The sequence below is a fragment of the Micromonospora sp. NPDC047756 genome (assembly GCF_055587245.1).
Genome location: NZ_JBVJGQ010000005.1, coordinates 447,992 through 561,509 on the forward strand (window position 1 = coordinate 447,992; position 113,518 = coordinate 561,509).

Genomic DNA, 113,518 nt, shown 5'->3' on the forward strand with positions numbered 1-113,518 from the left:
GCCCCGATTTCGGCACTTATGTCGCCGCAGAAAGTGCAAGATCGCGGGGCAGGGGCCGCGGGGGCGCGCCGATCATGCAGTTATGGTGCCCGGGTTGGCGGTTTACGGGCGTTTTGTTGCCCACCACAACCGCATGATCGGCGAGGTGGCGCCGGGTGACGAACAGCCGCTCCGCCTGACGCACATGGCGTTGGGGCTAGGGGTGCGGGGTGAAGCCTCGGGGGAGTTCCAGGCGGTGTCTGGCCAGTAGGTCGGCGTCGTTGAGCAGGGTGGGGGTGGGGGCGTCCGCGACGATCCGGCCGTCGTCGAGGATCACCGAACGCTCGCACAGCTCCGCCGCGTACGGCAGGTCGTGCGTGACCATCAGCAGGGTCACCGGCAGGCCCCGCAGGATCTCGGCGAGCTCCCGACGGGCCGCCGGGTCCAGGTTCGACGAGGGCTCGTCGAGAACCAGGATCTCCGGGTGCATGGCGAGCACGGTGGCCACCGCCACCCGGCGACGCTGCCCGAACGACAGGTGCTGCGGGGCCCTGCCCCGGTGCTCACTCATCCCCACCGCGGCGAGCGCCTCGTCCACCCGGGCGGCCAACTCGGCCCCGCGCAGACCCAGGTTCGCCGGCCCGAACGCCACGTCCTCCGTCACCGTGGGCAGGAACAACTGGTCGTCCGGGTCCTGGAAGACGATGCCCACCCGGCGGCGGACCTCGGCCAGGGTGGCCCGATCCGGGGTGACGGTCAGCCCGCCGACGCTCACGCTGCCCTCGGTCGGGGTGAGGATGCCGTTGAGGTGCAGCACCAGCGTGGTCTTCCCCGCGCCGTTGGGCCCGAGCAGCGCCACCCGGTCGCCCCGCGGCACGTTCAGGTCGACCCCCTGAAGGGCGACGTGCCCGTCCGGGTACGCGTAACGAACACCCCGAACGTCCAGCGAGACAGCGGTCTGCACGACACCGATCATGACAGTACGACGGCGGTCGCGGCGATGGAGGCCGCCAACACCGGTACGGTCGCCGCGACCAGCCACTGACCGGCGCTCGCCGCACCCTCGCCCTGCCACACAGCGGGCATCCGCCCGGTGTAGCCGCGGGACAGCATGGCCAGATAGACCCGCTCGCCGCGCTCGAAGGCGCGCAGGAACAACGCGCCGATCCCGGCCGCGAAGCCCCGCAGCTGCCACAGGAACCGTGGGTCGTCTCCCCGGGAGATCCGGGCCACCCGCATCCGCCGTGCCTCGCCCACCAGCACGTCGAGGTAGCGCAGCATGAACGAGGCGATCTGGGTGAGCACCTGCGGGCAGTGCAGCCGGTCCAGCCCCACGATCAGGTCCCGGGTGGTGGTGGTCGCGGCCAGCAGCAGCGAGGCGAGCACCCCCAGGGTGCCCTTGGCCAGAATGTTCCACGCGCCGTGCAGCCCGTCCTCGGACAGGCGCAGGCCCAGCACCTCGACCCGGTCGCCGCTGCCGAGGAACGGCAGGGCGACCGCGAACAACACGAACGGCAGCTCGATCAACGCGCGGCTGAGCAACCACCGTGGACCCACCCGGGCCAGCGCCGCCACCGCCGCCACCAGCACGGCGTACGCGCCGAAGGCCCAGAACGCCTCGCGTGGGGTGGCCACCACGGCGAGGGTGAAGACCACCATCGCCACGATCTTGACCTCGGGCGGGAGCCGGTGCACCGGCGAGTCCGACTCGCGGTACAGCACGTGCCCGTGACCGGCCCCCATCCGCGTACCCCTGTTCAGCTTGTCGCGGCGGTGGGCGACGTCGCCGCGTCGTCCTCGGCGGGCGTGGCGTTCCCGGTGGACGTCGCCGCGTCAGCGCCGGTCGGCGTGCCGCCCCGGCGGCGCAGCAGCCAGAACCCGCCGGCTCCGACCGCGAAGGTGACCAGCACCCCGAGCACCCCGGACAGGCCGGTGGAGACGAAGCTGTTCCGCACGCCCCGGACGCCGTAGTCGGCCAGCGGGCTGTCGGCCAACTCGTGGTCCTTCGCCTGCTGGGCCGGGCAGCTGCCGCCGACGATGTTGTCGTCGGCGTCGACGGTGCAGCCCTCGAGCAGCGAGGAGTCCAACCCGTCCGGGTGGGACGAGGCGTAGTTGCTGACCACTCCGGCGAGCAGCAGGGCGACCAGCAGGCCGCCGGCCAGGAAGGCCCAGGAACGGTTCTTCATCGGACACCTCCGGAGACCGGGACAGCGGGGGCGGTGGGGGTGCGCAGGGAGCGCAGCGCGTACACCAGGTCGGGTCGCACCTTCGCGACGGTGAGCACGGTGGTCGCGGTGATCAGGCCCTCGCCGATGCCGATCAGCAGGTGGGTTCCGGCCATCGTGCCGGCCAGGCCGGCCAGGTTGCCGCCCAGGTCGGTGGTGCCGCCCAGCCAGTACTGCACGACGAAGCCCTGGGACGCGACCACCACGCTGAGCATCGCGGCGACGAACGCGGTCACCGCCAGACCCGCCCGGGTCCGGGGCAGCACCCGCAGCAGCAGCGCGATCAGCGCGTACGCCGCGGCGGTGCCGAGCAGCGCCATGTTGGTGATGTTGAGGCCGAGCATCGCCACACCGCCGTCGCCGAAGATCAGCGCCTGCACGACCAGCACCACGGAGACGCAGAGCGCGCCGACCCACGGACCGACGAGCATCGCGGCGAGCGCCCCACCGAGCAGGTGGCCACTGACACCGGCCGTGAAGATCGGGAAGTTGAGCATCTGGACGGCGAAGATGAACGCCGCCACCAGGCCGGCCATCGGGGCCAGCCGGTCGTCCAGGTCGCGCCGGCCGCGCAGAACGCAGAAGGTGAGCGCGGCAAGAGCGAGCGCAGCGAAGATCGCTGCAACGGGACCGTCGATGATCCCGTTCGAGATGTGCATCGCCAGTGTCTCCACGCGACCTCCTACGCGTCAGCGGGCCCGGCCGGGCCGGCGTGGGACAGCCTATTTCCCAGGACTAGTTGTTGCCAGAGCCTGGCAACAGGGCATGGTCTTGATCACCTCTAGCAGGTCAAGCCTGTGAACGACGGGTTGCCAGCAGCCAACCCCCTGATGATCAACCCCCGCGTCCCCGCCCACCGACGACAGGCGCACGCTCGTGGCGACGGCCCGCGTCGCCGGTGACGGCGTCCGCCGGCACGACGGTAGGGTCGGGCCATGACCTCGCCCGACCGACTCTCCCCCGGTGACCCAGCGCCCGAGTTCACCCTCGCCACCGACACCGGCGACCAGCTCTCCCTCGCCGACCTGCGAGGTCGCAAGGTCGTCCTGTACGCCTACCCGGCGGCGATGACTCCCGGCTGCACCAAGCAGGCCTGCGACTTCCGCGACTCACTCGCCTCCCTCCAGGCCGCCGGCTACGAGGTCGTCGGCATCTCCCCGGACAAGCCGGAGAAACTGGCGAAGTTCCGCGAGCGCGACGCCATCACCTTCCCGCTGGTGTCGGACCCGGACAAGTCGGTGCTGACCGCCTACGGCGCGTACGGCGAGAAGCAGCTCTACGGCAAGACCGTCACCGGCGTGATCCGCTCGACGTTCGTGATCGACGCCGACGGCAAGGTCGACCGGGCGCTCTACAACGTCAAGGCCACCGGGCACGTCGCCAAGCTCCGCCGCGACCTCGGCCTGGACTGACTGTCGTACCGGGGCGCTACGGTCCGTCAGTGGTCCGATACAAGTACACCCCGGAAGCACTGGCCGCCGCTGCCGCCGCCGCCCGCAACATCACCGAGGTGATGCGGTTGCTCGGCGTTCGCGTCAGCGGTGGCTCACACGCGCACATCAGCCGACAGCTCAAGCGGTTCGGCATCGACACGTCGCACTTCATGAGGCAGGCGCACAACAAGGGGCGACGTGGCGAACGGCGCACCACCTCCTCGCAGCTCCTGGTCGTGCTGCCCGACGGGTCCCGGCGGACGCCAGGGGTGCGGTTGAAGTGGGCACTGGGCACGATCGGCGTGCTGGAGGAGTGCGAGGGGTGCGGGATAGGGCCGGTGTGGCGGGGCGCACCGCTCGTTCTGCACGTCGACCACATAAACGGGGATTTCCTCGACAACCGACCACCCAACCTGCGGATTCTCTGCCCGAACTGTCACAGCCAGACCGACACCTACGCCGGCCGCCGGAACCGTTCTACCGATCTTCCCATCGCCAAGAAATTGTCGACGTGTTCGGCCGGGTCGATGCCCAGCAGGTGACGGCCACGGAGGCGGCACGACAGTTGGGCTGGACCCCGGCGTATCTACACAAGATTCGGCGAAGACTGGAGCAGGACGGGGTGTTGAGACCACGTCCGAACCGTGACTGGCGTTCAAGGGCTCATCATGAGGCCGTAATAGAACAGGCGCTGGAGCACCCGGATGTCGGACCGAAGCGGCTGTCCGGCATCCTTCGCGATCTGCCCCGTGGGGGATGCAGAGTTGGGCACGGCACGATCTCGACCATTCTCAGGGAGGCCGGGCTCAACACCGTCGCAGCCAGACACTCTAGACTCAGGGAGTTGGCGGGAGTGGCGTAACGGCAGCCGCGCAGGTCTTAGGAACCTGTATCCGGAAGGATGTGGGGGTTCGAATCCCCTCTCCCGCACAGGAAACACCGATCACGTACCCCCGAACGGGTTGTCGGGCGCGTCACTGTCGCGGGTCGTGGGCCTGGTCGTTGGGTCAGGATGGCGAGCGTGAGCCTGCGCTTCGTCCTCGATCCTGACCTGACCCCGCAGCTACGCGCCGAGATCGTCGACCTCTGGGTGGACGTCAGCAACGCGGGCGGGGCGGTCGGCTTCGTACCACCGGTCACCGCCGCCGAGGTGCACGTCACCGCCGATCCGACCTTCGCCGGCATCGCGGACGGACCGGACCGGCTGTTGGTCGGCTACTCCGGCGACCGGCTGGCGGCAATGCTGATCTTCAGTGACAACCGTTTTCCGCTCACGGCGCACTGGCGCACGGTGAAGCGGGTGATGGTCCACCCGAGCACCCAGGGCACCGGCTACGGCTCGGCGCTGATGGTGGAGGCCGAGCGACTGGGCAGGGCTTTGGGCCACGAGGCACTGCACGTCACGGTGCGCGACGGGCTGGGGTTGGACAAGTTCTACGGTCGCCTCGGGTACCGGGAGGTCGGTCGGCTTCCGGGCGCGTTGCGGGTAGCCCCCGACGATGACCGGGACGAGATCCTGATGTGGCTCGATCTGACGGTTCCCGCCTGAGCGGTCAGCCCCCGCACCACCGGGCGTTGGCCCGGGCCGAGCTGGTGGTCGGCGCGTCGGTGGCCGGAGCGCTCGTCCTCGCCACCTCGACCGAGCGACGGGTCGGCGTCGGCGTGACGGTGGGTCGGCTGCTCGGCGGGCGGGGCGACGCGGACGGACGGCGGGGGGCGGCCCCGGCACCGGGTGCGTACATCCGGACCGCGCTGTTCTGCACCTGGCCCGGCGCCAAACGGATGCCACCGGCGGTGACCCGGTTGCCGTACACGTCGGTGACCCGGACGCTGAACGGGCCCGGCCCGACGCCGGAGGCGATCAGCCAGTAGTTGTAGTCCTGCCGGGCCGCCGACTGCCAGGGATCGCTGTCGCGCTGCCGGACCTCGACGGACCGCAGCGGGTTGCCGTGGTTGCCGACGCGGACGGCGAACCACCACTGCGACGCGCCCTCCTTGATCCGGAAGGTGAGTGGTCCGGGCAGCGGCGGGTTGACCACCGCGCGGTAGGTCACCGGGACGAGGCCCTGGACGGGGTCGGCGATCCGGGCGAAGGCCTCGCGGGACAGGTCGAGGTGGCCGGGTTCGCACTCCGGGCACTGGTCCATGATGAGCACCCGGACGGTGCCCTTGGGGCCGACGACGTCGAGGAATCCGCCGCAGGCGGCGCCGGCGGAGTATTCCGTCGGACCGAGCGCGACGTAGAGCCGGTTGGCCGGGGCAGCCGGGTTCGAGCAGTTGCCGCCCGCGCCCTTCGAGTCGTAGAAGGTGGCCTTGCCGGTGTGCGTGGCGTTGCCGGTGGGTGGCGCGGCGGCCAGCGTGCGGCCGGCGGCGCAGGCCGGGGTGGAGCCGGAGCGCAGGGTGAGGGTGAGCCCGAGCGTCGCCGCGAGGACTGTGACGCCGGTGGCCACCAGCCAGGGTTTCGCGCCGGACGACGGCGTGGGCCGGTCCTCTGGAGAATGGTCCAGGTCGATGTTGATGTCGACAGCGCTTCCGTCCGTCACGACGGCGATGCTGCCGGACCCGGTCGGGTACGGACAAGCGGGCTAAGCCAAAGCTAAGACAGCATCGACGGACGGTGACCGTGAGGTGCCGGTTGCTGGTCGGCGACCGGTCAGGGCGCGAGGACCACCGGGGCGTCCACCGCCAGCGGTCCGCTGTCGAGCGGCACCAGGTTCAGTCCGAAGAGGAGTTTCTGCCTGACGTTGCGGTGCCGCCCGAGGGTGCGCAGCGGCTCCCTGGTGCGTACCCCGGTCTCCTGGTCGGTGGTGGTCACCACGCAGCGGTCGCACGGCCCGGCGGCCTGGAACGTCCGGTCGCCGATGCGCAGCCGCCGACCTACCCAGTCGTCCTCGGACCAGGCCGGCGCACCGCTGACGACCAGGTTGGGTCGGAAGCGGGTCATCGGCACCGGTTCCTCCCCCGCCTCGGCCAGCCAGTCGTTGAGGGCGTCGAGGGAGGTGGCGTTGGCCAGCAGCACCGGGTAGGCGTCGGCGAAGCTGACCTGGTCGCCGGTGTCGTGTTCGCGGGTTCCGGCGGCCAGGTGGCGGGTCGGTTGGGCCAGCCAGACCAGTCGGACCGGTCGGCCGAGCAGAGCTTCGAGCCAGTCGTCGGCCGCGCGGCCGGCCGGCAGCGCGGGGACCGGGAAGGTGCGGCTGCGGAAGGTACGGACCCCGACCGGTTCGCCGCCGGCCGGCTCGGGCACGTCGAGGTCGGGTTGCCCGTCGGCGCGCAGCGACAGGCCCCCGGGGTGCACGGAGGCGCGCAGGCCGACGAGCCGGGTCGTGTCCCGCTGGGTGACGCCGACCCCGTCGGCGTCCACGACCATCCACCGCCGGTCGCCGGCCAGACCCCACCGGTGCAGGAACGCGCCGTCGTGGTCGAGCCGGTGACAACCCTTGACGGGGTACGTGTGAATCGAGGTCAACCGCACCCGGCTACCATGCCACGCCGATCCCGTCGCCCGGGTACCAGTGGTTGGCCGGGGTCTCCCGGTAGGCGAGGAACCGCCGGCCGGTGCGTTCGGCGTGCTCGGCGAGCACGTTGGTGCTGGTGACGTTGTCGGTGAGCAGGATCGCGCCGGGTGCGAGCTTGGGTTCCACGGCGTCGAACTCACGCTTCTCGTGGGCTCGGCTGTGGTCGCTGTCGTGCAGGAACAGGTCGACCGGGCGGTCCAGCGCGCCGATCGAGGCGATCGAGTCGCCGATCACCAGGTCGACGACCTCCGACCACGGCGCGACCCGGGCGAGGTAGCCGGCCTCGGGGTTGATGTCCAGGGAGGTGACGCGGCCCGGGTGCCCCTCCTGCGCGTTGCGCAGCAGGGCGGAGGCCAGGACGACGCTGCCGAGTCCCTTGTCGACACCGGTCTCGACGACGTGGGTGGGGCGGGTGGCACGGACGATGGCGTACCAGCCGATCCGCCGGGCGTAGCGGATCTCCTTGTCGGCGAGGCCGCGCCGGTCCGAGGCGGCGATCGCTGCCAGGAGGTGTTGGCGCAGGCCGTCGTCCGACTCGATCTCGCCGAGGTACGCGCGTACCTGTTTGACCGGGATGTCGCAGACCACGCTGACGAACCAGGCGAGGTGGTTGCGGCTCAACGAGGTGAGGTCGTACGTGTAGTTGTGGTGCTCGCGGGAGGTCAGCAGCCAGCGCGCCGAGCGGCGCAGCACCTTCGCGTCGTGCCGCGCGACCGTGCGGAGCCTCTTGGGAAAGGCGGCGATCGGGGCGAGTGGAGTACGCGCGACGGCCCGTCGGAGCTTGATTCGATCCACGGGTGCCGTTGTAGCAGGGTTCGGGCGGCAGCGGGAGTGTCCTCGCGAAAGCGGATGGTCACGTTGCTCCACCCTCCCGCGGGGGCGGCAGAATAGGGCCTGGAAAACGCTTCCGGGCCGGCGTTCCCGGCAGTCCGTCCGGCCGCAGGGCCGGGTTCGCCGCCCCGGTCGGCAGGCGTGCGATAGCCGAAAGGACGAGGGTGCACGACAGGCGCTCGCAATTAGTAGCATCGCCGGCATGTCTGGTGCTCAGCGGTACACCGATGCCGACACCGCGTTCGTCGATCCACACGCAGTCGACCCGCACGAGGATGTCCCGTCCGGGGGCAAGCGGCGACGTCGCGGTCCCCGCTGGCGTCGCGTCCTCGTCATCTGCCTGGTAGTCGCAGCGATCCTGGGCGGCGGCAGCATGATCGGTGGCGCCCTCTACCTCCGCTCGGTCGAGAAGGACATCGACCGGGTTGATGCCTTCGCCGACGTCCCCGAGGAGGGGCGTCCGCAGGCGGTCGCCGACGGCGCGATGAACATCCTGATCCTCGGCAGCGACTCCCGGGACCCGGAGAGCACTGGCGGCTCGCGTACGGACACCATCATCGTCGCGCACATCCCGAAGGACCGGTCCAGCGCACAACTCGTCTCGATCCCTCGGGACACCTGGGTCAACGTGCCGAAGTCCAAGAACGGGGGGCACGGCGGCCGCGATGCGAAGATCAACGCAGCGTACGCCTGGGGTGGCGTTCCGCTGATGGTGCAAACAGTCGAATCGTTCACCACGGTGCGAATCGACCACGTCATGATTGTCGACTTCGCTGGCTTCAAGGAAATCATCGACGCCCTGGACGGCGTCAACATCAACGCGGAGAAGTCGTTCACGTCGATCCACCCGCCGTTCCGCAAGTTCGAGCAGGGCATGCAGCGGATGGACGGCGAGACGGCCCTGGACTACTCCCGCCAGCGCAAACAGTTCGCCGACGGCGACTTCGCCCGCATCCGTCACCAGCAGCAGGTCATCAAGGCCATCCTCGACAAGGCCGTTTCCGGCGGCATCGTCACCAATCCCGGGCGGCTCAACTCCTTCGTCAAGGCGACCTCGAGCGCCGTGTCGGTGGACGAGAAGATGTCGCTCGTCAGCATGGCGACAGACCTGCGGAACCTCCGTGGACGTAACCTCACCTTCGTCACCAGCCCGACGAAGGGCACCGGTCGAGTGGGCAGCGAGAGCGTCGTCTTCGCGAACACCGAGAAGGCAAAGACCTTCTACGATGCCGTGCGCCGGGACTCCGTCGACGAGATCCTCGCCAGCGCCAAGTAACACCCGGGCCGGTCGTTGCCGCCGGCCGCCGCCTTGTCTCGAATTTCGGACCGGCCAGGTCAGCCGGCCCTCACGGGGAGGTCCACAATGTCCAATCAGCCCGCTATGTGGCATCGACCGGTGCCGGCCGAGGACCGGGCCGGGAACGCCACCGACGGCCAGGGCGACGGTGAGGGGGACGACGAGGGGAGCCGTGGCGGGAGTCGCCCTCCCGCCTACCAGTTCCCCGGTTACCAGCCCGCCGGTTACCAGCCCGCCGCCCAACAGCCCGCCGGCCACCAGACTTCCGGCTATCAGAACCCGGCCTTCCCGGTGCCCGCCGACCGGCGCTCGACCCCGCCCGCACCCGCGCCGGCGCCTGCGCCTGCGCCTGCGGCGCACGAGCCTCGCGCCGGCCTGGACACGACCGCCGTCCTGCCGTACGCCGGATCGCGCGCCTCGACCCGGACCCGGTGGCTGCGGGCCTGGATGATGACCGCCCCGGTCGACGTCCTGGCGCTGCTGACGCCGCTGCTCGTCACCCAGCAGTACTGGCGCGGCACCCTGGCCATGACGGTCCTGACCGTGATCGTCTTTGCCAGCGGCGGCCTCTACCGGGCACGACGGCACGTGAGCTTCCTCGACGAGGTGCCGAGCCTCTGCGGGCGTCTGCTGGCCGCCGCGTCCGCGGTCGCCATCGTCGCGGCGATGCGTCACGAATCCGCCGAGTACGTCTTCAGCTTCACCCGCGGTGTCGCCGCGTCGGCGGGGCTGGTCATCCTCGGACGGGCCGTCACCCGCGAATTCGCCATCGTCGCCCGCAAGCGCCGGTGGGTCGAGCACAACACCATCATCGTCGGCAGTGGCCCCACCGCCGTGGAACTCGCCCGGCTGCTGCGCCGCTACCCCCAGTACGGCCTGCGCTTCGTGGGTTGTGTCGACACCCCGGACGGCCCGTCGGCGCTGCCGCTGATCGGATCCCTCGACGACCTGGACAGCCTCGTCCGGCTGCGCGAGTGCGACGTGGTGATCGTCGCGGACGCGAACTGCTCCGAGACCTCACTCATGGAGATCCTGGCCCGGCCCCGGACGGCCGAGTGCGACCTGTGGGCGGCCACCCCCCTCTGGGGGTCCCGTTCGCACGGCGACCACATCGGCGCGGTCCCGGTCGTCAGCATCGGCGACATCACCCTCTCCGGCCCGCAGTCCGCGCTCAAGCGCGCGTCGGACATCGCGTTCGCCTCGGTGGCGCTGCTCCTGCTGAGCCCGGTGCTCCTCATCTGCGCTGTCGCCACGCTCATCGACGGTGGCCCCGGCATCTTCTTCTACCAGGAGCGCATCGGTCGGCACGGCCGGCCTTTCCACATCATCAAGTTCCGGTCCATGCGCCCCGTCGACGAGCACGAGTCGCAGACCAACTGGTCCATCGCCAACGACCGGCGGGTGGGGCCGATCGGTCGGATCATGCGCAGGACCTCCCTCGACGAGCTGCCGCAGCTCTGGAACATCCTCCGTGGCGACATGAGCGTGGTCGGCCCCCGACCCGAACGCCCCTACTTCGTCGAGAAGTTCTCCGCCGAATACCCCCAGTACGCGATGCGCCACCGCGTCCCGGTCGGGCTCACCGGTCTGGCGCAGGTCAGCGGGTTGCGCGGTGACACCCCGATCTCCGACCGGGCCCGCTTCGACAACTACTACATCGAGAACTGGTCCCTCTGGCTCGACGTCAAGGTGGTGCTCCGTACGGTGACCGAGGTGTTCCGCGCCGGCGGCCGCTGATCCGCCCACGCACCGGCACACCGCCGGGTACGGCCACGGCCGTGCCCGGCGGCCGTGTGCCGGTCGTACCCCCAACGCATGGAGAACGCAATGCCGAACGTATCCGTCGTGATCCCCACCACCGGCCGCCCCAGCATCGCCGACGCGGTGCTCTCCGCCCGATCCCAGCAGGGCACATCCGTACACATCGTGGTCGTCTGTGACACCCCGGAGGTGCCGCAGACGGTGCGGAACCTGGGGCAGCACATCGACCGGGTGGTCTGCACCGGCGGCGGCCGGCGCGGGTCGTACGCCCGCAACCTCGGAGTCACCCACGCCATCCCGGGCAGCCACGTCGCGTTCCTCGACGACGACGACACCTGGCTGCCGACCAAGCTGGCGGCACAGGTTCCCGCGCTCGAGCGGGTCGCGGCGGCCGGGTTCCGCCCCGTCGTGTCGTCCCGGATCCTGCAACGCAAGGACGGCGCGGAGCCGCTGCCGGCGCCGGCACCCGCCGAGGTGATCCCGGACGGCATGCTGCCGGAGGACTACCTGTTCCGCCGCCGTCACCTGGGCATCGGCCGGCAGTCGCTGCCCACGTCGACGCTCCTGACGACGTACGAGTTGGCGACCGAGTGCCGCTGGGACGAGACGCTCCCCCGCCACCAGGACTGGGACTGGCTGGTCCGGGTCGCCCGGCTGCCGCGGGTGAAGATCGTCCAGGTGGAGGAGGCGACGGCCGTCTACACGGTGGGCAGCCCCGGGTCGATCTCGGCCGGCGCCGACTGGCGTACCTCGTGGCACTGGGCTCAGCGCTGGGAGGGAGTGTGGGCACCGGGGACCTTCTCGGACTTCATCGCGGCCCAGACCCTCCGCTACGCTCTCCAGGCCCGGGACCGGGAGGGCGTACGGGAGATGGTGCGGGCGATCCGCCGCAACTCGCCTCCGTCCGCCCGGAACGCGGTGCTGGCGGCGCTCGGGCTCGTACCCCGGTCGACCCTGGAAAGGGTCGCCATGCGCAAGTCGAAGGCCCCCAGCAGCCCCTCTCGACCACTCTAGACCGAACGGCCACACTGATGCGTCTGCACTTCGTACTGCCGCAGCTCGAGCCGTACTACGGCATGGAGCGCGCCGCAGTCCTGGTGATGCGCGGGCTCGCACGTCACGGCGTGGAGGTGTCCGCGACCGTTCTGTCCCGGGGAGTTCCGCACGGGCTCGACGATCTCCGTATCGACACCCTGGACCTCGGGTCGCGGCTCACCCGGCTGGTGGAGGCCGTACCCCCGCTGCGCCGCCGGCTGCGGAGCCTGCCCCCGGACGTGGCGGTCGTCGCCAGCGGTTTGTGGGGCAGCGTGCCCGTCGGAGCGGCTCTGGCTGGCTCATCTCGGACCTTCATCGCCTGGGAGCACTCGCTGCTGCCCGAGCGAATGCGGGCCGACCGTCGGGTACGGATGCTCGCCCGCGCGTCCGGGTTCGGTGCCCTCCGGCCGCGGCTCGTCGTGGCCGTGTCCGACGGCGTCGCCCGGACGGTACGCGATCTCCACTCCGGGTCGCGCGTGGTCACGATCCCCAACCCGGTGCCGACCGCGCCCTTCGTCCCGCCCCGGCCAGTCGCCGATCCGACGAGGATCCGGCTGGTCACCACCGGCGCGCTCCGCCCCCTGAAGAACCACCTGTGCGCCATCGACGCGCTCGCGGAACTGCCCACCGCATACCACCTCACCCTCGCCGGCGACGGCGAGGAGCGGACACTGCTGGAGACCCGGGCGCGCGAGCGCGGCCTGGCGGATCGGGTGACCTTCCTCGGCCGGATCCCCGACGTCCGCGGGCTGCTGACCGACGCCGACCTGCTCGTTCACCCGTCACTGGCGGAGACCTTCGGATTCAGCCTCGTGGAGGCAGCCGAAGTGGGGCTGCCCGTCGCCGCGATGCCCGTGTCCGCCGTCGACGAGATGGTGCCGGACCTGGTGCCCGGCGCGCTGGCGACGACCCCGACCCCCACCGCGCTCGCCGAGGCGATCAGGCACCTGACGGGTTTCGGCCGGCCCGGTCCCGTGGAGTTCGAGAAGGCCTGGCACGCCCGCTCGGTCGCCTTCGATCCGGCCGGGATCAGCCGACAGTGGGTGGAGGCGGTACGACGATGACCCTCGCCCAAGGAACAGTCGACCTTTCGGGCGAACCGGATCGCAGCGCGTCACCACGCCATCGGGCACCCCGCCGCGGTGACGCCTTCCTTCGCAAGTCCGGCAGGTTCTTCGTCGGAACCCTGCTGCGGACTCTCGCCCAGGGAGCACTCTTCGTGCTGCTGGCGCGGGAGATGCCCATTGACACGTACGGTCTCTTCGTCGGCATCACGGCCCTGGTGGCGGTCATCTCGCCCTTCGCGTCGGCCGGCGCACCGAGCCTGATCTTCCAGAGCCACGCCGACGCGCCTGCCGAATGGGCCCGCCACCTGGCCCGGGGGCTGCTGCTGTCGGTGGTGTTCGGGGCTGGTGCGACAGTGCTCGTCGCCGCGGCGGGCGCGCTGATCTGGGGCGCGCAGGCGAGCCTGATCGACCTGTTCTGTCTGGCCTTCGCCGACCTGGTGGCCTGGCGCCTCATCGAGGCGGTGGCCGCCTCGGTCCAGGCCCGGGGTCGGATCCTGCTCGCCTCCGTCATCCCCGCGTTGCTCCAGGTCGCCCGGTTGGTCGGGGTCATCGTGCTGGCCGCGACTGCCGGACCGGTCACCCTGCACGCCTGGGCCGTGACCTCGGTAGTGCTGTCGACGGTGGTGTGCGTGGCAGTGGTCCTGGGTGGCCTCCGCGGGTCAGGTCGGACTCCACTGGAAGTCCGGGGATCCTTGGCGCAGGCGCGGACCGGCATGCTGTTCGCGGTGGGTCTGTCCGCCCAGACCGTGTACAACGATCTCGACAAGGTGATGCTCTCCAAGCTGGGCACCACGGAGAGCGCGGCCATCTACGCCGCGGCGTACCGGGTCGTCGACTTCGCGTACACGCCCGCCCGGTCGATGGCGGCTGTCGCGTACCCCAACTTTTTCGAGGCGGGACGTAACGGCCCTCGAGCCGCACTGCGGCTCACGCGCAAGCTGCTGCCGCGCTACCTGGCGTTCAGCGTGCCGGCATCCCTTCTCCTCGTCGCGTTCGCCTGGATGATGCCCCTGGTCTTCGGCCCCGAGTACGAGGCCGCCACCCTCGCCTTGCAGGGCCTGAGCGCACTGCTGGTGCTGAAGGCGATCCACTACCTCGCCGCCGATACGCTGTCCGGTGCCCGTATGCAGGGACGCCGGACCGTGGCCCAGATTGCGGTCGGCGTGGTCAACGCCGGCCTGAACGTCTGGCTGATCCCGGCGTACGGGTGGCAGGGTGCGGTGGTGTCGAGTCTGGTGTGCGACGCTCTGCTCGCCGTGCTGCTGTGGGGGTGCCTCGTCGCTGCCCTGCGGCGCGACCCGCCCCGCGACACCGAAGCTGAGGCGGCATCGGCAGCTGACCGAGAAAGGGTCTGACGTGACCACCATCTTCGGTGTCCTACTGACCGTCGGTGGCATCGCGGTAGCCCTGTGGTTGGTCCGGATCCGGCGGGACATCGCCGCTGCCTTCGGCGACCGTGCGACCGCGGCTGCTCTGGTCGGATTCGCCGTGCTCACCAACGCGGCGCCCGCGCTCGTCGGCAGCCACAGCTCGGTGCTCATCGGCGTTCTGCTGATCGCTCTGCTGGCCTGGCTGGTGTTCTCCGGCCGGGCGATTCTGCGCGGACCTTCCGACGTGTGGCTGCGGATCTCGATCGCGATGGCCGGCGCGCTGCTGGTCTGGTCCGTCGGCGTCGACGCCCTTACCGGGAACGGGTTCTACGGTTCACGGCTGCCGGCCTACTCGGCGGCCGCGCTCGTGCTGCTCGCCATCTGGTTGATGGCTGCCCGCACCGCGGTAAGCGTCCGCGCGATGGCCTATACCGGGCTGGCGGTCCTGGCGCTGCTGACCATCCCGACCGCCGTGTACGACCAGTCGTGGCGGATCTGTACCGGCGGGAAGCTGGAAAAGTGCTCGTTGGCCGGGGCGCTGTTCAAGAGCTTCTACAACTCCGAGAACTACGTGGCCATGCTCGCGTCCTTCACGCTGGTGGCCGCGTTCTGCGCGATGCGCCGCCTTGAGCTGGTGGTGACGACGTCGTTCTGCCTGTTGGTGATCGTCGCCACCGGCTCCCGCACCAGCTACCTGGCCGTCGGGGCGGTATGCGCCTGGGTGCTGGCCGCACTGCTCGTACAGCGTCTACGACCGAGCATGCGGATCCCCTTCGCGATCTGCGTCGCGCTCGTCATCGGCGCGCTGACAGCCGCCACATACCTGACGTGGAGCGCGTCGAAGACCACGCTGAGCAACCGGGGCAACATCTGGGTCGCCGCCCGCGACTACCTGAGCGGTCGGGAGGCCGTCGGCGTCGGCGTCTCGAAGTGGTTTCACCTCCAGGACATAGGAGCGGCACCCACCCACTTCTTCCACTCCGGGTACGTCCTGGTCATCTTCTCCGGCGGTTTGGTCGCACTGACCCTGTTCGGCCTCTGGATGGCCACCCTGATGCACCGGAGCGTCGAGGACGGGCAGGCGTTCGCCGCCAAGGCGCCGCTTGTGCTTCTCATCGTCTACTCGTTCACCGAGGTCGTCTGGAACCCACTGTCGGTGGACGGGCTGACCTGGATCGTTGTGCTGCTGGTCCTCACCGCGTCGGTGTCCGCGCCACCCGCGCGCACTCCGACACCAGGGCCGGTGGACCTGGTAGACCGGCCGGCACCCCTGGCCGGGCTCCGTCGACTCATCGGCCGGCAGGACAGCCGGGCCGCCGCGTTCAACTGAATCCGCTGACCGCAAGCCCTGCCCCGCGGTCCCCGGTGCCCGACCGAGCCGCTGCCAAGCGGGATCACTACCCGCCGGCGATCGGAAGCCCTTGGAAGGCCAGCAGGCCGACCCCGGTGGCGTTGACGCACCAGGGCCCGGCGTCGCCCCGGTAACTCAGCCCGGTCGCGCCGTCGGCCGGGCCGGAAAGGCTCAGCACGAGTCGCCCTCCCTCGCGGTACTCGACGGCGGTGACGGTGGCGCTGCTGCCGTCGATCGTGAAGTCGGTGCCCGCGCCGGCCCGGACCGTCAGCGGGTCGACGCTACGGAGCTGAACCACCACCTGGGTACGCCGAGCGTCGGTGAAGGCGGCCGACCGAGGGTTCGGAGCAGACACGCCCTCGCTGGGACCGCGGTGGATGTCTCGGGCCAACGCGGCGAACGCCTGATCGCCCAACTCGCGGTAGCCCTGTTCCCAGGCGAAGTGGCAGCCTTCCCGGCCCGACAGGGCCGTCGTCGACAGCACCGTCACCTTCAGGGTGTCGGCCAGCCGTCGTTGGGCCTCACGCAACGGGCCGCCGGAGGTGTTCCCGCACGGTGAGCTGCCGACCTGGACGACGTAGTACCGGGTGCCGCCGGCGGTCCGGAAACCGACCTCCCGACGCCAGTCGGTCAACAGCGCGGTGAACCCGGCGACGTGACCGGCGGCGTCGTTGTTGTCGGCCTCACCCTGGTACCAGAACACCGCCCGGACCTCGCCGATGACGTTCGCGGCGCTGAGTCGTTGCCGCAAGCGGCCGTAGTTGGTGCGCAGGTCACCGGGGTTGCCGTCGTTGCGTTGGAAGAACGACACGACCTTGCTGCTCTCCGCGCCGTTGATCACGGCTACCGGCACCTGGTAGGTGTCCATGAGTCGGTGGGCCGCCCGGATCCCCCACTGGCCGACCGAGCCGGGCTGCCGGACCGTACCCGAGACGGCGTAGTTCCAGGTACGGTCCGCGCCGGAGAGGACCCGGTCCCCGGTGGTCGAGCCGAAACTGCGCACGTACGGGGACTCCTCGCCGATCGACGAGCCCCGGTGACTGGCCGCCACCGCGTTGGACTGGCCCTGGATGACGTACACGTCGCCGGACACCACGCCCTCCCACAGGGCCGCCCGTCGGGCGACGCCGTCGCCGAGCACGTGCAACTCGAATCGGTACTCCCGAAGCGCGGCGGTGATCCGCTGCCGGAAGGCGAACTCACCGCCGGCACCGATGGGCACCGTCTCGTCCCAGCCGTCGGCCCCGCTGACGACCTTGAGGCGTACGGCGCGCACGCGCGGGTCGGTAGCCTTCCCCGCCACCGGCACGACAGCGCCGCCGGCCGCGTCCCGGGGGTACAGCTGCCGATCCCGGGGATGCTGACCGACGGTGAGGACCGAGGCCCGGGCGTAGACCGTCAGCCGACGTTGGGTGTACGTGCCGGCGTTGTCGGCGGCCGTCCAGTCGGGCTGACCGGTGGGGGCGGTCCCGATGCCCACCGACAGCGGCTGGGCGTCCGAGGTGAAGCCGTTGACCGCGAGGACCGTCTGCGGGGCCGCCGCTGCCGGGCGGGTGGCAGCGATCGTGTGCACCTGGAAGGAGCCGTACCCGATCGACGAGTACACGTCGTCGTCGGCGTCGTACCGGTCGGTGGTGGCGCCGGGGACCTGGCCGGAGTTGACCGGCCCGTACTTGTTCGGCCACATCTCCAGATAGCCCGTGAGGCCGGTGCCGGTGGCCAGGCCCGGCGCGTTGGTGGCGACCTCCAGATCGGCGATCCGTTGGCGGACGATCTGACCGGCCCGGGTCGGCAGGCCGAGGCGTCGGGCGTCGGTCGTGAACGGGGACATGGCCGTCCACACCCACTGCGTACCGGTGGGGCCGGTCAACTCCAGGCAGTAGCCGATCCGGTCGAACCCGCCGGCCACCGTGGCGGCCCGGTCGAACAGGAGGGCCGGAGGTCTCCTGGGGTCGATCCGCTCGGGCAGGTCGAGTGCGCTGACCGGGGTGAAGCCGGCCATCCCGTGCGCGTTGGCGGCACAGGCGGTGCCGTCTATCGGCGCGACAGGCGGCGGGGTGTCGACGTCGGCTGCCGACCAGGCCGCGTCCGGTGCGCCGGTCCTCGTCGGCCACCAACCGAGCACGGGGACGGCCGCCAGGAGCAGGACGATCACCCCGAAGCCGATCCAGGCCGGTCGGGGCACCGATCGGAGACGGGCCCACGGAGGGTGGGGACGAGACACCCGGGAACCTCCACAGTGTGGGCAGCGTGTCGTGCCCCAGATTAGGCGATGCGGCGTACCCGACGGCGCCGGCACGACCTTCGGCCGAACCGGTGCTGATCCGAGGCGTGGGTCGGTGCCGCTGTCTGAAATGATGCCGGCCATGGCCGCAACGAGCACGACACCGGCGGCGGGTAACCGCTCCGCCGGTGTCGACCTCCTCCGGATTGTCGGGATCGCCGCGGTGGTCGTGGGCCACGTCTGGAGCGACGATCTGACCCGGGCGTCCATCTACACCTGGCACGTTCCCGTGTTCTTCGTCCTGACCGGCTACTTCTGGTCGCCCGGTCGGCCGCTCGGCGGTGAGCTGCGCAAGCGGTGGACGAGCCTGGGCGTGCCCTACGTGGTGTGGTTCCTCATCCTGGTCGCGGCACTGCTCGCCGCGGACGCCGCGACGGGTCAGGTCGCGCCGGGGACGTTCGGTGACGCGCTCTACGGCGGCACGGCCGCGGTCCGACCGTTCTCCGCCTTCTGGTTCGTCTCGGTGCTCTTCATCGCGGCGGTCGCGTTCCGGTGGCTGGAGCGGTTCCCCGCCGCGGTCGCCTGGACGGTCGCGGTGGCCGGCCTGGTCACGGCGTACCTCGCGCCCAGCGTTGTCACCGCCGGCCCACTCGGGCTCTTCCTGGTCCCGGCGTGCCTGGTCTTCGTGCTGGCCGGGCGGCTGCTGCGGCGGCTCCGCCCGCGTCTTCCGGCCAGCGCCGGTGCGGCGTCACTCTCGATCGGGGTCGGCTTCGTGCTGCTGGGTCTCAACCGGGACCTGGACCTCAAGGCCGGCGACTTCGGCTCTCCGGTGCTGGGGGTGCTGACCGCGATCCTGATCAGCGTCGGTCTCATCCGGCTCGCGGAGGAACTCGACCTGCGCATCGGCGCGCGGGCGTCGCGGGTGATCAGTCGACTGGCCGGCTGCGGCATCGCCGTCGTGCTCAGTCACGCGGGCATCCTGTGGGTCCTCCAGACGCCGAGGGCCGGCCGGGTGGTCGACCTGGTCGCCGCTCTCGTGGTCCCCTGGGTGTTCGCGTGGATCGTCATCAGCACGCCGCTGGGCCCGTGGTTGACCGGCACCCGGATCGGCGGTTCCGCGCGGGCCGCCAGCGGCGTGGCGGCTCGGCCGGGTGCCGCTCAGACGCACTAGAAACGGCTGTTGCGCCGCCGCGCCAGGAGCATCACCACGGCACCCACGACGGCGACAGCGAGCGCGCCTCCGGCCGCGGCGATCACCGGCACGGCCCAGCCCGACCCGCCTGAATCGTCGCCCGGCCCCCGGCTGTCGACGGCCGCCTGCCGGTACGAGTGGGCCAGCAGGTTGGTCGGAGAGTTCCGCGCGGCCTCGTCGAACTGGGCGATGGCCTTCGACTCGTCACCGGCGAAGTACGCGTCGAGGCCGCTGCGGTACTGGTTGTCGCCCTTGCCGAGCGCGTTCGTGACGCCGGCAGCCTGGAGGAGGGCGGTCATGGCGGAGACCGGCACGACGAGGCGGTTCGCCTTGTCGGGCCGCAGAACGTCGTTGTCCAACATGCCCACCACCCGGCCGCTCGGGTCGATGGCGATCCCGCCCCGCGAGTAGAGCCCGAGATCCTCGTTGATCCGGTACGGGTTCAGCGGTGTCGAGGTGTCGACCCCGGTCACGGCCGCCGTCTTCGACAGCACCGTGTAGGTGGCGGCGCGGAAGCTGGTGTCGGTGGTGCCGTAGCCCAGAACGAGCAGTGAGGTCTCCGGGCCGATGCTGGCCGACGTGTTCAGCTCTGCCGTGGGCAGGTTCTTCTGCTCCAGCTTGATCAGGGCGACGTTCCCCGCCTCGATCGGAAGGGCCCGCACGACGGTGCCGGCGATCGCCGGGCTGTCCGTCACCTCGCCCTTGGCGATGTTGAGCTGCCCGTACAGCCGGGTCTCCGGTTGGTCGCCGGCGTTCGCGCCGGTCAGGACGGAGGTGCTCAACCGACTGCGGGTCCAGGTGCTGATGTCCTTGGCCTGCAGGCCGCCCTCGGCGACGAGCCGGTTGGCCACGGCGTTCAGGGCGCTCCCGACCAGGACGTCCGGGGTGGGTTGCACGCACTGGCTGTTGCTAAGGACGTACCCCTCGTGTTGGACGACCACGCCGCTACAGCGCCGGCTGAAGGTCACCGGGGCCTTGTCCAGCAGGGCACCGCCGGCCTTGTTGCGGACGTACCCGGTGAACACGACCTCCACGAAGACCATGGACGGCCCGGCGACGGCCAGTGCCCGCTCCTCGGGGCTGCGCAGGGCGGCCTGCGCCCAGGGCTTGAGGCCGGGGGCGAGCGGGGTCGCGGCGGGGAAGCCGCTGGCGGTGACGGTCGGCGGGGCGTCCGGTTCGGCGGGCTCATCCGAGCTGAGGGCGTAGATGCCGGCACCACCACCGACCACGGCCACCAGGGCCAGCGCGGCCACACCCGCCCAGAGGCCGGTACGCCGCTTGGGTGGCGCCGAGGGCTTGATCCGCCGTACGGGGGCGGCGTACGGGTCGAACGGGGGCACGTCGGCCGGCGGGCCCGACACGGTGGCCGGCGTCGGAGCGACGTCGTGGCCGACCGGGCCGGCGGGCGAGGCGGGTGCGCCCGACGCCGGCGCGGCCGAGACGGGGTGGGCGGGCGGCTGGTTCGGGATCGCCGCCGACTGCACCGCCCACGGGGCGTGCGGCATGTCGACGACCGGCTGCGGCGCACCCGACACGGGTTGCGGCACGCCGGACACCGGTTGCGGCACACCGGACACCGGTTGCGGCACGCCCGACACGGGGTGCGGCACGCCGGACACCGGCTGGGGAGGGGCGGAGACTGGTCGGGGGGCTGCGGGCACCGGTTGGTACTCCACGCCGAGCGCGCGGAACAGCTTCTCCGGGGCGGGTCCGGCCTCGGCGGCGTACGCCACCCAGGGCGCGGCGGCAGAGAAGTCGGCGTATGTGATCGGGGGTCCGTCGGGCGACTGGGCGAGCGCGTTCGCGACCTCGGCGAACGCCTCCCGCCACCCGGGGGCGGCGGCAACCGTCGCGTCCAGCACGGCCACGCTCACGAACCGGCCCTGCTCGTCGATGGCGGCCCAGGCTTTGCCCACCGGTGAACCGCCCAGCAAGTGGGTGAACCTGTAGGGGCCTTCCGGCTGCATGCCAACTCCTCCGCTCGACCGCCAGCCGCATGGTACCGACCGGTGGCACAGTCAGTCGCCTGGCGGTCACCCGTCAACTCGTCGTCGCCGTCACCTTTCGCTGATCACGACCACCGGCTCCGGTCCGGACGTGACGCGTTCCACGCGATAGTCGGCGAGCGCCGCCTGCCACACCGGCTCGCTCGGGTGGGTGTACGCGCGGACCAGCCAGACCCGGGAGCCGGGCGGCTGTTTCGCGGCCCGGGCCAGAATCTCGTCGAGAGCGTCCTTGATGGACGGCGCGTCGGCGGCTTTCGGGAGGATCACATCGGCGCGGGTGGGCATGGTGACTGTCCAACCGACGGTGCCATCGACCGGCGCGACCAACTCCAGTGGATCCCGGTCGGAGTAGAGCGTGAACCCGAACCAGGCGGGCCCGCTGACCACGACGAGATCGTGCGGCCCCTTGTGCGCCGCGACGTACCGGGTCGACGACCCGATGTCGGTGATGGCCTGGTGTGCCGTCCAGACCCCGGGCTCGTCGCCGTCCAGGCGGTACCAGCGGTGGTTGACTGCGGCGAAGCTGGCGAGCAGGACGGCGCAGGTGACGGCGGCCACCACGCCCGGTGCCAGCCGGGGCAGCCCGCGGCGGACCAGGGCGACGGTCAGGTCGGCCAGACCGACGATGCCGATGCCGACCACCAGGCCCGCCACCACGATCAGGAAGTGGGACGTGCGCGGGTCGAGCAGCGGGTAGATCCCCGCGACACCCAGCCCGCTGGCCGCCACCGGCAGCAGGAGGACGGCGATCGCCGGGGCGGTGCGTCCGCAACGGAACAGCGTGACGACGCCGAGCACGAGCAGCACGGCGAGGATCGGCACGGGTGCGCCGAGCAAGGGTGACAGGGCCTTGGTCTGCCGTACGAGGTGTCCGGGCAGTTCGGAGAGGCTCGGGAGGAAGTCGTCCCAGTAGTCCCGCATGGCATCGCTGTTGCCCCGGGCGGACACTCCGAAGTAGACGGCCGCGGCGAGTGCGCCGGCGACCAGGCCGGCGACGGTCGCCTCGACCGTCCTCGCCCACTCCCGACGGACGGCGACGGAGAGCAGCAGGCCGCCGAGCACAGAGACCGCGACGATGGCGGTGGTGTGACTCAGCAGCATGCCTAGACCCACAGCGACCACCACCACCGCGAGCCGTCGCCGGGACCAGGAGCGCCCGGTCCAGGTGGCCAGGGCGAGCAGGCAGACCGCCACCGCCGCGTCAGCGGTGTACTGCTTCAGGTCGTGGCGGGTCTGCTGGACCGGCAGGAGCAGGACGGTGAGCCCGCTGACCACACCGATGAGGATGCCCCGGGTGCGCTCGGAGGCCAGCGAGCGGCCCAGTAGGTAGGCCGCGACAACGGTGAGCAGTTGGAAACCCAGGGGTACGACCCGGAGGTGGTCGATGTCCGGGACCAGCCGGAGCAGGAAGCTCCACCCGATCGGGCTGGACGAGGTCGTCACCGGCAGATCGGTGAGGGGGAAGCGGACCGAGAGCGCGACCCACGCCTCGTCACCCCAGTACTGGGCGGTCAGCCACGACCGGATGTCGTTGACGACGAGGAAGGCCCCGAGAAGGGCGATGATCGGCACCGCCGCACCGACCGTCGCCCGGACGCGCGGAGAAGGCGCCGGACGAGAGGTCTGAATGGGCGGGGCGTCCTCGACTGCGACCACGACGCTCCTTCTCGACGAACAGATCCTGCTCACGCTGGCCGCCCGCATGTTACGAGCCGCGACGGCTGAATGGGGGGCAGGGGGTGACCCGAGGTGGTTGTCTATGAAAGTTTCTATGCATAGAGTCAGCTCATGAATGAAGGAGCTGTCGCGGCCCCCGCTGACCGGGTGCTCGACCTGTTCCAAGGGGTGCGGCTCACCCCCACCCAGCGGCGCATCGCGCACTGTCTGGTGCAGCACGCCCCCGGCGTGGCGTACCTGTCCGCCGCCGAGGTCGCCGAGCTGGCCGGCGTGAGTCAGCCGTCGGTCACCCGGTTCGCCGTCGCGCTCGGCCACGACGGCTACCCGGCGCTGCGCCGCCGGCTGCGCGACCTCACCGGCTCGACTCCGGGCGGGTCGACGGACACCGGCAACGAACTCCAGCAGGCGGTACGCGCGGAGATGGGCAACCTGGACCGGCTGGCCGGTCAGCTCGCCGACCGGGACCGGATCGCCGAGATCGGGCGCCTGCTCGCCGAGAGTCGCCCACTGCCGGTGCTCGGCCTGCGCGCCGCCGCGCCGCTGGCCGCCTACTTCGCCTACTTCGCGGCGAAGGTGCACCCGGACGTACGGGTCCTCGACGACGGCGGCAGCCTGCTCACCGACCGCCTGGAGCAGGCGGCCGAAGCCGGGGCGTCCGCCGTCCTGGCCTTCGTGCTGCCCCGCTACCCCCGGGAAACCCTGGACGCGCTGCGCGATGCCCGCCACGCCGGGTTGACGGTGGTGGCGATCACCGACTCGCCGGTCAGCCCCGCCACCGAGCACGCCGACGTGGTGCTCGCCGCGACGGTCGGTACGCAGCTCGTCTTCGACCTGCACACCGCCCCGATGACCCTGGCCATGGTGCTGTTGCAGGCGATCTGCGACGCCACGCCGGCCGACACCCAGCGCCGACTGGAGGCATTCGAAGCCTCCGCGGCCCGCCGACAGTTGTTCCTCGGTTGACCGGAGGAGAACCAGAGATGACCCAGCCCATTCGTGCCGCACGGGGCAGCCAGCTCACCACCCGCGGGTGGCAGCAGGAGGGCGCCCTGCGGATGTTGATGAACAACCTCGACCCCGAGGTGGCCGAACGCCCCGACGACCTGGTGGTCTACGGCGGCACCGGCAAGGCGGCGCGGGACTGGCCGTCGTACCACGCGTTGGTCCGCACACTGACCGACCTACGCGAGGACGAGACGATGCTGGTGCAGTCGGGCCGTCCGGTCGGGGTGATGCGCACCCACGAGTGGGCGCCGCGGGTGCTGCTGGCCAACTCGAACCTGGTCGGCGACTGGGCGACCTGGCCGGAGTTCCGCCGCCTCGAACAGCTCGGCCTGACCATGTACGGGCAGATGACCGCCGGTTCGTGGATCTACATCGGCACCCAGGGCATCCTCCAGGGCACCTACGAGACGTTCGCGGCGGTGGCCGCCAAGAGGTTCGACAGCACTCTGGCCGGCACGCTGACGCTGACCGCCGGCTGCGGTGGGATGGGCGGCGCGCAGCCCCTCGCGGTCACCATGAACGGCGGCGTCTGCCTGATCGTGGATGTGGACCGCACCCGGCTCGACCGTCGGGTGCACGACCGCTACCTGGATGAGGTCGCCGACTCCCTGGACGACGCGATCGCTCGGGTCCGCGCCGCGAAGCGGGAGCGCCGGGCCCTGAGCGTGGGCGTGGTCGGCAACGCCGCCGAGGTCTTCCCGGAGTTGCTGAACCGGGGCGTCGAGATCGACATCGTGACCGACCAGACCAGCGCGCACGACCCACTGGCGTACCTGCCGGTGGGGGTGGAGCTGGCCGAGGCCCGGGACCACGCCGCCGCGAAGCCGGCCGAGTTCACCGACCGGGCCCGCGCGTCGATGGCGCGCCACGTCGAGGCGATGGTCGGCTTCCTCGACGCGGGCGCCGAGGTGTTCGACTACGGCAACTCGATCCGGGGTGAGGCACAGCTCGGCGGCTATCAGCGCGCCTTCGACTTCCCGGGCTTCGTGCCCGCGTACATCCGGCCGTTGTTCTGCGAGGGCAGGGGTCCGTTCCGGTGGGCGGCGCTCTCCGGCGACCCGGCCGACATCGCGGCCACCGACCGCGCCATCCTCGACCTGTTCCCGGAGAACGAGTCGCTGGCCCGGTGGATCAAGCTGGCCGGTGAGCGGGTCGCCTTCCAGGGCCTGCCGGCCCGGATCTGCTGGCTCGGCCAGGGCGAACGGGACCGGGCGGGCGTGCGGTTCAACGACATGGTCGCCTCCGGCGAACTCTCCGCCCCGGTGGTGATCGGCCGGGACCACCTGGACACCGGCAGCGTCGCGAGCCCGTACCGGGAGACCGAGGGGATGGCCGACGGCTCCGACGCCATCGCCGACTGGCCGCTGCTCAACGCCCTGGTCAACACGGCAAGCGGGGCGTCCTGGGTGTCCATCCACCACGGCGGCGGGGTGGGCATCGGCCGGTCGATCCACGCCGGGCAGGTGTGCGTGGCCGACGGCACCGCTCTCGCCGGTCAGAAGATCGAGCGGGTGCTCACCAACGACCCGGCGATGGGCGTCATCCGGCACGTCGACGCCGGCTACGAAAGCGCCCGCGAGGTCGCCGGCCGCACCGGGGTCCGGGTCCCGATGACCGAGGGTGACCCCGCGTGAGCGACGACCTTTCCGCCCGGTTCCGGGCGCTGTGGGACGAGATCGCGCCGGTCGGGCGGGACGCCGACAGTGGCGGCTACCTGCGGTACGCGTTGACCGAGCCGGAGCTCGAGCTGCGCGCCTGGTTCCGGGCGCAGGCCGAGCACCGTGCCATGCCGGTCACCGAGGACGGCAACGGCAACCTCTTCGCCCACTGGGGTGACCCGGAGGCGTCCGACGCGGTGCTCACCGGCAGCCACTTCGACTCGGTGCCGCACGGCGGGGCGTACGACGGGCCGCTCGGCATCGTGAGCGCGTTCCTCGCCGTGGACGAGCTGCGCGCCGCCGGTGTCACCCCCGACCGGCCGCTGGTCCTGGGCGCCTTCGTCGAGGAGGAGGGAGCGCGCTTCGGCGTACCGTGTCTGGGGTCGCGGCTGCTCACCGGGGCGCTGACGGCCGAACGCGCGGCCGGCCTGCGCGACGCGGCCGGGGTGAGCTTCGCCGAGGCGCTCGGTGACCGGCCGGCGGGCGCCCGTCCGGAGTTGCTGGGCCGGTTCGGCGCGTTCGTCGAGTTGCACGTCGAACAGGGCCGCGCGCTCGTCGACACGGACGCGCCGGTGGCGGTGGCCAGCGCGATCTGGCCGCACGGCCGGTGGCGCTTCGACGTCGTCGGCGAGGGCAACCACGCGGGCACCACCCGGATGGCCGACCGCCGCGATCCGATGCTGACCTACGCGTTCACGGTGCTGGCGGCCAACAAGGAGGCCCGGCTGCGCGGCGCGCACGCCACGGTGGGCCGGGTCGCCGTCGAGCCCAACGCCACCAACGCGATCCCGTCGAAGGTGACCGGCTGGTTGGACGCCCGGGCCGCCGACCCGGAGACGCTGACCGGCCTGGTCGAGGCGGTACGCGGCAAGCTCGCCGAGCGGGCCCGCCGCGACGGTACGACGGTGACCGTCACCGAGGAGTCGGCCACCCCGGTGGTCGCCTTCGACGGCGGGTTGGCCGAACGGCTGGCCACGCTGCTCGACGCGCCGGTGCTGCCCACCGGCGCGGGGCACGACGCCGGGGTGTTCGCCGCTCACCTGCCCACCGCGATGCTCTTCGTGCGCAACCCGACCGGCGTCTCGCACTCCCCCGCCGAGGCCGCCACCGACGACGACTGCGCCGCCGGGGTGCGGGCGCTGGCCCGGGTGCTGGAGGAGCTGACATGCGCTCGATCGAGCTGACGAGCCGGCGGCCGAGTGCCCCGGCCCTTCAGCGAGTGCGGGTGTGTGGTCTCCGGCGCGACGCTGCTGGGCACCTCTTGTCGTTGTCCTTTGGAGCTGATGTCGCGAACGAATCAGCCGCCGCGCCCCAGCCGCTGCTCTCATCGCAGCCGTTGCTGTCATCGCAGCCGTTGCTGTCATCCCCGCCGCTGAGGTCACCTGAGCAGCCGACATTCTCCCGGCCGCTGATGTCGCAGACGATTCAGCTCCAAAGGAGGCGAGCGGCATGACCACCACCCGCTGGCTGGCGGACTACGCCTGGCTGCCCGAGCACGCCGAGCCCACGCCCGACGTGCTGATCGAGGTCGACGAGGGCCGGATCACCGCGGTGACGCCGCTGCTGGGAGCGCATGGACCGGAGGCCGGGGTCGAGGTGCACGCCGACGCGGTGCCACTGCCCGGCCTCACCCTGCCGGGGCTGGCCAATGTGCACTCGCACGCCTTCCACCGGGCGCTACGCGGGCGCACCCACGGCGGGCGGGGTGACTTCTGGACCTGGCGGAACCAGATGTACGCCGTCGCGGACCGGCTGGACCCGGACACCTACCTCGCGCTCGCCCGAGCCGTCTACGCCGAGATGGCGCTCGCCGGCATCACCTGCGTGGGCGAGTTCCACTACCTGCACCACCGACCGGACGGCGGCGCCTACGACGACCCGAACGCGATGGGCGCGGCGCTGGTGGAGGCCGCCGCGCACGCCGGGATCCGACTCACAGTGCTGGACGCCGCCTACCTGACCTCCAGCGTGGACGGTCAGCCCCTCGCCGGGCCGCAACGCCGCTTCGGTGACGGTGACGCGGGCCGCTGGGCCGAGCGGGCCGCCGCGTTCCAGCCGACGGACCCGCACGTGCGGGTCGGCGCGGCCGTGCACTCGGTGCGGGCCGTCCCGGCCGATCAATTGCGCCGTGTCGCCGACTGGGCCCGGGAGCGGCAGGCGCCGTTGCACGTGCACCTCTCCGAACAGCCCGCCGAGAACGACGAGTGCCGGGCCGTGCACGGGCGCTCGCCCACCGCGCTGCTCGCCGAGCACGGCGTGCTCGGGCCGCACACCACCGCCGTCCACGCCACCCACCCCACCAGCACGGACCTGTCCCTGCTCGCCGACAGCCGGACCGGCGTGTGTCTCTGCCCGACCACCGAGCGGGACCTCGCCGACGGCATCGGCCCGGCCCGGCTGATGGCCGACGCCGGCATCCGGTTGAGCCTCGGCAGCGACAGCCACGCCGTGATCGACCTGTTCGAGGAGGCTCGGGCGGTCGAGTTGGACGAGCGGCTGCGGACCCGCCGGCGCGGCCACTTCGCGCCGCTCGACCTGCTGAACGCAGCCGGCGTCGCCGGGCACGCCGCGCTGGGCTGGGGTGACGCCGGCAGGATCGCGGTCGGCGCCCGTGCCGACCTGGTGACGGTACGCCTGGACAGCGCCCGCACCGCCGGGGTGCCGCCGGTGGGCGCGTTCTTCGCCGCCGGCGCGGCGGACGTCGAGCAGGTGGTGGTGGACGGCCGGGTGGTGGTGGCCGAGGGCCGGCACCTGACCGTCGACGTGCCGGCCGAACTGTCGTCCGCGATCGAGGCGGTGACGCCCGCATGAGCGGCAGCCTGCTCGTCGACAACATCGGGGAACTGGTCACCAACGGTGCCGGCGAGGGTCCGCTCGGCATCCGCCGCGACGCCGCCGTGCTGGTCGAGGCGGGTCGGGTGGTCTGGGTCGGGCCGTCCGCGTACGCGCCGGCCGCCGACCACCACGTCGACGCCGGGGGTGCCGCCGTGCTGCCCGGTTTCGTGGACAGCCACGCCCACCTGGTCTTCGCCGGGGACCGGGCCCCCGAGTTCGCCGCCCGGATGGCCGGTCAGCCCTACACCGGCGGCGGAATCCGGACCACCGTCGGCGCCACCCGGGCCGCCACCGACGACGAGCTACGGGCCACCGTGCGCCGGCTGCGCGGGGAGGCGCTGCGCCAGGGCACCACGACCATGGAGATCAAGAGTGGGTACGGCCTGACCGTCGCCGACGAGGCCCGCTCGCTGCGGATCGCCGCCGAGACCAGCACCGAGACCACCTTCCTGGGCGCGCACGTGGTGCCCGCCGAGTACGCCGACCGCCCCGACGACTACGTGGGTTTGGTCTGCGGGCCGATGCTGGCCGCCGCCGCCCCGTACGCGAAGTGGATCGATGTGTTCTGCGAGCGGGGCGCCTTCGACGTGGACCACGCCCGCGCCATCCTCGCCTGCGGTCAGGCGGCCGGGCTGGGCGTACGGCTGCACGCCAACCAGCTCGGCCCCGGTCCCGGGGTGCAACTGGGTGTGGAGCTGGACGCGGCCAGCGTCGACCACTGCACCCACCTGAGCGACGCCGACGTGGCCGCGCTGGCCGACGCGGCCCACAGCGACGGGGCGGGCACCGTGGCGACCCTGCTGCCCGGGGCGGAGTTCTCCACCCGCTCGCCCTACCCGGACGCCCGCCGGCTGCTCGACGCCGGTGTCACGGTGGCGCTGGCGACGGACTGCAACCCCGGCTCGTCGTACACCTCGTCGATGCCGTTCTGCGTGGCCCTCGCGGTCCGCGAGATGCGGATGACCCCGGCGGAGGCGGTCTGGGCCGCCACCGCCGGTGGCGCACGGGCGCTGCGCCGCGACGACATCGGCGTCCTCACCCCCGGCGCGCGGGCCGACCTCGTCATCCTCGACGCGCCCTCACACCTGCACCTGGCCTACCGGCCCGGTGTCCCCCTGATCCGCCAGGTAATACGCAACGGAGTTCCGCAATGACGCACGTGACCATCCAGCCCACCGGAGTCCGCGCCGACGACGTGCTCGCGGTGGCTCGAGGCACCGCCACCGTCGTCCTCGCCCCGGCCACCATCGACGCGATGGCGACCAGCCGGGCCATCGTGGACGGCATCGAGTCGTCGGGCCGTCCCGTCTACGGGGTCTCCACCGGGTTCGGCGCGTTGGCCAACACTTTCGTCGCGCCGGAGCGGCGGGCCGAGCTGCAACACGCGCTGATCCGCTCGCACGCCGCCGGTGTGGGCGCCCCGATGCCCCGCGAGGTGGTCCGGGCCATGATGCTGCTGCGGGTCCGATCCCTCGCCCTGGGCCGCTCCGGAGTCCGGCCGCTGGTCGCGGAAGCCCTGGTCGACCTGCTCAACCACGACATCACCCCGTGGGTCCCGGAACACGGCTCGCTGGGCGCCTCCGGCGACCTGGCGCCGCTGGCGCACTGCGCGCTGGTGCTGCTCGGTGAGGGTTGGGTGCTCAGCCCGGCCGGTGAGCGGCAGGACGCCGCCGACGCGTTGACCGCCGCCGGGCTCAAGCCGATCGAGCTGGCCGCCAAGGAGGGGCTGGCGCTGATCAACGGCACCGACGGCATGCTCGGCATGCTGCTGCTGGCCATCCACGACGCCGCCCACCTGTTCGCCATGGCCGACGTGACGGCCGCGCTGGCCATCGAGGCGATGCTCGGCTCGGAACGGCCGTTCCTGCCCGAGCTGCACGCGATCCGCCCGCACCCCGGTCAGACGACGTCGGCGGCGAACATCCACCGCCTGTTGCAGGACTCCCGGGTGATGGACTCGCACCGCGACGACCTGGCGCACGCCGTGCAGGACGCGTACTCGATGCGCTGCGCGCCGCAGGTGGCCGGCGCGGCCCGCGACACCCTGGACTTCGTCCGCACCGTCGCCGGCCGGGAGCTGGTGTCCGTCGTGGACAACCCGGTGGTGCTGCCGGACGGCCGGGTCGAGTCGACCGGGAACTTCCACGGCGCACCGCTCGGCTTCGCCGCGGACTTCCTCGCCATCGCCGCCGCCGAGGTCGGCGCGATCGCCGAGCGGCGGGTCGACCGGCTGCTCGACGTCACCCGCTCCCGGGAACTGCCGGCGTTCCTCTCCCCCGACGCCGGGGTCAACTCCGGGCTGATGATCGCCCAGTACACGGCGGCCGGGATCGTCGCCGAGAACCGTCGGCTGGCCGCCCCCGCCTCGGTGGACTCGCTGCCCACCAGCGGAATGCAGGAGGACCACGTCTCGATGGGGTGGGCCGCCGCCAAGAAGCTGCGCACCGTCCTGGACAACCTGACCAGCCTGCTCGCGGTGGAGCTGCTGGCCGGCGTACGCGGCCTCCAGCTGCGCGCGCCGCTGGAGCCGTCGCCGGCCGGCCGGGCGGCCGTCGCCGCGCTCGGTACGGCAGCCGGCGAGCCCGGCCCGGACGTGTTCCTCGCCCCGGTGATGGAGGCGGCCCGAGCCGTCGTCGCCGGGCCGGAGCTGCGCGCCGCCATCGAACGGGAGGTCGGCCCGCTGGGCTGATCTCCGGCGGGTCAGTGTCGTCCGCCGCGGGTCAGGCGGCGGGCGGCAGCACCTTGGCGATCAGCTTGGCCAGCTCACGCAACGCCTTGCCCCGGTGGCTGATGGCGTCCTTCTCCGCCGGGGTCAGCTCGGCGTTGGTGCGGTCCTGTCCGTCGCCCAGGAAGATCGGGTCGTAGCCGAACCCACCGTCACCGCGCGGGGCGCGCAGCACCCGCCCGGACTGCCGGCCGTCGACGAGGTGCTCCTTGCCGCCCGGCAGCACCAAGGCGACGGTGCAGACGAACGAGGCGGCCCGCTGCTCATCGGGCACGTCGCCGATCTGGTCCAGCACCAGCTGAAGGTTGGCCCGGTCGTCGCCGTGCTGGCCGGACCAGCGGGCGCTGAACACCCCCGGCATTCCGTTGAGCGCGTCCACAGCGAGCCCGGAGTCGTCGGCGATGGTCGGCAGGCCGCTCTGCCGGCAACCCTCCCGCGCCTTGATCAGCGCGTTCTCGCCGAAGGTCAGGCCGGTCTCCGGCAGCTCCGCGTACTGCTCGATGTCGTCCAGCCCGAGCAGGGCGATCCGGTGCGCGCCGAGCGCGCCGTCCAGGATCCGCTGAAGCTCGACCAGCTTCTTACGGTTACGGGTCGCGAGCAGGACCTTGTTCATGCGAGTGCCTTCCGTTGGGCTTCGGCCAACTCGGCGCAGCCGGCGACGGCCAGGTCGAGCAGGGCATCGAGCTGGTCGCGGGCGAACACGCCCGCCTCGCCGGTGCCCTGCACCTCGACGAAGTCTCCGGTGCCGGTGCACACCACGTTCATGTCCACCTCGGCGGCGACGTCCTCCTCGTAGCAGAGATCGAGCCGTGCCTCCCCGGCGACGATCCCCACGCTGACCGCGGCCACCGAGCGGTGCATCACCTTCTCCGGCTTACCGGCCAACGACTTGCGGGCGGCCAGCCAGCTCACCGCGTCGTGCAACGCGACGTACGCGCCGGTGATCGCGGCCGTGCGGGTGCCGCCGTCGGCCTGGAGCACGTCGCAGTCGAGCACCACCGAGTTCTCGCCGAGCGCCTTGAGGTCGATGCTGGCCCGCAGACTACGGCCGATCAACCGGGAGATCTCATGGGTACGGCCACCGACCCGGCCCTTGACGCTCTCCCGGTCGGAGCGGGTGTTGGTGGCCCGGGGCAGCATCGCGTACTCGGCGGTCACCCAACCGAGCCCGGAGCCCTTGCGCCAGCGGGGCACCCCTTCGGTGACGCTCGCCGTGCAGAGCACCCGGGTGCCGCCGAACTCGACGAGCACCGAGCCCTCCGGATGGGTGCTCCAGCCTCGGGTCAGGGTCACCGGTCGGAGTTGAGAGGGCCCTCGCCCGTCAGGTCGCGCCATGCCTGCACCCTATGCGGTGCGGCGATCCACCCCGCCCGCGGTGCCCCGGTGGGTCAGATGTCGTAGCTGGCGCCGGGTCGGACCACTTCGAGCGGGCCGGTGTACGCCGCGGCGGCCGACTCCAACGTGTGCGCCTCGCTGCCCCAGGCGGGCACCAGGTGGGTGAGCAGCAGCCGTCCCACGGCGGCCTTGGTCGCCGCCTCGCCGGCCTCCCGGCCGGTCAGGTGCAGATCCGGCGGATTGTCCACGCCGTCGAGGTAACTGGCCTCGCAGAGGAACACGTCGGCGTTCTGGGCCAGCCGCAGCAGCGCCTCACAGGGCGCGGTGTCCGACGAGTAGCACAGCGAACGGCCCTCGTGCTCCAGCCGCACACCGTACGTCTCGACGGGGTGGTTGACCCGGTCGACGGTGACGGCGAACGGGCCGATCGGGAAGGTGCCCGGCTGGAGCGCGTAGAACTGGTACACGTCCTCCACCGAACCGTCGTCCCCGTAGGCGGCGCTGAGCCGGTCCGGCGCGCCGGCGGGCGCGTACACCGGCAGCGCCGGGTAGGGGCCGTCCGGGGCGTACCGGCGCACCACCACGTAGAGCACGGCGTCGAACATGTGATCACAGTGCAGGTGGGTCAGCAGGATGGCGTCCGGGGCGTGCAACCCCGCGTACCGCTGAAGGCTGGACAGCGACCCCGAGCCGAAGTCGACCAGGAGCCGGAACCCGTCGGCCTCGACGAGGTAGGCCGAGCAGGGCGACTCGGGGCCAGGGAAACTGCCGGCGCTTCCCAGAACGGTCAGTCGCATCGAGTGGTCTCGCTGTCACTGTCAGTAGCACCTGTGCCGGCGATGGTCCCAGCGATGATCTCTACCGACGCGTACGCCACGCTGCGCAGCCTACGCTGGCGCACCCGGCAGCAAGAATCATCCAACGGAAGTTGTCACGAACGTGACACCTGCTCGCGGTACCTCACCATGCGTACGGGCCGTCGACGAATGTCGACGGCCCGTAGTCGGCAGACCAGATCGGTCAGGCCCAGAGCTGCCCCTCCAGGGCGTCCTCGGCGTCGGCGAGGGTGCCGCCGTACGCGCCGGTGGACAGGTACTTCCATCCGCCGTCGCAGACCACGAAGGCCACATCGGCCCGCCGGCCGTCGCGCACCGCCTCGTGCGCCACCGCCAGCGCGGCGTGCAGGATCGCACCGGTGGAGAAGCCGGCGAAGATGCCCTCCACCTCCACCAGCTGGCGGGTGCGCAACACCGCGTCCCGGGTGCCGACCGAGAACCGCCGGGAGAGCACCGACGCGTCGTAGAGCTCCGGAACGTACCCCTCGTCGATGTTGCGCAGCCCGTAGACCAACTCGCCGTAGCGCGGCTCGGCAGCCACGATCTGAATGCCCTCGACCTTTTCCCGCAGGTAACGGCCGGTGCCCATCAGGGTGCCGGTGGTGCCCAGCCCGGCCACGAAGTGCGTGATGCTGGGCAGGTCGTGCAGCAGCTCCGGCCCGGTCGTCTCGTAGTGCGCCCGCGCGTTCGCCTCGTTGCCGTACTGGTAGAGCATCACCCAGTCGGGGTGCTCGACGGCGATCTGCTTCGCCGTGGCGACCGCCTGGTTGGAACCACCCGCCGCCGGCGAGAAGATGATCTCGGCCCCGTACATCCGGAGCAGTTGCACCCGCTCGGTGGAGACGTTCTCCGGCATCACGCAGACCAGCCGGTAGCCGCGCAGCTTCGCCACCATGGCCAACGAGATGCCGGTGTTGCCGCTCGTCGGTTCCAGGATCGTGTCACCCGTGCGGAGTCGGCCAGCCTCCTCCGCCGCCCGGACCATGAACAGCGCCGCGCGGTCCTTGATGCTGCCGGTGGGGTTGCGGTCCTCCAGCTTGGCCCAGAGCCGCACCGGAGGGGCCCCCTCGGGCACCGTCGGGGAGAGTCGGGGCAGGCCGACCAGCGGCGTGCCCCCGCAGGCGTCGAGCAGGCTGTCGTACCGCGCCATGGCGGCCGACCTCAGCGAGCCGCGACGGCGTCGCGGGCCACCGCGTCGACGGCACTCGGCGAGCTGGCGCTGTGCGAGCTGATCGCCGCTGCCGCCGCGCTGTGCGAGCTGATCGCCGCTGCCGCGGCGCTGTGCGAGCTGATCGCCGCTGCCGCGGCGAAGCCGAACGCGCCGCCGGCCACGGCCGGCAGGATGGTGACGCTGTCGCCGTCGGAGAGCTTCGCGTCGAGCGCGCCGAGGAAGCGGACGTCCTCGTCGTTGACGTAGACGTTGACGAAGCGGTGCAGCGCGCCCGCGTCGGTGATCAGCCGGCCGCGCAGACCGCCGTGCCGGGAATCCAGGTCGGTGAGCAGGTCGGCCAGCGTGTCGCCGGTGCCTTCGACGACCTTGGCGCCGCCGGTGTAGCTGCGCAGGATGGTGGGGATGCGAACCTCAATGGCCATGATGGGGAACTCCTCGATCGGGTGTGCCTACGCTGACGGGACGAGATGGTTGCGGCGCTGACAGGTCAGCGGCCGGAACACTCGTAATCGACCGTCGCCGGGCTCTGCCCGAACATGTACGACTGGACGGCGTGCGGGTCGACAGCGGCCTCCACGACACGGACCGGCTCCTCGGTGACCACACCGTCGACGATCCGGAACGACCGGATCTCCTCCGAGTCGGGCTCACGGGTCGAGACGAGCAGGTAGTGCGCCCCCGGCTCACCGGCGAAGGAGACGTCCGTCCGCGACGGGTACGCCTCGGTGGCGGTGTGCGAGTGGTAGATGACGACGGGCTCCTCGTCCCGGTCGTCCATCTCCCGCCACACGCGCAGATGCTCCATCGAGTCGAACTCGTAGAAGGTCATCGACCGCGCCGCATTGTCCATCGGGATGTGCCGGGTCGGGGTGTCGCTGCCGACGGGACCGGCGACCACGCCGCACGCCTCGTCAGGGTGATCCCGGCGCGCGTGGGCGACGATCGCGTCAATGATCGACCGGTCGATGCTCAGCACGTGCACCAGCCTAACGCCTGCCGGGCACAGGCCGAAGTGGTGCCGGTCACCCTTAGTCGATCAAGGCGTTGAGCAGCGACTCCTGTAGATACCCGAGATAGGCGTAGACCGAAAGCTGGAACACCCGGCTGGAACCCGGGTCCTCAGCGACGGCGTCGTCCAGCTCCTCGCCCAGATCCGTGCCGTCCTTGATCTCCAGGCGGACGCCCATCGCGAGCCGTGCGTCGTTCAGTGCCCGCAACCACGCCTCGGCGGCCTCGGCGTCCAGCCGCACCTCGCCGCCGGCCTCGTCCGGCAACGCGGCCAGGATCGCCCCCGCCTGATCGATCTTCGCGGTCTTCAGGTCGCCCTCGGTGTAGCGGCGAAACTCGGCGGTGCCCGGAGCGTCCTGCGGGTAGACCGCCGGAAAGAGCCGACCGACCACCGGGTCGGTGTGGTCGAAGCCGTCGGTGAGCAGACCCACCACCTCGGAGGCGACCTTGCGCAGCACCCGCACCTCGTCGACGGCGAAGACGGCGACGTAGTGACCGGCCTGGCGATGGAACATGCTCATGATCTGTCCACCGTCGCCCACAGCCCGTACGCGTGCAGCTGCGACGCGTCGTGCTCCATCCGTTCGCGGGCACCGGTGGAGACCACGGCACGGCCCTTGTGGTGCACGTCCAGCATCAGCTGTTCGGCCCTCTCCCGGCTGTAGCCGAAAAGCTTCTGGAAGACCCAGGTCACGTACGTCATCAGATTGACCGGGTCGTCCCACACGATCGTCACCCACTGCCGGTCGGACGCCGGCACCTCGTCAGTGTCCGGCGTCTCGACCGGTGCAACCTGCGGAGCCGCCATGCCCCCCATCGTGCCACCGGTTTCCCGGAACCGAGGAACCGGAACGCCGGACCGGCGCGGATCACCCACCCCGGGCCGTCCCGACCCGCCCCGGACGCCATCGGAGGTGGGGTCCGGACCGGACCCGGACCAGCCGGTGGACGCGCCGTCAGGCGAGCAGAATGCCGTGATCGACTGCATCGGAGAGCACCACGCCCAGCGAGAGGCGGATCACCTCGAACCGTCGGGAGATCTCCCTGGACAACCCCAACTCGACCTCACGCACCGCCCGTTGGGACCAGGCCCGCGCCGCGCTGTGGTCAGCGTTGCCGGGCGTACGCCACTGCTGCCAGCATCCGCCGGAGAGCGCCACCGCGATGGGCGGGAGCACCTCGTCACGGGACGCCACCGGATAGCTGGCGGCGGCGGCGATCGCCTCCAGGCCGGTCAACTCGGCCACGCCGGCCGTGCTGGTGATCAACAGCACCTTGTCCAGTTCGTGGCCGGGCCGGTGGTCGGCCAGGCCGTACCGCACGGCGGTGGCGATCCGGCGGCGCACGCCCTCGGCCGGCGGCGCGCCGAGCACCTGGGACGCGACATCGGTCATGATGCCGCGCACCGCCTGATCGCACTGTGCGGTGGCCAACAACGACAACGCCGCCATCTCACGGTCGAGGAGATCCGGCAGGCCGGCGAGGCCGACCCCGAACACGATCTCCTGAACGGCCCGTAGGTGGATGTTCGCCAATTCCAGGGCGAGGTGCTGGCGGATCCGCTGAGCACACGAGCGGGCGTGGCGGTCGAGCCGCTCGGACCAGTCACCCGGATCGGCGGCCACGGCGACACGGCCCTGCTGTCCCGGCAGGATCGGTGGGTCGACGCTGGCCCGCTGCAACCCCTCACGCGACGCCCAACCCACCAGCGCCCGCCGCAGGTCGGCGGCAGTGTCGGCCCCGTCGACCGGGAACCACCGCGCGCCGGCCAGCGCCGGCACCGCGGCCAGGAGCGCCGCACGGTGTGCCTCCACAGTGACCGCCACCGCATCCACCTCGGTCTCCGCACCCCCGACCGGCGGGACGGACGCCCCCGCGCCCTCCGTAGTCGCCGTGCCGTCGGCCAGCGGAGCCCAACCCGCCGCGCCCGGGGTGACCGCGAAGACGACCTCCACCGCGGTCGGGGCGACCTCGGCCAGCAGGTTCAACTCGGCGGCGGTGAAGGCCTGGTCGGCGGCGATCACGAAGAGCAACGCGCCGGCCCGGCCCGCCGCTTCGAGCAGCACCCGGGTGCCGGACACGCCGAGGGTGGCGGTGTCCGGAACGTCGACCAGGGTGAAGTGCCGCAGCAGCGGCTGGGGCACGCTCAGCTCGACACGCCGGGGCGGGCGGGCCAACGCCGGACCGGCGGCGTCCCGGTCCGCGCCGTACGAGTGCGGCTGCCGGTAACCGGGCACGAACGCCGCCCGGGTGGGCACCTTGGCGTCGCGCACCACCAACCAGCTGCCCGCCGGCACGGTGAGCATGACCGGGTCGAGCCCGAGCAGGGTGGCCAGCACCGCACGCCGCTCGGCACCGGCCGGACCGACGGCGACCACCCCGAGCGGCTCGTCCGGGGCGGCGCCGGACACGCCGACCCGGGTGGGGAGGGGGCCGCAGGTGGGCAGGTCGGCTGGGCCGGTCATGTCGCCGGGCGAATCGACCGAGGGGAGAGGGCCCTGCTTCATCAGGTGCCTCCCGTTGCAGGTGACCGGGGGTCCGGTCGCGAAATTTCCGGTACGTCAACCCGGATGTCGGAAGACTACGGGCGGGCCGGCAACCGAGCGGAACACCTCGAATACTCAGCGGTAATTGTGCGATTACTCAACTTCGCACGGTGACGGTACGGGCGCGGACGGATTCCGGTCGATATGCTGCGCGAATGAGTCGATGGGAGTTCGTCGGCCGCACGGATGAGCTCAACCGCCTGCTGGAGGCCGTGACCGGCGAGGCCGGCCGCGGGCTCTTCTTCAGCGGCAGCGCTGGCATCGGCAAGAGTCGCCTGCTACGCGAGGGCGTGGGCGCGTTGCCCACCGACCGGTTCGCGATCTGGTCCATCGCCGCCAGCGCCACCACCGCCGCGCTGCCGTTCGGCGGGCTCGTCCAGGTCCTCCCCGCCGAGCAGCCGCAGGGCCTCTCCCCCGCCGGCATCCTGCGCTGGGCGCTCAACGTGCTGCAACAGCAGGCGGCCGGCCGACGGATCGTGCTCGCCATCGACGACGCCCACCTGCTCGATCCCCCCTCGGCCGCGCTCGTGCATCTCGTCGCCCGCGCCGAGAACGCCACAGTGGTCGGCACCCTGCGCGACGGTGAGCAGATCCCACTGCCGATCCGCGCACTCTGGACCGACGACCTGGTCGAGCACGTCGAGCTGACCCCGATGCCGCAGGAGGAGACCACCGACCTGCTGGCGGCGATCCTGGGCGGCCCGGTCGACGCCAACTCCGCCGACCGGCTCGGCCGGCTGTCGGCCGGCAACCCGCTGCTGCTGCGCGAGCTGGTGCACGCCGCCAACGGCAGCGCCGAGTTGAAGCGCACGTACGGGATCTGGAAGTGGACCGGGCGACTGGAACTGGCGCCCAACCTGACCGACCTCATCGACACCCGGGTCGGCAAGCTCACCGACGGCGTCCGCGCGGTCGTCGAGCTGGTCGCGTTCGGCGAGCCGCTGGGCCTGCACCTCCTTAGGCAGGCCGCCGAACAGTCGGACGTGGAGACCGCCGAGGAACGCGGGCTGATCACCGTCATCCAGCACGACCGGCGCACCAACGTCCGGCTGGCGCACCCGCTCTACGGCGAGGTCATGCGCCGTCGCTGCCCGGTCAGCCGCACCCGCCGGCTTCAGGCACACCTCGCCGAGCTGCTCGAGCAGGTCGGCAAACGCCGACGCGACGACCTGTTGCGGGTGGCGGTCTGGCGACTCGACTCGGGCACCGCACAGGATCCGGCTCTGCTGCTGGACGCCGCGGTGCAGGCGTTCACCCGCTACGACGTGCCGCTGGCGACCCGCCTGGCGCGGGCCGCGCTGCACACCGACGGCGGCTACGACGCGGCGGAGCTGCTGGCCACCATCCTGATGTTCGCCGACCGGCCCGACGAGGCGATCGACGTTCTCGACGCGGTCGCTCCCGAGCCCGGCGACGAGCGGCGGCTCTGCCGGTGGCTGACCGTCCGCGGCATGGTCAGCTACTGGGGGCTGAGCCGGGAGTCCACGGTGGAGGAGATCGCCAGCCGGGCCGAGCAGCTCAGCGACTCCGCCGACCGGTCCCGGGTGCACGCATTCGAGGCGATCATGCGCCTGCACCGCCTGGACACTGCCGCCGCGGTGCAGCTCAGCCGACGAGTGCTAGACCGGCCGGCGGCGGGCGTCGCCGCCCGTGAGCTGGCCCGTTCCACCATCGCGTACGTCCAGGCCGCGCAGGGCGAGCTGACCCGCAGCGGTACGGCGATCGCCCAGGTGCACTCGGCCGCGGCGAGCTGGCGCACCGACATGCCATACCTCCAGTTGGCCCTGGAACTGGCCCGAGGCACCCGGCTGATGCTCACCGGCGACCTGGCCGGGATCGACGCGATCGTGGCCGACGAGTTCGCCGACCTCGCCGGAGCCGGCGACTTCCGCCTCGGCACCGGCTACCTGGCCATCCTCCAGGCGTACGCGGCCCGGCTGCGTGGGCAGAGCGACGCGGCCATGCGTACCTCGCTGGGTGCCTGCGCGGTGCTGGCCACGAGCCGGGTCTACGCCGGTCTGGCCCAGGCCGAACGCGCCCAGGCGGCGGCGCTGCGCGGTGACGCCGCGCAGGCGGTCGCGGCGATGGCCGAAGCCGACCGCACGCACGCGCCGGGCATGGCGGTGCTCTACCCGTGGCTGGAGCAGGCCCGGGGCGCCTCGCTCGCCGCCTCGGGCGACCTGCCGGGCGCGGTCAAACACCTCGGTGACCTGGTGGACCGGCTGCGCTCGGACGGCTTCGCCGGGCACGAGGTGCACGTCCTGCACGACCTGGTCCGACTCGACCAGGCGGGCATGGCTGTCGGCCCCACCTGCTCCGACGGCAGCCGCCGCACCGTCGCGCAGCGCCTCGCCGAGCTCTCCGAGCGGGTCGACGGGGTGCTCCCGCCGCTGCTGGCCCGACACGCCCGCGCCGCGGTGACCGACTCCCCCACCGATCTGCTGGCGGTCGCCGACGACTACGCCGCCCTGGAGTTGACCGTGTACGCCGCGGAGGCCACCTCCCAGGCCGTCCAGCGGCTGCGCCGGCAACACTCGGCCGCCGCCAACGACGCCCGGGAACGCCTCGCCGGGTTGCTCGGGCGCTGCGACCTGATCCGGACGCCGGCGCTCCAGGCCGGCGCGCCAGTGCTCACCGAGCGGGAATGGCAGGTGGCGCGCCTCGCCGCGCACGGCGCTCCCAGCCGGGCCATCGCCGAACGGCTCTACCTCTCGGCGCGCACCGTGGAGAACCACCTCCAGCGGATCTACGCCAAGCTCGGCGTCACCGGCCGGGCCGAATTGTGGGCGGCGTTGCGCTCGATCCCGGGCCACGACGGCGGCGACCCGAGCTGAACCTTAGGCTGGGGCGGTGAGCATCCACCGCCCCGCGCTCCTGACCGACCACTACGAGCTGACCATGGTCAGCGCGGCACTGAAGGACGGCACCGCCGACCGCCGGTGTGTCTTCGAGGTGTTCAGCCGCCGGCTGCCCAGCGGCCGCCGGTACGGCGTGGTCGCCGGGACGGCCCGGCTGATCGAGCTGATCCGCGACTTCCGGTTCGACCCCACCGAGGTCGATTTCCTGCTGCGGACCGGGGTGGTCGACGAGACGGCGGCGGCGTGGCTCACCGACTACCGCTTCACCGGCGACATCGACGGGTACGCCGAGGGCGAGCTGTTCTTCCCTGGTTCACCGATCCTCACCGTCTCCGGGGGCTTCGCCGAATGCGTGGTGCTGGAGACGGTGGCGCTTTCCGTGCTCAACCACGACTGCGCGGTGGCCGCCGCGGCGGCCCGGATGGTGACCGCGGCGCGGGGCCGGACGCTGATCGAGATGGGATCACGTCGGGCACACGAGGAGGCGGCGGTGGCCGCGGCGCGGTCCGCGTACCTGGCCGGGTTCCGGTTCACGTCCAACCTCGCGGCCGGCGCGCGCTACGGCATCCCGACGGCGGGTACGGCAGCGCACGCGTTCACCCTGCTGCACGACGACGAGCGGGCGGCGTTCGCCTCGCAGGTCGCCACGCTGGGCAAGGACACCACGCTGCTGGTCGACACGTACGACATCAGCCAGGGCATCCGCAACGCCATCGCGGTGGCCGGGCCGGACCTGCGGGCGGTACGGATCGACTCCGGCGACCTCGCGGTGATCGCTGCGCAGTCCCGGGAACTGCTCGACTCGCTGGGCGCCACCGAGACCAAGATCATCGTGTCCGGTGACCTGGACGAGTACGCGATCGCCGCGCTGGCCGCCGAACCTGTCGACATGTACGGCGCCGGCACGGCCGTGGTCACCGGCTCCGGGGCACCGACCGCCGGGCTGGTCTACAAGCTGGTCGAGGTCGAGGGCCGGCCGGTCGTGAAGCGGTCCGAGCACAAGGCCACCATCGGCGGCCGAAAGGTAGCGGTCCGCCGGCACAAGCCGACCGGCACCGCCACCGAGGAGGTCATCGTCCCGCAGGGCGTTCCGGATCGGCAGCCCAACGACCGCCTGCTCCAGCAGTCGTACGTGGTCGCCGGCGAGTCGGTGCCGCTGCCGACCCTCGACGAGTCACGGGAGCACCTGCGGGAGTGCCTGATCTCCATCCCGTGGGAAGGACTGAAGCTCTCGGCCGGAGACCCGGCCGTGCCGGTCACCGTCGTACCCGCTGGCTGAGTCATCCCCCGAGCACCACCGACCGACCGCGCGGAGAGAGGAACCCCCCGATGGCCAACGCGCTGATCATCGTGGACGTGCAGAACGACTTCTGCGAGGGAGGATCGCTGGCCGTCGCCGGCGGCGCAGGGGTGGCCGCCGGAATCTCCCGGTTGCTCGCCACCGAGCCGGACCGGTGGACGCACGTGGTCGCCACCAAGGACTACCACGTCGACCCGGGTGCCCACTTCGGCGATCCCCCGGACTTCGTGGAGTCCTGGCCCCGGCACTGCGTGGTCGGCACCAGCGGTTCGGAGTTCCACCCGGAACTGAACACCGCGAAGGTCGAGGCGATCTTTCACAAGGGCGAGCACGCGGCGGCGTACTCCGGTTTCGAAGGCCATGCCGACGACGGCGAGTGCCTGGCCGACTGGCTGCGCCGGCGCGACGTGGACCGGGTCGACGTGGTCGGCATCGCCACTGACCACTGCGTCCGGGCGACCGCGCTGGACGCCGCCCGGGAGGGTTTCTCCACCACCGTTCTGCTGGAGTTGACCGCCGCCGTCGCCCCGGAGACCACCGACGTGGCCCTACGCGCGATGGAGGGCGCCGGGGTGGTCATGCACGGCCAGCCTGTGATCAGGGCCGCATGAGGCGCTAATTGATTGGCCAAGGGGCCGCCGCCGGTCGAGGATGACGCCGGAGGTACGGACCCACGTGAACATGAAGCCTTACCGGCGGGCGCTCGCCCTGCCCGGCCTGCGGTCGCTGCTACTGGTTGCCGTCCTCGCCCGCATCCCGCTCACCGCGACCGGGGTGACGCTGACGTTCCACGTCGTGCTCGATCTCGATCGGGGCTATGGGGCAGCCGGCCTGGTGGGCGCGGCGGTCACAGTGGGCGCGGCGATCGGCGGGCCGCTGCTCGGTCGACTCGTGGACCGGCGTGGACTGCGCCCGGTCCTGGTGCTCACCGCGATCGCTGAGGCGATCTTCTGGTCCACCGCGCCGTCGCTGGCGTACCCCGTGCTCCTGCCGGCCGCCTTCGTGGCCGGCTCCCTGGCCCTGCCCATCTTCTCCGTGGTCCGTCAGTCGATCGCCGCGCTGGTCCCCGAGGACCAACGCCGCCCCGCCTACGCACTGGACTCGATGTCGGTGGAGCTGTCCTTCATGATCGGCCCAGCGTTGGCGGTGGCCCTGGTCACCGCGATCTCCGCGCAGACCACCATGTATCTGGTCGGCGGCGGCATCGTCGCCGCCGGGATCGCCCTGTGGGTGGTCAACCCACCGATCCGGGAGGCCACCGAGCCCACCGGCCCCCAACGCCGGGTGCCGCGCCGCGAGTGGTTGACCCCGCGACTGCTCGCCGTCCTGGCGCTCAGCGCGGCCGCGACCCTGGTGCTCGGGGGCACCGACGTGGCGGTGGTCGCCGTCCTGCGGGCCAGCGGCGAGGTCGGCTGGACCGGAGCTGTCCTGGCCATCTGGGCGGTCGCCTCGCTGGCCGGCGGTTTCGCCTACGGGGCGGTGAACCGCTCGTTCTCTCCACTGGCACTGACCGCCGCGCTGGCCCTGTGCACCATTCCGGTGGGGCTGGGCGGTGCGCACTGGTGGCTGCTGTGCCTGGCGTTGATCCCCGCTGGCGCGCTCTGCGCGCCGACCATCGCGGCCGGCTCGGACGCGGTCAGCCGCCTGGTTCCGGCCGAGGTACGCGGTGAGGCGATGGGTCTGCACGGCTCCGCAGTCACCGTCGGCATCGCGGTCGGCGCACCGCTCGCCGGCGCGGTGATCGACGCCAGCGCGCCACTCTGGGGCTTCGTGGTGACCGGGGCGCTCGGTGCGCTGGTCACCCTGGTGGTGCTCCCGATCGAGCTGCGCCGCCGCCGCATCGCCGAAGCGGCCATCCCGCCGCCCGCCGAGACCGACCTCTCCCTAGCCGCCCGCTGACAGCCGGACCCAGACCCAGCGGCTCAGCCCGGACCGAGCCATCAAGCCGCGCACGCCCCGCGCGGCAGACCAGGCCAGGCCCCCGGGCGGCAGGCCGGGCCCCCGGCGGACCCGCCGAGCCAGGTAGCCGCAGATCGCGGTTTCCGCCCGACAGCCGGCAGGCACACACGCCATTAAGCCTGATGTCTGTGAGTCATCGTGATGACTCACAGACATCACGCTCACTAGCGACATTGCCGCCCTAGGGCCGCGTCGACGGCGGGGGCCGAACCGGACCGGACCAGAGCGCGCGGACTGGACCGGACCAATGCCAGGCCGGACCGGGCCAGGCCGAGTCGACGTCGAGCGGGCCTCGGCGGTGATGGGGAGCGGCTGGGACGAGGGCGAGCAGTAGGGATTGACAGGGGCGGGACATGGCGACGGGCGCCGCTCCCGGTGTCCCGGGGGCGGCGCCCGTCGTACTGCTGAGCTTGAGCGTCAGTGTCGGTCGACGTCGCTCGCGGTGTCCTCGCGGTAGCTGGCTCCGCCGTCCGACTCGCTGGTGAGCGGCTTGGCGCCACCCTCCGGCGGGCCGGCCAGGCTCTGGCCACCGGCCGCCAACTCCGGGAACTTCGCGTCGAACGCCGGCCGCTCGGAGCGGATCCGCGGCATCCGGTCGAAGTTGCGCAGCGGCGGCGGGCTGCTGGTCGCCCACTCCAACGAGTTGCCGTGGCCCCAGGGGTCGTTCACCTCGACCACTGGGCCGGTCTTGTACGACTTCCAGCAGTTGTAGATGAACGGCAGCGTGGAGATACCGGTGATGAACGCGCCGATCGTGGAGATCGTGTTCAGCGTGGTGAAGCCGTCGCTGGGCAGGTAGTCGGCGTACCGACGGGGCATGCCCTCGTTGCCGAGCCAGTGCTGCACAAGGAACGTGGTGTGGAAGCCGATCATGGTGAGCCAGAAGTGCACCTTGCCCAGGCGCTCGTCGAGCATCCGGCCGAACATCTTCGGGAACCAGAAGTAGATGCCCGCGAAGACCGCGAACACGATGGTGCCGAAGAGCACGTAGTGGAAGTGCGCCACCACGAAGTACGAGTCCGACACGTGGAAGTCGATCGGCGGGCTGGCCAGCAGCACACCGGTGAGACCACCGAAGAGGAAGGTGACCAGGAAGCCGACCGCCCAGAGCATGGGCGTCTCGAAGCTGATCTGGCCCCGCCACATGGTGCCGATCCAGTTGAAGAACTTCATACCGGTCGGCACGGCGATCAGGTAGCTCAGGAAGCTGAAGAACGGCAGCAGCACCTGGCCGGTGGCGAACATGTGGTGCGCCCAGACGCTCATGGAGAGCGCGGCGATCGCGACGGTCGCGGCGACCAGACCCTTGTAGCCGAAGATCGGCTTGCGGGAGAAGACCGGGATGACCTCGCTGATGATGCCGAAGAACGGCAACGCCACGATGTAGACCTCGGGGTGCCCGAAGAACCAGAACAGGTGCTGCCAGAGCATCGGCCCACCGGTTGCCGGGTCGTACACGTGCGCGCCGAGGATGCGGTCCGCGGCGAGCGCGAAGAGCGCGGCGGCCAGCAGCGGGAAGACCAGGATCACCAGAAGGCTGGTGACCAGGATGTTCCACGTGAAGATCGGCATCCGGAACATGGTCATGCCGGGCGCGCGCAGCGTCAGCACCGTAGTGATCATGTTCACGGCGCCGAGGATTGTGCCCAGGCCGGAGATGGCCAGACCCATGATCCACATGTTGGCGCCGACGCCCGGCGAGTGCTCGACGCTGCTCAGCGGCGCGTACGCGAACCAGCCGAAGTCGGCGGCCCCGCCCGGGGTGATGAATCCGGCGGTCGCCATCGTGCCGCCGAACAGGTACAGCCAGTAGGCGAAGCTGTTCAGCCGGGGGAAGGAGACGTCAGGCGCACCGATCTGGATCGGCACGATGTAGTTCGCGAAGGCGAACACGATCGGCGTCGCGAAGAACAGCAACATGATCGTGCCGTGCATCGTGAAGAGCTGGTTGTACTGCTCGGGCGACAGGAACTGCAGCCCGGGTCGGGCCAGCTCAGCACGCATGACCAGAGCCATCAGGCCACCGATCATGAAGAACACGAACGCGGTGATCATGTACATGATCCCGATCTGCTTCGCGTCCGTGGTTCGCAGCAGCCGCGCGATGGCCGACCCCTTGACCGGCTCCCGGACCGGCCAGGGCCGGGTCACGACCGGCTTGGGTGCGACGGTGGTCACGAGTGGCCTCCGGTTCTCGGTTGTCCCGCTCGGCACACGCTGGTTATCGGCGGGCCGTCATCCGCAAGGAGGATAGTCCCCGGCAGGTCGCAGCGCCGCGTGGGGTGGCGTGACACGATCTACTACGGGCCTACAGCGGGCCGAGCAGGAGCCGGTAGTGCTCCCCGAAGATGCGGTCGCCGCGTCCGCGCAGCAGCGGGTCGCGCAGCGCCGGCGGGACATCCCTGGTGCGGTTGCGGTCCCGGGTCCGGTCCCGCACCCATCGGGTACGCGGACGGCGACGACTCTCGTACGCCACCAGGGCCGCCTCCACGCTGTTGGCGGCGCGCAGCGACTCGGCCAGCACCACGGCGTCCTCCAGAGCCATCGCCGCACCCTGCGACAGCGTTGGCGCGGTGGCGTGCGCGGCGTCGCCGACCAGCAGGACCCGCCCCCGGTACCAGCGACCCAACTCGACCTCGTCGGTGATCCCGACGTGCACCTCGTCGAGGGCGGCCAACACCTCGGGCACCGCGCCCCGGTAGTCGGCGAAGAGGTCCCGCAGCCGGGCGAGAGGGTCCGCGGGTTCCTCGGTGCCGGCCTCGTCGGCGTAGATGTGCAGCCGTCCGGCACCGATCGGCACCATCAGGAACCCGGAGCGCTGGCCGAGCAGCGCGGTCCACTCGGTCACCGGTGGACCGTCGCGCAGGACGGCCCGGTAGACGACCTGCCCGACCGGGCGCGGCGGTCCGCCCAGCGCGGCCAGCGCGCGGACCGAGGAGCGTGGCCCGTCGGCACCGATCACCAGGTCGTACTCCGTGGTGGTGCCGTCGGTGAAGGTGACGCCCACCGCGCCCGGGAGCAGCTCCAGGGTGCGGACCTCGGCGCCGTGCCGGACGGCGCCGCCGGCACCGCTGAGCAGCACCCGGTGCAGGTCGGCCCGGGGTAGCGCCCGGCACTCTCCGACGCCGGCCCAGAGGGCGTCGAGGTCGACCTCGCAGAGTTGCGCTCCGGCGGCGTCGTAGAACCGCTGACGGTGGATCACCTGTCCGGTCGGCCGGACGGGGTCGTGCAGGTCGAGCCGGTGCAGCGCGCGGGCGGCGTTGCCGGGCAGGTAGAGACCGGTCTCGGTGGACTCCCCCGGGGGCAGCTTGTCGGTGACGTCGGGCCGGAAGCCCGCCAGGCGCAGCGCCCGGGCTACGGCCAGGCCGGCGATGCCCGCGCCGACGACGAGGATGCGCAGGGGGGAGCCACCCATGGTGGTGTACGCCTCCGGAGGGGGAGCGGCACGCGTTGGAGGCAACACGCTACTCGGAGCGATCGGCGCACACCAGGCCCAATCGGTCGGCACCCCGCCGACCGTCGGCGACCCGGGCCGCTTGGCTGGCCGTCCGTCGGCAGCCGTCCGGCGGGGAATGGCAATCCTCACAATTCGCCGGATCGACGCGGACGGTTGCGCAGCAGTTTCAGGCATGTAAATGTGTGGTTGAGCGTGGGAGCGCTCCCGTACCACCCCACCACATCCGGCGCCCGGCACGCGCCGAGTCAAGGAGCGTCATGAAACGTCGTATTCGAGCCCTGGCCGCCGCCGGGTTGCTGGTCGCCAGTTCGCTGGTGGCCGTGGCTCTCGGTGGCAACGCCTCCGCCGACACCCTGATCTGTGACCAGTACGGCTCGACCACCATCCAGGGCCGCTACGTGGTGCAGAACAACCGCTGGGGCACCACCGCCCAGCAGTGCATCAACGTCACCAACAACGGCTTCGAGATCAGAACGCTGAATGGCAGCAGCCCCACCAACGGGGCGCCGACGGCGTACCCCTCGGTGTTCTTCGGTTGTCACTACACCAACTGCTCCCCCGGCACGAACCTGCCGATGCAGGTGAGTCAGATCAGCAGCGCCACCAGCAGCATCTCCTACCGGTACGTCAGCGGCGCCACCTACAACGCGTCGTACGACATCTGGCTGGACCCGTCGCCCAAGCGGGACGGGGTGAACCAGATGGAGATCATGATCTGGCTCAACCGGCAGGGCTCGATCCAGCCCATCGGCTCGGTGGTCGGCACCACCAACCTCGCCGGCCGCACCTGGGAGGTCTGGCGGGGCAGCAACGGCTCCAACAACGTCATCTCCTACGTCGCGCAATCGGCGATCTCCAGCCTGAACTTCAGCGTGCTGGACTTCATCAACGACACCCGTAACCGGGGCGCGATCACCAACTCCTGGTACCTGACCAGCATCCAGGCCGGCTTCGAGCCGTGGCAGGGCGGCGTCGGCCTCGCGGTGAACTCGTTCTCGGCCAGCGTCAACGGTGGCGGCCAGCCGCCGACCAACCCGACGACCCCGCCGCCGAGCGGCGGCGCGAGCTGCGCGGTGAAGTACACGGCGAACTCCTGGAACAACGGCTTCACCGCCGACGTGCAGATCACCAACACCGGGTCGAGCGCGATCAACGGCTGGACGCTCAACTACTCGCTGCCCAGCGGGCAGACGGTCACCAGCGCGTGGAACGCCACGGTGAGCCAGAGCGGGTCAGCGGTGACCGCCCGCAACGTGGGCCACAACGGGTCGATCGCGCCCGGCGGCACCGCGAGCTTCGGCTACCAGGGCAGCCTGAGCGGGTCGTACTCGTCGCCGACAAGCTTCTCGCTCAACGGGGCGAACTGCTCCCGCAACTGAGCCGACACCACCACGGCGGGGGCGTGACCTGGACGGTCACGCCCCCGCACGTCGCTGCTCGCGGGTTGACGCAGACCGGCGGTGGAAATTCCGCGCGACCAATCGCCATATCGAGGATGAAAGAATCACGCTTAACTATGCATTAATATTATCTAAGTACCTTTTGGTAGATGTCGGCTTTAAGGTCATTTCGGCACGATGTCTCGTCGTCGGTCGTCGTCTTCCTGATCGCCATCCCGTTGTCCCTGGGCATCGCCGCCGCCTCCGGAGCGCCGCTGCTGGCCGGGCTGATCGCGGCCGTCGTGGGCGGCATCGTCGCCGGCGCGCTCAGCGGGGCGCCGCTCCAGGTCAGTGGGCCGGCGGCGGGGCTCACGGTGATCGTCGCGGGCACCATCGCCGAGTTCGGCTTCGCCGGCACGGCCGCGATCGTGACGGTCGCCGGGCTCCTGCAGATCCTGCTGGGCATCACCCGCCTCGGGCGGGCCGCGCTCGCTCTGTCGCCAACAGTCGTACACGGGATGCTGGCCGGCATCGGCCTGGTCATCGCGTTGAGCCAGGTCCACGTCGCGCTCGGCGGAGCGCCCCAGAGTTCGGCGTGGGCGAATCTCCGTGACCTACCCGGCCAGGTCGCCGACTACCACAGTGTGTCAGTGCTGCTCGGCGCGCTGACCATGACGCTGTTGCTGGTCTGGTCGCGGCTGGTCAAGACCACCATGCTGCCCGCGACCCTGGTGGCGGTGGTGGTCGCCACCGTGGTCGCGACGGCCACCGGCGCCGACGTGGAGCGGGTCGATCTGCCGGCCAACCCCCTGAGCGCGATCACCTTCGCCCGCTGGCCCGACGCACCGCTGTGGGAGGTTCTCCCGGCAGTCCTCACCATCGCCCTGGTGGCGAGCGTGGAGTCTCTTCTCTCGGCGGTAGCCGTCGACCGGATGCACCACGACCCACGGGCGAACCTCGATCGCGAACTCATCGCCCAGGGCACCGCGAACGCCGTGTCCGGAACGCTCGGCGGCCTCCCGGTCACCGGCGTCATCGTGCGCAGCTCGGCCAACGTCGCGGCCGGGGCACGCACTCGCGCCTCGGCCATCCTGCACGGAGTCTGGATCGCCGGGTTCGTGATGGCCGGCGCCGTGCTGCTGGAGATGATCCCGATGGCCGCGCTCGCCGCGGTCCTCGTGGTGGTCGGCGTACGGCTGGTGAGCCTCGCCCAGATCCGCACGTACGCCCGACACCGGGAGCTGCCCATCTACGTGGTCACCGCCGTCGGCGTGGCCGCGACGGACCTGCTCATCGGGGTCGGGCTGGGCATGGCGACGGCGGTGCTCTTCATGTTGTGGCGGTTGGCCCGGTGCGAGATCCACGTCACCGAGCCGACGTCCGGCGCGTGGCTCGTGTCGATCACCGGAACACTCGCGTTCGTCGCCTCCGGCCGGCTCACCCGCCGACTCGCCGCCCTGCCTCCGGGACAGCACGTCGAACTCGAACTGCACCTGGACTATCTCGACCACGGCGCCTACGAGACCATCCGCGACTGGCAGGCGTCCTACACGCGGGCGGGTGGCGACGTCCACGTCAACGAGGTACACGGCTCGTGGCTCCATCGTGCGGGCACCGACGGGCTCGGCACCGGCAAGTGCACCTCTCCGTGCGCGACCCGCGGTCGTCGGTCTCCGGACGCGCGCGTGCCGGCCCGGCCCGAGTTGCCGCCGCCTCGGTCCACTCCGATCCCATGAAGTCGGGGCATCCGCGTGCTCGGAACACCCCGACTTCCCGGGAGCCGGGTCGTCGAACCAGGGCCAGCCGAGGTCAGACCCGGGTGAGGCGTACGGCGTCGGCGATGACCAGGCCGGTGGTGTTGCTCCACCGGCTCACGCCGACCCGGTTGGCGTCCCCTGCCGGCAGCGGGAACGTGCCGAGGACACGCCACTGCCCGCCGGTGGCCCGTTGGTCGACCCGGACGGTCTGGTTGCCGGCGCTCGTGGCGACGATGTACGGGGCGGCGCTGCTGTAGCCGGAGTTCGCGGGCCACCAGGCCTCGACCCGGTAGGTGGCGGTGGCCGGGACGTTGAACCGGTACCACGCGACGTCGCTGGCGGCGACCGGGTCCGCGTACCGGTAGTCGGCGCCGTAGCGCTGACTGGAGTACGACGACACACCCCAGTTGGCGCTGGCGGTGAACCGACCACTGGTGGTGTTGTCCACGGTGGAGGACCAGGCCGTGCCGCCGCCGGTCATCCTCGCCGCCACGTCGGCGCGCATGACGTTCAGGTCGATGAAGGACGGGTCGATCTTGCCGGTGGTGCTGGTCTCCCGGTGGCCTCGGGCATAGCTGCTGTCCCGCCCGAGCCGGGTGAGGACGGCGGCGGTGGCGGCGAGCGACGCGCTGTACTGCGCGGTGGTCATCTCCTGGTTGACACCGTTGTAGTCGATCTCCCACCCGATCATCAGGGTGTTGCCGTCCCCGGCGGGGATCGGTCCGCTGCCGCCGCTGACTCCGGCGTGGTTGCACCGACCGGCGGAGATGACGTGGAAGACACCGTTGTAGTCGACGAGCGCCTGGCACAGCGGGCCCGGTAGGTCGGACCGACCGTTGATGCAGATGCCGAGTGCCGGGTGCGGATTGCTGGCGCTGGAGGTCGAGGCGGTGTGGTGCCAGAGCACCCCGATCGGGTCGAACGAGCCGGGCCGCATCCGGTTGAGCCAGTCCCCCTCGACGACGACCTGGACCCCGGCGGCGCGCAGGACGTCCACCAGCCAGGGAATCGTCGCCATCAGGCGTCCTGGAGCAGGTCGGCGAGGCATTCGGCCTTCGGCGCGGCGCTCGCGGCGGCGGGTCGGGTGACGACGGTCAGCGCGGCGACCACCAGGGCGGGGATGCCGAGCACCCCACGACGGGGCAGACGGATGGACGGGGTTCGGGCCATGGCGATCCTCCAGCGACTGGCGGGTACGAACGGATCGACGAACGTGATGACGGGACGCTATACCGTCACGTACGTCGATGTCGATACCCTTCACTGCCGGGTCACGTACTGAAGGAATTCGCCGATCAGACCTGGCCGAGCGCGTCGATGTCGCGCATCTCCTCCGCCGTGAGCGAGAAGTGGAAGACGTCGAAGTTGGCGGTGATCCGCTCCGGGGTCACCGACTTCGGAATCGCCACGATCTCGTGGTCGATGTGCCACCGCAGCACCACCTGGGCCGGCGACACACCGTGCGCGGCGGCGATCCTGACCAGCACCGGGTCACTGAGGTCGCTGGTCTTGAACGGGCTGTACCCCTCCAGCACCACGCCCCGGTCCCGGTGCTCGGCGTGCCGCTGCCGGTCGTACAGCGCGGGGCTCCACTCGATCTGGTTGACCGCCGGGTTCTCCTCGGTGGACTGGATCAGCTCGTCGATCTGCGCGGTGCTGTAGTTGCTGACACCGATCGCCCGGGTGAGGTTCTCGTCCCGGGCGGCGATCAACTCCCGCCAGAGCGGGATGCTGTCCGTCGGCGACGACGGCGGCCAGTGGATCAGCCAGAGGTCCAGGTGGTCGACGCCGAGCGCCTCCAGGCTGGCCTCCAGCGTGGCGCGTTCCTGGCCCACCCGGTTGGGTGGGAGCTTGGTGGTGATGAAGACGTCGTCGCGGCGCAGCCCGCTCTCGCGTACCGCGCGGCCGACCTCCCGCTCGTTGCCGTACACGGTGGCGGTGTCGAGGTGCCGGTAGCCGGTGTCCAGCGCGGCCAGCACGGCGTCGTAACCGGCCTGGCCGGTGGCCTGCCAGGTGCCGAAGCCGAGCAGGGGCATCCGCACGTCACCGGGGAGCAGGACGGTGGGCTGGTCGGTGAGGTCCATGAGGTCCGTTCTACCCCGCCGCGCCCCCGGCCGCCGAGCGAACCGGACACTCCGACGTCCAGCGCACCGGTCCACCGGCCGCCACGCAACGCCGGGTGCTGCTCGATGGCTGGTCTTGTCCGGTACGCACTGGCAGACTCCGCCGTGGTTCCCGGGCGCAGCCGGCACCGGCTGAGCATCGACGCGGTGTGACGGCGAGGAGCGACGTGTACCTGACTCACCTGGACTGCCCGCGCTGCGGCAAGGAGCACGCCGCCGACCGGTTACAGAATCTCTGCGAGTGCGGGTCGCCGCTGCTGGCCCGCTACGACCTGCCGGCCGTGGCGACCGCGGTCACCCCGGAACACTTTCCGCTGCGCCCGGCCGACCTGTGGCGCTACCGGGAGCTGCTGCCGGTCGCCGACCCTCGGCACGTCACCACGCTGGGTGAGGGCTGGACGCCACTGTTGCGCGCTCCGGCGTACGGCATGGAGATCGGCATCGCGGATCTGATGGTCAAGGACGAGGGGCTGATCCCGACCGGCTCGTTCAAGGCCCGGGGCGCGGCGGTCGGGGTGAGCCGGGCCCGCGAGCTGGGCGTCGAGCGGATCGCGATGCCCACCAACGGCAACGCCGGGTCGGCCTGGGCCACGTACGCCGCGCGGGCCGCGATGGGCGCGACGATCGTCATGCCCCTGGAGGCGCCGGGCATCTGCCGGCGCGAGTGTGTCGCCGCCGGCGCCGACCTGCGCCTGGTCGACGGGCTGATCGGTGACGCCGGTCGGCGGGTGGCCGAGCTGATCGCGGAGTCGAACGGGACGATCTTCGACGCCGGCACGCTGCGCGAGCCCTATCGCCTGGAGGGCAAGAAGACGATGGGGTACGAAATCGTCGAGCAGCTCGGCTGGCAGGCGCCCGACGTGATCATCTATCCGACCGGCGGCGGGGTGGGCCTGATCGGCATCCACAAGGCGATGCACGAGCTGCGCGAGCTCGGCTGGATCGGCGACAAGCTGCCTCGGCTGGTGGCGGTGCAGTCCACCGGCTGCGCCCCGATCGTGCGGGCCTTCGCCGCCGGCGAGGATCGGGCCCAGCCGTGGACGGACGCGCACACCGTGGCGTTCGGCATCACGGTGCCGGCCCCGCTGGGCGACGAGCTGATCCTGGCGGCGCTGCGGGAGTCCTCCGGCACGGCGGTCGCCGTCGACGACGCGGACATCCTGGCCGATCTGCGGGACTTCGCCGCCCGGGAGGGGCTGCTGCTCTGCCCGGAGGGGGCGGCCTGCCTCACAGCGGCCCGGCAGTTGCGCGCGGGCGGGTGGATCCGGGCCGGCGAACGGGTGGTGGTGCTCAACACCGGTGCCGGGCTGAAATATCCGGACACCGTCGACGTCTCCGGCGTACCCCTGATGGCCTGAGGTGACGGCGCGCCCCGTTGGCACCCTCGCCGGTCGGATCAGTAGCTCTCCGGCTGGGTGATCCGCCAGGCCGCGTTGATCAGCCCGATGTGCGAGAGCGCCTGTGGCGTGTTGCCCAGTTGCGCGCCGGTGGTGAGGTCGATCTGCTCGCTGAACAGTCCCACGTCGTTGGAGTACCCGACGACCCGCTCGAAGAGCGCCTCGGCGCGCTTCGGCTCACCCGTCATCACCAGGCACTCCACCAGCCAGAACGAGCACAGCAGGAATCCGGCCGGGTCGGTGGTCCAGCGCCGCAGCAGGCCGTCCTCGGTGCCCAGCTCACGCTCGACCATCGCGATCGTCGAGCGCATCCGCGGGTCGGTGGCCGGCAGGAAGTGCGTGACCGGCAGGGCGAGCACCGAGGCGTCCAGCTCCGGCGATCCGAACGCGCCGGTGAACGCGCCGATCCGATCGTTCCACCCCTCGCGCAGCACCGTGTCGCGGATCTCGTCGCGGACCCGCGCCCAGCGACGGGGGTCGGCCCGATCCCCGAGCCGGTCGGCGAGCCCCACCGCCCGGTCCATGGTCAACCAGCAGGACACCTTGGACGAGAGGTAGTGGCGCTCCTCGTCGCGGGTCTCCCAGATGCCCCGGTCCGGCAGGTGCCACGTCGTGGCCACCTGCTCGGTCAGCCCGAGCACCATCTCCAGAAGCTCGTCCTCGAACCGCGTGCCCAGGTAGTCGCGCAGCCGCCACACCGCCGACATCACCTCACCCGGCACGTCGAGCTGCCGCTGCCGCCAGGCGTCGTTGCCGACCCGCACGGGTCGACTGTCGCGGTAGCCGCGCAGGTGGTTGCAGTGGTGCTCGGAGAGGTCGCGTTCCCCCTCCAGCCCGAAGAGCACCGGCACGGGCTCGTCGCCGAACCGCCCGATCGAGCGGGTCGCCCAGGTGAACAGCCGCGACGTCTCGTCGGGGCAGGCCGCCACCCAGAGAGCCCGCATGGTCAACGAGAAGTCCCGCAACCAGGAGTAGCGGTAGTCGTAGTTCCGGTCGCCGCCGATCTGTTCCGGCAACGAGGAGGTCAACGCGGCGGCGACCGCGCCACTGCGGGCGTACGTGAGGCCGGTCAGGACCGTCGCGCTGTGCGTGACGAGTTCGGGGTAGCGACCGGAGTAGGTGTGCGTCTCCCGGAACGCCCGCCACGCCTGCGTCGTCTCGGCGAGGCTGGTCAGCGGGTCCACCCGGGCCGGCGGGTCGCCGTACGCCTCGCCGAACGCGAGGTCCATCCCGATCACCTGACCGGCGGAGACCTCGAACTCGTGGCTCACCCGGTCGGTGCCCGCCCGCAGGTGCAGGCCGCCGGCACGCAACATCAGCACCACCGGGCCGGCACCGGCCAGCACCCCGCCGTCCGGCTGCTCGTGCAGGTACGGCGTGAGCAGGCCGTACTCCGGGCGGGGCGCGAAGTCCAACGCCATCCGTACCCGCCCGGAGATCCCCTCAACGACCCGGATCAGCACGGCGGGTGAGTTCTTGCCCAACTCGTGGGCGCGGGCGCCGACCTCGGCGGCCAGCGCGTCGGTGACCGCCACACTGCCGTGCGGCGTGTGGTGCACCGTTCGCAGCACCAACGTGTCCGGCAGATACGCGCGCTCCACCCGGTGACCCGGGCCGCCGGCCCCGACCGGCGCCAGCCGGAAGTGACCGGCTCCAGGGTCGAGCAACCGCGCGAACACGGACGCCCCGTCGAACCGGTTCGGGCACCACCAGTCGATCGAGCCGTCCTTGCCGACCAGGGCACCCGAACGGGAGTCCGACAGGAACCCGTAGTCGGAGATCTGCGGCTGCTGCTCCACCCGCCGGGGGTACCCGAATCGGCCCGGATCAGGCCGGACGTCTTCCCGGACGCGAACAGCGCCAGTGACATCGCGGAAACGAGAAGGCCCTCGACAGGCTGGGCGGAGTCACCGGCGGGGCCGGAGCATGCTGTTCTGTTGACTCTGATGTCTGTGAGTCATCACGATGACTCACAGACATCAGGCTCTGCCCGACATTGCCCTCGGCGGCTCCTTGGCTGGCCGGTTGCCCATCGGGCATCGCTCGGCGGACGAATCACTCGGTCGGTGGCTCGTCCTCGCCCGCCGCCTCGGCCGCGTCGGCCTCTTCCTTGGTCTTGTGCACCGCCTTGTCGGCGTGCTCCGGCGGCCCGTACACCGTGTAGAGCACCAGCGGGTTGGGGCCGGTGTTGACGAAGTTGTGCTTGGTGCCCGCCGGCACCACGACCAGGTCGCCCGCGACGACCTTCCGCTTCGAGCCGGCGACCCGCGCCTCGCCGACGCCGCTCACGAAGGTGAGGATCTGGTCGATGTCCTCGTGCACCTCCTCGCCGATCTCCCCGTCGACGGGGATGGTCATGATGACCAACTGGGTGTGCTCACCGGTCCACAGCACGCGCCGGAAATCCGGGCTCTGCTCGGCGACAGTCGCGATAGTGAAATGCTCCATGTCCACGCTCATACCCCGTCCGGCGGTGTGCCACGCCGGGCTTCACGAATGGTGGAATTCCCCACGCTGGGAGGGTTTGGATCCGCACGTACCGGGGATCGAGGAGCGGACCGGCGCGAACGGCCGGTCGAGCCAGGTCCCCGCCGACGTACCGCCGAACGGCTGCGGTGGTGGGAGACGGCCAGAGCGCGGCGACGTTCCGACCACGGAGCGGCGCCGCGCGCTCTTGTGGCTCAGCGATGCAGCCAGGTGAGCAGGTCGGGTGGCGCCAACGCCGCGACCCGTCGCTGGTAGCGGGCGAGGCCGGCCTCGTTCAGGAGATCGCGCCCCTGACCTGAGCCGCCCCGGCGAAAGAACGCCTGGCGGTCACGCAGCACGCCGAGCGTGTCCGGCGCGAGCCGGTCGGCCTGCTCCCGCATGCGACCGAAGGTGGCCGCCTCCACCAAGGCCGGCCCCGGGCTCGGGAGCTTCCATCGGTCGGCCAGCCGGCGCATCTCACCGCCCAGATCGGCCAACAGGTCGTCGTAGTGCACCAGCTCGACGTTCGGCTCGTGCCGGCGGGCCCACGCGTCAGTGAGGTGCATCAGCACCCCGGGCAGCGAATCCAGCTCGGCGCGCGGGTCCGCCTCCCGGTCGACCCAGCTCGGCAACCACTCCCGCGCCGAGGGCCGCTGCGGAGATTCCCCGGTCGGGACGGGTTGGCCGGTCAGCTCGGCGAGGCGTACCCGATCCAGGTTCGCGCCCTGGTGGTAGAGGGAGACCGCCATGTCCAGCGGGTGCCGGGCCACCACCACGTAGTGCGCCCGAGGATCGAGCGGAATCCCGTCCAGCGGGGTGTGCGTCTTGATGAACCGCCGGTGCGGTTGGGCGGCCAGCCGGTCGTACACGGTGGCCTGCGGCTCGACCAACCAGTCCAGCCACGGCGACAGCACTGTCAGCGGCGCCGGCAACTGCGGGGTACGCAGCACCAGGAGCGCACAGATCATCTGCATCCAGGTGGTGCCGCTCTTGGAGCGGGTGCTGATCACGATGTCACCGTCGCGGAACGGGAACCCGCTCCAGCGCGCGCTGTCCTCGTCGTCGGTTCGGTAACGGTGGGTCGGCGTGGGCATCGGGGGATGCTAGTCGCCGAACCGACAGTCGGACAGCCGAATTCCGGCTTACATTCCTGGGGCATGTCGGTACGCCTGGCTAGATTGAAGTATGGTGCCCGCCCACGGGGGCCGGGCGGCGGCACCGGTCTACCGCCCCATCCTCGCCAACCGACGGGGCGAGCTTGAGGCCCTGAGCCACCTCGATCCCGCGCACGCCACGCTGGTCGCCCCGATCCTGGAGATCGGTGAGATCGGTCCGTCCACGATGGATGCCATTCGTCGGATGCCGTCCGGGCTGCTGCCCGCCGTCGACGTCAGCGCACTGCCCGACGTCCCCGAGGCGGAGCTGACCCGTTGGGGCGTACCGGTGGTGCCGGTGATCGGGCTCTCCGAGGGCGACCACCGGCTGGTCGCGCACGGCGCGGCGGCGCGGGCGTACGGCCGGCGGGCGCTCGTCCGGCTCCGGGCCGGTCAGGACCGGGCCGGGCCGGACGCGAGCACCACAGCGGTGGAACGGATCTGGCGGTTCACCGGCCTCGCCCCGGAGGAGTGCGACCTGCTGGTGGACGCGGGGGACGTCTGCTGCCCGGCGGATGTGCGGACCGCCGAGCCCCGGGTACGCCACCTGCTGGACTGGGCACGCCGGCACGCCTGGCGGTCGGTGACGGTGGCGGCCGGCGGGATGCCTCCGACGTTGTCCCGGTTGCCCACCGACGAGCCGGTCCAACTGGACCGGTGGGACTGGCGACTGTGGCGGCGGCTGGCCGACGCCGGGGTCGACTACGGCGACTACGGCGTCCACCCGGCCGGGCCGGGTGGAGGTGACCCTGGCGACCGGTTGCCGACCGTGCGCTACACCGACGACGGCAGCTGGTGGGTCTACCGCTGGGCGCGACGCGGCGGCCGGGGCGACGACCGGTTCGCCGACCTGTGTCGCACGCTGGTGTCGGCACCGCACTGGCCGACCATCGGCGCGGCCTTCTCCTGGGGTGACCACGAGCTGCTGCGCCGGGCCCGCCGGGGCGCCGGGGCCGGCTCGACCGCCAACTGGGCGGCGTGGAGCACCTCGCACCACCTGGCCCACGTGCTCGCCACGCTGTCGCATCCGGCCGGCGACGGCGCGCCGCGGTGGCACCCCGGGCAGGGGCCACCACCGCAGCGGGGACGATCGCTGCGCTGAGGGTGGGGTCTACTGCTTCTCGGTGAAGCCGAACTGGATGATGCCCTCGTCGTCGACCGTCGCGTCCACCGACGCGTCCCCGAGCAGCTCGGCGGCGTCCTCGTCCAGGAAGATCCGGGCGCCCTGGTTGTCGACCACCCGATCCCCCTGTGCCGGTTCGGGCACCAGCTCGACGGTGAGCGAGCCTGCCTCGGTGTCGGCGGCGATTCGCACACCGCCGTCCTGGGCGACGTCCTGTTGGTTGGCGAGGTCACGGATGACCAGCACGGCGTTGTCGGTCATGGTGAGCATTGACGGAACTCCTCGTGGATTGTCGGCTCGCGGTCGGATACCGCGCGGACCGGACAGTCGGTCCGCGTACGAGCACACGTGGGAGGCGACAGAGGGGCGAACGATCATCGCCGTCGCATCGAATCGGGGCAGCTGACGGCCCCGTCACTCCCACCGTGCCCGCTGGCCGAGCATCCGTCAAATAGAGCCAGGTCAGTGGAGAGCGGCGGCCGGCGCCAGCCAGGCGCGAATCTCGTTGACCGCCGCGCGGCCGGCCCGGTTGGCTCCGATCGTGCTGGCCGAGGGGCCGTACCCGACCAGGTGAACCCGGGCGTCGGCGACCACCCGGGTGCCGTCCATGGTGATACCGCCGCCCGGCGCGCGCAGCCCCAGCGGGGCGAGATGGTCGATGGCAGCCCGGAAGCCGGTGCACCAGAGGATCACGTCCGCCGACACGTTCCGCCCATCCGTCCAGGCCACCCCGTCGGGCGTGATCCGGTCGAAGATGGGTAGCCGGTCGAGGTGCCGCCGCCGACCACCACCACGCGCAGGCCGGTGAACTCGGCGGGCCCGCGGTAGTCGGCGGTGTGCAACTGGCGTCCCCGGAACGTCGACCGGCCCGGATAGTGCGGCCAGAACGGTCGCGTCCAGGTGCCGGTGGCGTTGATCAGGGCCCGGGCGGTCCAGGTGCCCCGGTCGGTGCGCACGTCCAGTCGTCCGTCCGGGCGGGAGTGCACCCCCCGGACCCGCACCGGCCGCCGCACCGGCAGCTCGAAGGCCCGCTCGTACGCGGCGAAGTAGGCACTGACCTGCTCGGAAGCCGGGCGCCGCGGCTCGGTGGGCGGGGAGTGGGTGTCCACGTGGGCTACAACGCGCCGGACGTCACCGCTGTGCCCGTCCTGGACCGTCGCGCCGATCACAGACGGCCATTCCGGCTTCAGCCCGGTGACCTGCACTTACGCTGAGTTGATGAGCGACTTCCGTCGGTACGCGGCCGAATTCCTCGGCACCCTGCTGCTGGTGTTCTTCGGAGTGGGCAGCGCAGTCGCCGCCCGGGTCCAGGGCGGCGTGGTGGTGGTGGCGTTGGCCTTCGGGTTCGTGATGGTGGCCCTCGTCTACACGATCGGGCCCCTCTCCGGCAGCCACGTCAACCCTGCGGTGACGCTCGGTGTGCTGCTCTCCGGCAAGATCTCGGTGCTCGGCGCGGTGGCGTACTGGATCGCGCAGTTCGTCGGCGCGACAGTCGCGGCCTTCGTGCTCTGGGCGCTCACCCGCTGGGGTGACGTCGCGGACCAGACCGGGGCCCTGGGCACCAACGGTTACGGCGCGCACATCAACCGGGGCGGGGCAGCCGTGCTGGAAGTCGTGCTGACCTTCCTCTTCGTGCTGGTGGTGCTGGTGGTGACCAGTCGGAGCGAGAATCCGGGCACCGCCGGGCTGGCCATCGGCCTGGCCCTGGCCGTGACCCAACTGGTGGGTGTGACGCTGACCGGGGCCGCGGTCAATCCGGCCCGCGCGTTCGGCCCGGCGGTCTTCGAGGGCGGTGTGGCGCTGCGGCAACTCTGGGTGTTCATCGTCTTCCCGCTGCTCGGTGGGGCGCTCGCCGCGCTCGTCGCACCACTGGTCATGGGGGCGCAGCGGCACTACTGGGGTGGCCACGAGAAGACGGTCGGCAGGCCGAAATGACCTGGACGGTAATATCTTTCGCCTGAGGCCCTTTTCTGGCGAATATCTCCGTGACAGCATCAGCGGATGCATCGTCGTCACTTTCCCCGGGCCCTCGCGCTGCTCGCGCTGGTCGCCACCGCGGCCACCGCCGCCGCGCCCGGTGCCACAGCCGAGTCGCCCACCCCCGCGACGACCCGCCTGCACGCCACCATCGACACGATCCTCGCCGACACCCGGCTGGCCGGCGCGCAGGCGTCGGTCGTGGTCGTCGACACCAGCACGGGCCAGACGCTCTACGACCGCAACGGCGACCGGCGGCTGGTCCCGGCGTCCAACACCAAGCTGCTGACCTCAACCGCGGCCCTTGAGCTGCTCGGCCCGGGGCACCGCTTCGGCACCGACGTGCTCGCCGGCGGGAAGCGCCGCGCCGGCCTGCTCTCCGGCAACCTATACCTGCGCGGTGGGGGCGATCCGACAATGCTCGCCGCCGACTACGACGCGCTCGCCGCGCGGGTCGCCGCCGACGGCGTACGGGTGGTCACCGGAAACCTGATCGCCGACGACACCCGCTACGACAACACCCGACTCGGCCCCGACTGGACCTGGGACGACGAGCCCTACTACTACGCCGCGCAGGTCTCCGCGCTCACCGTCGCCCCGAACACCGACTACGACGCGGGCACCGTCATCGTGCACGCCGCACCGGCCGACCGGGCCGGCGCGCCGCCGGTGGTCACCACCACCCCCGCGACCGGGTACGTCAAGGTCGACAACCGCGCCCGAACGGTCAGCGACGGCGAGACCTCGATCTCGATCGAGCGCGAGCACGGCGGCAACACCGTCGTGGTGACCGGTCAGATCGCCGTCGGGGACGAGCCCGCCAGCGACTGGGTCACCGTCTGGGAACCCACCGGCTACGCGGCCGACGTGTTCCGGTCGGCGCTGCACCGACACGGCGTCCGGGTGCTCGGCCGGACCGTGCTCGGCCAGCCCACCCCGGAGACGGCGCAACCGGTGGCGCGCCACGACTCGATGAGCCTCGCCGAGCTGATGACGCCATTTCTGAAGCTGTCCAACAACGGGCACGCCGAGGTGTTGACCAAGGAGATCGGTCGGGTGCTCTCCGGCGCCGGCACCTGGACGGCCGGTCTCACCGCGATCAGCGAGTACGTCGCCGACACCGGAATGGACACCGGAAGACTGCGCCAGCGTGACGGCTCGGGATTGTCCCGGCGCAACCTGATCCCGGCGGCGGAGTTCGTCGACCTGCTGAGCGCCGTCCGGGCCGAACCGTGGTTCGCGACCTGGTACGCGGCGCTGCCGATCGCCGGTCAGCCGGAGCGGTTCACCGGCGGCACCCTGCGCAGCCGGATGGCCGGTACGCCGGCTGCGGGCAACGTGCACGCCAAAACCGGCAGCCTGACCGGTGTCTCCGGGCTCTCCGGCTACGTGACCAGCGCCGATGGCCGACTGCTGGCGTTCTCCATCCTGCTCAACAACTACCTGACGGCGTCGGTGAAGTCGCTCGAGGACCAGATCGCCGTTGCGCTTGCCGGCTTCCGCGAGGCTGGCACGTCGACGGCACGGGTGGCCCCGCCGGCGGTGCCAGAGACGCCGCGTACCCCGGAGGGCGTCGAGTGTTCCTGGGTCAAGCCGATCACCTGCTGAACAGCGGCCGGGAGGCGCGGGCGCGCCTCCCGGGCGCCGGCGAGCGCTCAGGCCGGACGGTCCGGTGGGGGGACCACCGCCGTCGGGTCACCGCGTTCGATGAGGGCGGCGATCTCGGCGGCCCGCAGCCCGCGCAGCGCCAGCACCCGGGTGCCCCAGCGGTGCAGGCGGCACGGGTGCGGGCTGGCGTCGTTGCGGCAGACCACACCCCCGGACCACCGTCGGGGGGCGTGCACCACCACCGCCCGTACGGCGAACTGGGTGTCCTCGCCTGTCACGTACGGCGGCAGGGGGATGTCGCGAAGAACCTCCCCGGACGCTTCACCGGTGCCGGACGAAGCGACACGACGGACGCGGTGGGCGGTGCTGCTGCTCATCGGCGCTGCCTCCACACTGGATGGTCGGATGGGGACAGCAGAAAGCTACGACGTGTTCGACGGTCCGCGACGGACAAACTGTCCCGCTGGCCGACCCACAGCGATCAGTCAGTCAGTCAACGCACCGTCACGGCCTGGAGGCCGACGTTGCCGCAGTGCTGCGTGAAGACCTTCTCGACGGTCCAGTTGAGCAGCAGCCGGGCACCCTTGGGCACTGTGAAGCGGATGGTGAACTGGGCGCTCTGACTGGTGTAGGGGTCTTCCAGTCGGGCGATGCTGGCGGGCCCTCCGGTGGACAGCCGCGCTTCCAGTCGCCCCCGGGCCATCCAGGTGCCACCGTAGAGCTGGACCGTGCGCGGCTCGCCACTGCCGGCGACGGCGAGGCTGAACCCGTTCCCGGCACCGCACGCGTAGACGCCGTTGGAGCTGCCGTCCGTCGACCGCTCCGGCGTGCCGTCGGCCCAGCGCACGTACTCCTGGTTGCCGTCCCAACCGATCCGCCGGCCCGGTCCACCCCCGTCAATGATCTCGCCGGAGCCGGAACGCTTGCGGTTCATCGACCTGCCGCCACGTTCCCCCCAGTGGACCCAGTCCCGGGCGCCCACCGCGGTGAGGTCGACGATGGCGGGCATCTCGCCCCGGCTCACCGTCAGCGCCGGCGAACCGAGCTTCGGCGGCGGAGGCGGGGCGGGCGTGCTGGCCGACGGCGTCGGGTCCGGCGAGGGTGGGCGCTGGCGCGGACGCAGGCCGGGCGTCGCCGGCCCCGCCTCACCGGTACGCCCCTCGGCGGCCGGGAAACCGGGGGAACGGGCGGAAACGCCGGCCGGACCCGCCTGGTCGTCGCCCGGCGCCGGACCGGACCGGGTGGCGAGATACGAGACCAACACCACCAGGCAGACGAGTACGGCGGCTCCCTCCACCGCCCAGCGCCGCCGCTGTCGGGCGCGGCGCAACACGCTGCGGGTCGTCCCGGCGGTAATGGCACGCGGACGGTGCTTGGACGGCGTATCGCCAGCCCTCGAACCAGCCCGCGTGCGGTCTTCGTCCGCCACCGACCCCTCCAACTCCGCCGCCCGGCCGTTCTTGGACCGCCGAGGACCACACCAACCACTGTGGGCAGTTTCACGTTCACCCGGGCGTGGACGACACGCTAGATCCGGACTGCCGGACGTGTCCAGCCCACAATGGGACGCTGCCGGACAACCCCGACCGCTCGGAACGGGCACCTGGGCAGACCAGAAGCCCTTTGCGGGTCAGCCGATCCGGAAGCCGAGCAGTTGCGCGACGACCACCGCCTGCTCGACGTCGATCACGGCACCGGCCCGTTCGACGACCGTCGGGTCCAGCGCGGTGAGATCGCTGCCCCGCAGGTCGGCGCCGTCGAGCCGGACGTTGGTCAACTGCGCACCGGAAAGATCGACTCCGGTGACCGTAGCACCGGTGAGGTTGGCCCTGGTGAGGTCCACCTCGCGCATGCGCACCCCGGTCAGCCGGACGCCACGCAGGTCGGCGCCGGGCAACGCGACGAAGGACCAGTCACCGCCGTCCACCGTCAAGGGACGCAGATCGCACTCGCTGAAGGTGCTGCCGACCAGCTTGCAGCCGGTGAACTCGGCCTCGAAGAAATTGCACCGCCGAAACACGCAACGGGTGAAGGCGGAGTCGACATGCCGGGAGGCGTTGAACGCCACGTTGCCGAACGTGCACCCGGTGAAGACCGCACCCCTGCTCACCGCCTCGGTCAGGTCCACCCCGAAGAATTCGCAGCCCACGAAGTGCCGGTCGGTCAACTCCTCGGCGTACCAGTCCTCGTTGCGGAAGGTCACGTCCTCGGTCAACTCCGGCATCCGGCCAGGCTAGTGGGCGCGGGCCGGCAGCCGACGGTCGGCGGGCCGGTGCCGGCCCCCTTCCGGCACCGGTGTACCGGCGAGTAGGTTCGGCGGCGTGAGTGTGGCTCGGAGCAAGGACCCGGATCAGATCGGTTTCGACCCGGCGCGGCTGGCGCGGATCGACGAGCACTTCGGCCGGTACGTCGACGACGGTCGGCTGGCCGGCTGGCAGGTGGTGGTCACCCGGCGCGGCGAGGTGGCGCACTCCTCGACGTACGGGCTGCGCGACCGCGAGTCGGGCGCACCGGTCGAGGCCGACACCCTGTGGCGGATCTACTCGATGACCAAGCCGGTCACCTCGGTCGCGGCGATGATGCTGTGGGAGGAGGGCCGGTTCGAGCTGACCGACGAGATCAGCCGCTGGCTGCCCGAGTTCGCCGACCTGCGGGTCTATTCCAAGGGGTCGGCGCTCAAGCCGTACACGGTGCCGGCGGCAGAGCCGATCCGGGTCTGGCACCTGCTCACCCACACGGCCGGTCTGACGTACGGCTTCATGCAGACCTCGGTGGTCGACGGGCTCTACCGGGCGGCCGGCTACGACCTGTACCCGCCCGCGGACGTCGACCTGGCCGGCGCCTGCGCGGCCTTCGGCGAGCTGCCGCTGCTGTTCCAGCCCGGCTCGGCGTGGGGCTACTCCGTCGCCACCGACGTGCTCGGCCGCCTCGTCGAGGTGATCTCCGGGCAGAGCCTCGACGCGTTCTTCGCCGACCGGATCTTCGGCCCGCTGGGCATGACCGACACCCGCTGGTGGGCCGACGGCGACGAGGCCGACCGGTTGGCCGCGCTCTACGTACCGGATCCGCGCAGCGGCCGGGCCGTCCGCTACGACAGCCTGGGGTCGCTCGCGTTCAGCAAGCCGGCGCTGCTCTCCGGCGGTGGTGGTCTGATCTCCAGCGCCGCCGACTACCACCGGTTCACCCAGTTGCTGCTGCGCGGCGGCGAGCTCGACGGCGTCCGGTTGCTCGGGCCGCGCACGGTGCGGTTCATGACCCGCAACCACCTGCCCGGCGGTCAGGACCTGGGCACCCTCTCCACCGGCGGCTTCGCCGAGACCACGCTGGACGGGATCGGCTTCGGTCTCGGCTTCGCGGTGGTCGACGACCCGATCCCCAGCCGGGTGCCCAGCAGCGTCGGCGAGTACTACTGGGGTGGGGTGGCCAGCACCGCGTTCTGGGTCGACCCGGCCGAGGAGATCACCGCGCTGCTGTTCACCCAGCTGATGCCGTCGAGCACCTACCCGCTCCGCTCCCAGCTACGCCAACTCGTCTACGCCGCCCTGGTCGACTGACGGTCACCTGCTGCCCCTTGTCGTGCCCCTCCGCCGACAGTTGCTCCCCGCCCAACCCGCCTTTGCTCTGCTTGCCTATCTGCGACATGACGCCGAATGGCGCAGCCAGGTAAGCAGAGCAAAGGATCGGAAGCTCGGGGTTGGCCGCCAGATCGACGCGAGTGGGCAGCGGGCGAGGTGGCGCGCGATCTAGGCGAGGCGGGCCGGGAAGCCACCGGTGGCGATCGGACTCCAGGCGTCGATGGTGACCCGGATCAGCGACTTGCCCTGACGCACCATTGCCGCCCGGTAGTCGTCCCAGTCCGGGTGCTCACCGGAGATGCTGCGGAAGTACTCGACGAGCGGCTCCAGCGCCTCGGGCAGGTCGAGCACCTCGGCGGTGCCGTCGATCTGCACCCAGGGGCCGTTCCAGTCGTCACTGAGCACGCAGGCCGAGACCCGCGGGTCGCGACGAATGTTGCTCACCTTGGCCCGCTCGGGGTAGGTGGAGACGACCAGCCGTCCCTGCTCGTCGACCCCGGCCGAGACCGGGGAGGACTGCGGTCGCCCGTCGGCCCGGGTGGTCATCAGCACGACGCGGTGTCGCGGCCGGAGGAAGTCGAGCAGGCCGTCCCGCTCGACCCGGGTGTTTGTTGCGATGCTGCGTGCCATTCCCCGTTCCTACCAGGGGGCGGGCGCAGCGGCGGCGGCGGGTCAGCGGGGTCGGGCCGCGGCGCGGCGCGCCGCCTGGGTGGGCACCCGGGGACGGCCGGACGGACGCCAGGCCCGACCGTTGGCGTAGATCACCCGAAAGCCGAGGTACGACGCGAGCGGCGCCCAGTGGGCGGAGCCCATCCGCAGTTCGGCGGCATTGTGTCGCTGGCCGTTGGCCAGCACGTCGAGGAGCACGGTTTCGAAGGCCGCCGATTCGACCCAGTCGACTTCCCGGGTGAAACCGCAGATGAGAGCGGCTCCGGTGACCTCCAGGAACTCGCGTAGCACCGCGTCCGAGGCGCGCAGCACCGAGCAGCTGCCGAAATAGAGTCGCCGCCCCTCCGCGCGGCCGGCCATCAGCTCGGCCACCTCGTTCAACTCGACCGACTGCCAGTCGGTGAGGCAGAGCCGGCTCGGCTCGCCGTGCATGGCGAAGAAGCCGACCCGGTGGTCGGCGTACTGCTTGAGCAGCCATCGGTCCAGGAAGTAGAACAACTCGTCGCGGGTCGCCGCGTCCTTGTGGATGAAGCGGATCTTGCCCAGCCGCTCCAGCAGCTCCAGCGTGGGCAGCACCGAGCCCCGCTCGTTGAGGTCGCGGTGCCACTGACCCTCGACACAGAAGACGCCACCGCGTGCCACGTGCACCTCCGCCAGTCCGACGCCCGGGGCTGACGTTACCGGCCGCGATCACCCCGGGAACATCACCCTCCGTGTGGCAGATTGCGACGTTCGGTGCCCTTGACCGCAGGAGGGGTGATCCGGCGGAAATGGCTGTTTCGCAAATCAGCCGAATTCCCAGCCAATACCCAGGCACAGCAGATTGTGAGCATGATTCTCGTTAACCACCTCCAACGGCACTGATCAGTGCGAGGGTGGAAATCACGGGACTTCTCGGTCGATGTCCTGGAGCCACCCCATTCGCTCTCCTATCGGGAGGACTTCTGTGCGCGTAAACACCTTGAAGCGGGTCGCCGTCGCATTCGCGCTGGCACTGCCCGGGGCCGCGATCGCCACGGTGGTCGCCGCACCGGCGGCACACGCGGACGGCTGTTACACCTGGAACCGCACCCTGGCCCAGGGGCGTTCCGGCGATGACGTCCGCCAGTTGCAGATCCGGGTCGCCGGGTGGGCCGGCTACCGGGACATCGTGGAGAACGACGGCCGCTACGGGCCGAAGACGGCAGCCGCGGTCAAGCGGTTCCAGCAGGCGTACGGGCTGCGCGCCGACGGCATCGCCGGCCCACAGACCTTCGCCAAGCTCTACCAACTCCAGGACAACGACTGCACGCCCGCGCACTTCACCTACAGCGAGTTGGACAACGGGTGCGGCGGAAGCGGGTGGAGCGGCGGCCCGCTGTCGGCGAACCAGACCAAGCAGAACGCGCTGCGGACCATGTGGAAGCTGGAGGCGCTGCGCAAGAGCCTCGGCGACAAGCCGCTCTACGTGTCGAGTGGCTTCCGCAGCAGCGCCTGCAACAACCAGGTCGGCGGCGCGTCCGACAGCCAACACCTGTACGGCAACGCGGCCGACGTGACCTCACGGACGTCCTCGCTGTGCCAGGTCGCCCGCGGCGCCCGCAACAACGGCTTCAGTGGGATCTACGGGCCGGGCTACCCCGACCACGACGACCACGTGCACGTGGACTCGCGCCGGGAGAACAACAGCGACGACAGCTCGAACACGACGAGTTGGTCCGCCCCGGACTGCGGGGTCGGCAACTGAGTCGACCGCTCAGAGCGACGTCGGTCCGACGCGGAGGGGGGAATCTCCGCGCCGGGCCGACGTCGTGTCGCCCCGGGCCGGGTGGGCGGAGGGGGACAGCGCTCAGCTCGCCCGGGGCCAGCGCGGCGCGGTGACGGGGGGAGTCACCGGCCGGCCGGTAGTGGTGGGCCGTATCCCCTGGGGGACGCGCGCGGTCTGTTGCCGCGACGGCCCGGTCGCCGTGAACGGAAACGGCACGTGCACGAACGGATTGCCATGCCGGATCAACGCCTCGATCTGCCGCTCGTTGAGCCCGTGTGTCTCCAACACCCGACGCCCCCAGCGGTGCAGTCGGCACGGGTAGGAGGCGCCGTCGTTGCGGCACAGCGGCCCATTGGGCCACTCCTCGGCGGTGTGCACGACCACCGCCCGGACCGCGAGCCGGACATCCTCCGGGGTCAGTGGTGCCGGCATCGGCACCTCACCCAGTACCTGATCGATGGGATCCGTCGACTGCTCACCAACTCGCACGGCAGGCCTCCCGCAGTTCGGCAGCGGTACGGCGGACCTACCGCACCGACATCCTCGGCCATGGGTACGGCGGACACCGGACGAAAGTTCAATTCCGGTACGCGGTAAGCAGATCCTCCGCCGACAGCATCCGGATGCCGTCCACCGCCGTGCCGCTGCGGGACACGGCGACGAGCGGCACCGACTCGTCGGCGCCGGGAAGCAGAGACCGGTGCAGGAGCAGCCGGCCCAGGTCATGCGCGTCGAAGGGCCGGCTCTCCTGCCACTTGACCGATCCGACGAAACTGATCCGCTGAGCGACGGGCCCACGGTCGGCCCCGACGATGTCGATCTCCGGGTCGTTGGTCCGGGTCCAGTAGCCGCCGATCGTCGCCGCCTGCGCCGGCAGGTGGTCACCGGGCAGCCGGCGCAGGGCTTCCCGGACGACAGGTTCGATGGCCCGCCCCCTCCAGGACGCCCACGACCGGTCGATCCGGCCCAGGGTCAGGTCGCCACGCCCCCGCTCGATCTCGGAGAGGTGCGGCCCCAGGAACGACAACCAGAAGCGTAGGTAGGGGTCGGCCACCGCGTACCGGGTCTCCCGCGACGGCTTCGTCGAGAGCGGAACGGCGACCTCCACGGCCCTCTTCTGGGTCAGCAGACGCAGGGCGCGGTTGAGGGACGCCTGTGGAAGGTCACCCGCGGCGCGGGAGATCAGTGAGAAGGTCCGCTCACCGGAGCCGATGGCCCGCAGCACCAGACCCGCCTGGGACTGGGGCGGGAACTCCGCCGCCAGTGCCCGCTCACCGCTCACCAGCAGCGCGGAGGTCGGATCCCGTACCGCGTCGGTCAGGTAGTCGTGGACGGACGCACCGGTCGGCCACTCGTCGAGGATCAGCGGCAGACCGCCGGAGATCAGGTAGGCGTCGAACGCGTCGGCGGCGGACAGGCCGAGCATGTCGCTGACGTCGGCGGGGCTCAGCGGCGGAACGACCATCTCCGTGGCCCGCTGGTGGAACGGCCGGCCGTAGTCGTTGAGGGCTTCCATCATGGCCAGGTCCGATCCGACGCAGATCAGGAGGACCGGCCGCCGGGACAGCTCGCGATCGAAGATCTTCTGCAGTGTTCCCTCGAAGCCCGGGTCTCCCGCGATGAGGTACGGCATCTCGTCCAGGACGACGACGCTCGGCCGGTCGGTCGGCAGCGCGGCGGCCAGCAGCGTCAGCGCGGCATCCCAGGTCTGTGGTCGCTGCTGGCGAAGGATCTGCGCACCGGGCAGGGTGGAGGTTGCGGCGGCCTCCACGAAGAGGGCGAGCTCGGCTGCGACGGTCGGCTGCGCGGAGGCGGTGAAGAAGAGGTGCGGCACCCCGGACCGCTCCACGAACTCCTCGACCAGTCGGGACTTGCCCACCCGTCGGCGACCTCGCATGAGGAGGGCTCGCCCAGGCCGCCCCGCACGGCCACCCCGCTGCACCCGGGAGAGCATGCCGTCGAGCAGCGCCAACACGCGTTCTCGCCTCACGAACCCGTCCATCCACAGCCTCTGACGCTGAGCTGAGCGTCTGCCCAACTAGGGCTACGAGTGCCCTACTCAACTAATTGATGAGGGAACGGCTCGGGTGAGCTGTCGCCCGCCAGGTCTGAGTGGTCCTTTGAATGTGGCAGGCAACCGGCCGCTGAGGTTACCCGACGATCACCGAGCGTCACTCTAATGTGTACCGGTGGCCTCCGAAGAGTCGACAAGCTTGTATGACAGTCATGTTCGCGCTCGGATGATTGACTTCTTCACCCTCGAAGGGCTCCCGTGGCCGCGCCGACTGTGGGATATCGGCTCACTGCTCGCCCTGGAAGAGTTGCTGGAGGCCAGTTCGTGGGCTCGCCAGCGGGTGCTCTCCGTGGCCGCCGTTGACTGGCAGCGCCACGAATTGTTGAAGGTCATCGGACCTGACGTTGGTCTTGGAAACAAGGAGTTGCGCGCCGAGCTGACCTCGTTGTTGAGCAAGCCATTCCCCGACCCCAGTCCGGCACACCGCCGCCTGCAAGAGGTTGTTGACCATGCCCGCGGCGGCTACCTGGGCCGCTGGGCAGCCGCCGCGGCCCGTCCCGCGGGGCACCGGCCGCAGCCGGAACGGCTCGCTCGCGTCGTCGCGGCACATCTGCTCGATCTTGGCTACGACGCGAGCCACCTGGCAGCCTGGATCGGGCAGCTTGCCCGCCAGCAGGCAAGCGCCGAATCCGTCCTGCGGGGTGCCGTGGCGCTCGACACCGCCGCACCCCGGGAATTCACCGTCCTCGCGGCTCTCGACAGTGTTCCTGAACGGGAGCAGGCCCAGAAGCACGAAGCGTGGGCCTCCGGCCGGGAAGTCGTGGACTGGCTCAGGCAACGCGGTCATGCCACGAGCGGCATACGCGTCGGCGGTGGATTCCTCTATCGGGTGGTCGCGCGAGACCCGTTTGGTGCAGCGAGCCAGGTCCGCGACCTCGTCGAGCGCATGGTGGCGCGTTCGTGCTTCATGCGAGGCAACAGAGGCGGGATCAGACCTGCCTCACAGCTATGGGTTGATCATCACCCCGAACCAATTCCCTTCGCCACCCCTGCCAGGGGTGCCGACGTCCTGTCCCTGGTGAATGAGGGACACCTCTATCAGGTGGATAAACAACGCACCCTCATCGACGACGCCTTGGAGCTAGCCGCGCCGGTGAACCGGGGTGTTCTCGGTCCAGCAGTCGCGGGGGCGTGGGCCGCAGTCGAATCGCTGCTGTCACACCCGGACGATCCCGCAGAGGAGGAACGATCAGGCAAGGCCGTTGCCGCCGACCGCCTGGCGGCAATCATCGCGTGCTCGTGGCCACGGGCGGAACTGACCGCTCTCGCCCACAGACATCAACCTGAGCCTGCCGATGCCCTCGCCGAGATACTCAGGACCTGCATGACTAATCGAGAACGGGCCTCCGCGGTGGCAGCGGCGCTGACGGCAGGAGAAACACTAGAACTTGCTGATCGCTTCCGGCGCGACGCCGACATTGCAGCCGTGCACCGCATGCGTCGGGTCGTCGCCAACCCCAAAGGCGAGCTGGGGACCGCGGTCACCGTCTTTCGAATCGCTATGAGGCGCCTATACCGGACCCGCAACATCGTGCTGCACGGAGGCTCCACGCAGGGCGTGGCGCTAAAGGCGGCCCTGCGCGTCGCCGCCCCACTCGTGGGCGCAGGACTCGACCGCATCACTCACGCCACACTCGTCGAAGGGCTTCCCCCGCTCGACCTCGCTGCCAGAGCCGAGGTCGGCTTGAAACTGGTCGGAGGCGAAACCGGCCTGACCGTGGCCGATCTCCTCGAGCCTCGCCGGTAGTCGTCTTGGAGATAGCGGGAAGCAAGAGGGCCCCGGCCATAATGGCGGGGGCCCCTGCAATGCTGCTCGTAACTATACACGACTGCCGGGAGGCAGTGCGTCTTAGCGACGCCGCTATAGGACAAACGCCCTCATAGCACCACTTCTTTGGACTCTCAGAAGGCCGCCCGTCAGACGAGGCCGGCGTCGTGGACGAGCAGCGCCACCTGGACCCGGTTGTTCAGCTCCAGTCGGGTCAGCAGCCGGGAGACGTATGCCTTCACCGTCGCCACGCTCATGAACAGCTCCCCCGCGATCTCCGCGTTGGTGTGGCCCCGCCCGAGCGCGACCGCCACCTGCCGCTCCCGCTCGCTGAGCCCGGCGAGGAGCCGCCGCGCCCGTTCGCGGCGTGGGTCCGGGCCGACCGGGCCGGGGGCGGCGGCGGTCACGTGGGCGATCAACGTCCGGGTCACCGTCGGCGAGAGCGTCGCCTCGCCCGCCGCGACCCGGCGGACGGCACGAACGATCTCCGCCGGCGGGGTGTCCTTGAGCAGGAAGCCGGCCGCTCCGGCGCGGAGCGCCCGCAGCACCTGCTCGTCGGCGTCGAAGGTGGTCAACACCAGCACCTCGGGCGGGTGCGGTTGGGCACGCAGCGCCTCGGTGGCGGTCAGCCCGTCGACCCGGGGCATCCGGATGTCCATCAGCACCACGTCCGGGGCGTACGCGGCCACGGCCGCCGGCACCTCGCCACCGTCGGCCGCCTCGCCGACCACGGCCAGGTCCGGCAGACCGCCGAGGATCATCGAGAGCCCGGCCCGGACCAACGCGTCGTCGTCCACGATCAGCACGCGTACCGGCGGCGTAGCCGGTCCGGCCGACCCGTTCGCGTCCGGCGGTCCGGCGGGGCTGGTCACGCCGGCCATGGCAGCCAGGCGGCCAGCCGGAAGTCACCGCTGTCGTCCCGACCGTAGGCGAGCCGCCCGCCGGCCAGGGTGACCCGTTCGCTGATGCCGACCAGGCCGGTGCCGGCACCCGGCAGGGTGCCGCCGGCCGGCGTACCGACCGGCCACCGGTTGCCGATCGCCACCGTCAGTCCAGCGCCCGGCCCGCCCGCCACGTCGACGGTGACGGCCGCGCCGGCAGCGTGCTTGCGGGCGTTGGTCAGCCCTTCCTGCACGATCCGGTACGCGGCCCGACCCAGCGCCGCCGGCACCTCCCCCGGGCTGGCGACGCTGTCGCTGACGTTGACCCGCACCCCGGCCGACCGCGACTCGGCGATCAGTGCGGGCAGGTCGGCGAGGGTGGGCTGCGGCGGCTCGGGGGCGTCGCCGGCACCGTCGTCCTCGGCGCGCAGCACCCCGATCACCTCCCGCAGGTCCTGAAGGGCGGCGTGGGCGCTGCCCCGGATCACCCCGGCGGCCCGCGCCACCTCCTCGGCCGGCGCGTCCGGGCGGAACTCCAGCGCACCCGCGTGCAGGCTGAGAAGCGAGATCCGGTGGGCCAGCACGTCGTGCATCTCCCGAGCGATCCGGGTGCGTTCGAGGTGGCGGGCCTGGGCGATCCGCAGTTGCTGCTCCGCCTCGGCCCGCTCGGCGCGCTCGCGCAACGACACGATCAACTGTCGGCGGGCCCGGACGAACATCCCCCAGGCCAGCACCGCGAAGGTGATCACCACCCCCCAGGTCACAGTGGCCCAGTACGGCATCACCGGATCTGGACGGGTCCAACTGAAGACCAGGTTGGTGAGGAGCCCGGCACCGGTGACCGCGACCGCGACGGCGGTCCGGCGATGCACCACAACGGTGAAGTAGATGATCAACAGCGGGATGGCGGCGGCCATCGAGAACAGGTTCAGCGGCAGAGTGGCCACGGCCAGCCCGAGCGGCCACCGTCGACGCACCCAGAGCAGCCCGCAGCAGACCAGCCCGAGCACCGTGTCGACGCCGACCATCCAGTCGTGCGGCAGCGCGATCGCCGCCTCCGGGTTGGGCGACAGGGCGTCGAAGGTGACGAACAGCACCCACAGCAGCCCGAGCAGGAACGCCAGGCCGTCCACCACCCAGTCACGTGTGGTGCGGCGCGGCCGCTCCCGGACACGCTCGGCCGGCACCACCAGCTCCCCTGGCAGCAGCCAGGGGTGCTCCGGGACGGCGATGCTGGTCACGACGCCATGCTAGGCAGCCGACGGGCGACACGACCAGCTACCAAAGTCGAGATCCGATGATCGACCAAGGTCGAGACGACACCGACCGGTGGCCGCAGCGGATGGCCGGGCGGCCCCGGCACGCTCGGCAACATGATCGTCGTAGAGAACCTCACCAAGCGATACGGGCCACACCCGGCCGTGGACGACGTGTCGTTCCAGTGCGAGCCGGGCACCGTGACCGGTTTCCTCGGCCCCAACGGCGCTGGCAAGTCGACCACCATGCGCATGATCTGCGGGCTGACCACGCCGACCGCCGGCCGCGCCACCGTCTCCGGGCACCCGTACCGGGACCTGCCCAACCCGGGGCGGGAGGTCGGGGTGCTGCTGGACGCCTCCGCCCAGCACGCCGGGCGCACCGGCCGCGAGGCGTTGACGCTGTCCGCGTACACGATGGGTCTGGACCGGCGCGAGGTCGCCGCGAAGCTCGACCTGGTCGGGTTGAACGCGGTGGCCGCGAAGCGTCGGGTCCGGGCGTACTCGCTGGGTATGCGCCAACGGCTCGGGCTGGCCCACGCGCTGCTCGGCGACCCCCGGGTGTTGATCCTCGACGAGCCGGCCAACGGCCTGGACCCGGAGGGGATCTTCTGGATGCGCGGGCTACTGCGCGACTTCGCCGACCGGGGCGGCACCGTGCTGCTCTCGTCTCACCTGCTGCGCGAGGTGGAGGCGGTCGCGGACCGGCTGGTGGTGATCGGGGGTGGCCGGATCGTGGCCCAGGGCGACAAGAACGAGCTGCTGGCCGGGGGCGGCACTGTGGTGCGCGCCCGCGACGACGCGGCGCTGCGCCGCGCGCTGGACGCCGCCAACCTGACCGCCGCCGACAGCTCCGACGGTCTGCTCGTGCAGGCCGACGCCGAGGCGGTCGGCCAGGCGGCGGCCGATGCCGGCGTCGCGCTGGCCGAGCTACGCCCCGCCAGCGGCGGCGGCCTCGAACAGCTCTTCCTCACCCTGACCGCCGGCGAATCCACCAAGGAGGGCGTCCGATGACCGCCACGACCGCACCCGCCAGCACCGTCGCACCCGCGCATCGCGCATCGGTACGCCGACCGTCGCTGCTCCGGCTGACAGGTGTGGAGCTGCGCAAGCTCGTGGACACCCGGGCCGGCCGTTGGCTGCTGATCACCATCGGTCTGGTCGTCGTCGCGATCGTCACCCTCCTGCTGATCTACGCCGAGGGCTCCGAACAGACCTTCTTCACCTTCTTCGTCACCTCACTGCTGCCCGTCAACGTGCTCCTGCCGGTGCTGGGCATCCTGTCGATCACCAGCGAGTGGTCCCAACGCACGGCCCTCACCACGTACGCGCTGGTGCCCCGGCGGGAGCGGGTGGTCGCCGCGAAACTGATCGCCATGGTGCTGGCCGCGCTCGCCTCGGTGCTCGTCACCCTGGCCGTCGCAAGCGTCGGGACGCTCGTGGCGTCGGCCACGGGCGGCGCGGGCACCTGGCAGGTCGACGCGGCGCTGATCGTGAACGGGGCGATCGTCCAGGTCGCCGGCGTGCTGATGGGTGCCGCCTTCGGTCTGCTGCTGCTCAACACGCCGTTGGCCATCGTCGGCTACCTGCTGCTGCCGACCCTCTGGTCGGTGCTCGGCGAACTGGTCCGGCCGCTGCGCGGTCCGGCCGGGTGGCTGGACACCAGCCGGACCATGGAGCCGCTGTTCACCAGCCACGTCACCGGCGAGCAGTGGGGTCGGCTGGCGGTTTCCCTGCTGGCCTGGATGGTCCTCCCGCTGGCCGCCGGCCTGTTCCGGACGCTGCGCCGGGAGGTGTCCTGACCATGGACGTGGCCGGCTACCGTCCCCGCACCGTCGTCAGCGGCGGCCTGCTGGAGCTGGCTGTCCTGTGGGGTGGCTTCCCGCTGCTCGGCGCGGGCGCCGGATGGCTCCTCGCGGCGGCGACGGGCTGGCTCGCCCGGCTGCCCTGGGTGCCGTTCAGCGATCTCATCGAGTGGTTGGACCGGCTGCCCGAGCCGCAGGCCACCGCCGGCACGATCGGGGTGGGCGTCCTGGCCGGCCTGGTCATCGCCGGGATCGGCACCGCCGAACGGTTGATCGTCACCGTCGACGGGGCGCAGGTCCAGCTGCGCCGCTCCGATGAGAAACGGGCCATCAGCCGGGTCCACACCCGGGTGGTCTTCGTCGCCGACAAGCACCTGGTGCTGCTGGACGCCGACGGCGCGGAACTGGTCCGGGAGTCGACGGACCTGCCGTCGGCCGACCTGGCGGCGGCGTTCCGGGAGCACGGCTGGGGCTGGGCGGACGACGACCCGCACCGGTCGGCGTACCGGCTGTGGGTTCCGGACCTGCCCGGGTTGCCCGCCGGCGCGGACGCGCTGCTACGGGCCCGGGAACGGGCCGTCCAGCGGGACCGCCGTGACGACGCCCGGGAGTTGCGCCGTGAGCTGGGCCAGCTCGGGGTGGTGCTGCGCGACGAGGGCAAGCGGCAGTACTGGCGGTTGACCACCCGGACGCTCGCCCCCGGGCCAGCGGAGCGGCCGACTTCGGCCGAGCGGGAGGCGGACGGGCGGTAGCGTCTGTCCCAGCAGACCCTGGGAGCCGCGCGATGACCGAACAGCAGCCGTACCGGGTGGTGTCCCGACACCCCGGTTTCGAGCTGCGTCGGTACCCCGCCCACCTGGTGGCCGAGATGCAGATCCAGGCGTCGTTCACCCGGGCGCCGATCGAGGCGTTCCGGCCGCTGGCCGCGTACATCGGTGGCGCCAATCGGGCCCGGCACCCGATCGGCTCCGCCGCGCCGGCGCTCGCTGCGGTCCGCGGCTCGGAGAAGATCGCCATGACCGTGCCGGTCGTGCAGATCGAGGGTGAGTGGCCGGGCGCGTACCTGATCCAGTTCGTCATGCCGGCCAGCTTCACCACCGCCACCCTGCCCGAGCCGGTGGACGCCCGGGTGCGGATCCGCGAGGTGCCGGCGCGACTGGCGGCGGCGATGCGGTTCTCCGGACGGTGGACGGAGCAGGCGTTCAGCCAGCGGGCCACGATGCTCGGCCGGTCGGTGACCGCGGCCGGGCTGCAACCAACAGGTGCCATCCGGTACGCGCGCTTCGACCCGCCGTGGAAACCGTGGTTCCTGCGCCGCAACGAGGTGGTGCTGCCGGTCGTCGAGTGAGCTAGCGGAGTTGCCGGCGGTCCTCGACGCCCGGCCGCGCCAGCAGCACCGCCATTCCCAACCCGGCGAGCAGCCCGACCAGGGAGACCAGTAGGTCGGAGTCGGCGGCGTTGATCGGGCTGTTGCCGGCCAGCGCGGTGAACGTCGCGCCGATCGGCAGCAGGATCATCATGGGGATGGCCGTGGCCACCAGGAACACCACCGGACCCACGAGCGCGATGAGCGCGGCCAGGGCGTGGTGCCGCCAGATCGGCCGACCACCCGGCCAGTCCCAGGCCAGCAGTGTGACTCCGGTGAGCAGCACCGCCCCGAGAACGGCCTCCGGCACCAGGCGTGTGCCGGGCGCGGTGGCACGGACCCACCCGACGCCGAGCAGGGCCACCACGGTGAGGCCGGCCGCCAACCCGACGCGACGCCGGGCCCGCGCCGGAGCCGCCGCCAACGCGGCAGCGACGGCAAGGGCCACCAGCAGCGCCGCCGTGGCGACGGCACCCTGGTGCAGTTCCGGCTCCCGGTCGGTCGGTGACTCCATCCCGGCCGCCACCAGCGTCAGGACCCCGGCCACGCAGGCCGCGCCGGTCAACACCCGCCGGTCGGTGGCCGGAGTCGCGCCGCGTTCCCGGGCCGCCTGCGTGTCGGGCTCCCCCACTGGCGGCACGGCGCGCTCCCACCAGAGCAGCAGCGCCGCGACCACGCCGAGCACGGCGTAGCCGGCGACGGCGAGGCGCACCGTCGCGCCGACGCCGATCAGGTCGGCCCGGTCGACAGCCACGTCGGCGGCGATCCAGCAGCCGCCCAGCACCACAGCCGGGCCGCTCCACCGCACCTGCCCCCGCCCGGCCAGCACCAACCCGAGCGGCACCGCCATGATCGCCATGAACCGCAGGTCGCGCGCCCAGTAGGCGTTGTTGCCCGGCAGGCGCTCCGACCACGGGCCGAGCGGCTCGGTCAACGGCTGCCACGTGGTCATGCCGTACGCCCAGAGCGCGACGGCGGCGGCGCAGAGGAGCAGCCCGAGCGGGCGCGCGAATCGCATCCATGGACGGTAACGGCCCACGCGCCCGTACGGGGGGCGTGGTCAGTCGACCAGGCCGACCGCTGACCGTGCGGGACGGTGACGGAGCAGCCGCCAGGTCGGGAGCACGCTCGACAGCACGGCGAGCAGCAGGCACAGCCCCACCACCCCGCCGACCACCGGCCAGGGCACCACCAGATCGACGGGGGCGCCGACCTGCTCGGCGAGGCCGGCGCGAATGCTGAGCAGACCGACGAACGCGACAGCCCCACCCAGCAGCGCGCCGATGAACACCACCAGGGCGGACTCCGCCGTGACCAGCCAGATGACCTGCCGCCGGGTCGCCCCGGCCAGTCGGATCAGCCGCAGGTCCGCGGCCCGGCCGGCGGCGGCGAGCAACAACGTGTTCGCCACCGCGATGGCCCCGTAGCCGGCGGACACCCCGATCAGCAGCAGCGTGAACAGCCAGACGAGGCGGTCCTCGGCGGCGTCCGCCTCGGCCGCCCAGGTGGCGACGTCGACGGTCCGCGCGCCGACCGGCGACTCGACCCGGTCCCGGACGTACACGGTGGACGTCAGCGCCGACGGGTCGTGCGCCCGCACCACGGCCCGGGGCACCAGCAGGTCGCCGGGGATCGAGGTGTCGTCGACCACGGCGACGACGCGCAACGACACCGTCGTCCCGTCGGCGAAGACCACCGGGTACGGCTCGGACGGCAGCCGGTTCGCCGAGGCGGGGACCACCACCGTGTCGTCGCCCCGCAGGTCGTTCAGCGAACCGGCGACGACGGTGAGCACCCGGTTGGCGGCGGCGAAGCCCTCCGGATCCACGCCGAGCGCGGTCATCGGCCGGTCCGCCGGTGACGTTCCGGGGTCGGTGCGGTAGACGGTGGTCGGCAGCAGCGCGGTGCCACCGGTGGCGGCGACGGCCCGGTCGGAGAGGCCGGGTGCGCGGTCCGGCACGACGATCCAGCCGGCGTTCACGTTGTCCGCCCGACCCGCCGCGTACGCGGCGGTGCCGGTGCGCACCATCCCGGACACCAGCACCGCGAACGCGACAGTGAGCAGCACCGGGGCGGCGATGGCGGCGGTCCGCCGGGTCGCGGTCAGTGCCCCGCCCCGGACCAGCATCCCGATCGCGCCACCGGGCCGACGCACCGGCGAACGCAGCAACCTCACCACCGGCCCGACCACCACCGGGGCGAGCACCGTGGTGCCGGCCACGAGCGCCATCACCGCGTAGAGCGCGTACTGCGCCCCCACCCGAGCCTCGTCGGCGGTCGCCGTGCCGAGGCTGAGCGCGGCCCCGGCCGCGAGGAGCAGCACGCCGGTGGCGGCGCGTACCCGCCCGACCGGCCGCTGTTCCACAGCGGCTTCCCGTAACGCCTCCAACGGGCGGACCCGTGCCGCCCGGCGGGACGCCGACCAGACGGCCAGCACCGCGATCACCGGGCCGGCGACGAACGAGACCGCGATCGGCCAGAGTTCGTAGCGGACCCGGAAGGTCGACGGTTCGAAGCCGACATCGACCAGCAGCCGGCCCAGCACCGGGGCGAGCGCCGCCCCCACCAGCAGACCGACGATCCCCGCTGAGAGGCCGACGGCGAGCGCCTCCGCGTACACCATCCGGCGTACCTGACGCCCGGTGGCGCCGACGGCACGCAGCAGGCCCAGCTCACGGCGGCGCTGCGCGACGGTGAACGCGAAGGTGGAGGCCACCACGAACACCGTGACGAAGCCGGCGAGGGCGGCCGTGGCGGCGAGCACCTGCATGCCGATCCACCTGATGCGGGCGTCGGCGCGCGGCTCCAGCGCACCACGGGCGTCACCGGTCAGCACCCGTCCGTCGTCGCCGACGACGCCGCGGGCCGCCGTGGCGACCCGCTCCGGTTCGGCGCCGGGCGCGAGCACCAGCCCGATGGCGCGCACACCGGGCGCGAGGGCGGCGGCGACCTCGTCCGCGACATGGACGCCGGGCCCGTCGACCAGGCCGGTGACGGTGTACGGCTCCGGACCCGTCGCGGTCAGCAGGGTGACAGGTGCTCCGGCGCGTAGCCCGAGCGCGCTGTCGACAACCACCTCACCGGGACGGCGGGGTGGCTCACCAGCGGCGAGGCGCACTCCACCCAGTTGGGCGCTGGACCACCCGTGCCCCTGGTGGGCGTCCTCCCGGCGGCTGTCGGCGACCGAGGGCCGGCCGTCGACGAGCGGCTGGGCGTAGAAGGTCCGGTCCGGGACCGCTGCCGCGACGCCCGGCAGACCGGCCAGCCTGCTGGTGAGGTCCGCCGCCACGGTGGCGGACCAGGGCCGACTGGGAATGAACGCGTCGGCCGACGCGCCCGCCTCGGGGCTCTGCACCACGACCGCCGCCCTCGTCAGCCGGTCGGGCACCTGCGGACGACCGGAAGCCAGCAGCAGGGTGGCCGCCGCGACGAGCGTGACCCCGACGGCGACGGCCACGAACGCGCTCGCCGAGCGCCGGACGCTCAGCACGACAGCTCCCGGGCGGTCTCGCGCTCGGCGATCCGGGCGGCGACGACAGCGGCGGTGATCCCGTCGGTCAGCTCGTCGACGACGCGACCGTCGGCAAGCAGGAGGACCCGATCGGCGTACGCGGCGGCGGCGGGATCGTGGGTCACCATGACGACGGTCTGCCCGTGGTCGTCCACGAGCGCCCGCAACAGCCGGAGCACCTGTCGGGAGGACGCGCTGTCCAACGCCCCGGTCGGCTCGTCGGCGAAGACCACCGCCGGGCGGGTGATCAACGCTCGGGCCACCGCGACGCGCTGCTGCTCGCCGCCGGAGAGTTCACTCGGCCGGTGCCCGGCCCGGTCGCCGAGACCGACGGCGTCGAGGGCGGCGGCCACGTCCCCGGCCGGCGGGCGGCGACGGGCCAGCCGCGACGGCAACTCGACGTTCTGCGCGGCGGTCAGCGTGGACACCAGGTTGAACGCCTGGAAGACGAAGCCGATCCGGTCGCGTCGCAGCCGGGTCAGCGCGTCCTCACCGAGGTCGTCGAGGCGGGTGCCGTCGATGGTGACGATCCCCTCGGTCGGGCGGTCCAGCCCCGCCGCGTAGTGCAGCAGGGTGGATTTCCCCGAGCCGGAGGGCCCCATCACCGCCGTGAACGTGCCGCTCGCGAAGCTGGTGGTCACACCGTCGAGCGCCGTCACCCGCCGGGTCCCGGTGCCGTACTCCGCGCGCAGCCCCGTCAGGGTCACCGTGTCTGTGGTCATGACCGTTACGGTCCCGAACGCCGGGGGTGCGGCGCGTCGTGCCGCAGCGGGCACTTTCCGGCCCTCCCCCGGGTGGAGCCACAGGCCCGGCAGCACCGGCGCGTCGTCCTCCGGGATGACCACCCGTGGGCGGACGCGGTCGATCCAGCCGGTCGTTACCGTTCGACGGGTGACTGCTCTCCTGTTGACCCGACGGATGCGGCCGGTGGACCTGTACGTGGTGGACGGTCTGCTGGCGGTGGCCGTCGGCGGGCTGCTCTGCCCGTACGCGGCGCTGGAATCGCCGCTGTACGGAGGCGTACGCGAGCCGCTCTGGGTGTCCGTGCTGGTCGGAATGGCGCTCGGGTTGCCGTTGGCCGTCCGGCGACGCTGGCCGATCGCGGTGGCCGTCGTGATCAGCGCCGTCGCCAGCGTCTCCCTGATCACCGGGGTGATACCCAACTTCGCGGCCGCCGCGCCGGCGTTCGCCATCGCCCTGGCCTTCTACACGGTGGCCGTGTCGACGCCTACCCGCTGGTCGATGATCTGCGCCGCCGGTTGCCTGGCGCTGGTGAGCGTCGGCCTGGTGCTGACCGCGGGCGACCTCTGGTCGCGGACCGGCGCGGTCGTCTACGCCGCCGTCATGGTCGCGCCGGCCTGGGTGATCGGTTGGCTGATCCGGGAGCGACGCGCCCTCGCCGTTCGGCAGAGTGACCACCTGGTCCGTCAGGCCGCCACCGAGGAGCGGCTGCGGGTGGCGCGCGAGCTGCACGACGTGGTCGCGCACACGCTCAGTCTCATCGTGGTGAAGGCGGCCGTCGCCAACCACGTCGCCGAGGCCGACCCCCGCGAGGCGGGTGCCGCTCTGCGGGTGATCGAGCAGACCGGCCGTACCGCGCTCACCGACGTGCGTCGGGTGCTCGGCGTCCTGCGGGAGGACAGCCCGTACGCGCCGACGCCGGGGCTCGACGAGTTGCCGGTCCTCGCCCGGCAGGCGGCGATCGGCGGCGTCGACGTGCGGCTCGACGTACGGCGGGAGGAGCCGGCCGGCGCGGTGCCGGAGTCGGTGGGCCTCGCGGTGTACCGGATCGTGCAGGAGGCGGTGACGAACGTGGTGAAGCACGCGGCGCCGGCCGCCTGCCGGGCCACGGTCACCGTCCTGCCCGACGAGGTGCGGGTGGAGGTGACCGACGACGGCCAGCGGCCGGTTCTGCTCGGCGGGGAGGGGCACGGGTTGATCGGCATGCGGGAACGGGTGGCGTTGCACGGCGGGGAGTTCCGGGCCGGCCCCCGCTCCGACGGTGGCTTCGCGGTGACGGCCAGCCTGCCCTATCGGGTGACCGCATGATCCGCGTGCTGATCGCCGACGACCAGGCGTTGCTGCGCGGCAGTTTCCGGCTGCTGGTCGACCTCAGCCCGGACTGCACCACCGTCGGTGAGGCGGGCACCGGAGTGGAGGCTGTCGCGTTGACCGGGCAGCACCGGCCGGATGTGGTGCTGATGGACGTCCGGATGCCGGAGATGGACGGCATCGAGGCGACCCGGCGAATCTGCGCCGACCCGGCGACGGCCGACACCCGGGTCATCATCCTGACCACGTTCGACCTCGACGAGTACGTCTACGGGGCGCTGCGCGCCGGGGCCAGCGGGTTCCTGCTCAAGGACACCCCACCGGCGGACCTGCTGACCGGGATCCGGGTGGTCGCCGCCGGGGAGGGGCTACTCGCGCCAACGGTGACCCGCCGGTTGATCGACGAGTTCGCCCGGCAGCCGGAGCCGACCCGGCCGCTGCCCCGCCAGCTCGACGGGGTGACCGATCGGGAACGGGAGGTCCTCGCGTTGATCGCCCGGGGCCTGTCCAACGCGGAGTTGGCCGCGCACCTCAACCTCAGCCAGGCCACCGTCAAGACGCACGTCGGGCGGCTGCTGACCAAGCTGGCGGTACGCGACCGGGCGCAGCTGGTCATCGTCGCGTACGAGACGGGCCTGGTGGGGCCGGGCGGCCTACGCTGAGCCGGTCGTCCGCACCGCGAGGAGGAGCCATGACCCGCTACGTCGCACTGCTGCGCGGGGTGAACGTCGGCAGCACCCGGCTGGCGATGGCCGACCTGCGCCGGATCGTCACCGACCTCGGGCACGAGGACGCCCGGACGTACCTGCAGAGCGGCAACGTGGTCTTCGGCAGCTCGGTGCGCGACGCGGAGAAGCTGGCCGCCGGCATCGCGCGGGCGCTGACCGACGAGCTGGCGTTGACGGTTCCGGTGCTGGTGCGCAGCGCCCGGGAGTTGGCGGCGATCGCCGGCGGCAACCCGTACGCCGACCGGGAGGACGACCCGACGCGGCTGCTGGTGGCCTTCCTCGCCACCGTGCCGGAGAAGTCCACGGTGGATGCCCTGGCCGTGCCGGGCGGGGAGAACGTGTCGTTCACGGTGACCGGCCGGGAGGTGTTCCTGCACTACGTCGACGGCGGTTACGGGCGGTCGAAGTTCACCAACGCGTACCTGGAGAAGAAGCTCGGCGTGGTGTCCACCTCCCGCAACTGGAAGTCGGTGCGGGCCCTGGCGGAGATGGCCGCCTCCTGAGCGGGTGGGGGTCGCGGCTCGGCGACCCCCACCGCCGCTGCTCAGAAGTGGTACGCGGTCTCGTACTCGGGCACCAGCACCCGGCTGCGCGGCGAGATCCGGCGCACCGCCGCGATCATCTCGTTCAGCCGGGTGCGGTCGGTCGGGGCGACCGGCGGCGGGTTCCGCAGCTCCGTCTCGAAGTTGTCGTAGTGCACCGGCACCACGACCTTCGGGTAGTCGAGGCCGGCCAGCAGCCGGGGCAGGTAGTCGCCGGTGGTGGTGGCGTTCTGCATGGCCACCATCGCCACGTCGGGTGCGAGGCCGGTGAGGTTCCGCTCGGCGACGTCACTGGCCCCGGTGAAGTAGACCGACGGTCCGCCGTCGACCCGCAGCAGGTAGCCCAGCGTGTCGCCCTCCGGCAGGTCGGCGATGGTGGCCGGCTGCGGCGGCGGGCTCACCCGCACCCCGGGAAAGGCCACCGAGTACGACGGGTTGCGGCTGTGCAGCGAGCCGACCACCTCGACGCTGTGGTCGCCGAAGTCCAGCACCTCCCCACCCTTCACGGTGCTGAGCTGCGTCGACGGGACCTCGTAGGCCAACCCCAGGTGGTACGCGGTCAGCGTGCCGAACACCCGCGCCCCGGTGCGCTTGGCGATGTACGGCACGTCCATGAAGTGGTCCCAGTGGGTGTGCGTGACGAGCACCGTCGTGGCCCGGTCGACCCGCGGGTCGATCACGTCGGTGCGCACCGTCAACGCGGTGTCGGTCTTGAACGCCCCGGTGAACAGCCCGGTGTCGATCCGGCTGAGGAACGGGTCGACGAGAACAGTGCGGTCGCCGATGTCGACGCGCCAGCCGGCGGTGCCCCACCAGCGGAAGCTGACCGCGCCCTTGCGGCGAGCGGTCGGCCCGGGGGCTGCGGCGGTCGAGGGCGCGGCCTGGGCCGGGGTGGCGACGCCGGCGGCGAGGCCACCGGCGGAGACCAGGGCGGTGGTGGCGGCGGCGTCGCGCAGGAAGCGTCGGCGGTCGAGACTGGGCATGCGGATGTACTCCCCGTGGTCGGGTGACGTGTCGACCACGAGCCAATCAGCGGCACCGGGCCGCAGTCCAAGATCAAGGGCCGTCGGCTGCGATACGCCGACGCATATCGGTGCTGCTCAGCAGGGGTGCGGCGACGCTCACAGGGTCACGAAATCAGTCGCCGCGCAGCGCCTCGACGGCGGTACGGGCGGCCTCACCCATCGCCAGGTCCACGTCGATGCGGCGCGGGGTCAACTGTTCGGCGCGGGCGAAGACGGCGATGGAGTACCGGCCGCCGTCGGGGTATTCGGCGACCCCGGCCTCCAGGTGGAACCCGGGCAGGGTGCCGGTCTTTCCGGAGACCCGGACGCCGGGCGGGAAACCGGCGGCCAGCCGGGTCCAGAAGATCTGCCGGGCCATCCAGGTGCGGACCATCGCGCAGGCCGCCGCCGGCCCGGCCTGGTCCCGCCAGATCAGCGTGAGCAGCCGGGTGATCTCCCGGGCGGTGCTGGACGTGGTGTGCGCGGGGTCGAAGACCCGCATCGCCCGGACCCGGTCCGCCGGCAGCGTGGGGAAGATCCGGGCGAACTCCGCCTCGGTCCGGGCGCCCACGTCGGCGAGCATCATCTCCACCAGTTCCCGAGGGCCGCCGCGGACGCGGGTACGGGTCAGCCCCAGCTCGACGGCGAGCATCGGCAGCAGGTCCGGGCCGACCCGGCGCAGCAGCAGGTCGGCAGCCGTGTTGTCGGTGACCGACATGGCGAAGTACGCGAGGTCGCGCAGCGACACCTCGGCGTCGTCGTCGCAGCCGGCCAGACCCCATCCGCCGAGCCGGTCGGCGGCGGTGACCAGCACCCGCTCGGTCGGGTCCAGTTGACCGGCCTCGACCTGACGGGCGAACTCCAGCACCAGCAGGATCTTGAAGATCGAGGCGATCACCACCTGCTCGTCGGCCCGCACCCCGACCTCACGACGACCGCCACCCCCGACGGCGTCCAGGTCGACGGCGTCCAGGTCGACCACGTGCAGGCTGGCCGTCACCCCGACGGCGGCGAAGATGGCCCCGATGCGTTCGTCCACGTCCACGCCAGCACGGTAACCAGCGCCGCCCCGGTGGCGTTGGCGTAGGGTCCCGGCCGTGGATCTGCTCCGGCACCTGCGGCACTTCGTGGTGGTCGCACACGAACTGCACTTCGGCCGGGCCGCTGAACTGCTCGGGATGGCCCAGCCGCCGCTGAGCCAGTCGATCCAACGGCTGGAACGGGAGCTGACCGTCGAGCTGTTCGACAGGTCCCGCCGCCAGGTGCGTCTCACCACCGCCGGTGAGCTGCTGCTCGGCGAGGCGGAGGAACTGCTGGCCGGCGAGGGCCGACTCCGCAGCCTGATGGGGCAGATCCGCGCCGGTGAGCTGGGCGTACTCCGGGCCGGGGTGCCCCCGGAGACGCCCGCCGTGACGTTGCGCTCGCTGCTGGACGGGCTCGCCACCCGGGCACCCGGCCTGGACGTGGAACTGCACGAGCTGACCACCGCCGAGCAGGTGCGGATGCTCGCCGAGCGGACCCTGGACGTGGGGCTCGTGCACCACCCGGTGGCGGCGGACGGGCTGCGGTTCGGCGCCCCTGTCGACGTACCCCTGGGGGTGCTGCTGCCGCGCACCTCGCCGCTGGCCCGCGGCCGCGAGGTGACGCTCGCGTCGCTGGAAGGTCTTGATCTGGTGGCCGCTCCCCGCGCCACCGCCCCCGGCTGGCACGACCACCTGCTGGCGGTGTGCCGCCAGCACGGTTGGCGTCCCGCGCGGGTGCGTCCCGCCCGCAACCCGGAGTTCCTCTGCGGGCTGGTGCTGGCCGGCGGCGGGGTGGCAGTGGAACCGGCGGCCGTGGCCCGCCGGGAACCCCGCACGGCCTGGCGGCCGATCACCGACGCGCCGCTGGCCAGGCGCACGTCGGCGGCCTGGCCGGACCGGTCGGCGCACCCGGCCGCGGCGATGTTCGGCCAACTCGCCGCGGAGGTGCTGGCCGACGCCGAGCCCACGGTGCCCGCGCCGCCCGCGACGTCGGTGCCGGCGGAACGGCCGTGGCCGGTGCTGTTCGACACGACCGGGTGAACCGGCCCGCCGTTGCCTTCGTCACCTCTGGTTGGGCGGTGATTGGTCCACCTGCCCGGGTATGGATGACAGGTAACGAAGACGCGAAGGAGTTGCAGTGGCACTCACGATTCCCGACATCAGCCTGAACGACGGCACCACCATTCCGCAGCTCGGCTTCGGGGTGTTCCAGATCGAGCCGAAGGACACCGCCGCCGCGGTGACCACCGCCCTGGAGGTGGGCTACCGGCACATCGACACCGCTGAGATGTACGGCAACGAGGCCGAGGTCGGCGAGGCGGTACGGACGTCCGGCCTCGACCGGGGCTCGGTCTACGTGACCAGCAAGCTGAACAACGCCTTCCACCGCCCCGACGACGCCCGGCGGGCGTTCGACTCGACCCTCGCGGCGCTGAAGATGGACTACATCGACCTGTTCCTGATCCACTGGCCGCTGCCGACCCTGTACGACGGCGACTACGTCTCGACCTGGAAGGTCCTGGAGGAGTTCCAGCGCGACGGCCGGGCCCGCTCGATCGGCGTGTCGAACTTCCAGGTGTCGCACCTGGAGCGGCTGGCCGACGAGGCGAGCGTCGTGCCGGCGGTCAACCAGATCGAGGCGCACCCGTACTTCACCAATGACGAGGTCCGCGCCTACGGCCGTGCGCACAACATCCTCACCGAGGCGTGGTCGCCCATCGCGCAGGGCAAGGTGCTCGACGACCCGACGGTGGTCGACATCGCCGGGCAGCTCGACCGGTCCCCCGCCCAGGTGGTGCTCCGCTGGCACGTGCAGCGCGGCGACATCATCTTCCCGAAGTCGACCACCCCGAAGCGGATCGAGGAGAACACCCGGATCTTCGACTTCGAGCTGGACGACGCGGCGATGGAGCGGATCACCGCGCTGGACAAGGGCGCGGCCGGCCGGCAGGGCCCGGACCCGGACACCTTCGCCTACCTGCCCAACTGACCCGAACCGCCGGCCGCCCGGCGGTTGATGGTCCGGTGAGCGCCACACCTCGGAGCCACAGTCACGACTCTGAGGTGTGGCGCTTCTCGGCAAAATCAGGGGCCGACGCGCTCGGCGATCCGGCGGAACACCGCCTGGGTCGGCGGGACGCCGAGCGGGGTCGGGCAGCCGAACGGGAACTGCGCGACGGCGGCGCGGGCGCCGTGTTCCTGTCGCTCGACATCACCGACGCCGAGTCGGTGACGGCCGCCGCGAAGCGGGTGGAGGCGGAGTACGGCCGGCTGGACGTGCTGGTCAACAACGCCGGCATCGTCCTCGCCGACGGCGCACGAGGGCTGCCCAGCGAGACGACGGTGGCGACGCTGCGCCGGCTGTACGAGACGAACGTCTTCGCGGTGGTGGCGGTGACGAACGCGATGCTGCCGCTGCTGCGCCGGGCCCCGGCCGCCCGGATCGTCAACGTGTCGAGCGAGGTCGGCTCGATCGCGTTGATGAGCGACCCGGCCGGCGCGCTGTTCGAGCTGACCTCGGTGCCGTACCCGTCGTCGAAGGCGGCGCTGAACATGCTCACCGCGATGTACGCCAAGGAGCTGCGGGACACCCCGATCACCGTGAACGCGGCGAACCCGGGCTACTGCGCCACCGACCTCAACGGCAACAGCGGCTTCCGCACGGCCGACCAGGGGGCCGAGGTGAGCGTGCACCTGGCCACCCTGCCGGCCGACGGGCCGAGCGGGCTGCTCTGGGGCTTCCAGATGGACGGCGGCGGTGGATACGGCGTGCTGCCCTGGTGACGGCGAACGCTTGACCTGGAGCGCGCTCCAGGTTGGAGGGTGATCGGTGCGCCCACCGGTAGGGCGCACGAGAGGAGATCCCCATGCGGTACCGCACGATCGGCGCCGACCCGGCGACCCGGCGCGAGGTCAGCGTGCTCAGCCTCGGCGCGATGCTCTTCGGCAGCGCCACCGACGAGGCCACCTCGTACGCGATCCTCGACCGGTACGTCGAGGCCGGCGGCACGTTCATCGACACGTCCGACAACTACGCGTTCTGGGTGGACGGCGGGCAGGGCGGGCAGAGTGAGGAGCTGCTCGGCCGGTGGCGGCGCAGCCGGGGCGTCGGCCCCGAGATCGTCATCGCCACGAAGCTGGGCGCCCGACCGCTCGCCCCGGGGACCAGCTACCTGGACAACGCCGAGGGCCTCTCCGCCAAGGTGATCCGCGAGTCCGCGGAGCGCAGCCGGGACCGGCTCGGGGTGGAGCGACTGGACCTGCTCTACGCGCACATCGAAGACCGGAACGTGCCGCTCCAGGAGACCGTGGACGGCTTTGCCGAGCTGGTCAGCGAGGGCACAGTGGGTCTGCTGGGCGCCAGCAACCACCGGGCCTGGCGGGTGGAGCGGGCACGCGCGTTGGCCGCCGCCGCCGGCCTGCCCGGCTACGAGGTGCTCCAGTACCACCGCAGCTACCTGCCCAACCGCACCGACCTGATCAGCGAACTGGACCCGGACGGCGAGCCGGGCGGTGTCAGCGGAGACCTGCTCAGCTATCTGCGCGCCGAGCCGGAGCTGACCCTGGTGGCGTACTCACCGCTGCTCAAGGGGGCGTTCACCCGGGCGGACAAGCCGCTCAGCTCGGCGTACGACCTGCCGAGCGCGCCCCGGCGGCTGGCCGCGCTGCGGGAGGTGGCGGGGCAGAGCGGCGCCACTGTCAACCAGATAGTGCTCGCCTGGTTGCTGGGCGGCGAGCTGCCGTCCATCCCGCTGGTCGGCGCCTCATCGGTGGCGCAACTGGAGGAGAGCCTGGCAGCGGTCGACCTGGAGCTGACCGCCGAGCAGCGGCACCGACTCGACACCACCTGGTGACCGGTCACCGGCCGCCCCGCCGACCTCAGCTCGCTGTCGGTGGGGCGGTCAGGTCGAGCTGCCAGTCGTTGACCCGCATCATCCGCCCCGGCGGGTATTCGAAACCGGTCTCGCCGAGCAGCGTGAAGCCGGCCTTGCGGCACACCGCGTTCGAGGCGGGATTGTCGACCGAGGGGTAGGCGTGGGCGTAGTGCCGGTCCCGTCGGGCGCGGGCCACGTCCACCACCGCGCGCACCGCCGCCGTGGCCAGCCCCTGCCCCCGGTACGCGGGCAGCACCGCCCAGCCCAGCTCGTACACCGGCTTCTCGCGCCACTCGCGGGCCCAGTAGCCGACGCTGCCCGCCCGCACCCCGTCCGCCAGCACCAGCGTGAACATGCAGCCCTGCTCGGTACCCGAGAAGTTCACGTACCTGTCGTGCCGGGCGAGCACCTGCTCGTCGGTCTCCGGGCCACCGGTGTGCTTGCGGGTGTCCGGTGAGTTGAGCTGCCGCAGCAGGTCGAGGTCGTCCTCGTGCCACGGCTCGATGCGTACCTGTGCCATTGCGCTCCCGTTCGTCGACCCCCAGTCAAGCCGATCCCACCGACATTTCGCCTCCGAACCGCGCCCGCTAGATCTGATCTAGCGGGCATCTGTCGTCACCTCGCGCCTTCACTGTGGAAGGGGGGTGGGCCATGGCAGCGTTGCGGATCGCCGTGATCGTCGGCAGCACCCGGGAGGGGCGGGTCGGCGACCGGCTGGCGCGCTGGTTCGTCGAGCAGGCCGCGCGGCACGACGACCTGACGGTGACGGTCGTTGACCTGACCGAGTACGACTTCCCGGCCACCTACCCCGCCGAGCCGACCGCGTCCATCCGGGCGTTCGTCGGCGAGGTGGGCCGGGCGGACGCGTTCGTCGTGGTCACCCCCGAGTACAACCACAGCTTCCCGGCACCCTTGAAACAAGCCATCGACTACGCGTACGACGAGTGGCAGGCCAAAGCGGTCGGCTTCGTGTCGTACGGCTGTCGGTCGACCGGCCTGCACGCGGTCGACCAGTTACGTACCGTCTTCACCGCACTGCACGCGATGACGGTGCGCGACGTCGTCGGGATCGACCTGCTGGCCGGCGAGCCGACCGCGCGGTGCACCGACGAGCTGCGGCGCGATGTCGGCGTCCTGCTCGACCAGTTGCGCTGGTGGGGTCTGGCACTGCGCGACGGCCGGGCGGCTCGACCCTACGTCTCCTGAACACGTCCGACACGAAAGGTAAGGATCATGAGTAGACGCACCACCGGTCTGGCCATCGAGGCAGAAGGGCTGACCCGCTCGTTCGGGAACACCCGGGCGCTGGCCGGCATCGACCTCCAGGTGCCCGCGGGCACCGTCTACGGTCTGCTCGGCCCGAACGGCGCGGGCAAGACCACGGCGGTCCGGGTGCTCGCCACCCTGCTGCGGCCCGACGGTGGCACGGCCCGGGTCTTCGGGCACAACGTGGTCACCGAGGCCGACAAGGTTCGTTCCCGGGTCAGCCTCACCGGCCAGTACGCCTCCGTCGACGAGGACCTGACCGGCACGGAGAACCTGGTGCTCCTGGCTCGCCTGCTCGGCCTGCCCAAGCCGGCCGCTCGGGACCGCGCCGCGGCCCTGCTGGCCGCGTTCGGTCTGACCGATGCGAGCGACCGCCAGGTGAAGAAGTACTCGGGCGGGATGCGGCGACGCATCGACATCGCCGCCAGCATCCTCAACACCCCGGATCTGCTCTTCCTCGACGAGCCGACGACCGGCCTCGACCCGCGCAGCCGCAACCAGGTGTGGGAGATCGTCCGGGCGGTGGTGTCGCACGGCACGACGGTGCTGCTGACCACCCAGTACCTCGACGAGGCCGACCAGCTCGCCGGGCGGATCGCTGTCGTCGACAACGGCCGGGTGATCGCGGAGGGCACCCCGGGTGAGCTGAAGTCGTCGATCGGCTCCGGCACCGTCCACCTGCGACTGCGCGACCCCGGCCAGCGCCCCGAGGCGGAGCGGGTGCTCCGGGAGGCGCTCGACGTGCCGGTGCAGCTCGCCGCCGACCCGGTGGCGTTGACCGCGCGCGTCGGCGAGGCCGGCACCGACCTCGACGCCAGCGCCCAGGCCGCCCGAGTGCTCGGGGACCTGGCCCGCGCCGGCATCGTGGTCGACAACTTCTCCCTCGGCCAGCCGAGCCTGGACGAGGTCTTCCTGGCCCTGACCGACCATCCCGCCGTGCCGAGCGACGAGCGCGACGACGAGCTGGAGGCAGCCCGATGAGCGACACCACGACAACCACCACCACCGAACGGGCGCCGACCGTCTACGTGCCGTCCGCCGAGGCGCTGGCCACCGTGCTCGCGCCCGGTGCCCGACCGCCCCGGCCGAGCGCGCTGAGCGCGTCGCTCACCTTCGGCTGGCGGGCCATGCTGAAGATCAAGCACGTGCCGGAGCAGCTCTTCGACGTGACCGCGTTCCCGATCATCATGGTGCTGATGTTCACGTACCTGTTCGGTGGCGCCCTCGCCGGCAGCCCGCGTGACTACCTGCAGTTCTTCCTGCCCGGCATCATGGTGACCAGCGTCGTCATGATCACGATGTACACCGGCGTCGGCCTCAACACCGACATCGAGAAGGGCATCTTCGACAGGTTCCGGACGCTGCCCATCTGGCGTCCGGCCGCCCTGGTCGGCATGATCTTCGGCGACGTGCTGCGCTACATCCTCGCCGCCGTGGTGATCCTGGGTCTCGGGCTGGTGCTCGGGTTCCGCCCCGAGGGCGGGGTGGTCGGTGCTGTCTCCGGGATCGGGCTGCTGGTGATCTTCTCGTTCGCGTTCTCCTGGGTGTGGACGTTCTTCGGGCTGATCCTGCGCAGCGAGAAGTCGGTGATGGGGGTCAGCATGATGGTGCTGTTCCCGCTGACGTTCCTGAGCAACGTCTTCGTCGAGCCGAGCACCATGCCCGGCTGGCTCCAGGCGTTCGTGAAGGTCAACCCGGTGACGCAGCTGGTGGCCGCGATCCGGGGAGCGATGAGCGGCGACCCGGACCCGTCGGCGACGATGTGGCTGCTCCTGTGGAGCGCCGGCTTCGTCCTGATCTTCGGCACCCTGACCATGTACAAATACAACCGCCGCTAACCCCACCCACCCCCGCGATCTTGCACTTTCTGTCCCGACAAGGGTGATGAATCCCCCTGAACCGGCAACCGAAAGTGCAAGATCGCGGAGGGCTGGGGTGGGGGTGGGTCGAGGGGGGCTGGGGGTTGGGGTGGGGGTGGGTTAGAGGTGCCAGGGCAGCGGGGTGGGGGGTTGGTAGCGGCAGGTGGTGCCGGTGGAGACTGTTTCGCGCAGGTGACTCGCCAGGGTCGGGTGCCGGTCGTCGAGCTTGCGGAGCGTGTCGCGGATTCGCGCCGTCACCGTCTTGCGCGCCCGCTCGGCCTCGTCGCCCAGGCGACGGCTTCGGCCGGCGAGGCCCGCCGCGGCACGCAGCTCGTCGAGCAACGCGATTCGCTCGGCGTCCAGCTTGGACACCTTTCGGTCGTCGTCGCGGGCGGCGGCCCGGTCGATCTCTTCGTCGAGACGGGCCAGGTGCCGCCGGTAGCGTGCCTTCGCCTCGTCGTCGAGGACCGGATCGGCGCCCATTCGCCGGGCGGCCAACAGCTCCGGCCCGGCCGCCGGGTCGAGCAGTTCGACGGCCGGCACGTCACTGCCGGGCCGGCTGAGCAGCAGGTGCAGGTCTTGCAGGCCCTTGGCGTCGGGCAGGTGCGCCACGACACTGTCGTACGCCAGTTGCCAGACCTGCCCGTCGCGCCGAAACTCGTACCCCTTGAACGCGGCCCCGCCCGGCGCGGCGCGACCGGGCGGGACAACCTGACCCGACCCGACGGCCCGGCCCCACCCGGCAATCTGACCCAGCGAGACGGCCTGATCTGACTCCGCGGCTCGACCTGCCGCGACGGCCCGGTCCGGGCGGTCGGTGTCGAGGGCTGTCGGGGCGGCGAGCCGGTGGAGCACCTGCGTCATGCCGAGGGCGGTCGCCTCCTGGATGGCGACGGCGCGCACCGCGGCGGACGTCGTCGAGTCGCCGGGGTGCCCCCGGCCGGCGAGGGCGTTCGCGAGGCCGGTGCGGGCCAGCAGCGACCAGGTTCGGGAGCCCATCCGGTCGGCGGAGTCCCGGGCGGTGGTGAACCCGGCGATGGCGTCGTCCCAGCGCTGCTGGGCGGCGTCGATCAACGCCAGCCAGTGGTCGACGGGGCCGCTGATGTCGCAGCCGAAGAGCCCCACCAACCACTCCCCACGGTACGGAGTGAGCGCGGCCCGCGCGGCATCACACCGCTGCGGGTCGGCGGACGCGGCGGCGGCCTGAGCGCGGAGTCGGAGCCAGAGCGGTGACACCGGGCGCGGGTACCGGGTGGCGGTGGCCTCGATACCGGCGGTCAACCGGATCACCGCCTCGCCGTCGCCACGCTCCGCGGCGGTTATCGCTCGCAGCAGCTCCCGGTATGGGTAGTCGGTCGGGGCGAGCCCCTCCACGAGTGTGGCGGCCTCGGTGACCCGGCCCTGGAGCAGTAGCCGGGACCAGCGCAGGTGATGGCCCATGAAGCCGAACTCGGCGTAGCTCGGGTCGGCCTGGTCGGTGAGGAGGGTGAACCGCTCGTCGGCCGTGGCGAAGTCGCCCCGGAACGCCGCGATGATCCCGCTGTCGACCGCCGCCGCCATCCGGTGCCGGGCGAAGTCGCCCTCCCGTTCGGCGTCCACGAAGGAGACGAATTCCTCGACGAAGCGCGGGTCGCCCAGCTCCAGCAGTGCCACCCAGCGCAGCGAGGTGGCCCACAGCTCGGTTTCCCGGTCGCCGGTCCGCCGGGCCACGTCCCGGATCTCGGCGGTGAGCGCGGCTCGGGTCGCGGCGGTGCCGAGCCCCCAGGTCGTGTCGTGGCGGGCCCAGAGGCTGAAGGTGAGCGCCTCGTCGTCCTGCCCCCGGCGGGCGATCGTCTCGCTGGCGGTGATCAGGTCGGCGACCAGGGCGCCGACCGGCGCGGTCGCGTCCGGTTCGCTGATCAACCGGCGGTACGCCTCGCGGACCAGCTCCGCCGCTTCGGTCGACTGGGCGGTGTCCACCTGCCGGGCGCGGTTGACGATGAGCGCGACCCGGGCCAGCAGCACCGGGTCGTCGAGTGACCGGGCCAGCTCGGCGGCCTCGGCCAGCAGCCTCGTGACCTCTTCCCGCTCGGTGTGGTGGTAGTGCGACTCGGCGAACTCGACGAGGATCCGCACCCGTTGGGTTGGGTCCTCGACCACTTCGAGGGCTCGGCGGAAGTGCAGTGCCGCCTCGTCTCCCGCCAGCCGGGCGAACGCGGCCCGGCCGGCGGCCAGCAGCAGCGTGGCCACCCGGGCCCGGTCGAGCGCGGGGCCGGCGAGGTAGGCGTGGCGGGCGAGGTCGGCGGGGACCAGCCGATCGGTCAGCTCCCGCAGGTCGTCGACCGCCCGGACGACCGCGCCGTGCCGGGCCCGCCGGTCGTCGTCGGTCAGCCCGTCGTAGAGGGTTTCGCGGACCAGGTCGTGGGCGAAGGCGAAGCGGCCACCGCCCCGGGCGACCACCAGGCGGGCGGTCACCGCCCGGTCGAGCAGCCGGTCGACCTGCGCCGCGGGTGCGGCCGCGCAGGCCGCGAGGACCTGACGGTGGAACTCGCGACCCAGTACGGCGGCGACGGTCAGCGCCTCCACCACGGCGGCGGGCAGTTGGGCGAGGCGGCGGCGCACCGCCTCCCGTACGCCGGGTGCGATGGTGCCGACCGCGTCGTCGGCGTGCCACAGCCGCGCGGTCTGCTCGACGAAGAACGGGTTGCCGCCGGTACGCCGGTGCACCTCGTCGACGAGGCTGGCCTCGGGCTCCCGGCCGGCGGTCCGGGTCATCAGTGCGGCCACCTCGTCGCGGCTGAAACCGGTGAGGGTGATGGTGGTGGCCTTCGCCACCAGCGGCATCAGCAGCGGGCGAAGGGGGTGCTCGCCCGACTCGACCTCGGCGTCGCGGTAGGTGCCGATCAGCAGGAGTCGTTCGAACCAGGTGTGCTGGGCGGCGAAGCTCAGCAACCGCAGTGAGGCCGGGTCGGCCCAGTGCAGGTCGTCGAGGACGACCACCACCGGCCGGTGCTGGGAGACGGCGACCAGGGCGGCGGTCACCGCGTCGTAGAGGGCGAACGCCTCCTGGTCGGCGGCGTCCGGGCCCGGGGGGACGTCCGCCCAACCGACGAGGCAAGCGGCCTGCTCGCCGTCGGCGTCGGACTGACCGAGCAGGGCCGCGAGGGCCGGCTCGGCGGACTGCCGCGCCACCGCCCAGTCGTCGGCGGAGCGCCGCAGAGCGCGCAGCACCTGCAGCCACGGCCAGTAGCCGGGGGCGCTGTCGGAGTCCCAGCAGGCGGCGCCGAGCACCAGCGCGCCCCGCTGACGTGCCTCCCGGGCCGCCGATGTGACGAGGGTCGTTTTGCCGATGCCCGGCTCGCCGGTGACCAGGGCGAGACCGCCGTGGCTGGTGGTGGCGCGATCCAGCTCGGCGCGCAGCAGACCCGCGGGGTGATCCCGCCCGATGATGGCGTCGCCGAGCGCGTCCATGGTTCCCAGACGGTACTGGACTCCTCCGACAGGGCGAGCGGGTTAACCGGCGGAACGCCTCGCGGGCCTGGCCGGCTCGGATGGGGGTTCGGAGCCTTTGGAGCTGATGCCGCAAACGAGTCGACCTCATCACTCCTTATACTTCCCTATTGGGGTAGAGTAGGGAGCGATGACGGAAGAAGTGTACTCAGTCGAGCAGGTGGCCGACCGGCTCAACCTGCATGTGCGCACCGTGCGCGGTTACATCCGCTCGGGCCGGTTGCGCGCGGTGCGGATCGGTAAGCAGTACCGGATCACCGCCGGCGACCTCGACGCGCTCACCGGCCAGACCCCGACCGCGCCCGGCGTCGCCAGGCAGGCGGAGGTGTCGAGCATCGTCGGTGTCGACGGTGTCGACAGAGCCGCCGCCGACCGGCTCGGCACGCTCGTGCTCACCAGCGCCAACACCGGCCACGATCAGGCCAGCCCACTGCGGGTGCAGACCGTCTACGACGAGCAACGCCACCGCATGAAGATCATCATCCTGGGTGACCCGGCCGCCACCGCCGAGTTGCTGCACCTGCTCGACGCCGTGCTCAACGCCGACAACGGCCTGCTCGACCGGGAGGTCCACGATGCCTGACGAGATCCAGGAACGCGCCGGAGTGCCCGTGCTGGTCTGCGACCCCGACGGCCCGCCGGTGGCCACCGAGCAGGACGCGCTGGACCTGATCGGCGCGGCGTTCCTCGGTGCCCAGGTGGTCGCCGTGCCGGCCACCCGACTCGACGAACGCTTCTTCTCGCTGGGCACCCGTTTCGCCGGCGACGTCATGCAGAAGTTCGTCAACTACCGGGTGCGGCTGGCCGTCGTCGGTGACATCTCGGCGCAGCTCGCGGAGAGTTCAGCGTTGCGCGCGCTGGTGCACGAGTCGAACCAGGGCGGGCAGATCTGGTTCGTCCCCGACCTCGACACCCTCGACACCCGCCTCCGCGCCACCCGCTAGCCGGGCGTCCGGGCGGTGGCCGCCCCTGTTCCGGGACGGCCACCGCGGAGCGGCGTTACGGCAGGGCGCAGATGGCGTACGCCGTGTCGGACCAGTTGCCGGCGAAGGCGTCCTCCTCGTACGCGCCGGAAGCGGCGGACGTCGGGGCGGTCGCGGGGCCGCCGTTGGGGCGGAAGTCGTCCACGATGCCCTCGCCGGTCACCCCGTTCAGCTCGTAGCCGGCGCCGGTCAGCACCTTGCCGGCCGGGCAGGTCGCCGTGACGCTGCGGAAGTCGAGGGAGTTGCTGACCCCCACGGTGGAGGCGCGGACCAGGCCCGCGAGGGGGTTGGCGCAGATCGCGTACGCGGTGGCGGACCAGTTCAGGGCGGTGGCGTCCGACTCGTACGCGCCGACGGTGACCGCGGTCGGGGCGGTGGCCGGGCCCCCGTTGGGGCGGAAGTCGTCGACGACACCCTCACCGGTGACGCCGTTGAGCTCGTAGCCGGTGCCGGTCAGCACCTTGCCGGCCGGGCAGGTCGCCGTGACGCTGCGGTAGTCCGCCGAGCTGCTGACGCCGGCGGTGGTGACCCGGACCAGGCCGGGCACCGGGTTGGCGCAGATCGCGTACGCCGTCACCGACCAGTTGCCCGCGAACGCCTCGGTCTCGTAGGCGCCGACGGTCACGGCGGTCGGGGCGGTGGCCGGGCCACCGTTGGGGCGCAGGTCGTCGACGACGCCCTCACCGGTGACGCCGTTGAGTTCGTAGCCGGTGCCGGTCAGCACCTTGCCGACCGGGCAGGTCGCCGTGACGCTGTGGTAGTCGGCCGAGCTGCTGACGCTGGTGGCGGCGATCCGCACCAGGCCGGGGACCGCGGCGGCGGCCGGGCTCGCCGGGGCGAGCACCGCTCCGGTCGCGACAAGACCGAGCACGAGTACGGACGCCCGAGCGCCGAACCGCCGGCCGGTGTTCTGAGTACGCATAGTTCTCTCCCGTCTGAGGCCGGACGGGGCGGCAGGTGCGACGCCGACGTCGAGGCCGTTCGTGATGACGGGTTGACGCTAGGTAGCCCCCTGACCAGGCGTTATCTCCAAACCGACTACGTCGCGTAACGGACTGGAATCGCTCTTGGCAGCACTGGACTGACGGACGATGCCCTGACATCGATAGTCATGCATACCATTCGGCCATGCCTGCTCGCCGCGTCACCGCCACCATCGCCCTCGCCGCGTTGGCGAGCCTGCTCGCCGTCAATGCCGCCCGTGCCGACGGACCCGCGATCAGCACCCCCGGCGCCCCGACCGTGGTCGCCAACGAACCGCATCAGCTCACGCTGAGCTGGGCACCCTCCGCCTGGGTCGAACCCGGCACGGGGCAGCCGATCAACTATGAGGTGCAGGTGCCGCTGGGGCCGAACACGTACCGCTTCCTCGGCGCCACCATGGACACCACGATCACGCTGACCGACCTGGCACCCGGCACGACGTACCGGATCGCGATCGCCGCCCGCGCGCTCGGCGGCTACTCGGACACCTCGCCCACCACCACGGTGCGGACCGCCAGCGGCCGCGCGACGGTCAGCTACCTCAACCTCGACTGGTCACCGACGAACAACCAGATCCAGCACCTCCTGAAGGTGACCAACACCGGCACCGGGCCGCTCGACCTGAGCGCCGTGCAGGTGCGCTACCACCTGCGCTTCGAGGGCGGCAACACCTCGCTGGTGCCCAACTGCGACTGGGCCGCGCTGGGTTGTGACCGGATCCAGCAGACCGTGCAGTTCTTCGTACCCCCGGGTGGGCCGTCCGTGCTGTCGACGCCGGCGCCGCCTTATCCCCCGCCGGGCACGCCGGTCCCCGGCTGGGTGGAGCTGACCTTCACCGACGGCACGCTCGCGCCGGGCCAGTCGACCGGGCCGATCCAGCTCCGGCACCACCGGCACAGTTGGAGCACCATCGACGAGCGCGACGACCCGAGCTGGCTCGCCGCAACCGGCCAGTGGACCTCGAACGACCGGATCACGCTGGACGTCGACGGGGTACGCGAGTTCGGCGACACCTACTCCTGACCCCACCCGACCACACGCTCGCCGACCCGCGTGCCCCGGGTCTGGGTGGCCTTGTCCTGACGAGCGTGATGTCTGTCAGTCATCGTGATGACTCACAGACATCACGCTCCTCGCCACATCACCCCCGAACCTCGGGCGCTCTGGGCGCTGAGCCGCGGCTCGCCACCGAACCGGCGCGGTGACCGCCACCGGCACACCATCAGCAGGTGAAGCCCCTGGGCAGGTGGATGCGCGCGGAGGGGATGCCGAGGGCGCGCAGCCGTGACCGCGCGGCGGCCAGCATCGCGGGTGGACCGCAGAGGTAGATCTCCTGATCCGGCTGGTGATGGTCGAGGGCGATGGCCAGGGCGTCACCCTGCTCGGCCGGCTCGGCGCAGGGGTCGTCGGAGAGGGCCGGCACGACGGTCAGCCAGTCGTGGGCGCACTGCAACGTGTCGAGGGCGATCGGGTCGTACAGGTCGGTGAAGGTGCGCGCGCCGACGATCAGCGTCACCCGCCGGCCGTCCGGTGCGGCGGCGACCTGCTCGACCAGGGCGCGCAGTGGCGCCAGCCCGGTGCCACCGGCCACGAGCAGCAGATCGCTCGTGCTCGCCGGATCGAGGCTCAGCCCGGTGTCGACGGGTGGGCCGAGCCAGAGCAGCTCGCCGGGGCGTACCCGATGGACCAGGCGGTGGGAGACGGTGCCGGCGGGTACCGCGCGGACGTGCAGCTCGACGGTGCCGTCCGCGCGTGGGGCGTTGGCCGGCGAGAGCCAGCGCCAGTGACCCGGCAGGCGCGGCGTGCAGACCGGCACGGCCTGACCTGGCTGGAAGGGCAGTCGCCGCCAGGGACGTACCGTCAGGATGGCGATGTCGGACGACGGCCGGTCATGGCCGATGACCTCGACGTGCCACCAGGCCCGGCCGTCGCCGGCCTGGGCGGCGGCGCGGCGGATGGCGTGCGTGGCGCGGTACAGGGCGCGCTCGGCGGTGACGGTGAGCTGCGGCGTCCACAGTGGGCGCGCATGGCGGGCGACGGTGGCGAGCAACGCGTCGGCGATGGTGGTGGCGTGCGGGAGCAGGTCGAAGTGACGGTACGCGCGGCCGAGCACCCGGAGCAGCGCCGCCCGACCCGCCGGGTCGTCGCCGTCGACCAGGAAGCGGCCCAACGCGGTGAAGAACAGCGGCGCGTCCCGCTGCGGGAGCAGCCCAGCTCGGCGGTCTTCGACAGTGCACCAGAAGTCCGCGGCGGCCCGCACGTCGACCGACTCCCAGGCGGCGGCCAGACCCACGCGAGCCGGCCGGTCGTCGTCGTTCACGGTGGGCATGCCGGCTCCAAGTCGACTCGTTGGCTGGCACCGGGGCGGGAGGCGCTGCGCCGTTGAGGGCCGGCGCAACTCCGAGGCCGAGCACCCGCCCCGGGCCATGCGTCCATCCTGTTCAAGCAGCCGATACCGCGACATGACTACTCGCTGCACTTAGGCGGTACCTGTGCTGCATCGAAGTGGTTAAGCTGCCTGCAGCGGCCACGGCGCGATCGGGGGCGAGACCTTGCCTACTGTCCAGGCGTGGACAGGTCGCGAGACCCGTGCGCTACGGCAAGCACTCCGCTTGAGCATTCGCGACTTCGCGGAGGACCTCGGTGTTAGTGAGCGGACGGTCTCCAAATGGGAAGCCGGCCGAGACACAGTGCGGCCTCGGCCGGAAATGCAGGCCGCGCTCGACACCGCGCTGAGCAGAGCCACAGGTGAGGCGGCAGATCGCTTCGTCGCTGCCACCAGCAGGTCTCATTCCTACGACGACCGCGTCGGCGCTCGCTACCGGGTCCAGTCGCACAAGTTCATTCCGGCATACGTGGGTGTGTCGGCGGCTGCGAAGCTGCTTGCGCAGGACGACTTCCACCCGCGATCACACGAGTGGCTGGCGGTCTCGATCGCTGAAGTGCCTCATACAGAAGGGACCTGCACAGCTCACGTCTTCGCCTGCGGTGTCGTGGTGCTGCATCTCAGGCAGGAGCTGCACTTCCGCACATTGGCCGCGCTCGCCGCATGGCGGTACGCCAGTTACGAGCAGGACTTGCTTTGGGCTGCCGATCAAGTTGCGCGGCTACTCGCGCCCACCCCGCCCTCTGATCACGCCGTCCCCGAATACGTCCTGTCGATGTATGTCCTGCAAGAGCCCGGCTGGACCGGTGCCAACCTGGAGACCGCCCTACGCCTCATGAGCCTGCCGTCGGTACTGGTCAACCGGCGAGCAAAGCCTTCTCCCGAACCAGTCGGCGACCACGTCGAACGCCGCCTGCTAGCCCAAGGCTTCGATCAGCCGTCAATTCAGTCCTTCGGCGTGCACGGACTTTCCGTGGGCTACGCCAGTTGGGCCGGTATGGCCTACTACGCGCTCTCCCCCGAACAGGCCCTCATGGTTGACGACCTCGTGTCCTGTGAGGTCGACGTGCAGATGCTCTGGGCCTACTGCCGTCACATCCAACTTCAGGTCGAGGATGGACGAGACCCGGCAATGCCACCCGAGTTCGGCTGGCGCTTCCTCCGTGCTGCTCACTCGCGGTTGACGACGGCCAGGGCACGCGAGACCTCCCAGCACTGCATGATGCGCGAGGCGGCGCTCTCAACGAGCGGCCTCCCGGAACGTCTGATGCAGGCCCAGGCTGCCCTTCGCGAGACCGCCGCATTGAGTGGCAGAGTCGACGCATGAGCGAGAAGCGTGCTGCCCTGATCGTCATCGACGTGCAGAACGGCTTCATCAACGACCGCAGCCGAGGCGTCATACCGAAGGTCGTTGAGCTGGTCGAGCGCTGGGAGGCGACCGGGCGGCCGGTGGTGTTCACTCGCTACCACAACTACCCCGGTAGCCCATTCGAGCGACTGATCCATTGGACCTCGGTACAGCACCCACCCGAGACAGAGATCGTGCCCGAGCTGGGGCAGCACGCGAGCCGCGCCCGAGCGGTGATTGACAAGAAGATTTACTCGTACTTCTCCTTCGAAGGCGCTGCCTTGACGGAACAGGAGGGGTGGACCGACCTGGTGTTCTGCGGCGTCGCGACGGAGAGTTGCGTGCTCAAGTCAGCGGTTGACGCCTTCGAACGCGACCTCATACCGTGGATCGTGACCGATGCGTCCGCCAGCCATGGCGGACAACCCGCACACGAGGCCGGCCTGCTAGTTGCGCGTCGCTTCATCGGCGCTGGGCAGTTGATCCGTAGCGACGACGTGAGCGTCAGAGTTTGAGAGGCGGGGGACGGCCCAGTCCACAGCCGCGCGCCTGCGCGTGGGCCGGATCGGGCAGACTGCGGGCATGACGGAGCGCCCGGTGCTGTATCTGGTCGTCTGCGCCGCCGGTCCGGCGGAACACATCGACGAACTGGTCGACCTGTTGATCGCCGACGGGTGGCGGGTGTGCATGATCGTCAGCCCCACTGCCGCGCCATGGCTCGACCGTCAGGCGTTGCAAGACAAGACCGGCTTTCTGGTACGCGTGGAGTGGCGGATGCCCGGCGACCCGGAGCCGCACCCGCCTGCTGATGTTGTGCTGGCGGCGCCGGTCACGTTCAACACGGTGACGAAGTGGGCGCTGGGCATCAACGACACGCTGGCGCTTGGCGTCCTCAACGAGTCACTGGGGGCGGGACTGCCGATCATTGCGTTTCCGCACGTCAAGGCGGAGCTGGCCGCGCATCCGGCGTACGCGGGTCACCTGGCGGTGCTGCGGGGTGCCGGCGTGGTCGTCGCTGACGGGAAGCCGCTGAACCCGATGAACGGGCCGGGACGCTGGGGCGTGGTCGTCGAGGCGCTGCGCTCGATCCGGCTGTTATGAGCGAGTCCGTTCGTTTGGGCGAACCGGCCGGTGATCAGTCATGAGCAGGAGTACGTCGAGGCGACGACGACCGCAGGCCGGACGACACCGATGAGCCCTCTGGGGCGACCGGCGACGCCGCCACGCAAGCAAACGAAGATTCGGATATCAATTCGGACCCGTTGGACCAGTCCCCCTTTGAGCTGAACGGGACCTCGGGTGGCTGCAAGGGCGTCAGGCTGCACCACGGCGTACCCTACTGGGTGGCATACCGACGGGATCTTGTTTGGGGCCCGGGGCGGACTCGCGATCCTTCGTGAGGTCGCTGGCCGATACCGAGATCGCCTTGTCGTCGAGGCAGCTAGCCGGCTCACCAACGTGCGAATGATCGCCATTCTGGCGTGGTCCTCGGACCAGCCCTGGTTGCCGCCGGAGCTCTCACCTATCAACAACTAATCACTTACCATTGCCCGCTGTCCCGGCAGTGCATCGGTATAGATCATCTCCTGCAGGTCCAGGAGGTGCTTCTGCCTGTAGTCAATGGTCTGGTCACAGGCTAGCCGCATAGCTAGACCCGCAGGCTGTCAACGAGCCCGCCCGCCACACTCGTCTGCCATTGCTGGCGCCACCGCTTGAGCACCTCGAAAGCTGTTGCACCGATAACCGCGGATGGGTGCTTATCGTCGACCTCAACAAAGAATGATATCGACGACCCGAGATATTGGAACAGAGCGTCTATTGAGGATCTGCGGTACGTCCTCGGGCTGCCCGAACAGCGGCGATCACCCGCACCGCCGCCGTTTGCGGCTCTTCGTGTTCCCAAACCCGGATCGACTGCCACCCGCCCTCCGCGAGCAGCTGATCCGTCTCAGCGTCGCGCGCCTTGTTGCCATCAATCTTGGTGTGCCAGAACTGCTCGTTGTCCCGGGCTGGCCGATAGTGATCGGGGCAGCCATGCCAGTAGCACCCGTCGACGAAGACAGCAACCTTCGCACCAGGGAACACGACGTCTGCGGTGCGGCGCAGCTCCTTCAAGGGCCGCGTGTTTACCCGATATCGGAGTCCGCTCTGGAACAGGATGGAGCGCAGTTGGCGCTCCGGCTCGGTGTTCCAGCCCTTATTGCCCTGCATCGACAATCGTACGGCTCGCGACTTGGCCCAGGACCCCGGGACCGGTGCGGGCGGAGCGACTAAACTCCTCTCCTGCGCCAATCGCCAACCCTCCGCCAGGTTCATAGCACGGGTGGCCTTGCCAACTTCTCCCAGGTACCTACTCGGCGAGCGGCCGCGATCCGACCAGCGAAGATACGCTCTGAGCCGTCGGGTCTTCGGCAGAAGCTTCAGCTCCACCGAGGCGCGTGCCTGACGGCCACCGTCGAGATCAACCCACCGGCGATCAGGGCCTCCGGCGGCTCGGTCCTGTTCCGCCGCTACCGCTCGCCGGCTGCGTCCCTTACGGCCTTTCCAAGCCTGCTCAGGAGGTAGCGTATCGGCCCATACGCGGTCGACTCGCCCTTCGCCGCCAGTCATCGTCGACTTTCAGCCTCGTCCAGCGCCGCAGCGATGGCACGTGCGAAGAACTCGCCCATCCGCACCGGGACCGCGTTCCCGAGCTGGCGCATCTGCTCACCTCTAGGCCCTTTAAGGACCCAGCTATCGGGGAAGGTCATCACCCGCGCGACCTCCCGAACCGTCATATACCGATGGCGGTACCTCAGCGAACTATCAGCGGTCGGCTCGGAGAGCAAGTCGTCGGTGAGCATTACCGACTCGCCGCCCGGAACCCCGTGCACTCCCGCCTTTACAGTCTTCGCGGGCCGATCCAGCTCATTCGGAGTGTGACCTCGATAGATGCGCGCGTCCGGCCAACCAATGTGGTCGAGCACGCCACCAAGCTCGTACTCACGACGGTCAAGCTTGTCCCAGGAAACCGGTGGTAGCGGCCGTCGCCGGTCGATCTCCTCCTTGAGCGCGTCGCGCAGGGTCAACCAGGGAAGCCTTCCGTCGTCGAGGGGAATCCACTTCGGGAGGCGCGACTCTACCTGCTCGCGGACATGGTGCGGCACTTCCGGGTGCCTCCGCCAATACAAGCCGTCCTGAATGGAGCGAACGAGTGCGGCTTCGGAGTGAGTCGGCGCGATGGACTCCTTGAACCGCGTCAAGTCGACTTCAAGGTCGCATCGGAAGGCGACAATAATGATCCGGTTGCGTGTCTGCGGTACCCCATAGTCGGCCGCGTTCACCCGAGTGGTCACGACCTTGTACCGCTTCTTCGGATCGCTTGGGCCTTCCGAGAGACGCGCTTGGAGAACGGCGTCGTGCTCTCGCCAACTGGCCCCTTCTTCGCGCTGCTCGAAAGGTAGGGCAAGCTCTCGCTCGATGTAATCGAAATAGGGCCGGAACGACGGGCGCAGCAAGCCTTGAACGTTCTCGCAAATGACGGCCTTAGGCTGGATTTCCCGGATTGCTCGGAACATCTCAGGGAACATGTTCCGCCCGTCCTCGTCGCCCTTAGCGACCCCGCCAAGGCTGAACGGCTGACACGGCGGCCCACCGGCAAGCAGGTCGACCTGATCCCACAGATAGTCGAATTTGATCTCCCGCACGTCCCCGGGAACCAACGGCCACGCCCGCCCGGCCCGAGGTATGAACTCCTCATCGCCGCGGAGCTTCGCCTTGTTAGCCTCCAGTGTCTTGCAGGCCCACTTGACGAGTTCGTTGACCAGGAGGGGACGGAAGCCAGCTCGATGGACCGCCATCGCCAGCCCTCCGCCGCCGGCGAACAACTCGACCGAGGTGCGGTCCTTGGGCTCCCCCGGCGGCTCAAGCATTGTGAAAGCATACCGCGGAGTTGTGGATCTTAGAAGCCGGCTCACCGGCGGTCGCTCGCCGCTTGCCAAGCCCGGCCATCGGGAATCCGCTACACATTGGCCCCGTCCTCCAATCTTCCGCGACCGTCTACCTGCCGTGGTTCAAATAGGAGAGAACATGGCCACCTGGAACGTAGGGCCCTTCGACAATGACGACGCGGCGGAGTGGTGCGAGCAGTTCGAGTCAGCCCCGCCCGCCGAACGGACCGAGAGGGTAGCGGGAGCGTTGATGCGAGCAATCTCGGTCTCGGCTTCCCCTCTATCTGATGCGGCCGCAGCCCAGGCGGTCGCCGCAGCCGCAGCAGCCCTTCGGGCCCACACCGGCTTGCCTGACTTGACCACCCCGCATGCGCCTCGGCTTGTCGACGGCGTCGACTATGTCGATGTGAGCCCAGACCTGCTACGACTCGCCGCAGCCGCTATCGGGGTGGTCATGCGGGAGGACTCCTCCTGGCGCTGAAGATGGGCCGATGACGTCGAGGGTGATCTCGCGGTCGAGGCGTTGAAACGGCTCTACGCGGCGCTGGGCGAACAGTACTAGCCCGCCGTTGACAACCATCGTCGTCGCACGAAGTCCACATCAAGTCCGCAATGCTCAGCGATCCGGCGGAGACGCTCGGATCTCTCAGCACCGATCGGAGCAGCTTCGGTTCTGTAAACAACGATCAGTGGACGCTCGACCGAGTCGACCGCCTCATTTAACGCCGCCCAGACCAGGTCGCGGAAGTTGCGCACACGGCCCCAGCACACGTAGCGCTCCCGCGAGCCATCGGTAGCTTTGCAGTGCATAGGCTTCTCGCGGATGGTCTCCGGTCGAACGCGCCACTTTGAGCCGAGGATGAGCGGAACGAAATCACTCGGCGGAGTCAAGTGCTTCGAGACGTATTGGGCGTAAGATCCAAAGCTCTCGACGGCGCGCGCGTACTCCTTCAGCGGCACGTCCTTAAGCCACACTCGCATGCCTTCCGACGTCATGTAGTCGGCGAGCACCCCCCCGATCGCGTCATCCTCCACCCAGCGCGTGTAGTAGGCGGTCTTGGCGCGTACCGGGAGTTCTTCCCAGTCGAGCGTGTCCACCTGGCGATAGAGTTCGCGAATGACCTCGGCGCGGACCTTCTCCGGAACTGATGGCTCGGGCAACGTTTTACATCCTTACCATGCGTAATTTCCTGTCGGGATGGGCCGCTTAGCGGCGACCTGATAAACCAACGGCCGGGTGCCGGCCGGGACCGCCTTCTCGGGCAGCTCGAGCCGGATTGCCATGACCACACCGTCCGGCCACGTGTCGTGCGGAATTTCCTCGTAAGCCCGATCCTTGTCGATCACCGGATAGATGATCGCGCAGCCGGTCTTTGAGGTTCGCCCGGTGAGGGACGCGAGCCCCGCGCGGTGGAGACTTTCCGAGTTTCCACGCAGGCTGTCATTCTCGATCTTGCGGCCATGGAGCGAGAACGTGCCGAGGCCGGGAATGGTCACGCCGCGGTCGGAGCGCCGCTGCGGAAGCACGATGATCCACTTGTCGATAGCCTGGTCGTCCAGGCTCTCAATCCAGGCCAGGTCGGCCTTGAAGGTGTCGTCGGTCCGCCACTGGAGCTGCTTAAGAACCACGACCATCTCGGCGTGGGAAACCTTGCCAGTCATCGCATCGAAGCTCCTGGCGCCAGCGGACAAAATGCTCCTGTTCGACGCCACCCGCAACAGCGGTGTCATGACCTTGACGTTGTTCCGCAGCTTCTCTTGCTCCGCCAAGGCGGGGTAGCCGGAGCTGGGCTCTTTGCTCTGGCTGCGCTTCTCCACGAGCTGGGCGTAGCGCATCTTGTTGGCCGCCGTGGGGCGGAGCCCGTGCCGGGCTACCAAGGGCTGAATGTCGGCCGGCGTGACCAGCGGGCGCCCGCCCGCCATCACCGCGTACTGCCGTAGCTCGTCGCGAAAAAGCTCCTCGTCCCGACAGGCGGCTTCGAAAGCGTCGCGGATCTTGGCGGTAATAAACAGGCGGACGAGGTCGCGGTACCCCGGTCGGAAGCCGAACCATCGCCCCATCTGCATCAGCGCCTCGGCGTGCCCGACTGTGCGGAGGTAGTAGGTGATCGTGAGGCCTTCGACGGTGAACCCGCGCGCCAGCTTGTTGCCACCGACCAGGATTCGCCACACCGAGCGGCCGTCGAAGTCCAGTTCTTCCCGATCCGGCTCCTTGTTGCTGTTAATCACCAGTACTGGGTCACCGTTCGGCGCGATTTTGCGAACGACTCGCCCGATTAGCGGTTCGAGTTCCGCGAACGATGCGGGCATGAAATATTCCGAACCGAGCCCCTGGGAAGCCGGAGCGAAGTCGCCGTCGTAGAGTTCGCGGAGCCTCCTCATCCCGGAGGCAAGGGTATAGCCCGATCTACTCCACAGTTCCTTGATGGTCTCCGCGCGGATCTTATGTTTCGCCTTCTTGGCGGCCTCGTGCACGAGCATCGTGTGGTGGCGGTAACGATCCTCATCAGGGCTCAGTCCCTGCCGATAGAGCTTTAGGGCGCCGGCGAGCACGAACGAGTCGAGTGCCCGCTGAAAAGCGAGCTCTTCGTCACCATCATCGATCAGTCGGACATGCACCCTCTCCTTCGAGTTCGCGAAGGTTCGCTCCGACTCTGGGACCGAGGAGTCAATGTCGTGAAAATCATCGACACCCATGTAATCCAGCGGCCGGCGCAGGGCGAGCAGATAGTCGGACGGGAACACATCATTTTTGTCCGTGTAGTCGCTGAAGACGTTGGCGAACGGCGTCGCGGTATAACCAACGTATTGCACGCGAGGCAGCATTTGTAGCAGCGTCGAAATGCGCTCGTTAATCGTGGTGCGTTCCTTCTTGGCATCCGGCGACTGCTTCTCCGGATCGACGGTGTTGATAGACGCCTGGTCTGACTCGTCGTCGATGATGAGAGCGGGGATATCCTCGAGGCGGTCGGCGTTGTTCTTCAGGTCAGAAATGAGGTTTTGCAACACCGACTCGTTCTTTTTAACTACGATGAGCCGAGCATCGGTGGAATACAGATTATCCGGGCTCCAGACAGGCTTCGTCTTGTCCTTGCGCTCGAACTCCAGCGCCGGCAAGCCCTGCTGGAGGGAGCGGTAGTCGAAGCGGCGGGTGGTCATCCGCCGAATCTCGGGCTTACCTAGGATCAACGGCCGCACGCCATATCGGTTGAACCGGCCCTTAATCCAATCCTCATCATCGAAATAATCGATATGCTTCGCCGCATCGATGTCGTTTTCATCGAAGCCGCGGAGAATATTTTCTCGTCCGACCAGCTCCATGTCTAGCCGTCGCTGAGTCTGCTCCCGAAGCAGATTGGTCGTGCCGGTCATCACGATAATGAGGCGGTACCCCGCATCGATCGCCTTGGCGATGACCCCTGCAAAGTTCGCCGTCTTACCGCTCTGCACATAGCCAACAACCAGGCCTTTAGTCTGAACCGGCTTGCTTTGCGTTGGGTTGGCGAACCTTTCCAGCACCCGGCTTGTGGCCGCGTCCAGACGAGTGATCGCCCCGGCTTTCCACTTCCTTCGCTCGCGAAGGTAGGCCACGTAGTGGCTCCAGTAAAAATCTCGTTGCCGCTGAAGCTCGGCGGTATACCACGGTTCCCACTTGCCAGCGATCACGGTGTCGTCGTCGGTGGCAATCGAGAAGTTGTTGGCAAAGTCGGTGGCCGTCTTGTCGCCGAGGCCGAGCAACTTCATGATTCGAGCGCGTCGCATCTCGGTGTTTGGTTTGGTGTCACCCATCCACAGGCCCGGCTCGATGGGCGCGTGATCCCAGGTAGCCAGCCGAATATGCAGCTGAACCCGGAGCTCGTCATTGGGGTCGGCGGCCGAGATATACTCCCGCAGACGGTCCTCCGACACATCGAGTGCGGGGTCGATGTCCTCCGCCTCGACGGCGGCCCGCCGCACCAGTGCCTTTGGCCCGCTGACCATAGCGCCGAGAGCCCCGAGGTACGCAGTGACCAGTGATTCGCTCATGGTGTCCTCACGATCCGAGTGCGGCGACGATGACTAAGGGAATGGTGACGGGGCTGGCAATGCCGTCTAGGTCAACTCGATAGCGAACCTGCATCAATCGAGCGATCGACAGGCCGGCTCGCTGCAGCGCGTCCGGGACCAACCGCGGAAACTGCTCGTCCACCTCAAAGGCGGCGCTCTCCGTGCGACGCTCCCAGCGCGACGTCAGCAGCTGGGCGTAGGCGGCGGACCACCCGGCCCCGCTTAGCTTCGCTTCGAAGTCGTTGCGAGTCGTGCTGTGGAGAGTTGATCCGACCTCTTCAATCAGTTCCGGCAGCGTCTTCCCGAAGCCCGCGCCGGCAGCCGTCAGTTGGTGCGACACGAGCCACAGCGGCCGGTCCGTCGTGGGCTGCAGCTGGGTTAGCGAATCGATCCAATGAGCGCGGCGCTCGCTGATCGTCGTCTTTATCTCCACGTCCACAGCAGGCAGGCCGAAGTCGTGTTCCTCGCCCTGCGGACCTCGCCAGGCGCCCACTGCCGCCGAACCGCCGATTCTCGCGGCCAGGCCACCGAGCGTCATTAACTCGCCGAACAGACCGATCTCTCGCTCTTGAGAGATCGCCTCCGGTTCTCGGAGGAGAGAGGCCAACTGTCCGAGCGTCTCCCGCAGCGCGCGAGCGGGCTCCATCTCCGCGATCTGGATGCGGTCGGCCATCGAGCAGAGCACCGGGTATGCATCCCGGAACAGGGCCGCCGCGACAACGACCACTTCCAAGTGGTGCTGTCCCTCGTGATCCGCCACGCGGGCGACAATGTTGTTCAGCCCGGTGACCGGAGCCTGAGTGTCCGGGCCGACCTCAATCCGCAGACCGAGCTCCGGCTTCGTGGGGCGAACGAACACCGACACTGCTGGTGTCCCGCGGATCGGCAGGACGACCGGAACTTCGCTGGCGAGATACCGATCGAAGCTCTCGACAGTCACGTGACGTCTATCCAGGTTCACCGCCGACGTCATCGGCGCTCCGCTTGCACGGCGGTGGTGAGAACGGACTGCCACAGTTCCATATTGTCCTTGTCGCGCGCGCCGTGGTAGTTACCCTCGAACGAATCCGCCACCAGAAGGTACAACAATGCTTTGACCAGCGGGAGATCGTTAAGGCCGCCGTGCTTACCGCCGAGCAGCATCTTGCGGTAGCGCTTGTTGAGCCACAACGTGCTCTGTTCTCGATCCACTCGGAAGAACGAATCGTCCACGAAGGTCGCCCAGCGGATCTCGATGGCGTCACGGCCGAGGATCGGTGGCACCTCCTTGCGGATTACGTCCTTGACGGTGGAGGGAAGGCCCGATCCGGGATGAATCATCGGCGTTCGCTTCATCGAGCGGGCGTTCGCCGTTCGATAGACTTGCTCGGCCAGGTCAAAGTAATCATTGAAGTTAATGCCGTCCGATGACCGAGCTGCTGCGGCGAGGCGGGAGAACTCCAGTCCGACGAGCACCCGGGATTTCTCCGCGTTCATGTGAAACATGCCGGCGACGTCCCCGTCGATGTCAACCTCGACTCGCGCCAGCTGCAGCTTTGCGTGCGATACGTGGATGCCTTCCCAGCCGCCGAACTGCAGCAGCCGGTCCCGGCGGTAGAAGTAAAGCCCCTGATAATCGACCGGCGTCCCCCGCAGCCGGTAGGATGGGGTGCTGCTCTTGCCCGGCCAGATGTGGCATTTGAAGGAGATATCGACTCCGTCGACAGTGGCAGTCAGCCTCTTGGGGTAGCCCTGAGCGCCCGGTCGTGAGTAGGCGAACGGGTTCAGCGGGGTGACTGGGATCGGAGGTCCGAGATATGCCTGATCTACGTCGTAGACCTCGAAGTCGACGCTCAGCCGCTCCTGTTCGAGGAATCGATGGAATACTATCCCGAGGTGCTGGCATGCGCCGGTGATCAGCCGATCTATGAAAATCTCAACCCGGTGCGCCTCCGAGCCGGCAGGGAAAGTGACGACATCATCCCACCGGATGATGGTTCCAGACTTGCCGAGCGAGATTCGCCAGTCTCGGTCGAACTCAGCGGTGACGAACGGAGCAGGAACCACATCGCACGAGAAGTCGCGCTTCGTCGCGGTGTTCACCCGCCACCTGCGGCCGACCGGGTTATGCCCGGCAGCACGGGACATGACGGTAAGGCTGCGTGCCTGACTGAACGACGCAGCCTTGAGTCCGAGTCCGAAGTGTCCGAGGTCAGAAGTCTCGTAATCACGCCGCCCGCCTACGGTCATGGCCGTATCTATCTGGGCGGGAGCCATGCCTCGGCCATTATCGGTCACGTAGAGCACGCGCGGAAGACCGCCCGCGACGACGAGCCTGATCACGACATTGGTGGCGCCGGCGTCGACCGAGTTGTCAACCAGGTCAGCCAGCGCCGTCTCAAGCGAGTGGTTCCGCCCGATCGCGTCGAGCGCCCTCGGATCCGGTGGCAGATCGATACTGCCGTCAGTTGGAACATCCGGGATCCAGTCGCTCACCCTGCCTCCAGCGTTACTGTTTTCCTGGTTTGCGTGCTCCGCAGCCAGCAGAGAATCCGCCGCGTACGCCTCAAGCGTCCGTCGCCGGTGGTCCTCAATCCAGACCTCAATCTGACGCAAGGGCGCACGTTCACTCATCGTCAAGCTCCCTCAGGCTGGGCGCTGGATCAGTAGCCATGGCGCATGTCGTCCTGGAGCTGCATTCGAACTCGACGGCTGTTGCGGAATCGCCAGAGG

Annotated in this window: 103 protein-coding genes, 1 tRNA gene and 1 pseudogene; 51 read left to right on the forward strand and 54 right to left on the reverse strand. The window is 70.8% G+C overall.

Going from position 1 to position 113,518, the window contains the following annotated elements; translation table 11 throughout:
- Nucleotides 1–196: 196 nt before the first annotated feature.
- The 4 genes from ACZ6NZ_RS18755 to ACZ6NZ_RS18770 are packed head-to-tail and all read right to left on the reverse strand — an operon-like array spanning nt 197 to nt 2,878.
- A complete protein-coding gene (locus tag ACZ6NZ_RS18755) occupies nt 197–955 on the reverse strand; it encodes an energy-coupling factor ABC transporter ATP-binding protein (protein WP_465859272.1) in 759 nt (252 codons plus the stop codon).
- Nucleotides 952–1,722, reverse strand: a complete 771-nt coding sequence (cbiQ, locus tag ACZ6NZ_RS18760) for a cobalt ECF transporter T component CbiQ (RefSeq protein WP_465859274.1) — start codon at nt 1,720–1,722, stop codon at nt 952–954. The genes ACZ6NZ_RS18755 and cbiQ overlap by 4 nt, the downstream gene beginning before the upstream one ends.
- Before the next feature lie 14 nt (nt 1,723–1,736).
- Nucleotides 1,737–2,165: a PDGLE domain-containing protein gene (locus ACZ6NZ_RS18765; protein ID WP_465859275.1), complete on the reverse strand. Its 429-nt coding sequence runs from the start codon at nt 2,163–2,165 to the stop codon at nt 1,737–1,739.
- Nucleotides 2,162–2,878: an energy-coupling factor ABC transporter permease gene (locus tag ACZ6NZ_RS18770; protein ID WP_366612845.1), complete on the reverse strand. Its 717-nt coding sequence runs from the start codon at nt 2,876–2,878 to the stop codon at nt 2,162–2,164. The genes ACZ6NZ_RS18765 and ACZ6NZ_RS18770 overlap by 4 nt, the downstream gene beginning before the upstream one ends.
- 261 nt (nt 2,879–3,139) lie before the next feature.
- On the opposite strand from ACZ6NZ_RS18770, the gene bcp reads away from it, so the two are divergent.
- From bcp to ACZ6NZ_RS18790, 4 genes are all read left to right on the forward strand, one after another.
- Nucleotides 3,140–3,616: a thioredoxin-dependent thiol peroxidase gene (bcp, locus tag ACZ6NZ_RS18775; protein WP_366612846.1), complete on the forward strand. Its 477-nt coding sequence runs from the start codon at nt 3,140–3,142 to the stop codon at nt 3,614–3,616.
- Nucleotides 3,617–3,645: 29 nt separating this feature from the next.
- Nucleotides 3,646–4,179, forward strand: a complete 534-nt coding sequence (locus tag ACZ6NZ_RS18780; RefSeq protein ID WP_465859278.1) for an HNH endonuclease signature motif containing protein — start codon at nt 3,646–3,648, stop codon at nt 4,177–4,179.
- A gap of 305 nt (nt 4,180–4,484) precedes the next feature.
- Nucleotides 4,485–4,567, forward strand: a tRNA-Leu gene (locus ACZ6NZ_RS18785).
- Between the two features lie 91 nt (nt 4,568–4,658).
- Entirely contained in the window at nt 4,659–5,186 is a 528-nt protein-coding gene (locus ACZ6NZ_RS18790; RefSeq protein ID WP_465859280.1) for a GNAT family N-acetyltransferase, read from the forward strand.
- Nucleotides 5,187–5,190: 4 nt separating this feature from the next.
- Here ACZ6NZ_RS18790 and ACZ6NZ_RS18795 read toward each other — a convergent pair whose 3' ends face one another.
- The 3 genes from ACZ6NZ_RS18795 to ACZ6NZ_RS18805 form a co-directional block, all read right to left on the reverse strand.
- Nucleotides 5,191–6,180: an expansin EXLX1 family cellulose-binding protein gene (locus ACZ6NZ_RS18795; protein ID WP_465859282.1), complete on the reverse strand. Its 990-nt coding sequence runs from the start codon at nt 6,178–6,180 to the stop codon at nt 5,191–5,193.
- Nucleotides 6,181–6,290: 110 nt separating this feature from the next.
- Nucleotides 6,291–7,109 (reverse strand): MOSC domain-containing protein, encoded by an 819-nt coding sequence (locus ACZ6NZ_RS18800; protein ID WP_465859284.1) that lies wholly within the window; start codon nt 7,107–7,109, stop codon nt 6,291–6,293.
- Nucleotides 7,110–7,113: 4 nt separating this feature from the next.
- Nucleotides 7,114–7,947, reverse strand: coding sequence for an O-methyltransferase (locus ACZ6NZ_RS18805; protein WP_465859286.1), 834 nt, complete (start codon nt 7,945–7,947; stop codon nt 7,114–7,116).
- Nucleotides 7,948–8,185: 238 nt separating this feature from the next.
- Between ACZ6NZ_RS18805 and ACZ6NZ_RS18810 the strand changes: the two genes are divergently transcribed.
- The 6 genes from ACZ6NZ_RS18810 (at nt 8,186) to ACZ6NZ_RS18835 (ending at nt 15,843) form a co-directional block, all read left to right on the forward strand.
- Entirely contained in the window at nt 8,186–9,259 is a 1,074-nt protein-coding gene (locus ACZ6NZ_RS18810; RefSeq protein ID WP_366612856.1) for an LCP family protein, read from the forward strand.
- Nucleotides 9,260–9,346: 87 nt separating this feature from the next.
- Nucleotides 9,347–11,017 (forward strand): sugar transferase, encoded by a 1,671-nt coding sequence (locus ACZ6NZ_RS18815; protein ID WP_465859288.1) that lies wholly within the window; start codon nt 9,347–9,349, stop codon nt 11,015–11,017.
- Nucleotides 11,018–11,107: 90 nt separating this feature from the next.
- Nucleotides 11,108–12,055, forward strand: a complete 948-nt coding sequence (locus ACZ6NZ_RS18820) for a glycosyltransferase family 2 protein (protein ID WP_465859290.1) — start codon at nt 11,108–11,110, stop codon at nt 12,053–12,055.
- Nucleotides 12,056–12,072: 17 nt separating this feature from the next.
- On the forward strand, nt 12,073–13,140 hold the full coding sequence (locus ACZ6NZ_RS18825; RefSeq protein ID WP_465859292.1) for a glycosyltransferase: 1,068 nt from the start codon (nt 12,073–12,075) through the stop codon (nt 13,138–13,140).
- Nucleotides 13,137–14,498: a lipopolysaccharide biosynthesis protein gene (locus ACZ6NZ_RS18830; RefSeq protein ID WP_465859293.1), complete on the forward strand. Its 1,362-nt coding sequence runs from the start codon at nt 13,137–13,139 to the stop codon at nt 14,496–14,498. The genes ACZ6NZ_RS18825 and ACZ6NZ_RS18830 overlap by 4 nt, the downstream gene beginning before the upstream one ends.
- 1 nt (nt 14,499) lies before the next feature.
- On the forward strand, nt 14,500–15,843 hold the full coding sequence (locus ACZ6NZ_RS18835; protein WP_465859295.1) for an O-antigen ligase family protein: 1,344 nt from the start codon (nt 14,500–14,502) through the stop codon (nt 15,841–15,843).
- Between the two features lie 67 nt (nt 15,844–15,910).
- Here the strand turns inward: ACZ6NZ_RS18835 and ACZ6NZ_RS18840 are convergent, their stop codons facing one another.
- A complete protein-coding gene (locus ACZ6NZ_RS18840; protein ID WP_465859297.1) occupies nt 15,911–18,049 on the reverse strand; it encodes a sialate O-acetylesterase in 2,139 nt (712 codons plus the stop codon).
- 181 nt (nt 18,050–18,230) lie between these two features.
- On the opposite strand from ACZ6NZ_RS18840, the gene ACZ6NZ_RS18845 reads away from it, so the two are divergent.
- Nucleotides 18,231–19,259: an acyltransferase family protein gene (locus ACZ6NZ_RS18845; protein WP_465859299.1), complete on the forward strand. Its 1,029-nt coding sequence runs from the start codon at nt 18,231–18,233 to the stop codon at nt 19,257–19,259.
- Here the strand turns inward: ACZ6NZ_RS18845 and ACZ6NZ_RS18850 are convergent.
- Entirely contained in the window at nt 19,256–21,247 is a 1,992-nt protein-coding gene (locus ACZ6NZ_RS18850) for a trypsin-like peptidase domain-containing protein (RefSeq protein WP_465859301.1), read from the reverse strand. The genes ACZ6NZ_RS18845 and ACZ6NZ_RS18850 overlap by 4 nt on opposite strands.
- Nucleotides 21,248–21,337: 90 nt before the next feature.
- On the reverse strand, nt 21,338–22,942 hold the full coding sequence (locus ACZ6NZ_RS18855; RefSeq protein ID WP_465859303.1) for a DUF6541 family protein: 1,605 nt from the start codon (nt 22,940–22,942) through the stop codon (nt 21,338–21,340).
- A 132-nt stretch (nt 22,943–23,074) separates the two neighbouring features.
- Between ACZ6NZ_RS18855 and ACZ6NZ_RS18860 the strand changes: the two genes are divergently transcribed.
- The 6 genes from ACZ6NZ_RS18860 to hutH all read left to right on the forward strand — a co-directional run bounded on the left by ACZ6NZ_RS18860 (nt 23,075) and on the right by hutH (nt 31,150).
- Nucleotides 23,075–23,926, forward strand: coding sequence for a MurR/RpiR family transcriptional regulator (locus ACZ6NZ_RS18860; protein ID WP_465859305.1), 852 nt, complete (start codon nt 23,075–23,077; stop codon nt 23,924–23,926).
- Nucleotides 23,927–23,943: 17 nt separating this feature from the next.
- Nucleotides 23,944–25,602: a urocanate hydratase gene (gene hutU, locus ACZ6NZ_RS18865; protein ID WP_465859307.1), complete on the forward strand. Its 1,659-nt coding sequence runs from the start codon at nt 23,944–23,946 to the stop codon at nt 25,600–25,602.
- Nucleotides 25,599–26,810: an allantoate amidohydrolase gene (locus ACZ6NZ_RS18870; RefSeq protein WP_465859309.1), complete on the forward strand. Its 1,212-nt coding sequence runs from the start codon at nt 25,599–25,601 to the stop codon at nt 26,808–26,810. The genes hutU and ACZ6NZ_RS18870 overlap by 4 nt, the downstream gene beginning before the upstream one ends.
- 265 nt (nt 26,811–27,075) lie before the next feature.
- On the forward strand, nt 27,076–28,437 hold the full coding sequence (locus ACZ6NZ_RS18875) for a formimidoylglutamate deiminase (protein ID WP_465859310.1): 1,362 nt from the start codon (nt 27,076–27,078) through the stop codon (nt 28,435–28,437).
- Nucleotides 28,434–29,615, forward strand: coding sequence for an imidazolonepropionase (gene hutI, locus ACZ6NZ_RS18880; RefSeq protein WP_465859312.1), 1,182 nt, complete (start codon nt 28,434–28,436; stop codon nt 29,613–29,615). The genes ACZ6NZ_RS18875 and hutI overlap by 4 nt, the downstream gene beginning before the upstream one ends.
- Nucleotides 29,612–31,150 carry a histidine ammonia-lyase gene (hutH, locus tag ACZ6NZ_RS18885; RefSeq protein ID WP_465859314.1) on the forward strand — a complete coding sequence of 513 codons (1,539 nt, stop codon included), beginning with the start codon at nt 29,612–29,614 and terminating at the stop codon, nt 31,148–31,150. The genes hutI and hutH overlap by 4 nt, the downstream gene beginning before the upstream one ends.
- Nucleotides 31,151–31,181: 31 nt before the next feature.
- Here hutH and rdgB read toward each other — a convergent pair whose 3' ends face one another.
- The 9 genes and pseudogenes from rdgB to ACZ6NZ_RS18930 form a co-directional block, all read right to left on the reverse strand.
- Nucleotides 31,182–31,799: an RdgB/HAM1 family non-canonical purine NTP pyrophosphatase gene (rdgB, locus tag ACZ6NZ_RS18890; protein ID WP_238678306.1), complete on the reverse strand. Its 618-nt coding sequence runs from the start codon at nt 31,797–31,799 to the stop codon at nt 31,182–31,184.
- Complete coding sequence (rph, locus tag ACZ6NZ_RS18895; RefSeq protein WP_465859316.1) at nt 31,796–32,521, reverse strand: ribonuclease PH; 726 nt, start codon at nt 32,519–32,521, stop codon at nt 31,796–31,798. Before rph ends, rdgB begins: the two co-directional genes overlap by 4 nt.
- Nucleotides 32,522–32,574: 53 nt before the next feature.
- On the reverse strand, nt 32,575–33,318 hold the full coding sequence (locus ACZ6NZ_RS18900) for an MBL fold metallo-hydrolase (protein ID WP_366610611.1): 744 nt from the start codon (nt 33,316–33,318) through the stop codon (nt 32,575–32,577).
- 223 nt (nt 33,319–33,541) lie between these two features.
- Nucleotides 33,542–34,507, reverse strand: coding sequence for a PLP-dependent cysteine synthase family protein (locus ACZ6NZ_RS18905; protein ID WP_465859318.1), 966 nt, complete (start codon nt 34,505–34,507; stop codon nt 33,542–33,544).
- Nucleotides 34,508–34,650: 143 nt separating this feature from the next.
- Nucleotides 34,651–34,950 (reverse strand): annotated as a pseudogene (locus ACZ6NZ_RS18910) (MoaD family protein); the annotation flags it as partial.
- 65 nt (nt 34,951–35,015) lie between these two features.
- Nucleotides 35,016–35,504, reverse strand: a complete 489-nt coding sequence (locus ACZ6NZ_RS18915) for a M67 family metallopeptidase (protein ID WP_465859320.1) — start codon at nt 35,502–35,504, stop codon at nt 35,016–35,018.
- Nucleotides 35,505–35,556: 52 nt separating this feature from the next.
- On the reverse strand, nt 35,557–36,057 hold the full coding sequence (locus tag ACZ6NZ_RS18920; RefSeq protein ID WP_210780952.1) for a DUF2017 domain-containing protein: 501 nt from the start codon (nt 36,055–36,057) through the stop codon (nt 35,557–35,559).
- Nucleotides 36,054–36,344: an ATP-dependent Clp protease adapter ClpS gene (gene clpS, locus ACZ6NZ_RS18925; RefSeq protein ID WP_088946433.1), complete on the reverse strand. Its 291-nt coding sequence runs from the start codon at nt 36,342–36,344 to the stop codon at nt 36,054–36,056. The genes ACZ6NZ_RS18920 and clpS overlap by 4 nt, the downstream gene beginning before the upstream one ends.
- Nucleotides 36,345–36,492: 148 nt before the next feature.
- Entirely contained in the window at nt 36,493–38,043 is a 1,551-nt protein-coding gene (locus tag ACZ6NZ_RS18930; RefSeq protein WP_465859323.1) for a P-loop NTPase family protein, read from the reverse strand.
- A gap of 194 nt (nt 38,044–38,237) precedes the next feature.
- On the opposite strand from ACZ6NZ_RS18930, the gene ACZ6NZ_RS18935 reads away from it, so the two are divergent.
- Genes ACZ6NZ_RS18935 through ACZ6NZ_RS18950 form a run of 4 tightly spaced genes read left to right on the forward strand, consistent with a single transcriptional unit; the run spans nt 38,238 to nt 44,139 of the window.
- Complete coding sequence (locus ACZ6NZ_RS18935) at nt 38,238–40,916, forward strand: LuxR C-terminal-related transcriptional regulator (protein ID WP_465859325.1); 2,679 nt, start codon at nt 38,238–38,240, stop codon at nt 40,914–40,916.
- Between the two features lie 16 nt (nt 40,917–40,932).
- Nucleotides 40,933–42,219: a nicotinate phosphoribosyltransferase gene (locus ACZ6NZ_RS18940; protein ID WP_366610605.1), complete on the forward strand. Its 1,287-nt coding sequence runs from the start codon at nt 40,933–40,935 to the stop codon at nt 42,217–42,219.
- 50 nt (nt 42,220–42,269) lie between these two features.
- Nucleotides 42,270–42,851, forward strand: coding sequence for an isochorismatase family protein (locus ACZ6NZ_RS18945; protein WP_465859327.1), 582 nt, complete (start codon nt 42,270–42,272; stop codon nt 42,849–42,851).
- Between the two features lie 40 nt (nt 42,852–42,891).
- On the forward strand, nt 42,892–44,139 hold the full coding sequence (locus tag ACZ6NZ_RS18950) for an MFS transporter (RefSeq protein ID WP_465859329.1): 1,248 nt from the start codon (nt 42,892–42,894) through the stop codon (nt 44,137–44,139).
- Nucleotides 44,140–44,616: 477 nt separating this feature from the next.
- On the opposite strand, the gene ctaD is transcribed toward ACZ6NZ_RS18950, so the two are convergent.
- Both ctaD and ACZ6NZ_RS18960 read right to left on the reverse strand, forming a co-directional pair.
- The gene (ctaD, locus tag ACZ6NZ_RS18955) at nt 44,617–46,377 is read right to left on the reverse strand and encodes an aa3-type cytochrome oxidase subunit I (RefSeq protein WP_210780947.1); all 1,761 of its coding nucleotides are present in this window, start codon (nt 46,375–46,377) and stop codon (nt 44,617–44,619) included.
- Nucleotides 46,378–46,507: 130 nt separating this feature from the next.
- Nucleotides 46,508–47,614, reverse strand: a complete 1,107-nt coding sequence (locus tag ACZ6NZ_RS18960; protein WP_465859331.1) for an FAD-dependent monooxygenase — start codon at nt 47,612–47,614, stop codon at nt 46,508–46,510.
- 299 nt (nt 47,615–47,913) lie between these two features.
- Here ACZ6NZ_RS18960 and ACZ6NZ_RS18965 point away from each other — a divergent pair, with 299 nt between their 5' ends.
- Both ACZ6NZ_RS18965 and ACZ6NZ_RS18970 read left to right on the forward strand, forming a co-directional pair.
- The gene (locus ACZ6NZ_RS18965; protein ID WP_465859333.1) at nt 47,914–49,035 is read left to right on the forward strand and encodes a glycoside hydrolase family 12 protein; all 1,122 of its coding nucleotides are present in this window, start codon (nt 47,914–47,916) and stop codon (nt 49,033–49,035) included.
- 170 nt (nt 49,036–49,205) lie between these two features.
- Nucleotides 49,206–50,771 carry a SulP family inorganic anion transporter gene (locus ACZ6NZ_RS18970; RefSeq protein ID WP_465859335.1) on the forward strand — a complete coding sequence of 522 codons (1,566 nt, stop codon included), beginning with the start codon at nt 49,206–49,208 and terminating at the stop codon, nt 50,769–50,771.
- A 73-nt stretch (nt 50,772–50,844) separates the two neighbouring features.
- Here ACZ6NZ_RS18970 and ACZ6NZ_RS18975 read toward each other — a convergent pair whose 3' ends face one another.
- The 3 genes from ACZ6NZ_RS18975 to ACZ6NZ_RS18985 all read right to left on the reverse strand — a co-directional run bounded on the left by ACZ6NZ_RS18975 (nt 50,845) and on the right by ACZ6NZ_RS18985 (nt 52,876).
- Entirely contained in the window at nt 50,845–51,810 is a 966-nt protein-coding gene (locus ACZ6NZ_RS18975; RefSeq protein WP_465859336.1) for a golvesin C-terminal-like domain-containing protein, read from the reverse strand.
- Complete coding sequence (locus ACZ6NZ_RS18980; protein WP_238666485.1) at nt 51,810–51,962, reverse strand: hypothetical protein; 153 nt, start codon at nt 51,960–51,962, stop codon at nt 51,810–51,812. The genes ACZ6NZ_RS18975 and ACZ6NZ_RS18980 overlap by 1 nt, the downstream gene beginning before the upstream one ends.
- A gap of 125 nt (nt 51,963–52,087) precedes the next feature.
- Nucleotides 52,088–52,876 (reverse strand): aldo/keto reductase, encoded by a 789-nt coding sequence (locus ACZ6NZ_RS18985; protein WP_465859337.1) that lies wholly within the window; start codon nt 52,874–52,876, stop codon nt 52,088–52,090.
- A 206-nt stretch (nt 52,877–53,082) separates the two neighbouring features.
- Here ACZ6NZ_RS18985 and ACZ6NZ_RS18990 point away from each other — a divergent pair, with 206 nt between their 5' ends.
- Nucleotides 53,083–54,273, forward strand: coding sequence for a threonine synthase (locus ACZ6NZ_RS18990; RefSeq protein WP_366610593.1), 1,191 nt, complete (start codon nt 53,083–53,085; stop codon nt 54,271–54,273).
- A 38-nt stretch (nt 54,274–54,311) separates the two neighbouring features.
- Here the strand turns inward: ACZ6NZ_RS18990 and ACZ6NZ_RS18995 are convergent, their stop codons facing one another.
- The 3 genes from ACZ6NZ_RS18995 to ACZ6NZ_RS19005 form a co-directional block, all read right to left on the reverse strand.
- Nucleotides 54,312–56,111, reverse strand: coding sequence for a glycoside hydrolase family 15 protein (locus tag ACZ6NZ_RS18995; RefSeq protein ID WP_465859338.1), 1,800 nt, complete (start codon nt 56,109–56,111; stop codon nt 54,312–54,314).
- A gap of 256 nt (nt 56,112–56,367) precedes the next feature.
- Complete coding sequence (locus ACZ6NZ_RS19000; protein ID WP_366610590.1) at nt 56,368–56,760, reverse strand: cupin domain-containing protein; 393 nt, start codon at nt 56,758–56,760, stop codon at nt 56,368–56,370.
- Between the two features lie 233 nt (nt 56,761–56,993).
- Nucleotides 56,994–57,872 carry a sulfotransferase domain-containing protein gene (locus tag ACZ6NZ_RS19005; protein ID WP_465859339.1) on the reverse strand — a complete coding sequence of 293 codons (879 nt, stop codon included), beginning with the start codon at nt 57,870–57,872 and terminating at the stop codon, nt 56,994–56,996.
- A 91-nt stretch (nt 57,873–57,963) separates the two neighbouring features.
- Between ACZ6NZ_RS19005 and ACZ6NZ_RS19010 the strand changes: the two genes are divergently transcribed.
- Entirely contained in the window at nt 57,964–59,034 is a 1,071-nt protein-coding gene (locus tag ACZ6NZ_RS19010; protein ID WP_465859340.1) for a beta family protein, read from the forward strand.
- A 9-nt stretch (nt 59,035–59,043) separates the two neighbouring features.
- Here ACZ6NZ_RS19010 and ACZ6NZ_RS19015 read toward each other — a convergent pair whose 3' ends face one another.
- The 3 genes from ACZ6NZ_RS19015 to ACZ6NZ_RS19025 all read right to left on the reverse strand — a co-directional run bounded on the left by ACZ6NZ_RS19015 (nt 59,044) and on the right by ACZ6NZ_RS19025 (nt 60,164).
- On the reverse strand, nt 59,044–59,325 hold the full coding sequence (locus ACZ6NZ_RS19015; RefSeq protein WP_179782354.1) for an adhesin: 282 nt from the start codon (nt 59,323–59,325) through the stop codon (nt 59,044–59,046).
- A gap of 192 nt (nt 59,326–59,517) precedes the next feature.
- Nucleotides 59,518–59,760 carry a hypothetical protein gene (locus ACZ6NZ_RS19020; protein WP_465859341.1) on the reverse strand — a complete coding sequence of 81 codons (243 nt, stop codon included), beginning with the start codon at nt 59,758–59,760 and terminating at the stop codon, nt 59,518–59,520.
- The gene (locus ACZ6NZ_RS19025; protein WP_465859342.1) at nt 59,745–60,164 is read right to left on the reverse strand and encodes an NAD(P)-binding domain-containing protein; all 420 of its coding nucleotides are present in this window, start codon (nt 60,162–60,164) and stop codon (nt 59,745–59,747) included. The genes ACZ6NZ_RS19020 and ACZ6NZ_RS19025 overlap by 16 nt, the downstream gene beginning before the upstream one ends.
- Before the next feature lie 109 nt (nt 60,165–60,273).
- Between ACZ6NZ_RS19025 and ACZ6NZ_RS19030 the strand changes: the two genes are divergently transcribed.
- Both ACZ6NZ_RS19030 and dacB read left to right on the forward strand, forming a co-directional pair.
- A complete protein-coding gene (locus tag ACZ6NZ_RS19030; RefSeq protein WP_357227241.1) occupies nt 60,274–60,990 on the forward strand; it encodes an MIP/aquaporin family protein in 717 nt (238 codons plus the stop codon).
- Nucleotides 60,991–61,056: 66 nt separating this feature from the next.
- Complete coding sequence (gene dacB, locus ACZ6NZ_RS19035) at nt 61,057–62,640, forward strand: D-alanyl-D-alanine carboxypeptidase/D-alanyl-D-alanine endopeptidase (RefSeq protein WP_465859343.1); 1,584 nt, start codon at nt 61,057–61,059, stop codon at nt 62,638–62,640.
- A 47-nt stretch (nt 62,641–62,687) separates the two neighbouring features.
- Here dacB and ACZ6NZ_RS19040 read toward each other — a convergent pair whose 3' ends face one another.
- The 3 genes from ACZ6NZ_RS19040 to ACZ6NZ_RS19050 form a co-directional block, all read right to left on the reverse strand.
- The gene (locus ACZ6NZ_RS19040) at nt 62,688–63,017 is read right to left on the reverse strand and encodes a hypothetical protein (protein ID WP_279517138.1); all 330 of its coding nucleotides are present in this window, start codon (nt 63,015–63,017) and stop codon (nt 62,688–62,690) included.
- Nucleotides 63,018–63,133: 116 nt separating this feature from the next.
- Nucleotides 63,134–63,973: a hypothetical protein gene (locus ACZ6NZ_RS19045; RefSeq protein WP_465859344.1), complete on the reverse strand. Its 840-nt coding sequence runs from the start codon at nt 63,971–63,973 to the stop codon at nt 63,134–63,136.
- Nucleotides 63,974–64,270: 297 nt separating this feature from the next.
- Nucleotides 64,271–64,864, reverse strand: a complete 594-nt coding sequence (locus tag ACZ6NZ_RS19050) for a pentapeptide repeat-containing protein (protein ID WP_465859345.1) — start codon at nt 64,862–64,864, stop codon at nt 64,271–64,273.
- 97 nt (nt 64,865–64,961) lie between these two features.
- Here ACZ6NZ_RS19050 and ACZ6NZ_RS19055 point away from each other — a divergent pair, with 97 nt between their 5' ends.
- Nucleotides 64,962–66,194, forward strand: coding sequence for a serine hydrolase domain-containing protein (locus tag ACZ6NZ_RS19055; protein ID WP_465859346.1), 1,233 nt, complete (start codon nt 64,962–64,964; stop codon nt 66,192–66,194).
- A gap of 189 nt (nt 66,195–66,383) precedes the next feature.
- Here ACZ6NZ_RS19055 and ACZ6NZ_RS19060 read toward each other — a convergent pair whose 3' ends face one another.
- Together ACZ6NZ_RS19060 and ACZ6NZ_RS19065 are read right to left on the reverse strand one after the other, a co-directional pair.
- Nucleotides 66,384–66,845, reverse strand: coding sequence for a PPOX class F420-dependent oxidoreductase (locus tag ACZ6NZ_RS19060; protein WP_465859347.1), 462 nt, complete (start codon nt 66,843–66,845; stop codon nt 66,384–66,386).
- Between the two features lie 42 nt (nt 66,846–66,887).
- A complete protein-coding gene (locus ACZ6NZ_RS19065; RefSeq protein ID WP_366610581.1) occupies nt 66,888–67,526 on the reverse strand; it encodes a DUF6642 family protein in 639 nt (212 codons plus the stop codon).
- Between the two features lie 304 nt (nt 67,527–67,830).
- Between ACZ6NZ_RS19065 and ACZ6NZ_RS19070 the strand changes: the two genes are divergently transcribed.
- A complete protein-coding gene (locus tag ACZ6NZ_RS19070) occupies nt 67,831–68,610 on the forward strand; it encodes a D-Ala-D-Ala carboxypeptidase family metallohydrolase (protein WP_465859348.1) in 780 nt (259 codons plus the stop codon).
- A gap of 102 nt (nt 68,611–68,712) precedes the next feature.
- On the opposite strand, the gene ACZ6NZ_RS19075 is transcribed toward ACZ6NZ_RS19070, so the two are convergent.
- Nucleotides 68,713–69,063: a hypothetical protein gene (locus ACZ6NZ_RS19075; protein ID WP_366610577.1), complete on the reverse strand. Its 351-nt coding sequence runs from the start codon at nt 69,061–69,063 to the stop codon at nt 68,713–68,715.
- Nucleotides 69,064–69,208: 145 nt separating this feature from the next.
- Nucleotides 69,209–70,621: an ATP-binding protein gene (locus ACZ6NZ_RS19080; RefSeq protein WP_465859349.1), complete on the reverse strand. Its 1,413-nt coding sequence runs from the start codon at nt 70,619–70,621 to the stop codon at nt 69,209–69,211.
- 250 nt (nt 70,622–70,871) lie between these two features.
- Between ACZ6NZ_RS19080 and ACZ6NZ_RS19085 the strand changes: the two genes are divergently transcribed.
- Nucleotides 70,872–72,452: a hypothetical protein gene (locus ACZ6NZ_RS19085; protein ID WP_465859350.1), complete on the forward strand. Its 1,581-nt coding sequence runs from the start codon at nt 70,872–70,874 to the stop codon at nt 72,450–72,452.
- Nucleotides 72,453–72,622: 170 nt separating this feature from the next.
- Here the strand turns inward: ACZ6NZ_RS19085 and ACZ6NZ_RS19090 are convergent, their stop codons facing one another.
- Entirely contained in the window at nt 72,623–73,363 is a 741-nt protein-coding gene (locus ACZ6NZ_RS19090; RefSeq protein ID WP_465859491.1) for a response regulator, read from the reverse strand.
- Nucleotides 73,342–74,595, reverse strand: coding sequence for a sensor histidine kinase (locus tag ACZ6NZ_RS19095; RefSeq protein ID WP_465859351.1), 1,254 nt, complete (start codon nt 74,593–74,595; stop codon nt 73,342–73,344). Before ACZ6NZ_RS19095 ends, ACZ6NZ_RS19090 begins: the two co-directional genes overlap by 22 nt.
- Nucleotides 74,596–74,727: 132 nt before the next feature.
- Between ACZ6NZ_RS19095 and ACZ6NZ_RS19100 the strand changes: the two genes are divergently transcribed.
- Genes ACZ6NZ_RS19100 through ACZ6NZ_RS19115 form a run of 4 tightly spaced genes read left to right on the forward strand, consistent with a single transcriptional unit; the run spans nt 74,728 to nt 77,763 of the window.
- Nucleotides 74,728–75,624, forward strand: a complete 897-nt coding sequence (locus tag ACZ6NZ_RS19100) for an ABC transporter ATP-binding protein (protein ID WP_465859352.1) — start codon at nt 74,728–74,730, stop codon at nt 75,622–75,624.
- Nucleotides 75,621–76,412, forward strand: a complete 792-nt coding sequence (locus tag ACZ6NZ_RS19105; protein ID WP_465859353.1) for an ABC transporter permease — start codon at nt 75,621–75,623, stop codon at nt 76,410–76,412. Before ACZ6NZ_RS19100 ends, ACZ6NZ_RS19105 begins: the two co-directional genes overlap by 4 nt.
- A 2-nt stretch (nt 76,413–76,414) precedes the next feature.
- Complete coding sequence (locus ACZ6NZ_RS19110; protein ID WP_465859354.1) at nt 76,415–77,167, forward strand: YqeB family protein; 753 nt, start codon at nt 76,415–76,417, stop codon at nt 77,165–77,167.
- Between the two features lie 32 nt (nt 77,168–77,199).
- Nucleotides 77,200–77,763, forward strand: a complete 564-nt coding sequence (locus ACZ6NZ_RS19115; protein WP_465859355.1) for an SOUL family heme-binding protein — start codon at nt 77,200–77,202, stop codon at nt 77,761–77,763.
- A 1-nt stretch (nt 77,764) separates the two neighbouring features.
- Here the strand turns inward: ACZ6NZ_RS19115 and ACZ6NZ_RS19120 are convergent, their stop codons facing one another.
- The 3 genes from ACZ6NZ_RS19120 to ACZ6NZ_RS19130 are packed head-to-tail and all read right to left on the reverse strand — an operon-like array spanning nt 77,765 to nt 82,014.
- A complete protein-coding gene (locus tag ACZ6NZ_RS19120; RefSeq protein WP_465859356.1) occupies nt 77,765–78,799 on the reverse strand; it encodes a hypothetical protein in 1,035 nt (344 codons plus the stop codon).
- 42 nt (nt 78,800–78,841) lie between these two features.
- Entirely contained in the window at nt 78,842–81,271 is a 2,430-nt protein-coding gene (locus ACZ6NZ_RS19125; RefSeq protein ID WP_465859357.1) for an FtsX-like permease family protein, read from the reverse strand.
- On the reverse strand, nt 81,265–82,014 hold the full coding sequence (locus ACZ6NZ_RS19130) for an ABC transporter ATP-binding protein (protein ID WP_465859358.1): 750 nt from the start codon (nt 82,012–82,014) through the stop codon (nt 81,265–81,267). The genes ACZ6NZ_RS19125 and ACZ6NZ_RS19130 overlap by 7 nt, the downstream gene beginning before the upstream one ends.
- Before the next feature lie 169 nt (nt 82,015–82,183).
- Here ACZ6NZ_RS19130 and ACZ6NZ_RS19135 point away from each other — a divergent pair, with 169 nt between their 5' ends.
- From ACZ6NZ_RS19135 to ACZ6NZ_RS19145, 3 genes are read left to right on the forward strand one after another with little or no spacing between them, the layout of a single operon-like run.
- Entirely contained in the window at nt 82,184–83,341 is a 1,158-nt protein-coding gene (locus ACZ6NZ_RS19135; RefSeq protein ID WP_465859359.1) for a sensor histidine kinase, read from the forward strand.
- Entirely contained in the window at nt 83,338–84,006 is a 669-nt protein-coding gene (locus tag ACZ6NZ_RS19140) for a response regulator transcription factor (protein ID WP_366610561.1), read from the forward strand. Before ACZ6NZ_RS19135 ends, ACZ6NZ_RS19140 begins: the two co-directional genes overlap by 4 nt.
- Before the next feature lie 29 nt (nt 84,007–84,035).
- Nucleotides 84,036–84,575, forward strand: a complete 540-nt coding sequence (locus ACZ6NZ_RS19145) for a DUF1697 domain-containing protein (RefSeq protein ID WP_465859360.1) — start codon at nt 84,036–84,038, stop codon at nt 84,573–84,575.
- Nucleotides 84,576–84,616: 41 nt separating this feature from the next.
- On the opposite strand, the gene ACZ6NZ_RS19150 is transcribed toward ACZ6NZ_RS19145, so the two are convergent.
- Together ACZ6NZ_RS19150 and ACZ6NZ_RS19155 are read right to left on the reverse strand one after the other, a co-directional pair.
- Nucleotides 84,617–85,597: an MBL fold metallo-hydrolase gene (locus ACZ6NZ_RS19150; protein WP_366610557.1), complete on the reverse strand. Its 981-nt coding sequence runs from the start codon at nt 85,595–85,597 to the stop codon at nt 84,617–84,619.
- Nucleotides 85,598–85,751: 154 nt separating this feature from the next.
- Complete coding sequence (locus ACZ6NZ_RS19155; protein ID WP_465859361.1) at nt 85,752–86,663, reverse strand: serine hydrolase; 912 nt, start codon at nt 86,661–86,663, stop codon at nt 85,752–85,754.
- A gap of 52 nt (nt 86,664–86,715) precedes the next feature.
- Between ACZ6NZ_RS19155 and ACZ6NZ_RS19160 the strand changes: the two genes are divergently transcribed.
- From ACZ6NZ_RS19160 to ACZ6NZ_RS19175, 4 genes are all read left to right on the forward strand, one after another.
- On the forward strand, nt 86,716–87,681 hold the full coding sequence (locus ACZ6NZ_RS19160) for a LysR family transcriptional regulator (protein WP_465859362.1): 966 nt from the start codon (nt 86,716–86,718) through the stop codon (nt 87,679–87,681).
- A 97-nt stretch (nt 87,682–87,778) separates the two neighbouring features.
- Nucleotides 87,779–88,630 carry an aldo/keto reductase gene (locus ACZ6NZ_RS19165; RefSeq protein WP_465859363.1) on the forward strand — a complete coding sequence of 284 codons (852 nt, stop codon included), beginning with the start codon at nt 87,779–87,781 and terminating at the stop codon, nt 88,628–88,630.
- Nucleotides 88,631–88,665: 35 nt separating this feature from the next.
- A complete protein-coding gene (locus tag ACZ6NZ_RS19170) occupies nt 88,666–89,424 on the forward strand; it encodes an SDR family NAD(P)-dependent oxidoreductase (protein ID WP_465859364.1) in 759 nt (252 codons plus the stop codon).
- 83 nt (nt 89,425–89,507) lie between these two features.
- Nucleotides 89,508–90,494, forward strand: a complete 987-nt coding sequence (locus ACZ6NZ_RS19175; RefSeq protein ID WP_465859365.1) for an aldo/keto reductase — start codon at nt 89,508–89,510, stop codon at nt 90,492–90,494.
- Between the two features lie 25 nt (nt 90,495–90,519).
- On the opposite strand, the gene ACZ6NZ_RS19180 is transcribed toward ACZ6NZ_RS19175, so the two are convergent.
- Nucleotides 90,520–91,035, reverse strand: coding sequence for a GNAT family N-acetyltransferase (locus ACZ6NZ_RS19180; RefSeq protein WP_465859366.1), 516 nt, complete (start codon nt 91,033–91,035; stop codon nt 90,520–90,522).
- Between the two features lie 131 nt (nt 91,036–91,166).
- On the opposite strand from ACZ6NZ_RS19180, the gene ACZ6NZ_RS19185 reads away from it, so the two are divergent.
- From ACZ6NZ_RS19185 to ACZ6NZ_RS19195, 3 genes are read left to right on the forward strand one after another with little or no spacing between them, the layout of a single operon-like run.
- Nucleotides 91,167–91,721: an NADPH-dependent FMN reductase gene (locus tag ACZ6NZ_RS19185; protein ID WP_366610545.1), complete on the forward strand. Its 555-nt coding sequence runs from the start codon at nt 91,167–91,169 to the stop codon at nt 91,719–91,721.
- A gap of 27 nt (nt 91,722–91,748) precedes the next feature.
- On the forward strand, nt 91,749–92,762 hold the full coding sequence (locus tag ACZ6NZ_RS19190) for an ATP-binding cassette domain-containing protein (protein ID WP_465859367.1): 1,014 nt from the start codon (nt 91,749–91,751) through the stop codon (nt 92,760–92,762).
- Nucleotides 92,759–93,619 carry an ABC transporter permease gene (locus ACZ6NZ_RS19195; protein WP_465859368.1) on the forward strand — a complete coding sequence of 287 codons (861 nt, stop codon included), beginning with the start codon at nt 92,759–92,761 and terminating at the stop codon, nt 93,617–93,619. Before ACZ6NZ_RS19190 ends, ACZ6NZ_RS19195 begins: the two co-directional genes overlap by 4 nt.
- A 141-nt stretch (nt 93,620–93,760) precedes the next feature.
- Here the strand turns inward: ACZ6NZ_RS19195 and ACZ6NZ_RS19200 are convergent, their stop codons facing one another.
- Entirely contained in the window at nt 93,761–97,090 is a 3,330-nt protein-coding gene (locus ACZ6NZ_RS19200) for an ATP-binding protein (RefSeq protein WP_465859369.1), read from the reverse strand.
- A gap of 169 nt (nt 97,091–97,259) precedes the next feature.
- Between ACZ6NZ_RS19200 and ACZ6NZ_RS19205 the strand changes: the two genes are divergently transcribed.
- Complete coding sequence (locus tag ACZ6NZ_RS19205; RefSeq protein ID WP_465859370.1) at nt 97,260–97,712, forward strand: helix-turn-helix domain-containing protein; 453 nt, start codon at nt 97,260–97,262, stop codon at nt 97,710–97,712.
- Entirely contained in the window at nt 97,705–98,073 is a 369-nt protein-coding gene (locus ACZ6NZ_RS19210; RefSeq protein WP_465859371.1) for a DUF4180 domain-containing protein, read from the forward strand. Before ACZ6NZ_RS19205 ends, ACZ6NZ_RS19210 begins: the two co-directional genes overlap by 8 nt.
- Nucleotides 98,074–98,128: 55 nt before the next feature.
- Here ACZ6NZ_RS19210 and ACZ6NZ_RS19215 read toward each other — a convergent pair whose 3' ends face one another.
- Nucleotides 98,129–99,034 carry a hypothetical protein gene (locus ACZ6NZ_RS19215; RefSeq protein ID WP_465859372.1) on the reverse strand — a complete coding sequence of 302 codons (906 nt, stop codon included), beginning with the start codon at nt 99,032–99,034 and terminating at the stop codon, nt 98,129–98,131.
- Nucleotides 99,035–99,240: 206 nt separating this feature from the next.
- Here ACZ6NZ_RS19215 and ACZ6NZ_RS19220 point away from each other — a divergent pair, with 206 nt between their 5' ends.
- Nucleotides 99,241–100,119, forward strand: a complete 879-nt coding sequence (locus tag ACZ6NZ_RS19220) for a fibronectin type III domain-containing protein (RefSeq protein WP_465859373.1) — start codon at nt 99,241–99,243, stop codon at nt 100,117–100,119.
- 199 nt (nt 100,120–100,318) lie between these two features.
- Here ACZ6NZ_RS19220 and ACZ6NZ_RS19225 read toward each other — a convergent pair whose 3' ends face one another.
- Entirely contained in the window at nt 100,319–101,425 is a 1,107-nt protein-coding gene (locus ACZ6NZ_RS19225) for an FAD-binding oxidoreductase (protein WP_465859374.1), read from the reverse strand.
- Nucleotides 101,426–101,648: 223 nt separating this feature from the next.
- Here ACZ6NZ_RS19225 and ACZ6NZ_RS19230 point away from each other — a divergent pair, with 223 nt between their 5' ends.
- The 3 genes from ACZ6NZ_RS19230 to ACZ6NZ_RS19240 all read left to right on the forward strand — a co-directional run bounded on the left by ACZ6NZ_RS19230 (nt 101,649) and on the right by ACZ6NZ_RS19240 (nt 103,931).
- Entirely contained in the window at nt 101,649–102,809 is a 1,161-nt protein-coding gene (locus tag ACZ6NZ_RS19230; RefSeq protein ID WP_465859375.1) for a helix-turn-helix domain-containing protein, read from the forward strand.
- Nucleotides 102,806–103,345 (forward strand): cysteine hydrolase family protein, encoded by a 540-nt coding sequence (locus ACZ6NZ_RS19235; RefSeq protein ID WP_465859376.1) that lies wholly within the window; start codon nt 102,806–102,808, stop codon nt 103,343–103,345. The genes ACZ6NZ_RS19230 and ACZ6NZ_RS19235 overlap by 4 nt, the downstream gene beginning before the upstream one ends.
- Nucleotides 103,346–103,412: 67 nt before the next feature.
- On the forward strand, nt 103,413–103,931 hold the full coding sequence (locus ACZ6NZ_RS19240; protein ID WP_465859377.1) for a flavoprotein: 519 nt from the start codon (nt 103,413–103,415) through the stop codon (nt 103,929–103,931).
- Nucleotides 103,932–104,645: 714 nt separating this feature from the next.
- On the opposite strand, the gene ACZ6NZ_RS19245 is transcribed toward ACZ6NZ_RS19240, so the two are convergent.
- Nucleotides 104,646–105,041: a very short patch repair endonuclease gene (locus tag ACZ6NZ_RS19245; protein WP_465859378.1), complete on the reverse strand. Its 396-nt coding sequence runs from the start codon at nt 105,039–105,041 to the stop codon at nt 104,646–104,648.
- A gap of 395 nt (nt 105,042–105,436) precedes the next feature.
- Nucleotides 105,437–106,741, reverse strand: coding sequence for a DNA cytosine methyltransferase (locus ACZ6NZ_RS19250; protein ID WP_465859379.1), 1,305 nt, complete (start codon nt 106,739–106,741; stop codon nt 105,437–105,439).
- Between the two features lie 157 nt (nt 106,742–106,898).
- On the opposite strand from ACZ6NZ_RS19250, the gene ACZ6NZ_RS19255 reads away from it, so the two are divergent.
- On the forward strand, nt 106,899–107,240 hold the full coding sequence (locus ACZ6NZ_RS19255; RefSeq protein ID WP_465859380.1) for a DUF4259 domain-containing protein: 342 nt from the start codon (nt 106,899–106,901) through the stop codon (nt 107,238–107,240).
- A gap of 77 nt (nt 107,241–107,317) precedes the next feature.
- On the opposite strand, the gene ACZ6NZ_RS19260 is transcribed toward ACZ6NZ_RS19255, so the two are convergent.
- The 4 genes from ACZ6NZ_RS19260 to ACZ6NZ_RS19275 are packed head-to-tail and all read right to left on the reverse strand — an operon-like array spanning nt 107,318 to nt 113,419.
- The gene (locus ACZ6NZ_RS19260) at nt 107,318–107,920 is read right to left on the reverse strand and encodes a hypothetical protein (protein ID WP_465859381.1); all 603 of its coding nucleotides are present in this window, start codon (nt 107,918–107,920) and stop codon (nt 107,318–107,320) included.
- 12 nt (nt 107,921–107,932) lie between these two features.
- A complete protein-coding gene (locus ACZ6NZ_RS19265; RefSeq protein ID WP_465859382.1) occupies nt 107,933–110,785 on the reverse strand; it encodes a Z1 domain-containing protein in 2,853 nt (950 codons plus the stop codon).
- A gap of 7 nt (nt 110,786–110,792) precedes the next feature.
- Entirely contained in the window at nt 110,793–111,779 is a 987-nt protein-coding gene (locus ACZ6NZ_RS19270) for a PD-(D/E)XK motif protein (RefSeq protein ID WP_465859383.1), read from the reverse strand.
- A complete protein-coding gene (locus ACZ6NZ_RS19275) occupies nt 111,776–113,419 on the reverse strand; it encodes an ATP-binding protein (protein WP_465859384.1) in 1,644 nt (547 codons plus the stop codon). The genes ACZ6NZ_RS19270 and ACZ6NZ_RS19275 overlap by 4 nt, the downstream gene beginning before the upstream one ends.
- Between the last annotated feature and the right edge of the window lie 99 nt (nt 113,420–113,518).

Coding starts and splice junctions, on each gene's coding strand:
- ACZ6NZ_RS19030 (WP_357227241.1), top strand. CDS start 60,274: ATGAGCGACTTCCGTCGGTACGCGGCCGAATTCCTCGGCACCCTGCTG.
- ACZ6NZ_RS19015 (WP_179782354.1), bottom strand. CDS start 59,325: ATGCTCACCATGACCGACAACGCCGTGCTGGTCATCCGTGACCTCGCC.
- ACZ6NZ_RS19275 (WP_465859384.1), bottom strand. CDS start 113,419: ATGAGTGAACGTGCGCCCTTGCGTCAGATTGAGGTCTGGATTGAGGAC.
- ACZ6NZ_RS18860 (WP_465859305.1), top strand. CDS start 23,075: ATGAATGAAGGAGCTGTCGCGGCCCCCGCTGACCGGGTGCTCGACCTG.
- ACZ6NZ_RS19085 (WP_465859350.1), top strand. CDS start 70,872: ATGATTGACTTCTTCACCCTCGAAGGGCTCCCGTGGCCGCGCCGACTG.
- ACZ6NZ_RS18950 (WP_465859329.1), top strand. CDS start 42,892: ATGACGCCGGAGGTACGGACCCACGTGAACATGAAGCCTTACCGGCGG.
- cbiQ (WP_465859274.1), bottom strand. CDS start 1,722: ATGGGGGCCGGTCACGGGCACGTGCTGTACCGCGAGTCGGACTCGCCG.
- ACZ6NZ_RS18820 (WP_465859290.1), top strand. CDS start 11,108: ATGCCGAACGTATCCGTCGTGATCCCCACCACCGGCCGCCCCAGCATC.
- ACZ6NZ_RS19120 (WP_465859356.1), bottom strand. CDS start 78,799: ATGCGATTCGCGCGCCCGCTCGGGCTGCTCCTCTGCGCCGCCGCCGTC.
- ACZ6NZ_RS19150 (WP_366610557.1), bottom strand. CDS start 85,597: ATGCCCAGTCTCGACCGCCGACGCTTCCTGCGCGACGCCGCCGCCACC.
- ACZ6NZ_RS19185 (WP_366610545.1), top strand. CDS start 91,167: ATGGCAGCGTTGCGGATCGCCGTGATCGTCGGCAGCACCCGGGAGGGG.
- clpS (WP_088946433.1), bottom strand. CDS start 36,344: ATGGCGGCTCCGCAGGTTGCACCGGTCGAGACGCCGGACACTGACGAG.
- ACZ6NZ_RS18975 (WP_465859336.1), bottom strand. CDS start 51,810: ATGGCGACGATTCCCTGGCTGGTGGACGTCCTGCGCGCCGCCGGGGTC.
- ACZ6NZ_RS18985 (WP_465859337.1), bottom strand. CDS start 52,876: ATGGACCTCACCGACCAGCCCACCGTCCTGCTCCCCGGTGACGTGCGG.
- ACZ6NZ_RS18815 (WP_465859288.1), top strand. CDS start 9,347: ATGTCCAATCAGCCCGCTATGTGGCATCGACCGGTGCCGGCCGAGGAC.
- ACZ6NZ_RS19195 (WP_465859368.1), top strand. CDS start 92,759: ATGAGCGACACCACGACAACCACCACCACCGAACGGGCGCCGACCGTC.
- ACZ6NZ_RS19270 (WP_465859383.1), bottom strand. CDS start 111,779: ATGACGTCGGCGGTGAACCTGGATAGACGTCACGTGACTGTCGAGAGC.
- ACZ6NZ_RS19265 (WP_465859382.1), bottom strand. CDS start 110,785: ATGAGCGAATCACTGGTCACTGCGTACCTCGGGGCTCTCGGCGCTATG.
- ACZ6NZ_RS18825 (WP_465859292.1), top strand. CDS start 12,073: ATGCGTCTGCACTTCGTACTGCCGCAGCTCGAGCCGTACTACGGCATG.
- ACZ6NZ_RS18765 (WP_465859275.1), bottom strand. CDS start 2,165: ATGAAGAACCGTTCCTGGGCCTTCCTGGCCGGCGGCCTGCTGGTCGCC.
- ACZ6NZ_RS19100 (WP_465859352.1), top strand. CDS start 74,728: ATGATCGTCGTAGAGAACCTCACCAAGCGATACGGGCCACACCCGGCC.
- ACZ6NZ_RS19110 (WP_465859354.1), top strand. CDS start 76,415: ATGGACGTGGCCGGCTACCGTCCCCGCACCGTCGTCAGCGGCGGCCTG.
- ACZ6NZ_RS18960 (WP_465859331.1), bottom strand. CDS start 47,614: ATGGGTGGCTCCCCCCTGCGCATCCTCGTCGTCGGCGCGGGCATCGCC.
- ACZ6NZ_RS18900 (WP_366610611.1), bottom strand. CDS start 33,318: ATGCGACTGACCGTTCTGGGAAGCGCCGGCAGTTTCCCTGGCCCCGAG.
- ACZ6NZ_RS19005 (WP_465859339.1), bottom strand. CDS start 57,872: ATGCCCACGCCGACCCACCGTTACCGAACCGACGACGAGGACAGCGCG.
- ACZ6NZ_RS19130 (WP_465859358.1), bottom strand. CDS start 82,014: ATGACCACAGACACGGTGACCCTGACGGGGCTGCGCGCGGAGTACGGC.
- rph (WP_465859316.1), bottom strand. CDS start 32,521: ATGGCGCGACCTGACGGGCGAGGGCCCTCTCAACTCCGACCGGTGACC.
- ACZ6NZ_RS18920 (WP_210780952.1), bottom strand. CDS start 36,057: ATGAGCATGTTCCATCGCCAGGCCGGTCACTACGTCGCCGTCTTCGCC.
- ACZ6NZ_RS18755 (WP_465859272.1), bottom strand. CDS start 955: ATGATCGGTGTCGTGCAGACCGCTGTCTCGCTGGACGTTCGGGGTGTT.
- hutH (WP_465859314.1), top strand. CDS start 29,612: ATGACGCACGTGACCATCCAGCCCACCGGAGTCCGCGCCGACGACGTG.
- ACZ6NZ_RS19115 (WP_465859355.1), top strand. CDS start 77,200: ATGACCGAACAGCAGCCGTACCGGGTGGTGTCCCGACACCCCGGTTTC.
- ACZ6NZ_RS18810 (WP_366612856.1), top strand. CDS start 8,186: ATGTCTGGTGCTCAGCGGTACACCGATGCCGACACCGCGTTCGTCGAT.
- ACZ6NZ_RS19235 (WP_465859376.1), top strand. CDS start 102,806: ATGAGCGAGAAGCGTGCTGCCCTGATCGTCATCGACGTGCAGAACGGC.
- ACZ6NZ_RS19245 (WP_465859378.1), bottom strand. CDS start 105,041: ATGCAGGGCAATAAGGGCTGGAACACCGAGCCGGAGCGCCAACTGCGC.
- ACZ6NZ_RS18970 (WP_465859335.1), top strand. CDS start 49,206: ATGTCGGCTTTAAGGTCATTTCGGCACGATGTCTCGTCGTCGGTCGTC.
- ACZ6NZ_RS19190 (WP_465859367.1), top strand. CDS start 91,749: ATGAGTAGACGCACCACCGGTCTGGCCATCGAGGCAGAAGGGCTGACC.
- ACZ6NZ_RS18850 (WP_465859301.1), bottom strand. CDS start 21,247: ATGCAGCCGGAAGGCCCCTACAGGTTCACCCACTTGCTGGGCGGTTCA.
- ACZ6NZ_RS18875 (WP_465859310.1), top strand. CDS start 27,076: ATGACCACCACCCGCTGGCTGGCGGACTACGCCTGGCTGCCCGAGCAC.
- hutU (WP_465859307.1), top strand. CDS start 23,944: ATGACCCAGCCCATTCGTGCCGCACGGGGCAGCCAGCTCACCACCCGC.
- ACZ6NZ_RS19060 (WP_465859347.1), bottom strand. CDS start 66,845: ATGGCACGCAGCATCGCAACAAACACCCGGGTCGAGCGGGACGGCCTG.
- ACZ6NZ_RS19000 (WP_366610590.1), bottom strand. CDS start 56,760: ATGGAGCATTTCACTATCGCGACTGTCGCCGAGCAGAGCCCGGATTTC.
- ACZ6NZ_RS18935 (WP_465859325.1), top strand. CDS start 38,238: ATGAGTCGATGGGAGTTCGTCGGCCGCACGGATGAGCTCAACCGCCTG.
- ACZ6NZ_RS19105 (WP_465859353.1), top strand. CDS start 75,621: ATGACCGCCACGACCGCACCCGCCAGCACCGTCGCACCCGCGCATCGC.
- ACZ6NZ_RS19145 (WP_465859360.1), top strand. CDS start 84,036: ATGACCCGCTACGTCGCACTGCTGCGCGGGGTGAACGTCGGCAGCACC.
- bcp (WP_366612846.1), top strand. CDS start 3,140: ATGACCTCGCCCGACCGACTCTCCCCCGGTGACCCAGCGCCCGAGTTC.
- ACZ6NZ_RS19255 (WP_465859380.1), top strand. CDS start 106,899: ATGGCCACCTGGAACGTAGGGCCCTTCGACAATGACGACGCGGCGGAG.
- ACZ6NZ_RS19210 (WP_465859371.1), top strand. CDS start 97,705: ATGCCTGACGAGATCCAGGAACGCGCCGGAGTGCCCGTGCTGGTCTGC.
- ACZ6NZ_RS19040 (WP_279517138.1), bottom strand. CDS start 63,017: ATGAGCAGCAGCACCGCCCACCGCGTCCGTCGTGTCGCTTCGTCCGGC.
- ACZ6NZ_RS19215 (WP_465859372.1), bottom strand. CDS start 99,034: ATGCGTACTCAGAACACCGGCCGGCGGTTCGGCGCTCGGGCGTCCGTA.
- ACZ6NZ_RS18905 (WP_465859318.1), bottom strand. CDS start 34,507: ATGGCGCGGTACGACAGCCTGCTCGACGCCTGCGGGGGCACGCCGCTG.
- ACZ6NZ_RS19010 (WP_465859340.1), top strand. CDS start 57,964: ATGGTGCCCGCCCACGGGGGCCGGGCGGCGGCACCGGTCTACCGCCCC.
- ACZ6NZ_RS18980 (WP_238666485.1), bottom strand. CDS start 51,962: ATGGCCCGAACCCCGTCCATCCGTCTGCCCCGTCGTGGGGTGCTCGGC.
- ACZ6NZ_RS19075 (WP_366610577.1), bottom strand. CDS start 69,063: ATGCCGGCACCACTGACCCCGGAGGATGTCCGGCTCGCGGTCCGGGCG.
- ACZ6NZ_RS19200 (WP_465859369.1), bottom strand. CDS start 97,090: ATGGACGCGCTCGGCGACGCCATCATCGGGCGGGATCACCCCGCGGGT.
- ACZ6NZ_RS18830 (WP_465859293.1), top strand. CDS start 13,137: ATGACCCTCGCCCAAGGAACAGTCGACCTTTCGGGCGAACCGGATCGC.
- ACZ6NZ_RS19175 (WP_465859365.1), top strand. CDS start 89,508: ATGCGGTACCGCACGATCGGCGCCGACCCGGCGACCCGGCGCGAGGTC.
- ACZ6NZ_RS19220 (WP_465859373.1), top strand. CDS start 99,241: ATGCCTGCTCGCCGCGTCACCGCCACCATCGCCCTCGCCGCGTTGGCG.
- ACZ6NZ_RS19140 (WP_366610561.1), top strand. CDS start 83,338: ATGATCCGCGTGCTGATCGCCGACGACCAGGCGTTGCTGCGCGGCAGT.
- ACZ6NZ_RS18965 (WP_465859333.1), top strand. CDS start 47,914: ATGAAACGTCGTATTCGAGCCCTGGCCGCCGCCGGGTTGCTGGTCGCC.
- rdgB (WP_238678306.1), bottom strand. CDS start 31,799: ATGAACAAGGTCCTGCTCGCGACCCGTAACCGTAAGAAGCTGGTCGAG.
- ACZ6NZ_RS19205 (WP_465859370.1), top strand. CDS start 97,260: ATGACGGAAGAAGTGTACTCAGTCGAGCAGGTGGCCGACCGGCTCAAC.
- hutI (WP_465859312.1), top strand. CDS start 28,434: ATGAGCGGCAGCCTGCTCGTCGACAACATCGGGGAACTGGTCACCAAC.
- ACZ6NZ_RS19240 (WP_465859377.1), top strand. CDS start 103,413: ATGACGGAGCGCCCGGTGCTGTATCTGGTCGTCTGCGCCGCCGGTCCG.
- ACZ6NZ_RS19225 (WP_465859374.1), bottom strand. CDS start 101,425: ATGCCCACCGTGAACGACGACGACCGGCCGGCTCGCGTGGGTCTGGCC.
- ACZ6NZ_RS19180 (WP_465859366.1), bottom strand. CDS start 91,035: ATGGCACAGGTACGCATCGAGCCGTGGCACGAGGACGACCTCGACCTG.
- ACZ6NZ_RS19250 (WP_465859379.1), bottom strand. CDS start 106,741: ATGCTTGAGCCGCCGGGGGAGCCCAAGGACCGCACCTCGGTCGAGTTG.
- dacB (WP_465859343.1), top strand. CDS start 61,057: ATGCATCGTCGTCACTTTCCCCGGGCCCTCGCGCTGCTCGCGCTGGTC.
- ACZ6NZ_RS18845 (WP_465859299.1), top strand. CDS start 18,231: ATGGCCGCAACGAGCACGACACCGGCGGCGGGTAACCGCTCCGCCGGT.
- ACZ6NZ_RS18945 (WP_465859327.1), top strand. CDS start 42,270: ATGGCCAACGCGCTGATCATCGTGGACGTGCAGAACGACTTCTGCGAG.
- ACZ6NZ_RS18930 (WP_465859323.1), bottom strand. CDS start 38,043: ATGAAGCAGGGCCCTCTCCCCTCGGTCGATTCGCCCGGCGACATGACC.
- ACZ6NZ_RS19050 (WP_465859345.1), bottom strand. CDS start 64,864: ATGCCGGAGTTGACCGAGGACGTGACCTTCCGCAACGAGGACTGGTAC.